The sequence below is a fragment of the Coprococcus ammoniilyticus genome, from assembly GCF_025567345.1.
GTDB classification, from domain to species: Bacteria; Bacillota; Clostridia; order Lachnospirales; family Lachnospiraceae; genus Coprococcus; species Coprococcus ammoniilyticus.
This window is the reverse complement of the sequence record NZ_JAOQJS010000001.1, coordinates 512,884-596,231: the sequence shown is the minus strand read 5'-3', so window position 1 is coordinate 596,231 and position 83,348 is coordinate 512,884. Positions and strand designations below refer to the sequence as shown.

55 protein-coding genes and 1 other annotated feature (1 of these 56 running past the window's edge) are annotated in these 83,348 nt (G+C 42.1%); of the genes, 16 read left to right on the top strand and 39 right to left on the bottom strand.

The features are described 5' to 3' along the window. On the bottom strand, positions 1-5,056 hold a 5,056-nt coding region (locus tag OCV60_RS02455; RefSeq protein ID WP_262529211.1), incomplete at its 3' end, for an MSCRAMM family protein. A gap of 357 nt (positions 5,057-5,413) precedes the next feature. After that, positions 5,414-11,056 carry a CDP-glycerol glycerophosphotransferase family protein gene (locus tag OCV60_RS02450; protein ID WP_021944707.1) on the bottom strand — a complete coding sequence of 1,881 codons (5,643 nt, stop codon included), beginning with the start codon at positions 11,054-11,056 and terminating at the stop codon, positions 5,414-5,416. Between the two features lie 178 nt (positions 11,057-11,234). On the opposite strand from OCV60_RS02450, the gene OCV60_RS02445 reads away from it, so the two are divergent. Beyond that, a complete protein-coding gene (locus OCV60_RS02445) occupies positions 11,235-12,290 on the top strand; it encodes an acyltransferase family protein (protein ID WP_317258973.1) in 1,056 nt (351 codons plus the stop codon). Between the two features lie 105 nt (positions 12,291-12,395). Here the strand turns inward: OCV60_RS02445 and OCV60_RS02440 are convergent, their stop codons facing one another. From OCV60_RS02440 to OCV60_RS02365, 16 genes are all read right to left on the bottom strand, one after another. Further along, positions 12,396-13,142, bottom strand: coding sequence for a hypothetical protein (locus OCV60_RS02440; protein WP_262529210.1), 747 nt, complete (start codon positions 13,140-13,142; stop codon positions 12,396-12,398). Beyond that, positions 13,136-14,098, bottom strand: a complete 963-nt coding sequence (locus OCV60_RS02435; RefSeq protein WP_262529209.1) for a helix-turn-helix domain-containing protein — start codon at positions 14,096-14,098, stop codon at positions 13,136-13,138. Before OCV60_RS02435 ends, OCV60_RS02440 begins: the two co-directional genes overlap by 7 nt. Before the next feature lie 195 nt (positions 14,099-14,293). Beyond that, on the bottom strand, positions 14,294-14,782 hold the full coding sequence (locus tag OCV60_RS02430; RefSeq protein ID WP_262529208.1) for a hypothetical protein: 489 nt from the start codon (positions 14,780-14,782) through the stop codon (positions 14,294-14,296). 905 nt (positions 14,783-15,687) lie between these two features. After that, on the bottom strand, positions 15,688-16,170 hold the full coding sequence (gene ybaK, locus OCV60_RS02425) for a Cys-tRNA(Pro) deacylase (protein WP_262529207.1): 483 nt from the start codon (positions 16,168-16,170) through the stop codon (positions 15,688-15,690). Positions 16,171-16,176: 6 nt separating this feature from the next. Next, positions 16,177-16,560 carry a response regulator gene (locus OCV60_RS02420; RefSeq protein ID WP_117822343.1) on the bottom strand — a complete coding sequence of 128 codons (384 nt, stop codon included), beginning with the start codon at positions 16,558-16,560 and terminating at the stop codon, positions 16,177-16,179. Further along, a complete protein-coding gene (locus tag OCV60_RS02415; protein WP_262529206.1) occupies positions 16,557-19,955 on the bottom strand; it encodes an ATP-binding protein in 3,399 nt (1,132 codons plus the stop codon). Before OCV60_RS02415 ends, OCV60_RS02420 begins: the two co-directional genes overlap by 4 nt. A 55-nt stretch (positions 19,956-20,010) precedes the next feature. Further along, positions 20,011-20,700, bottom strand: coding sequence for a YkgJ family cysteine cluster protein (locus OCV60_RS02410; RefSeq protein ID WP_262529204.1), 690 nt, complete (start codon positions 20,698-20,700; stop codon positions 20,011-20,013). Further along, on the bottom strand, positions 20,693-23,491 hold the full coding sequence (locus OCV60_RS02405; RefSeq protein ID WP_262529203.1) for an ATP-binding cassette domain-containing protein: 2,799 nt from the start codon (positions 23,489-23,491) through the stop codon (positions 20,693-20,695). Before OCV60_RS02405 ends, OCV60_RS02410 begins: the two co-directional genes overlap by 8 nt. Then, the gene (locus OCV60_RS02400; protein WP_262529202.1) at positions 23,488-24,402 is read right to left on the bottom strand and encodes an energy-coupling factor transporter transmembrane component T; all 915 of its coding nucleotides are present in this window, start codon (positions 24,400-24,402) and stop codon (positions 23,488-23,490) included. The genes OCV60_RS02405 and OCV60_RS02400 overlap by 4 nt, the downstream gene beginning before the upstream one ends. After that, positions 24,395-25,348 (bottom strand): DUF4430 domain-containing protein, encoded by a 954-nt coding sequence (locus tag OCV60_RS02395; protein ID WP_262529201.1) that lies wholly within the window; start codon positions 25,346-25,348, stop codon positions 24,395-24,397. Before OCV60_RS02395 ends, OCV60_RS02400 begins: the two co-directional genes overlap by 8 nt. Before the next feature lie 91 nt (positions 25,349-25,439). Further along, positions 25,440-27,488, bottom strand: a complete 2,049-nt coding sequence (locus OCV60_RS02390; RefSeq protein WP_262529200.1) for a hypothetical protein — start codon at positions 27,486-27,488, stop codon at positions 25,440-25,442. A 546-nt stretch (positions 27,489-28,034) separates the two neighbouring features. Then, complete coding sequence (locus OCV60_RS02385) at positions 28,035-28,481, bottom strand: acyl-CoA thioesterase (RefSeq protein ID WP_021944694.1); 447 nt, start codon at positions 28,479-28,481, stop codon at positions 28,035-28,037. An 89-nt stretch (positions 28,482-28,570) separates the two neighbouring features. Further along, a complete protein-coding gene (locus OCV60_RS02380) occupies positions 28,571-30,244 on the bottom strand; it encodes an AMP-binding protein (RefSeq protein WP_262529199.1) in 1,674 nt (557 codons plus the stop codon). 377 nt (positions 30,245-30,621) lie between these two features. Continuing rightward, positions 30,622-31,977 (bottom strand): ArsB/NhaD family transporter, encoded by a 1,356-nt coding sequence (locus OCV60_RS02375; RefSeq protein ID WP_201815396.1) that lies wholly within the window; start codon positions 31,975-31,977, stop codon positions 30,622-30,624. Between the two features lie 168 nt (positions 31,978-32,145). Then, positions 32,146-33,597: a 4Fe-4S dicluster domain-containing protein gene (locus tag OCV60_RS02370; RefSeq protein WP_021944691.1), complete on the bottom strand. Its 1,452-nt coding sequence runs from the start codon at positions 33,595-33,597 to the stop codon at positions 32,146-32,148. An 82-nt stretch (positions 33,598-33,679) separates the two neighbouring features. Further along, a complete protein-coding gene (locus OCV60_RS02365; protein WP_173784033.1) occupies positions 33,680-34,444 on the bottom strand; it encodes a YwaF family protein in 765 nt (254 codons plus the stop codon). 632 nt (positions 34,445-35,076) lie between these two features. On the opposite strand from OCV60_RS02365, the gene murC reads away from it, so the two are divergent. The 4 genes from murC (at position 35,077) to OCV60_RS02345 (ending at position 40,255) form a co-directional block, all read left to right on the top strand. Continuing rightward, entirely contained in the window at positions 35,077-36,459 is a 1,383-nt protein-coding gene (murC, locus tag OCV60_RS02360) for a UDP-N-acetylmuramate--L-alanine ligase (protein WP_021944689.1), read from the top strand. Between the two features lie 312 nt (positions 36,460-36,771). Then, complete coding sequence (locus OCV60_RS02355) at positions 36,772-37,935, top strand: DnaD domain protein (protein ID WP_021944688.1); 1,164 nt, start codon at positions 36,772-36,774, stop codon at positions 37,933-37,935. Positions 37,936-37,954: 19 nt separating this feature from the next. Continuing rightward, positions 37,955-38,959 carry an ATP-binding protein gene (locus OCV60_RS02350; protein ID WP_262529197.1) on the top strand — a complete coding sequence of 335 codons (1,005 nt, stop codon included), beginning with the start codon at positions 37,955-37,957 and terminating at the stop codon, positions 38,957-38,959. A 99-nt stretch (positions 38,960-39,058) separates the two neighbouring features. Next, positions 39,059-40,255, top strand: coding sequence for a ribose-phosphate pyrophosphokinase (locus OCV60_RS02345; RefSeq protein WP_021944686.1), 1,197 nt, complete (start codon positions 39,059-39,061; stop codon positions 40,253-40,255). Positions 40,256-40,395: 140 nt separating this feature from the next. On the opposite strand, the gene OCV60_RS02340 is transcribed toward OCV60_RS02345, so the two are convergent. Further along, on the bottom strand, positions 40,396-42,090 hold the full coding sequence (locus OCV60_RS02340) for an ATP-binding protein (RefSeq protein WP_117784461.1): 1,695 nt from the start codon (positions 42,088-42,090) through the stop codon (positions 40,396-40,398). 2 nt (positions 42,091-42,092) lie between these two features. After that, on the bottom strand, positions 42,093-43,145 hold the full coding sequence (locus OCV60_RS02335) for a metallophosphoesterase family protein (RefSeq protein ID WP_021944684.1): 1,053 nt from the start codon (positions 43,143-43,145) through the stop codon (positions 42,093-42,095). 813 nt (positions 43,146-43,958) lie between these two features. Between OCV60_RS02335 and OCV60_RS02330 the strand changes: the two genes are divergently transcribed. Next, positions 43,959-44,615, top strand: coding sequence for a carbohydrate-binding domain-containing protein (locus OCV60_RS02330; protein WP_262529196.1), 657 nt, complete (start codon positions 43,959-43,961; stop codon positions 44,613-44,615). Between the two features lie 455 nt (positions 44,616-45,070). On the opposite strand, the gene OCV60_RS02325 is transcribed toward OCV60_RS02330, so the two are convergent. Further along, a complete protein-coding gene (locus OCV60_RS02325) occupies positions 45,071-46,471 on the bottom strand; it encodes a DUF6034 family protein (protein WP_173789176.1) in 1,401 nt (466 codons plus the stop codon). 216 nt (positions 46,472-46,687) lie between these two features. Continuing rightward, the gene (spoIIID, locus tag OCV60_RS02320; RefSeq protein WP_173789177.1) at positions 46,688-46,954 is read right to left on the bottom strand and encodes a sporulation transcriptional regulator SpoIIID; all 267 of its coding nucleotides are present in this window, start codon (positions 46,952-46,954) and stop codon (positions 46,688-46,690) included. Positions 46,955-47,101: 147 nt separating this feature from the next. Here spoIIID and OCV60_RS02315 point away from each other — a divergent pair, with 147 nt between their 5' ends. Further along, the gene (locus OCV60_RS02315; RefSeq protein WP_173789178.1) at positions 47,102-47,893 is read left to right on the top strand and encodes an arginase family protein; all 792 of its coding nucleotides are present in this window, start codon (positions 47,102-47,104) and stop codon (positions 47,891-47,893) included. Here the strand turns inward: OCV60_RS02315 and OCV60_RS02310 are convergent. Continuing rightward, positions 47,859-48,128: a YARHG domain-containing protein gene (locus tag OCV60_RS02310; protein ID WP_243863419.1), complete on the bottom strand. Its 270-nt coding sequence runs from the start codon at positions 48,126-48,128 to the stop codon at positions 47,859-47,861. The two genes, OCV60_RS02315 and OCV60_RS02310, sit on opposite strands and share 35 nt — an antisense overlap. Positions 48,129-48,991: 863 nt before the next feature. On the opposite strand from OCV60_RS02310, the gene OCV60_RS02305 reads away from it, so the two are divergent. Further along, positions 48,992-49,180 (top strand): helix-turn-helix domain-containing protein, encoded by a 189-nt coding sequence (locus OCV60_RS02305; protein ID WP_262529219.1) that lies wholly within the window; start codon positions 48,992-48,994, stop codon positions 49,178-49,180. A 5-nt stretch (positions 49,181-49,185) separates the two neighbouring features. Here the strand turns inward: OCV60_RS02305 and OCV60_RS02300 are convergent, their stop codons facing one another. Beyond that, positions 49,186-50,526 (bottom strand): MATE family efflux transporter, encoded by a 1,341-nt coding sequence (locus tag OCV60_RS02300; RefSeq protein ID WP_173789179.1) that lies wholly within the window; start codon positions 50,524-50,526, stop codon positions 49,186-49,188. A 110-nt stretch (positions 50,527-50,636) separates the two neighbouring features. Between OCV60_RS02300 and OCV60_RS02295 the strand changes: the two genes are divergently transcribed. Further along, the gene (locus tag OCV60_RS02295) at positions 50,637-51,458 is read left to right on the top strand and encodes a MerR family transcriptional regulator (protein ID WP_173789180.1); all 822 of its coding nucleotides are present in this window, start codon (positions 50,637-50,639) and stop codon (positions 51,456-51,458) included. A gap of 25 nt (positions 51,459-51,483) precedes the next feature. Here the strand turns inward: OCV60_RS02295 and OCV60_RS02290 are convergent, their stop codons facing one another. Further along, positions 51,484-52,890: a lanthionine synthetase LanC family protein gene (locus OCV60_RS02290; RefSeq protein ID WP_262529195.1), complete on the bottom strand. Its 1,407-nt coding sequence runs from the start codon at positions 52,888-52,890 to the stop codon at positions 51,484-51,486. A 521-nt stretch (positions 52,891-53,411) separates the two neighbouring features. Here OCV60_RS02290 and OCV60_RS02285 point away from each other — a divergent pair. Further along, on the top strand, positions 53,412-55,097 hold the full coding sequence (locus OCV60_RS02285) for an ABC transporter ATP-binding protein (protein ID WP_262529194.1): 1,686 nt from the start codon (positions 53,412-53,414) through the stop codon (positions 55,095-55,097). Positions 55,098-55,396: 299 nt separating this feature from the next. On the opposite strand, the gene OCV60_RS02280 is transcribed toward OCV60_RS02285, so the two are convergent. Beyond that, positions 55,397-55,636, bottom strand: a complete 240-nt coding sequence (locus OCV60_RS02280; protein ID WP_021944676.1) for a hypothetical protein — start codon at positions 55,634-55,636, stop codon at positions 55,397-55,399. A gap of 1,070 nt (positions 55,637-56,706) precedes the next feature. On the opposite strand from OCV60_RS02280, the gene OCV60_RS02275 reads away from it, so the two are divergent. After that, positions 56,707-57,486: a YlmH/Sll1252 family protein gene (locus OCV60_RS02275; RefSeq protein ID WP_262529192.1), complete on the top strand. Its 780-nt coding sequence runs from the start codon at positions 56,707-56,709 to the stop codon at positions 57,484-57,486. A 230-nt stretch (positions 57,487-57,716) separates the two neighbouring features. Here the strand turns inward: OCV60_RS02275 and OCV60_RS02270 are convergent, their stop codons facing one another. The 5 genes from OCV60_RS02270 to OCV60_RS02250 all read right to left on the bottom strand — a co-directional run bounded on the left by OCV60_RS02270 (position 57,717) and on the right by OCV60_RS02250 (position 62,091). Then, complete coding sequence (locus OCV60_RS02270; protein ID WP_262529191.1) at positions 57,717-58,985, bottom strand: ATP-binding protein; 1,269 nt, start codon at positions 58,983-58,985, stop codon at positions 57,717-57,719. Next, the gene (locus OCV60_RS02265) at positions 58,982-59,704 is read right to left on the bottom strand and encodes a LytR/AlgR family response regulator transcription factor (RefSeq protein ID WP_181985671.1); all 723 of its coding nucleotides are present in this window, start codon (positions 59,702-59,704) and stop codon (positions 58,982-58,984) included. Before OCV60_RS02265 ends, OCV60_RS02270 begins: the two co-directional genes overlap by 4 nt. Positions 59,705-59,733: 29 nt before the next feature. Continuing rightward, positions 59,734-60,069, bottom strand: a complete 336-nt coding sequence (locus OCV60_RS02260; protein ID WP_021944672.1) for a helix-turn-helix domain-containing protein — start codon at positions 60,067-60,069, stop codon at positions 59,734-59,736. A 296-nt stretch (positions 60,070-60,365) separates the two neighbouring features. After that, on the bottom strand, positions 60,366-60,836 hold the full coding sequence (locus tag OCV60_RS02255; RefSeq protein ID WP_021944671.1) for a methylglyoxal synthase: 471 nt from the start codon (positions 60,834-60,836) through the stop codon (positions 60,366-60,368). Positions 60,837-60,921: 85 nt separating this feature from the next. Beyond that, on the bottom strand, positions 60,922-62,091 hold the full coding sequence (locus OCV60_RS02250) for an NAD(P)-dependent malic enzyme (protein WP_117784475.1): 1,170 nt from the start codon (positions 62,089-62,091) through the stop codon (positions 60,922-60,924). Positions 62,092-62,248: 157 nt separating this feature from the next. Between OCV60_RS02250 and OCV60_RS02245 the strand changes: the two genes are divergently transcribed. Both OCV60_RS02245 and OCV60_RS02240 read left to right on the top strand, forming a co-directional pair. Continuing rightward, positions 62,249-62,788, top strand: coding sequence for a DUF6512 family protein (locus OCV60_RS02245; RefSeq protein ID WP_262529190.1), 540 nt, complete (start codon positions 62,249-62,251; stop codon positions 62,786-62,788). A 966-nt stretch (positions 62,789-63,754) separates the two neighbouring features. Beyond that, positions 63,755-64,008: a binding site (T-box leader), on the top strand. 151 nt (positions 64,009-64,159) lie between these two features. Next, positions 64,160-65,374 (top strand): aminotransferase class I/II-fold pyridoxal phosphate-dependent enzyme, encoded by a 1,215-nt coding sequence (locus OCV60_RS02240; RefSeq protein WP_021944668.1) that lies wholly within the window; start codon positions 64,160-64,162, stop codon positions 65,372-65,374. 301 nt (positions 65,375-65,675) lie between these two features. Here the strand turns inward: OCV60_RS02240 and OCV60_RS02235 are convergent, their stop codons facing one another. The 4 genes from OCV60_RS02235 to OCV60_RS02220 all read right to left on the bottom strand — a co-directional run bounded on the left by OCV60_RS02235 (position 65,676) and on the right by OCV60_RS02220 (position 72,842). After that, the gene (locus OCV60_RS02235; RefSeq protein WP_262529189.1) at positions 65,676-70,154 is read right to left on the bottom strand and encodes a coiled-coil domain-containing protein; all 4,479 of its coding nucleotides are present in this window, start codon (positions 70,152-70,154) and stop codon (positions 65,676-65,678) included. After that, positions 70,141-70,866, bottom strand: a complete 726-nt coding sequence (locus tag OCV60_RS02230) for a DUF6063 family protein (RefSeq protein WP_008402483.1) — start codon at positions 70,864-70,866, stop codon at positions 70,141-70,143. Before OCV60_RS02230 ends, OCV60_RS02235 begins: the two co-directional genes overlap by 14 nt. Positions 70,867-70,887: 21 nt before the next feature. Beyond that, the gene (locus tag OCV60_RS02225; RefSeq protein ID WP_262529188.1) at positions 70,888-72,525 is read right to left on the bottom strand and encodes a hypothetical protein; all 1,638 of its coding nucleotides are present in this window, start codon (positions 72,523-72,525) and stop codon (positions 70,888-70,890) included. A 125-nt stretch (positions 72,526-72,650) separates the two neighbouring features. Then, a complete protein-coding gene (locus tag OCV60_RS02220; protein WP_008402480.1) occupies positions 72,651-72,842 on the bottom strand; it encodes a helix-turn-helix domain-containing protein in 192 nt (63 codons plus the stop codon). Between the two features lie 529 nt (positions 72,843-73,371). Here OCV60_RS02220 and pap point away from each other — a divergent pair. Continuing rightward, a complete protein-coding gene (gene pap / locus OCV60_RS02215) occupies positions 73,372-74,844 on the top strand; it encodes a polyphosphate:AMP phosphotransferase (RefSeq protein ID WP_262529187.1) in 1,473 nt (490 codons plus the stop codon). On the opposite strand, the gene OCV60_RS02210 is transcribed toward pap, so the two are convergent. The 4 genes from OCV60_RS02210 to OCV60_RS02195 all read right to left on the bottom strand — a co-directional run bounded on the left by OCV60_RS02210 (position 74,841) and on the right by OCV60_RS02195 (position 80,594). Next, positions 74,841-77,600, bottom strand: a complete 2,760-nt coding sequence (locus OCV60_RS02210; RefSeq protein WP_021944664.1) for a CDP-glycerol glycerophosphotransferase family protein — start codon at positions 77,598-77,600, stop codon at positions 74,841-74,843. The two genes, pap and OCV60_RS02210, sit on opposite strands and share 4 nt — an antisense overlap. A 115-nt stretch (positions 77,601-77,715) precedes the next feature. After that, a complete protein-coding gene (locus OCV60_RS02205) occupies positions 77,716-78,804 on the bottom strand; it encodes an NAD-dependent epimerase/dehydratase family protein (protein WP_021944663.1) in 1,089 nt (362 codons plus the stop codon). 104 nt (positions 78,805-78,908) lie between these two features. Then, positions 78,909-79,724 (bottom strand): LicD family protein, encoded by an 816-nt coding sequence (locus tag OCV60_RS02200; protein ID WP_021944662.1) that lies wholly within the window; start codon positions 79,722-79,724, stop codon positions 78,909-78,911. 120 nt (positions 79,725-79,844) lie between these two features. Next, the gene (locus OCV60_RS02195) at positions 79,845-80,594 is read right to left on the bottom strand and encodes an HAD hydrolase-like protein (protein WP_021944661.1); all 750 of its coding nucleotides are present in this window, start codon (positions 80,592-80,594) and stop codon (positions 79,845-79,847) included. 205 nt (positions 80,595-80,799) lie between these two features. On the opposite strand from OCV60_RS02195, the gene OCV60_RS02190 reads away from it, so the two are divergent. Both OCV60_RS02190 and OCV60_RS02185 read left to right on the top strand, forming a co-directional pair. Continuing rightward, positions 80,800-81,909, top strand: a complete 1,110-nt coding sequence (locus tag OCV60_RS02190) for a PD-(D/E)XK nuclease family transposase (protein WP_243863418.1) — start codon at positions 80,800-80,802, stop codon at positions 81,907-81,909. A 249-nt stretch (positions 81,910-82,158) separates the two neighbouring features. Further along, positions 82,159-83,348, top strand: the 5' portion of a protein-coding gene (locus OCV60_RS02185) for an OPT family oligopeptide transporter (RefSeq protein WP_262529184.1). Its footprint extends 709 nt past the window's final position; only the first 1,190 of its 1,899 coding nucleotides appear in the window; it begins with the start codon at positions 82,159-82,161; the stop codon falls past the right edge of the window.

Below are 83,348 nucleotides of genomic sequence, written 5' to 3'. Positions count from 1 at the left end.
CGCTGATTCCTGTCTTGGTTGCTGTTATGCTTCCATCCTCTTTGACATACTTTCCATTTGCATCTGTTACATAAATTGTAAAGTTCTTGCCTGCTGCTCCAAAGTCATATCCTACAACTGCCTTGGCTACGGTTAAGCTTCCCTTATCCTGGGTGTAAGTATTCGTTACGGTTGCGGTCGTGGTTGTATCCTTAGTTACCTTAACATCCCCCGTTCCGGTTACTGTTAATGCATAACCAGCTTTTGCTGCATCCGTTTCATTCTCGGCTACTGTATAGGTTCCTACCGGTATGTCATTGATCGTTACGCTTCCGTTTGCCGGCACGCTGATTCCTGTCTTGGTTGCTGTTATGCTTCCATCCTCTTTGACATACTTTCCATTTGCATCTGTTACATAAATTGTAAAGTTCTTGCCTGCTGCTCCAAAGTCATATCCTACAACTGCCTTGGCTACGGTTAAGCTTCCCTTATCCTGGGTGTAAGTATTCGTTACGGTTGCGGTCGTGGTTGTATCCTTAGTTACCTTAACATCCCCCGTTCCGGTTACTGTTAATGCATAACCAGCTTCTGCTGCATCCGTTTCATTCTCGGCTACTGTATAGGTTCCTACAGGTATGTCATTGATCGTTACGCTTCCGTTTGCAGGTACGCTGATTCCTGTCTTGGTTGCGCTTACGCTTCCATCTGCAAGAACATATTCACCACTTGCGTTTGTTACATAAATTGTAAAGTTCTTACCTGCTGCTCCAAAGTCATATCCTACAACTGCCTTGGCTACCGTCAGGCTTCCCTTATCCTGTGTATAAGTGTTCGTTACGGTTGCGGTTGCTGTCGCATCCTTGGTGACGGTGACATTACCTTCCCCACTGACTGCTAAGCCATAGTTTGCAACTGCTGTTCCGGTTTGCTCTTCACTTACACTGTAAATTCCTACAGGTATGTCATTGATCGTTACGCTTCCGTTTGCCGGCACGCTGATTCCTGTCTTGGTTGCTGTTATGCTTCCATCCTCTTTGACATACTTTCCATTTGCATCTGTTACATAAATTGTAAAGTTCTTACCTGCTGCTCCAAAGTCATATCCTACAACTGCCTTGGCTACGGTTAAGCTTCCCTTATCCTGGGTATAAGTATTCGTTACGGTTGCGGTCGTGGTTGTATCCTTAGTTACCTTAACATTCCCCGTTCCGGTTACTGTTAATGCATAACCAGCTTTTGCTGCATCCGTTTTATCCTCAGCTACTATATAAGTTCCTACCGGAAGATCCTTGATCGTTACGCTTCCATCGGCCGGTACTTCAATATATACCTGAGCAGCACTTTCTTTTCCATCTTTGTCATAGTATTTATTTGTTGTCTTATTCTTTACAGAAATCTTATATGTTGTTCCTGCAGCTGGCGTATAAGCACCACTTACTACCTTTTCAAGCTTCAGATTACCCTTCTTTGGTGCTGTAGAATTATCAAATCCTAAAGCATCTGCAGAATAGGAACCTGTAACCGGTGTTCCATCCGATTCATATTTCTGAACGGACACATTCTTGGTATAGATACCTGATGCTGCATTTGCATCTACTTCCAACGATATAATATAGAAGGAAGCGTCATATGTCATTCCAGGGACAGTACCTTCCTGCTCAGATACTACATAATAAAATGTTTTTCCGATATCAGATGTGTCATACTGAATCTCTCCAAAGCTTCCTACACCGGTAACTGTACTGGAAGTTACAGTTTTTCCAACTCCGCCTGATTTTGTAGAATAAGTTACTTTTCCAGCGGCAAAACTTGGTTTGTTTATTTCTGTCAGGTTAAATGTAAATTCATCATAACCCTGCAGTGAGTCTGTATTGCCATCAACCGTTTTCTTAACTGTAAAGCTGCCCGGTTTATTCTCATAATACAGATAACCGCTGTTAAATCGCTGATCTACCCAGCCTGGAGCAACCACATCACTGTTACTCTTACTTACCATAAAGTAATATGGATCTTTATTTACTTCAAAATTATCATCTGCAGTTGTTTCATACAGTGCAAATACCTTATCATATGCAAGACCGCTAATCTTCCTGGTACCATCAGCACCTAAAGATATATTCGTCATAACAGGTGTAGGATCAATATCCTTTGTCCACTCACCTGCAGCATTTTTCTTACATTCATACAGGGCAAATGTCGAGCCATTCAACATCTGCATCTGCTTATTGCTATCTGTCCAGTACTTATACAATGTGATCGTACCTGTTACAGATTCTGCCCATACGTTCGGTTTCTGGACAACTGTTGAAATACTTGTATTTGTTGATCCGTTTGATCCTGTATAGCCTGTAAGGCTGAAACTGTTCGAAGCATTGGAAGCATTCAGTGAACCACCAAATACCTGATTAACTTCTGCTCTGTATACAAGCTTCAGTGCTTTGTCATCCGGCAAAGCCATCTTTACAGTTCTGCTGTTGCTGTCATATGAATAAGCACATCCGGAAGTAACATCCGTCCAGTTTGAACTGTCTTTTTCCGGATCTCCTTCGCCGGTATATTCATAAATGTGAAGAGAATCAACCTGGAAGATCAATGCGCTACCCATTTTGTCTTCGGCATAGATTGTCTTTCCATTTGCAAGTTTTGCAGCATTTGTATTGACATATACGGTATATTCCACAACCTGATCCTTGACTGTTGTAGATTCACCATTATTCTTCTTCTGATCCAGAATATATACACCTGACTTCTTAACTGTATCTCCAGGTGTCAATGTATTCGTTGTTGAACCATTACCTTTGGTCTCTCCATTATAAGAAACTTCTGCATTGTTTGTTACACTGATCGCAGTACCATTCTTAACATAATCTGTTAATGCATCATCTGCCACAGAAGCAGAATATGTAATATCCGCTATATACTTTGAAAACTGTGTACCGGATGCTACATTTGTGATTCCATCTAATACCTGCTGAGTAACCGGTATCGAATATGTAATGGTATGTCCACTGATACTGCCAGTAATAGCCATCGGACTTCCATCTTCTTGTGCATACCACTGACTCTGCCATTTCTTGAACTGAAGCTTGGCATCATCATTAAATTGCATTGTGTCCGGCAATGTATCTGTAATAGTGATCACATCTCCGACCTGCAAGTCGTTGGAAATCTCAGACATATTAACAGACAATGTATAATTGATCGTATTCAGCTTAGTTGAGCTGACTTCACCTTTTTTTTCAAGGCTATTTGTATATTTATAAGTTGCCTGTGCATCTGCAGAAAATTTATTATCATTCGCATCTTTATATGTAAGATTTGCATGGTTAATAAATTCTGCACCATCTCCGATTGCCTGCGGAATAGTATTAACAGTAATCTCAATTACCTTTCCTTTTTTAGATGCAATGTACGCATTATCAAAAGTAAATCTGAGTCCCCAGTTATTCGCCTGTGAAACAGTTGAAACAATGCCGCTTCCACTTACCATAGCACCATTATCAATGGCTGTAACACCATCAACCACTACAGTAGTATTAAAATACTGGTAATATCCATGCGTTTTGTCATAGTCACTAAGTTCTACGTCTGTGATCGTATCTGATGCCGGTACACTGATCGATACTTTCCAGGTCAATGTTCCATCTGCATTTGCTTTTACAAATTCCTTATCCAGAATTCCCTTGCCATCTGTCTGAAGGGAACTGGACTTATCATATTTTGTTCCGTCAAAATCTACATCTACATCATTCTTAAGTACAGTTGGAAGTGCAGAATTCAGAGCGTCATCCGCTACATCCGTTGTATATGTAAATGTATATGTACCGCTGTTTTCTGAGAAATCGCTCAGTTTCAGGGCTGACAGATCAACACCTGCAGGAAGTCCTGCTGCTGTCAGATAATTTCCTAATGTATCTTTGATTGCTACATTATTAATATCAAAATTCGGATTCTTCGTCAGATCACCTAATGTGATCTGAATGGTCCAGGTGATTGACTTCTTATTACCGGAAGCATCTGTATTCCAGGTACCATTTTTGGATAACGAAGGCTTCTTGACATTTAAACCTGTTGTAAAACTGTTGGTGTCTTTATCATTGTCCTTGTTTGTCTTATATTTGATAGAGAACTTATTATTGAAAACTTCAATATCGCTTTCTTTAAAAGCATCCTTTACATTTGCAGCACTGACTGTAACATCATATGTAATCTTAGCTGCTTTTGTAGCTTCATCTTTGCTGTCAAGTACCATACCGGATAATGCAGCCTGTGCTTCTGACCAGCTTGCATAACTGGTTCCATTCACCTGGATATTTGACATATTTTCGAGTGCAGAACCCATTGATTCTGTTGCCTCTCCAAGTGTAACCTTTCCGTTTTTGGCCGTAACTGTTACCTCATAAGACTGCTTAAGGGAACCATCTGCATTCCACGTTACATCTCCTTTGGTTTTGCTTGATTCCGCATAGCTTTCGACCTCATTCAGATCAACATTAACAGTAAAGCTTGCATCTCCGATCTTGATCTTTCCTTTGTCTTCTGTATCCAGATCAGACGATGAAAAATCAACCGTTCCGTCGATGTTCGCCCATCCATTGATCTCACTTTCTTCCAGGAACTCATCTCTTAAAGTGATATAATATTTGCCCTCTTGTATATACCAGGTACCAACATCTATACCACTTTCATCATATAGAACAGTTTCTGTATAATCGTTAATATCAATTCCCTGTGATTTCAGGTCGACTTCAAAATTCTTTACACCGGAATTGTTAGCGATTGCCCATTTAAATGATATTCCAACGCTGTCTCCATTTTTCACGTTTGAATCATTTTTGACTACCGTTCCATTCACAGTAATTTCAAAGTCACTGAGAGTCATTCCATTCGGATTTGCCAAAGGCGTGATTCCTTTCTCACTTTCCTCCGCATCCGATGCCGTTGCCGGCTGTGCACTGTTTCCAGCTTTTGCACTGGTACTTCCAAGACCTGCTCCACCACTGATTGGTGAACAAACTGAGAAGACCATGAGCAATGCCAGTAAAAGCGCAACTACTTTTTTGCTTTTCCTTCCCATTCTCTTTACCTCCATTTGTTGTTCTTATTCTCTTTTTCTTTGTTGTTCTTTGTTCTTTTGTTGCTTCCTTCAGATATATTATTATACGCACCTCTTTAATTTTGAGCGCAGAAAACTACTATACCTGAATATAGATACTTAATATTATACACAACCGAATCTTCATTTCAATATATTTTCACCTTAATTGTTTATAAATATAAACAGGAATCCCATATTCCGTTTATTCCGTAAAGAAACGCTCTCTTCGCATAACAAATTTCTGAAGTTTTTTACTTTATAAGACAAACTTTCCTATAAAGTAAAAAGAGCCGCTCCCCATAATCGGGAACGGCTCCTGTATTGTTGTCACATTTTCTATCTCTGTTGCTGCAGATATTCTGCAACTCGTCTGACTGAATTGCCATCGCAGTCAGCAAATACATCTTTTCTAAATACTTCCAGCTTCTGATAATCATATGATTCAATCTGTCGGATCTCATTCACCAGATCTTCTGCAGACTTCACGATCGGACAGAACATTTCATTTGCAAATTCTTCTGCTGTCATCTGAATGCTGTCTTTTTCTATAAATGTCTCATAATCATATGCAGATGAATACATCGGTTTTCCAAGCAGCACACTCTCAAAGAATAAAGCACTGTAATCTCCTACGATCACATCGGCTGCCATCAGCAGTCTTCGTGCCGGAATCTCTTTTTCGAGCACCTTGCAGAAACCAGGGATCTCGTACTGTTTCAGGTCCTTTTCCTTCTGACCTGCCTGATCAAAATGAAGCACAACCATGTACTTATCCTGAAGCGCTGTCTGCATTTTGCTCAGAGAAAGCATCGCCGTCTTTCTGGTTTCTTTATCTTTTCTCCAGCTTGGCATATACAGAATGATCTTACGTCCATTCAGCTCCGGTATCAACTTCATAAGTGCATTTCTGGATTCCTCTATCAGCTTCTGGTCAAAATACTGATCCGTATTGCAGCTTCCCTTCAGTCCACAATAAACATTTCCATTTCCGGAATAGGTCTTACGGAACAGATCTTCCTGTCCTTCAGACGGAATCTGAAGCACCGAAACCGGATTCTGTGCAGCAAGATGCGCACCCTTTCTCTTCCACCTGATCTCATCAACAGCCTGAAGTTCTTTCTTATATAATGAAAATGCAAGCTCCGGCAACATAATCTGCTCTGTTTCCTCCCGAAGTTCACAGCGACACAGGATCGAAACAGGTTTTGAAGTCACAATATATCTTGCTGTTGCAAGCTCCCTTGCTAATAGCAGAAGATCCGTCTTTTTCTGATCCAGCATTAATACCTTACAGGAGATCTTCTGTTCCTTCAGATATTCCTTCAACTGGAACAATGGATCATTCTTTGTGAGTGCTCTTTCAGATAACAGAACGATCTGATCTACAATATCCGTTTCCGGAACGACCAGCTCATATGCCTCTGCAAATTCATCCGCAACCTTCTTCAGCTCCTGATATTTCTCATAAAATTCTTTATTCTTTTTCTGCTCATCCTTTGTAACCAGATTATCGTAATCCTTGTAATGTGCAAGCAGATAATCACGCACACGCTCCATGGAATGTCCGTCGCAGTTTGCAAACATCTTCTCCCGGAACTGATCCATCTTCTGATAATCATAGTGATCGATCTGCTTCAACTGATCCGCAAGCTCCTGTTCGGTTCTGACGATCGGGCAGAACAGGTTCTGATCAAATGCATTTGCATGCAGGGACATATTCAGCCCCTTGATGATCTTCTCATAATCATAGGCGGTCGAATATGCCGGCTTACGCAGAATCGTTGTCTCAAAGAAGGAATCTCTGTAATCACCTACGATCACATCACTTGCTACCATTAAGGCACGGATCGTCATACCATTGTTCTTGTTAATACATTTACTGAAGCCTTCTACTTCCAGTTCATTCTTAAATCCATTCTTGCTCTGGATCGCATTCAGGCTGACAACCACACAGTACTTATCACCGATCAGTTTGCTTAATGCCTGCATATTGAAGATTCTCGCCCATATGCTGCTGGAATTCACTCTACGAAGCGTTGGCATGTACAGGATAACCTTTCTGTCTGCTGTCTCCGGGAAAAGATCCTGCAGCTTCTGTTTTGCCTCACTGATGAAGTCCTTATCAAAATACATATCCGTACTGCAGTTTCCATACAGAACTTCCCGATCCATTTCCTTTGGCGAGAACTGCTTATCAAATTCCGCTCTCTGATGTTCCGATGGAACCTGAAGGATATCCGTATCATTATTCAGGACATAATCAAAATATTTCTGCTTCCATTTGAGGAAATAGCGAACCTCATACCCCTGATTATAAAGGTTAAATGCATTATCACGAAGCATGATCATATCTGTTCCCATTCTGAAGGATGTCCGACAGAACAGGTGGATCGCTGCCGGAACAATAATGTATCTTGCAGATGCAACAATCGCTGCAATCTCTTCATCCGTCTTTTTGGTATTACCCATGCGAAGCAAAACAACCGAAAATTCCTTATGTGCTTTCATCATTTCTGCCATCTTGCCAAGATATCCGGATGTAAAATTCTTCGCATTTGTTACAAATACGATCTTGTTCTCAATACCGTATACATCCGATGCCTCGTCATATAATTCGGCAAATCGCTCTGCACGCTCCTTGATCTCTTCGTATTTCTCTTTGTATTTTCTGTTCTCTTCCAGTTCTCCTTCTGATAACAGTCTACCGGAAGCATATCCATCACCCGGCATGATCTGGTACATCTCAAAATACCGTCTCTTTACTTCTTCCGAAGCACGGGTTACAGACATGGTGATACTCGTCGTAACACTTCCCATTCCACGGGTTTTCTCCTTCGACGCAAAGCTGTCTAACATCTTCATGGTAAATGGCGGTGCAAATTCACGCTTCTTACCATAGAGGGAAATCGAATCTACCAGCCCACCGATCTGCTCAGCAAATTCCTCATTTTCCAGATTATTTCTATAATAATTCAATGCAAATTCATACAGCATCCGGTCTGTATCTTCCGGTGTATGAAGTGGAAGCTTCGCATACTGATATGCAAATTCCGGAAGAAGTCTCTGCATGGAGTCAAAAAGGCTCGTATCGTGTGGAACCGGAACAATGACCGGTTCTACCTTACCATCTATAACCTGGTATTTCTCAATACTCTTATATGGCATATTGGCAAAGATACCTTCCATAAAGAACTGTGCCGTATTATTGGTCGTGAAATTATATCGTACGGAATGACCGATCGTCGGAAGTACCGTTCTACTGTAATAGTAAGGTACATCCACTTCTTCCCCTACAATATCATGCCACAGTCTGACAAAGCAGTCCTGTGTATAACCTCTGCCCCAGTATTCCACAAAGGCAAATTTCTCTGTCCGGTCAATCTCCTGCTCCAGATATCTGCTGACAAGTACACGTTCTTCTGCTCCCTTTTTCATCAAATACTGATTATAGCTTTCGGACTTTTTAAATATGTCGATTAGACCATTTAATACTTTCTTATCTGTAAAATTAACTCCATCCAGAACAACCGCCGGGAAAAACTTACGGAACTGACGGTCTGTCAGATCCATTGCTTTTAACAGCTTGTCCTTAGAAGTGATATTTCCAAAACTGCCATATGGCTCCCAGAATTCACGGTCAACCTCATGGATAAAAGAAGGGATTCTCCATGTTCTTCTGGATGCATAGATGTATTTTGTCTTTACGTTAAGTCCCCGCGCCTCAATGATCGCATCTGCGATCCGTTTTAATGGATGTCCGTCACGGGAAATGAAATATAACGTCTGATATCCTCTTCTGATTGCATCCCGAAGCGCCCAGTCTACATATGGAACCATGCAGATCGTCACGAATGTGGATACAAATTCATCTCTTGTATATACTGCCTTTGCAGCCATTCTGGTCTGAAGTGCAGCCACCAGATAGGAATCATACGTTCCAAGCTGTTCTACCAACTGTGTCTGAATATCGGAAAATTCCGGTTTTGCAACCTGTCTTACTTCGATTCCAATCTTTCTTGGCGGATTGTGATCGGCAATCGGATTATCACCATAATGAACCCACTTCTTAAAATCATAATATGGTTCAAAACTTGCAAATACTTCAAAGAATAACTGCTGTGATACCTTCTGGACTCCATATTCACAGGACAGATACAGTGGCAGTTCTGTTAACATCGGCTCCGCTCTGCGGAGCATCTCAAGGATCACATCCTTCGGCAGATACATATCACTGACCAGAATAACCGTATCTTTCTGTGCCAGATATTTCTTAATCATATCGATCTGCTCCGGCAACGGGATTACATTGTCATATTCACATTCCAGCTCCCAAGCCTTTAGCTTCTGTACCTGCTCATCTGTCAGATTATATACGGATGCCATACGGGCAAAGATCTCATCAAACTGAATCTCAACCTTTTCTGATTCACGAAGTGCAATTGATTTATTATAATATTCTCTTACATTTGCTTCTGATGTTTTACGGATCGATGGATAATTCAGAACAAGCGCTCTTGGGAACCCTCCATCCTCCTGCATTTTTTCCTGTACATAGTAGAAGATGCCAACCGGATCGAGTACCTTTCTGGAAAACAGCGTATCAAAGATATCAAAGCTATACAGAGTTGGAAGCTCTACCTTCTCCGGTACAAATGCGATCGTGCTGTCAATGATCTTATCCATACTGTCTGAAGTAGAATACTCCCAGTACAGCTTACTGATCCGATCCAGACTATCGCTGATGTCGTCTTTCTCATATTCCGAAAGTGCCTGAACCAATTCATCAAAATTCTTACATTTTCGGCCCGGTGTAACCTCATCATAATCCATCGGGAAATCCAGATCGTCATTGTCAAAGTCAAACGCATACCGCAGGAAATGCTTGCAGCCTGCCGCAATAAAATCTGTAAATATAGAGGAATAATCCATGATACACAGATCGATCTTATCCAAGATCTCATAGAAATCATTGGTGTTATCCCAGAACAAAAGCCATTTACAATCTGCATATCTCTGCTTTGCCCAGAGGAAGCCCTGTTCCTTTTCAAGCAGCGGATGCATCTTAAATATCATCAACAGATGCTCTTTCTCACATACCTCTATGATACGGTCAATATCCGGAATTGCCTTGGAGAACAGCTCACCATCCGGATTATTCCGATACGTTGGTGTATATGCAACAATCTTGGTATCCTCCGGAAGCCCCTTCTGTCCGATCAGATCATGATCATATGTTTCAATCTTCTTATAATTCGCTTGATACAGGCATCTTGGATATCCGGCTCTTACGATCTGCTTCTCCGTTAATCCAAGCTCCGCCTTTGCTATATTCTCGATAAATGCAGATGGTGCCAGATATAATTCATAGGTACGATAATATTCATTTCTTGCAATATATTTCTTTGCAAGTTCCGGCAGTAAACGTCCTTCTTTGATCTTACGCTCTACAACCTTTACACCGCCAACACCGTGCCAGAGATTCAGATACTTTGCTTGTTCCAGTCCATCCGGAATAAATGCCTTTACCTGCTCAGAAACCAGTACGCCGGTATAGCTGATGATCGTTTCTGCCTGAGGTGTTCCCATGCGATATGCATGAAAGCCCATACCACGGATCATCTCGATCAGTTCTACATCATCACACAGCCAGTATGGAACAATATCTTTTCTATAATTATTGATATACAAAAACAGATATTTTGGATTCCCCCGAAAATCATTACTGTACTGTCCGGCACAGAACGCCCATACCTTGTCCTTTTCTTTTCCCGCGCAGATCTGGTGAACCTCTGCTACCTCTCTCGCATTTTCCTCATCGATCAATGCCTGCTGACGTTCCTTTTCCTCCAGGCGTTCCTGCTCCAGTGCCTGTTTTTCCTGCTCTATATCCCGTTCTTCTGTTTTAATCTCTATTTCAAGTTTTTCATCTTTTTTATCTGTATCTCTACTAAAAAACTTTTTCAATCCGCTTAAACGCATCTCTTCCTAACTCCTCTATTATTTGTAAACATAATTGAATTTATTATAAATCATATCCCTGTTGCATACAAGTACCTGTTATATTTATTAAGATTCCACCTATGTACAAGTCGCTTTTTTTGCTGTATGATTATTTTTACATATTTGACTTAAAAATATATTAAAGAGGGTTTTATCTATGAAAACAATTACAACAAAAAAGAAAAACACATGGGATATCATCTCCGATTACCGTGGTGTTCTGATGGGAATATCTATTATATGCATTATAGTATTTCATTATGTGGAGGACTGTGGCATCTATCACGTCCACAAAAACGGATGGGTAGAATTTTTCCGTAACTATATCACCAGTTCAAGTGTAGACGGTTTTCTTTTCTTATCCGGTTTTGGTTTGTACTACGCAATGAAAAAGCATCCGGATATTTCCCAGTTTTATAAGCGGAGATTTACCAAAATTCTGATTCCATATTTTCTGGTATCTATACCCGCTCTTTGCTGGAATGATCTTTTCTTTGAAAAAACAGGAATAAAGGCATTTTTTTCTGATATATTTTTCTATTCATTTTTTACACGGGGAATGGCATGGTTCTGGTATATCCTGTTAATATGCTTTTGTTATCTTATTTTTCCATTCATATTCCGGATATTAGATAAAGCGCCAGATGAAGAATCCGAACAAATGCGTCTGATCAATCTTTTCACATTTTTCACTATGATAGCCATAGTAATACAATTATCAAATAAGGGTTTTTTCAGCAATATCAATCTGGCTTTATTACGTATTCCATTTTTCTGTCTTGGCTGCTTTATTGGTAAATACTCCTATGAAAAACGCCCTATATCCTATGGTGCATATGGTTTGATGCTTTTATCTTTATTCGCAATCCAATTTCGGAAGGGCAGCAAAATTATATTTGCGCGATATTCCGCTGCTTTTCTTAATATCAGTGCATGTATCTTAATTGCAATTCTATTTGGTAAATTGAAGCGTTTTGAAAAATTACATAACTGCATAAAAAAGTTTTTTGAGTGGTTTGGCAAATATTCTCTGGAATTATATCTGACGCACGTTACTGTACGAGGCATTATGAGAGATTACGGCTACCATACCTGTTATGGACGATACGAACTGATCATGGTTGCTATATCCATCGTACTGGCGCTGATTTTAAACCGCCTGACAAATCTTATCACCAAGATTCACATACCCGCTATTCATCATGCGAAATAACAGGATCTGAATTTTAGATTTTAAAAGGAGAATGAGTATTTAAAACTCATTCTCCTTTTTACAAATATTATTTCCCTTATTATGTATTTCATATATAATATATTTTTATACTGAATATAACTCATGAAGAATTGTAATTGCCTCTTCTTTTTCAAATGGAAGTCCTAATTGTGCCAATGGAAGTATCTCATCTAACATTTCTTCTAAAAATGCTACAATACTTTCTTTTACCAAACCTTCAACTCTTATTTTGGAGTCATTTTGAACAATCTGAAGTAATCGAAATACATCATATTTATGTTTCTTCAAATCTTTCTCATTTACATGCTCACCGTTTTGTTTTTTATTTTTCAAGTCTAACCAGGCATACATCTTAAAAGGTATCAGATATTCTGCTCCCAGAACACATATGTCATTTATAATCTTACGTCCCTGTAACATAAAATTATAAAAATCATCATTTAATAATATCGCAGATAAACTGGATGTATCCTCAGCTATATGAATCGGAACTATACCAGTTTCTAGTTCTAATTGATATCCCGGTCTTTTTGAAAATAATTCAATCATACTTGGATATCCCTCCTTAGGTTCTGTAAACCTATAGAAATGCATCTTATCACTGTTCTTCCAACCGCATTTATAGCCTGCATCCTTAATATAAGCCCAAAAAGCTTCTGCGAACTCCTGAGTTTTATCCTCTAATATCAAAATCATATCGATATCTTTGGTTGCTCGAAATGCAGTATCATTTTCTGACATAATAATATCGCAAGCTGTTCCTCCAATAATTGTATAACAATCTACATATGCTTTAAATTTCTCTCGAAATGTATCTATCCCAACTACCATGCATATTCCTCCAACATTTCTTCAATCGAGCCTTCAACCCTTTCATCTTCTACATCTGATAAAGACATACATAAAGATATAGGATCTACCATGCCATTTTTTGAAAACCGATCAGGATTATATTTCCAAAATTCAATTCTTATCATATCCTTATTATCTTCCCATCTTTCATCTATTTTTTTAAATGTATATTCTTTTGCCATAGATTTATCAATGGCAACACTTTCAATAACCGAAGGATTCAACATCGAATAATTAGAAAGAGCTCTTTCGCCTGATACAGGCATGTCGGTAAACTGATTCATATTCTCTACTACAAACGACTTCTGCACCGGATTGATCAGATATCGTTTTGCTTTTATAAATAATTGATAGCCACTATCCTCGGTCCACATATAACATTCTTTTCCATCTGTTTTCTGACATATCAGTCCCATCTTTTCTAGTTGTTCACTGGCTCTTGTAATCGATGTCTTTGTAACATTCAGATATTCTGCAGCCTGTTTTTTCATAATTTTCTTATTTTTGCACTCGTATATTAAATACAAAAATAAGCTCTGTGTAACAGGCATCATTTTTTCGGTTTTTATTTCTTTCTTTTTCCTGAATGAATTGTGTATTGCGATTCCCAAAAATGGAAGGTACATCTGTTTATCATCCGCCACAAAAGGAATCCGATGCCCAATAAGTGCATCCCGCTGAGCTCTGGTAATATTTTCAAACCAATAAGCAACAGGCAGATTTGTCTTTTCTTCATATTGATTTTGCTGTTTTTTTAAGGCAATTACGCCAAATTTTTCAGAATCTGCCAATTTAACTAATATAAATGCATTTTCTTTATCCGATACCTCGTAAATACTTCTTTTGGACAGCATATAAACCGGAAGTCCCTTTATTTTTTCAATTTTCTTCATTTCAAAATTAGTTCCAAACATTTGATTAATCGTGTTTATCATTAAGCACCTCCTTTAGTAACATATTTTTATATACAATAACATTTTATTAATTATTATTCAAGTTTTTTGTAATTAAAAACAAATAGCATGAAATCTGTACAATATAGCTTCAACTACATTATTCCTTTCATTATAAATCATAAACCATAATGAAAAAATCCCATCCTACAGATGGGACTCTCATGGCAATCTATATCACCATATCTTTTTAATTACATAACTATGCAAGGTACAAACTGATTTATATAGAATACAAAAATTATTATTCAGGAATTCATCATCAGCAGACGTTAGCATACCTTTCTGCTCAGAAATGATACTTTCAACACGATGTGTAATGCTATTCCAAATATCAAAGATATCAAATAATTTTTGATAAAGCTCCTCATAAAAAGGGGCATTTGCATCCGCTATTTGCTTCATTTTGTGAATGTCTGAAGCAATGTCATTAAAATATTTTTGAAACCGTTCTGGGTGAGAATCGAATTGTTGTTGTGCGAACAAATATAGCGCTTGTTGAAGATCTTCCAAACATTCAACAAGTTGTTTGAGTATTGAATTATTCTGTATACGCAATCTATCTTTTTTTTCAAAATAATATTTCATATACGTCTGCATGATATATATGAGAATGCCATTGCATACAACTGGAATGAAAAGTGTTATCCAATCTTTTGTGGTCATCTATATCCCCCCTAAAGTAAACTGTACAGTATTATTATAACAAAATAATTTTAATTTGTCGATATATCTTATATTCCGTCCTGTTTTCTTCTTATCCGTTCTACTCATATAAATGGCAAACTCTATTCTGTGAAAATATTCACCCTCCATTATCAGCTTACAATCACCTGCAGAAATATTAAACAGCTTGCTAAAAACGTTTTAGCACCAACACGTGAAATAAGTCTTCTAAGTTCTAGATTACCTAGACCGAAGCGTCTTCCTATTCCTAAAATACTTCCATATTTCGCTGCTATATGCCACCATCTTTTTCTCTATAAAAATAAAAACATCCAAAAAGTATCAGGTAATTCAGCCAATAAAATGGTTCACATCACATCCTAAGCAATAATCATCCAAAGTTTTTCAGATTCTTAATATCAATACAAATGGGATGGTTTCAAATATCCATGTTAGTATGACAGAAGATGTTGCCATTCCAGTTATTAATTTTTTAAATCTCTTAAACAACATAAAATATCGTTTGCAACGTGTACAATATGATATACATATCCTTTTACAGCAAGCAATTCATTCACCCAGATACATTTTCGTGCAATAATATGTCGACACCCATAATTTCGCACTTCTTTACCTTGCAGGATGTAAGCATACTATAATAGCGTAGCGGATAAAATTCCTCTACTACCAGTAACAGCAACATATAAAGCAAATGCTAACTATACATAAATGTATAATCTTATATAGCCCTTTTAACGCAGAATCCCCTCTTTGCGCCTTAAGTGATGCAGTTTGGAGATATGCTAGTTACAGATATAAAAATGGTGCCATTTGATCCTGACAGTATAAGATTGATTTGATTTTTATCTCATGACAACCCGTTCTTTTTCTTTATCCGATATTTTTTATCTCTCCGAAATGATATCCGCATACCTGCCATTCACCGCACGAAGCAGGTCATCCGGTTTCAGCACGATCTGTTCACCCAGACGTCCACCGGATACGATCATCTGAGGAAGTGTTTCCGCACTTTCATGGATCACGGTCGGATATGCTTTCTTCATGCCGATCGGTGTACAGCCGCCACGGATATAACCGGTAACCTTGTTGATATCTTTCACAGGAAGCAATTCCAGGTTCTTCTCGCCAACAACTTTGGCTGCTTTTTTCAGATCGATCTCTTTGTCGATCGGCAATGCAAATACATAATAGCCCTGACTCTTTCCAACCGTTACGATCGTCTTAAAGCTCTCCTCGTAACTCTGTCCGAGCATATCTGCAATATGCACACCATCGATGAATTCTTCACAGTTATATTGATTGAGCGAATACGGAATCTTCATACGATCGAGAATCCGCATCGCATTTGTCTTTGTCTCTTTTCCCATTGTTTCTTATATCCTTACACACTCATGAATATTCAGAACGCGTTCGAGCCGTGCTGTTAATGCATTCGCTGTAAATGGTTTACAGATGTAGTCTTCCGCTCCTGCTTCAAAGCACTTTGTCTCTGAATACTCATCTGTAACTGCCGTCAGAAAAATAACCGGAATACTCTTATATTCCTGATTTACCTTCAGTCTGGATATCACATCATATCCATCCATACCCGGCATCTTCAGATCAAGCAGGATGACATCCGGATGAATCCGTTCCAGAACACGGAACGCCTTCTGTCCATCATTCACGGCTGATACTTCAAATTTGTCCTCCAGGATTCCCTGGATCATATCAAGTATCATCTTATCATCATCTATAACCAATACTGTTCGTTTCACTTAAGTATCCTCCTAATATCCGTTTCCAGTTTTTCTGCCAGTTCATAAGCTTTATCCATATCATAATCCGAAACATACTGATACAGCTTATCGAGTATTCCATAATACTTTGCACCCATTTCATCTGCTAACTCCGGTATCTCTGTCTTGTACAATCGTTCCAGACAGGTGCATGCAGCTTTCTCTTTATACTCAAAAACAGCAGTTTTTAAATCACTGATGATCGTAAGCATCTCCGCTATATTTGTGACCGCTTCTTTTTCTATTTTACCATCTGTTTCCATATTCGCAAGCCATTTTTTTATCTGCTCCAAAAGCTCCCGGTACTGGCTTACTGCCTGGTCATGATTTATCTGAATGTACGCCATTGCCGTCTGTGGATCCTTACATGCTTCTTCCAGCCCTGCAGCGGCTGCTGCCATAGAATCTGCACCAATGCTTGCGGATATTCCCTTCAGACCGTGGATCGTTATATCATAATTAAAGATGTCTTCTTTGTTCTTACATTCTTCAAGCTTCCGGATCCGTTCTTCACTTCCATCCAGATAAGTCCGCAGCAGACTGATATACAGTTCTCTGCTTCCGCCAATATAGGATAAGGCTTTCGCGATATCAATTCCCGGTATGCTCCATTCTTCTGCCTGCTTTGGATCCGGTGTGCCGTCTGTTTCCTGTCCTTCTGTGGCAGTATCTCCATTCCCATCTCCACATTCCGTTACATATTCCTGCGGAAGATTATCTTTTATGATCTGTTCAAAGCGTTCCGGATCGATCGGCTTCGACAGATATCCGCAGAAACCGGCATCCAGATAAGTCTGCTTTGCACCCGATAATGCATTTGCCGTGATCGCAACTGCCAGAATATCCTTATAGATACCGCCATCCATAGTCTTCACATGCTGGAGCATCTCGATTCCATCCATCTCCGGCATCATATGATCGATCAGCAGAAGCTGATAGGAATGCTGGCGAATCAGCTTCAGACCTTCCGCCGCACTAAGTGCCGTATCGATCTGAAGTTTTGTATTCTTTGCAAGTCCGACCACGATCTTCAGATTAACCTCATTATCATCTACAACCAGGATCCGGGCATCCTCTGCATGGAAGGACTCCTGATATCGGACCTCATGATGAAGCTTTTCTTTGTATTTCTTTCTGTAATCCCCGATCTGTTCTTCATTTACGATCTCCTGTCCAACCGTTGCCGTAAATGTGGAACCTTCACCATATACACTGCTGACTGTAATATCTCCACCCATTGCGACCAGCAGATTCTTGGTGATCGGAAGTCCCAGTCCTGTACCTTCGACCGAACGGTTCCGCTTCAGATCCAGTCGTTCAAAATTTGTAAACAGCTTATCCATATCCTCACTCCGCATACCAATGCCGGTATCGGAAACTTCAATCGTCAGGCTCTGTTTATTATCCACAACGTTTCCTGTGATATAGAGACGAACTTCACCCTTTTCTGTATATTTTACTGCATTTGTTAAAAGGTTCATGATGATCTGTTTGATACGAACCTCATCGCCCTTCAGATTCTCATGCAGCTCCGGTTCTATATAGATCTTAAGTTCCAGCCCTTTTTCCATAATACGCTTCTGGATGGATCGTTCGACATCCTCCACAAGACTGCTCAGCGAATAGTTCTCGTTCACCAGATATACCTTTCCGGATTCGATCTTGGACAGATCCAGAATATCACTGATGATCGTAAGCAACGATTTACCGGAATTCTTGATATACATGGCGTATTCCTTGATATGCGGCTGTCTGCTCTCCCGGAGCACCAGCTCATTCATACCCAGGATCGCATTTAACGGAGTCCGGATCTCATGTGAAATGTTTGCAAGAAATGCAGATTTGCTGTTCGCCGCAGTCTCTGCTTCTTCTGCCTTCTGTTTCAAACGAACCTGAAGTTGCTTGTTCCATGCGATCACCACAAGAAGCATCAGACTGCCAATCAATATGATAAGCAGATCCAAAATCGTCTCGCTGACATCGAATGAACCTGTCTGTGATATATAGCGACCGGCAAGAACCATATACAAATAATAAACGATGGTACTGATCAGCAAAAATATATTCAGTTCCATCTTCTGGTACAATGACACAACAACGGCTGCCGCAAGAAACATATCGGTCAGACGGTTATGTTCACCCGGAATCAGTCCGTACATCGCAACGATCGCGAACAAGCAGCCCGACATACATAATCCATGTATCTTTACCGTAGTCTTTCTGATAAAAGTCACAAGAAAGCTGACCAACATAGTTGCCAATGTCATGATAATAAACATCGGGGCTTTCTGGAACCGATAAAACATCATGATAAAATATGTGGCAAAAAGGATATATACATAAAATACAACCTTTTTCACCCGTTTATCATCCTGCAGAACAGAACCTGAAGCATATCTCTCAACTTCGATCGAATCTCTGCCTTTTTTTCCCGTCCGGTATACACGAACAAACAGGTTCATATAAAGCATAAAGAATACCAGCAATACAACAGCCAGTGTCACCGCAGAAGGGATCGCATTTTTTGCTGCCAGCTTGCTGACTTCATTCTTATCCACGATCGCAACCACATACCAGTTATCCAGGATTGGCTTCACAGATATCCATGCACTGTCTGTTTTATAGCTGACAGTACCTTCTGTCTTCAACGCAAGTTCCTTATCAATATCTGAAACATAAGTCTCATATGCGTCCGTTCTGTGATACATACTGTCCAGCGTCTTTCCCATATATGCAGGCTCTCCGCCTGCAATAATGCTTCCGGTCTGATCAACAATATAGATCTCACCCGTTCCTGCATCCAACTCTTTCAGAAGATCTGACAGTTCCTCCAGATCAACATCTACACCGATCAGGTTCGAACCGTCCCGGAACATACGTCCAACGGATACCACCTGCCGGTTCGTCTTCATATCCAGATATGGTGTCGTGATCGTAAGCTCTGTACCATTCTGCTTCATCTCCTGATACCAGGGACGTTTCTCGACCTGATACCCATCCGGCTGTTCCCATGCAGTGCTTAACATCAGTTCTCCGTCAATATATCCATAAATCCCCAGATACTGCATACTTTCTTCATTTTTCAGATAATCGGTCTGTTCGGTAAAATATGCACGGAACTCATCCATACTATGTCCTGACTCATGCATATACTGCACGGTGAAATAATTCACTGTCAGAATATCGACCGCATCCGACAGACAGTTCTGACAGGACATGGCGGCATAATCCATATTATTGTTCATCTCATCATCTACCTGTTCCGTTGTCTCCCGGATCTCTCTTGCACAGAAGATCAGGATCACGCCTGCCATAAGGATCACAAATATACTTATATAAAATGCCAGTCTTTTATATGCTCTTTTTACCATCATTCACACTCCCCGCCTCTTATCCGCATTTATACCGTTCCAGATCAGGATCTGTCTGCTAGATTCCTGACTCAAGCAGTTCTTTCAGATGCTCCAATCGCATCTCAAACTGCTCATAAAAATCCCGGTTCTCCTCATATCTCGCAACATACATGATATTCAGAATATACATACACATCTGCTTGATCCGTGCATCCTTACTTTCTTCTGCCACGTCCTGCATACGGATCCGTGCAAATGTCTCCTGCACCTGCTTCTGAAAATCATGCCACTCATTAATGTACTCTGTATATCTCGGCAGATCCGGTGTATCAATCCATTTCGATACCTTGACCTTCACCTTGCCTGCCCGATCACATTCATGGATCTGAAGAAAGTATTTAAATCCGCCATCCTCATAATATCTGCCAAGCGGAAACAGTCTGCAGAATCCCGGCCTTGCCGCATGGATCCCACATCTGCCTTCTGCATTTAAAAAAGTACATGTTCCATTTACCATCTTGATATTTGGAAGGATCAACCCATCTACAACATTTAACTCTATCGTATCGGCAAGCAGAGCTTCAAAACTCTTCCCTGTCTCCTTTGTCAGTCTGCTCACATCCAGCGGATCTAAGATGATGGAATTTCCCATTCCCTCACAGCAGGCATGACACCCTTTACATTCATTGCAATATGCTTTTACCATATCCGTCTGATCGTATAAACGACCATCCGATATCTCTTCCAGACTACAATTTCTAAGCATGCTGTTTTACCTCACACAATACTCCATATTTTATCTTGATCCGGTCCAGTTTCAGCAAAAATGGCCGGGCCATGATCCACAGAAACAGAACCGTCGCAAATCCCTGTACCACATCAAACGGAAAGCCGGTTACATACGCTGCCACGATCATCTTAAGGTTCACTGCCGGCTGCCACATGATCACAGATGCCGGATTCATGATACCGCCATAGATCAGAATACAGCACAGGCCGCCAAAGATACACAGGCCAAGTTTCGTCACATTCTGACTTCTGACCCGGCTGTTATTAAATACAAGTCCCGCCGCAAAACCAACCAGGCCAAGCGAAAACATCTGCCATGGTGTCCACGGTCCCTGTCCAAATACCATATTCGATACCAGCATCGTCACCGCTCCGGTCACAAATCCGGTCTCACATCCAAATGCTACCCCGCTGATGATCACGATCGCCATAACCGGATTAAAATTCGGTATCATAAAAAATGCTGTTCTTCCGACTGTAGCAAGCGCACACAGAACTGCCACCGTTACAATATCCCGTGCTCCCAGTGCCTTTGTCTCAAAGGCTGTGAGAAACGGTATCATCATTTCGATCAGAACCAGAAGGGAAATAAAATAATACTTCCGGTCTGACAGAACCATCTTGCCAAACCAGATCGTTCCTGCCACTGCTGCAATACAAAGAACCGTTATGATCAATTTTTTTCTGCTGATCCGGTTCCGTCTGCGCAGGTCAATATCCTGATCCCTGTTTCTTCCGACCGGACGCAGCAACAGAATATATACGACCGTTGCCAATATAAATATACCATACAAGATCAGGTATTGTATACCTTCTCCGGTCACCGCTCCATTCTCGATCAGACGCGTCAGATCCGCCTGTGTCATTGTCTTATAAAAGCAGAACACCATGATAACCGTTGTAAGGAGAAGTCCCAGTTTTCGGACAAATGACATTTTTTCCGTTTTTTTCTCCTGTATTGATATCTCGCTTTGAGCGCCGCTTCCTATCCGGTCTTCTTCCTGCTTTGCTTCGTCATTTTCCTTCCTGTTCCCGGTATCTGTCCATACAATTCCGTCATCTATATCGTCATCCGGATAATCCCATGCACCGGTTTTGCCATATGCATGCAGGATATCCTCAACCGTTACAGCGCCCCGGATTGTTCCTTTTGCTATTCTGGCTGCCGCAGTCGTATAGAATTCATTTCCTGAAAAATAATCGTTTGTTCCCGCAACCGTTGCCACTCTGCCATCAAAGATCAGACAGATCCTGTCAGCCGTTTCTGCGCAGAATTCAATATCATGACTTACCATCACGATCGTATGTCCGGAAGCTTTAAGCTTCTTCATCATATGCGAAAACCGTTTTTTAAATGCTGCATCCATGCCCTTTGTCGGTTCATCCATCAGTATCACATCCGGAGCAGCAAGCAGTACCTTTGCAAGTCCAAGTCTCTGCTGTTCTCCCCCTGACAGATCATATGGATGCTGCGTCAGTACAGATTCCAGCCGACAGAAATGAATACTTTTCCAGATCATTTCCTTCGAAATCTCCTGCTCCGCCACCTCAAACGTCCCATGTCTGCGGATCAGTCCCAGTTCTTCTCCAACTGTATTTGCAGTAAATAACAGCTTGGGATCCTGCGGAAGATATCCGATCCGGAGTTGCTTCTCCCGCCGGATCCTGCCTCTGTACGGCCAGTAGTTCCCTGCGATCAGGGATAACAATGTTGACTTTCCGCATCCATTTGTACCATTTATGGCAAGGATCTCCTGCCGCTTTACCGACAAGGTAAGTCCGGACAATACCTCTTTCTCCATGGATGGATAATGAAAAAATACATCCTTAATATCGATCACGTTCTCCGCTGTCTGTTTTTTCCCTTGTGTATCCGCCCGCTCTGCCTGTCCCTTTGCTATCGCCTGTTCATGGTCTTCATCATACTGCCGCAGCCATTCTCTGCCCTCTGCAACTGTAACCGGACAGTCTGAAACTCCATAACCAGACAATCCAAATGCTATCCTGCATGCCGCAGGGATCTCGATTGCCGGCGCATTCTGTGCCAACAGCACCACGCCATCTGCAATGCTTCCATCATAGATCACTCTGCCATCTTCCATCAGAATGAACTGGCTGCACATCGGCCAGATTTCCTCCAGTCTGTGTTCTGTCAGGATCACCGTAATTCCAAGTTCCCGGTTAATACGATACAGGCACTGGAAAAATTCCCTCGCTGCCATTGGATCTAACTGGCTTGCCGGCTCATCTAAGATCACCACCTCGGGCGCCATTGCCATGACTGATGCCAGGTTTACCAACTGCTTCTGTCCGCCGGACAATTCATTTACCTTTTTGTGAAAAATCCCATCCAGACCAAAGAACGAACACATTTCCGCTACCCGCTTCTGAATAAAGGCATTGTCATATCCAAGACTTTCCAGCCCAAATGCAAGCTCATGCCATACCTTATCCGTTACAAGCTGTGCATCTACATCCTGTACAACAAATCCGATCTGCTCCGTCTGTACACGATCATCTATGTCTCCAAGTTTTTTCCCCTGAAAACAGACAGTTCCTTCCCGTTTTCCACGAGGTGTCAAAACGGATTTCAACTGTCTGAGCAATGTCGTCTTCCCACTTCCGGAACCACCTGCGACAATGACAAAGCTGCCCTTTTCTATGGAAAGGCCGATATCCTTTAATACCGGCTTCAGATAAACATCATCCCTCTCCGATGCAATATCCGGATATGCAAATGTCAGATTATCGATCTCATATAATTTCATCTTTTCTTCCTTTCCCAGATTGCCTGATACAAATGCATCACACATGGCAGGCTTACTAATAACAGATAGCCTGCAAATACCGCAATTCCCATTCCGCCTGATCCATTTCCTGTTATATCCGGATAATACTGCCAGTCGATCACGCCCCGGATCATTCCTGCCGCAACAAAGCTTCCCGCTGCCAGAATCACGACCAGACAGCAGCCATCACTTTTTCTAAAATGAAATAATGAATATGCTGTCCTGCCTTTTAACCCATATCCCCGGCTCTTCATACTGTCACCTGTTATGACCGCCCGTTCTAACGCCCAGGTTGCTGCCGAAGAGATCACCCGCATACCGGTTCGAAGCCGTTTAAAATATTTCCCAGGCATCACACAGCCTGCCGCTTTCTGTGCCTGATATACCTGTCGGATCCTTGCGGTAAATTCCGGCAGGAACTTCAACGTCATAGACAGAACGATCGACAGATACGGTGCCAGCCGCCCAAACAGATAGATCATTTTATCAGAAGTCATGATCCTGTTGAAGGATGAGAACCAGCACAGTACTGTCACCAGCATTACAGCAGCCGCTATACCATACAGAATAGATTCGAGCGTCAGCGGATTGCCGGACGGCAGATACCGCAGGATCGTCACCCCCTGATGACTGAATGCCGGATTAATGAGTGCCGTCAATATCACAACCGGCAACATATAGCGCAGATTCTGATATAGTGCCCGTCTGCCATTCAGGCAGATAGAATATGAGACCGCTCCCAAAAAAGCGATCCCTAAACTAACCGGATGAAGCGACATCATTGCAAATCCGATGACAAATATAAAATATATCAAATTCACGATTGGATGACTATCTGCAAATGCATCCCTTCTGATCTTCTTCACCTGTTTCTCCTGTCTGTTATTCAAAATATGGATTTCCTACATCTGCTCCAAGGTCACAGGTGTATTTCCATTCAATCTTATCTCCATCTTTCAATACATATTTTGAGCATCCAAATGCCGGGAACTTCCCATTGACACAATATTCCCAACCGGATAATTCTCCGCAGTCAAATTCATACAGATTATGGATTCCCTCAATGTAGTAGCTTCCGTATAATGCAGTAAAGGAATATTCAAGCTGTATACTCTTTTTTTTCGTAATATCCTTTAATACATCAAATACGGTCTGTCCCTTTTTAAATTCTACCTCGACTTCCTTCAGGATCCAGCCATCGGCAGGTACACAGGACTGCTTGCTCTTATCTAACATATTCCAGTTTTTCAGAATATTATCGCAGTTAATCGATATCGTGCAAGTATATGTCTGCTCCTCGGTCGGCTTCTGCTCTGTCGTTTCCGGTTCTTCCGTTGTTGCAGGCTTCTCCGGTTTCTGATGCGCCGGCCGTTCCGTCGTTGGAGCTTCTGTCGTATTCTGCCCCGGTTCTTCTTCCGTCGTTGGCTGTTCCGTTGTTTTCGGTTCTTTTGTTTCAGTCGTTTGTTCCGTCGTTGGCTGTTCGGTCAGAACCTCTGTCGTCCCTGAGGAGCCTTGTCCATCCGGGCCATATGGATCCTGTCCATCTTCTGTTGCCACTCCTTCTGATGTCTCATCTGTACGATCCGTGTCCTGACTATCAACATCCTGACCGTCTGTTGTTTCCGATTCCGTCACCGAGGACTGTCCGGTTTCCTCCTGACCAGTTTCAGCTTCTGCCAGTTCGGTCGAATTCCGGGATTCCGTATGCTGCTTTCCAAATCCGGAAAAGCCTCTGGAACCCGGTGCATTTCCACCATACCAGAATGCCACGGTAAGGATCAGCACCACCGCCAGAATACCAATTATTTTTTTTATATTTTTTTTAATGAACTTCATATGCTGCTGCTTTCTGTCATACGGTATTTATTGTACCTGTAATTTCTGCTTTCCGGGCATCTGCATGTTTATTCATCTTCTACGATCCCGATCATGCCCGGATATTTACGGTCTTGCTCCAACTGCTGTAATACTTCTTTTTATTCACCGTTTTACAGCTCCGGATCCGTATATAGTATTTCTTTCCGGCTTTTAATCCGGTTATAGTCTTTTTCACGGTTCCGGCTTTTTTTATCGCGATCGTCTTTGCCCCCTGCATGGACGCCTTCGTTCCATACATGATCTGGTAACTGTTCGCCTTCGTGTTCTTCTTCCAGGAACACTTCAGTCTGCCTTTTCCTGTCTTTTTTACTTTCAGGGCCGGCTGTTTTACCCGGTATATTGTGTGTATGGAACTGTATGCTCCATATACACCATCCGCATACGCCCGTATCTTATATGCGTATTTGCTTCCATTTGTAACTTTGGTATCTGTAAAGGAACATCCATTTGCCGCCTTTACCGACTTATATTTCTTCCAGGAGCCATTTCCCGCTTTACGATATATGATATATTTCTCTGCGCCTGTCGTCTTTTTCCATTTCAGCCGGATTCCGGTTTCTGTATTTGTCACCGAAGAAATCACCGTTGCCGTCGGTGCGATCGTGATCGTTCTGCTTACGCTTCCGGTATAATCACCCTTACCTTTTACTACGACCGTTGCCTTGCCCGGCATTTTATTATTCTTATATGTGACTGTATAATCTGTGTCTTTTTTTAAAGTGATCGTTGTTCCATCCAGCTTTTTACAGGTAACAGTCACTGCAGGTCTGATCGTCTTTCCGGTATATGTGTATGCGGTCTTTGAAATGGTTACGCTGCAATCTGCCAGCTCCATAACACATGCTTTATCCGCATCTGTCATATCATACAAGGTTGCCTTTTTATTCTGGAACCTCTGATACGCTACCAATGCGTAAAACGACTGCTCGGTCGCCATCTGATTGCCGGATTTTTCCGTGTCTACATGTTTAAACATTCCGGTTGATGATATATAAAAATACAACAGACCATCCAGCACAGACTTTCCATTTTTTACAAAACGACTGTCCGTTCTTCCATCAATTCCAAGACTGGATAAAGCCACCAGCACCTGTGCCGTGCTTTCTGCATTCTCACTTCCATATGAACTGTATGCTCCGGAGGTTTTCTGCATATCTGAGAGAACTTGTATGTTCCGGTCCACTGCTTCCCTGATCTGCTTCTGAAGTTCTGTTCCAACAGTTATCCGTCCGGTATAATATGGTGCAAATGCCTGCAATGCCATTGCTGTCACATCCGGATCTGCCCCCTGTGAATCACTTTTCGTCAGATTAAATCCACCATCTGTAAGCTCACTGCTTAATATATAAGATAACAATTTTTCTCTGGATACCTGGGCTGTTGTTTTACCCGATGTGATCTGCGGTATCTCATAATTACCGGAATCCAGCGCAATCAACGCCCAGATTGGTCCATTTAAGCCCTGTTTTTTTACATATGTCATATCCGACAAAGCTGCTGTCAGATCATACCCTTCTACGTTTGACGCATCTATCCCCATAGCAGTCAGTGCAAGAATGGCTCTGGAATTTTCCGTTCCCTTTCTGCTGTCGAGCTTCAATGGCACAGTCTTTGCACTTCCACCTGTAGTTGTTCCATCCGCAGATGCCTGTGCTTCTCCGGCTGCCTGCAATACCCGTACCAGATTCTCATAATAGGCACGATACCACAATACATTCTTCCGTCCATAACGGCTTTCTCCGATCACAGCCCACTCGCCACCGATTGAAGCATTTGCAGGACCATACCAGTCTACGACGGAAGTTCCGCCTGTTTCATCTGCCACTTCCACCTTATAGGTTGTCAGCTTTTTCTCGATTGCAACAGACGTTTCCTTCAAAACCGCCTTATAATCAATAGAAGTATCCGAAGCTGCCTCTACCTGGCTAAGCCCCGCGATCACACCTGTGCCTGCCTGTTTGCCAGTTCCGTCAAATGCTCCATTCACAGCAACCTGTCCAAACAAGGAAACAGCCATCACCATTACCAACATATAACTAACAATTTTCGTCCAACGCGATCTATACATTTTCTCTCTGTTTTCTTTTATCTTTCTCATTCTAACCTCATATCATTTCAAAATACATCATGCCCTGCAGCCATGATCTTCATAATCTTTCTTAACAAGCTCATCCATAATGCTCATACATAATACCTGATTCCGCATGGAAATCCCTTATATCAAGCCTATACTAGCAATTATAAAACAATGTGTCAACAGCGAGGATCTGGCAGGGGAACTTGGCAATTCTATAAAACCCACACCATGTCCAGATATTTCTTTATGCAGAGCACTTTCGTTCTATTTTCACGTAATGGTACTAGATTCACCGCTAGGCGGTTCATCAAGAACCAACGTGAAAAAAGGTCTTCCAAAAGAAATATCTGGACATGGTGAGGATGCTTTACAGTATTGCCCAGCAATCCACTATATAAAATTACACAATATAACAAAAGAGGATAGTCAATATCCATTTTACAGACCTTGTCTCACGTCGGTCCTTAATGAACCGCCCCTGCGGTGAATTTAGTACCGTTACGTGAGACACGAACGCAAGTGTGCTGTAAAATGGATATTGACTATCCCCTTGTTATATTGTGTAATTTACGCATTCTCTTCAGCCTGCTGCTTCATGAGCTCCTTGAAGAACGCATCCTTCTCCGGATAACGTTTCCGCATGAACACCGGCTTATTGTTCTCATCCAGCAGACAATGACAGGATGTGCCGACGCACCGAAGCTCTCCAGTCTTCTTGTCATGTACTTCATAGGAAAATCCAATACGGATGCCTGTGTACTCTGCAAGCTTTACATAGATCACAATGTTGTCTCCATATCTGGACATGGTTTTGTATTCCGCAGATACCGACAATACCGGAATAATGATATTGTCGTCCTCGATGGTCTTGTAATCCCATCCAATCTGCTTCATCCAGTCCAGTCTCGCTTCCTCAAACCATCTGATATAGTTAGAATGATGAACAATTCCCATTCTGTCAGTTTCATAGTAATAAACCATACGCTCATATGGCTTAATTTCCATATCTATCATTTTATGAACATCTCCATTTCCTGCCTGCTTCTCACAGGCTATGTCATTTCATCTGCCTGTAATCTATCCAAGCAGATAATCGTCCGGACTTATTTCCAGTCTTTCTCTTTGATCTCTACACGTCTTACCTTACCACTGATCGTCTTTGGCATCTCATCGACAAATTCGATCACACGAGGACGTTTGTAGCTCGCCATGTTCTCCTTGAAATAACGCTTCAGCTCTTTCTTCAGGTTATCATCGCCAACCGTTCCTTCTGTCAGAACGATCGTTGCCTTGATCGCCTGTCCTCTGGTTCCATCCGGTATAGCTGTAACTGCACATTCCAGAACATATGGGATCTTCATAATCTCATTTTCAATCTCAAAAGGTCCAACACGGTATCCGGCAACCTTGATGATATCATCCACACGGCCTACGAACCAGAAATATCCATCCTTGTCCATATATGCGGTATCACCCATGTGGTAATAACCGTCGTGCTTAACTTCTTTTGTCATTTTCTCATCATTATTATAAGTAGAGAACAGACCATATGGTTCGCCATCTGCAATCTTAATAACGATCTCACCGGTCTCATCTACATCAGCAAGTGTTCCGTCCGGTCTCATAATGTGAACATCATAGAGTGGGCTTGCCTTACCCATGGAACCCGGTCTCGGTGTTGTATTTTTCAGATTTCCTATTGCAAGTGTAGTCTCTGTCTGACCAAAGCCTTCAAAGATCGTAAATCCTGTCATCTCTTTGAATTTATAGAATACTTCCGGATTCAGGGCTTCTCCTGCGGTTGTGCAGTAAGTCAGTGCGGAAAGGTCGTATTTGCTCAGATCCATCTTAACAAGGATTCTGTAAAGGGTCGGTGGCGCACAGAAGGTTGTGATCTTGTACTGTTCTACAAGCTTCATGATATTGTCTGCACTGAATACATCAAAATCATAAACGAAGATACAGGTCTCGCATAACCACTGACCATAGAGCTTGCCCCAGAGAGCCTTACCCCAGCCGGTATCGGATACTGTAAAATGAATACCATCCGTCTTTACATTATGCCAATATCTTGCTGTAATATAATGTCCAAGTGCATACAGATGATTATGTGCTACCATCTTTGGATGCTTGGTTGTTCCTGATGTGAACATGATGATCATGGTATCATGTGCATAGACTGTATCTTCACCTGTCGGACGTGCAAATTCTTTGCTGAATGAAAGGATATCTTTATCAAATGGATGGAAATGCTCTCTCTCACCATTTACGATAACCTTGATCACCTTATCATCCGGATCGATGGCTGCCATTGCATCCGGAATCTTGTCATCAGCTGTACATACAACAGCCTTTACATTTGCAGCTTCAATTCTGTATCTGTAATCTTCTACCTTTAAGATATTGGTTGCAGGAATTGCTACAGCTCCAATCTTGTGAAGTGCAAGGATCGTAAACCAGAACTGATAATGGCGCTTTAATACAAGCAGCACTCTGTCGCCCTTCTTGATACCAAGGCTCTTATAATAATTTGCTGCCATATTGGAACACTCTTTGATCTCTTTAAATGTAAACTTCTTTTCTTCCTTATCTCTGGACACATAGATCAATGCTGTCTTATCCGGTGTCTTTTCTGCTAATGCATCCACTACATCAAATGCAAAATTAAAGGTCTCATCATTTGTAAATTCAATCTTGCTTAATACACCATTCTCATCAAATGCTGTCTTGACAAACTTTCCGGCAATTCCTTCTTCCGGTTTTAACTCTGTTATCATACTGTCTGTTCCTCCGTAAAATAATGATCTATATAATGAAAAATATGTTTCCTTTTTTCACGTTTTTGCAACTTCGTTCTCGGTTTTTCCAGACTTTATTCCAAGTTTTTCGTTAACTTCAAACGTAGTTTTGAAAACTACTTTACCTATAGTACCATATTTCACTTATCTGTCAACAGTTTTTTGCTTTCAATTTCTTTGTAGTTTTTTATTTACAAAAAACAGGAAATAGCATCACCTGTTATTTCGCAAGTCGTTTGCACTCTATTCCAACGCAACGGTGCTAAGCTCTTCGCCTTTGGCGATTCGCTAAGAACCGGCGTTGAAAAAGGCTTGCTACATAACAGGTGATGCCATTTCCCGTTTCTGTAAAAATACTAGAAATATCGCAGATAGATGCAGACCATTGAGATCAGAATAACGATAACGGATGCCGGAGCCGATACCTTACAATATTTGCCCCAAGAGATCGGATGACCTTCTTTTGCCGCGATCGACATTCCGACAACATTTGCCGATGCCCCGATCGGAGTTGCACTTCCACCGATATCTGTACCCATTGCCAGTGTCCATGCAAGAACCGAGAGATCCACACCTGTCGATGCTGCCAGCGTCTTGATAACCGGGATCATGGTTGCGGCAAATGGAATATTATCTACAAATGCACTTGCGATCGCGGATACCCAGATAATAATGGCTATCATTACCTTGGCATTTCCATGGCTTACCTTCCCGATAAATCCGGCTGCCAGTTCCAGAATACCGGTCTGCTCCAGACCACCGACTACAACAAACAGACCAATAAAGAAAAGGATCGTCTTATAATCTACATTTTTTAAAATATGTCCGATATTCTTTCCTGATGTCAGAAGAACCAGTATTGCTATAAACAGACCGATAAATGCAACTGTCAGTCCGGTCTGTGCATGTGTGATAAGTAAGGCAACCGCACATAAAAAGATCACACAGCTAATGGCAAATGCCCGTTTATCCGTGATCGCAGATACCGGTGATGGATGATCTTTCTCCGAAGTCTGTGACGCCGAAGATGCAGTGAGTTCTTTCCTGAAACAAAAATAAAAGTAAAAAATAATAACCACCAGTGAAAGTACCGCCATCAGGCCGGTATTTGTAATAAAATCGGAGAACGAATACCGAAGGGATGTTCCGACAATGATATTTGGAGGATCACCACACATTGTTGCCGATCCACCCAGATTTGCACAGAAGATCTCAGACAGGATCAGCGGAATCGGATTAAAGTCCAGAAGCTGCGCCAGTTCCACCGTAACTGCTGCTAAGAACAGGATAACCGTGATACTGTCAATGAACATAGCAAGGACAAATGACATGATCATGAATGTAATAAATATCGGAATGACCCTATACCGAACGGCTTTCGCGATCGTCATACATAGCCAGCGAAAGAACCCCGCCTTTGCCATACCTTCTACCATAACCATCATTCCCGCAAGAAAGATAATCGTGGCCCAGTTGATACCACCCGTACTCTCGGATGAGGCTCCTGCCTCATACCAGAACGAAAGTGTAAAAATGTTTCTGATATTTAATGTTTCAAGTATCGCATCCATGCTGTGCATTGCTACACCAAATACCAGAACAAGTGTTGCCAGTCCACATACCAATGTGATAACATGACGCTCAAATTTTTCGGATATGATCAATCCGAACATAACTACAAAAATGGCAAGTGCCAAAATCTGTGCTACCATGCGTGTAACCTCCATTGAAAAAAATGCCGCCGGGCTTATTTTATGTTTCGTCTGGCGACATTTAATTTTCTTACTTTCTTCTTTATTTTCTTTTGTTGTTAATAGTTTCTGCTTTTCCCTGTAATATCAGAAGTCCCCACATCCGATATTACAATTACCTTCTTATATCTAACGGATCATATCAACCGTTTCTGCATTCTGTTTGTCCAGATTGTCCTTGATCAATATATCCGATGATTTTGCAAGTGCTGCATTTCTGTCACGCATTGCAAGATTTGGATCCCGGTGTCTCGATGGACCGCCGACACAGCCACCTTCACATACCATACCTTCGATGAAGTCTTCTGGAAGTCTTCCGACCTTCATCAGCGTCAATGCCTTCTTGCATTCGGTTATGCCACTGCATTTGCATACAGATACATCACCGGTACAGCCAAGTTCTTTCATACTTTCAAGAACTGCTGCGGTTACACCACCTGCATTTGCAAATTTCTTACCATAGATACTGCCCTGATCATCCGTATCTTCTTCCGGCTCCAGCTTTACACCCTTTGCACGAAGCATCGCACGAATCTCACCATAAGTCAGTGCATAATCTGCAGTATCCTTCTCTCCTGACATGGATTCCGCTTTCTTCGCGATACACGGTCCAATGAATACAGTAACTGCACCCGGAAATTTTTCCTTTATATAACGGGATGCTGCACACATCGGTGATACTGTCTCTGAGATCGCATCCTTTAATGTCGGGAAATGCTTCTCAATATAGTTCTTAAATGCCGGACAGCAGGAGGTTGTCTTCTTCTCCCCCTTCTCCTTGGCTTCGATCCATTCCTTCGCCTCATTCATGGCAGTCATGTCCGCTCCAAGTGATACATCTACAACATCATAAAAACCAATCTTCTTTAAAGCGGTTCTCCAGCTTGCCATCGTAATATCTGCACCAAACTGGCCGATCGTTGCAGGTGCAAGCATAGCAAACACCTTAATATCTGAACGCATCTTCTTAATGATATCCACGATAAATGTCTTAGAACCGATCGCGCCAAACGGACATTTATGGACACAGGAACCACACTGTATGCATTTGTCCTGATTGATCACGGCAATACCGGTACCATTATCGGCCACCGAGATCGCATCCACAGGGCAGCTCTTCATGCAAGGTCGTACCAGATCTGCGATCGCATTATAAGGACAGGCTTTTGCACACTGCCCACACTCTTTACATTTAGATGGATCAATATAGGACTTATCCCGCCCCATGCTGATCGCTCCAAACCGGCAGGCTGCCTGACAGGCTTTACCCATACACTTCTGACAGTTATCTGTTACTACATATCGGGAGATCGGACATCCTTCACAGGCGGAATTAATGACCTGTACGATATTTCCGTCATCTTCAGCACCCGGTGCTTTACCTTCCGCAAGCCGGATCCTCTGTCTGATAACCTCTCGTTCCCGGTAGATACAACATCGAAATGCCGGCTGCGGTCCCGGAACCATCTTATAAGGAAGACTGTCTCTTTCTTCCTCCAATCGTCCGGCATACGCAAGCTTGGCAACTTCATACAATACTTCATGTTTTACTTTTAAAAGCGTCGCATCGTTTGTTATCATTTTTTCTCATTCTCCGTATTCTATCTTCCGTATACGCAGTTCTTTCTGCGCATATTTTCTATTATTATGACTTTTTTCTCAACTAATTCTTCCTATTAATGTATACCACATTTTTACCACAAAAGGAAGCGATTTTGTCCAGTATTCCATATATAACCAAAATACAAAGAATAACTATAACGGCATACGTGATCAGATATGGAACATAGCCATGCCGCAGATAAACAGACAGAAATGGAGAACCATTGGACGGATAACAGAGGAACATAAAGTTGCAGCCCCAGATCCTGTTTATAACATAGACAGAGGGAACAACTGTAAACAAGAACAAAAAGATCTGCCAGATCCTTTTTATAGAAGGTTTGTATCTGCCGGATGTCAGAACAAGCACCGGAATGAGCACTAAAAGTCCATGTATCAAAAAAGAATTGATGTGCATGTAATTAAATAACGGATATCTGGTCCAGTCCGGAAATAACAATGCTGCCATTGCACCGGGCATACTGATCACGCACATAATTTCTCCTAGAAATTCCCGGTGGAAAAATGCAAATCCCAGTTCCACAAAAATCGCCAGTCCGCACATCTCAAACGGAAGATATGATATCCCCATCTCCCCAATCAGGATCAGATAGATATCTTTCAATGATTCCAGGCATATCGATGCTGTTGCCAATATCTTCAGGATCTTATCCTGTGTAGCAGCATCCACCCTTCTATATCTATGACTGACAACCAGGCATACAGATACGATCCCGACCAGCCACCCCATATGAATCCATCCAAATAACGAAAAACCACCTTGCTCCGGCAGCTCATCCCAATATCGAAAAAAATCTCCAAACATACCTATATCATCTCCATAACCAGACATTTCATGCGATATAATGAGCAAAAGGTGCTTCCGTATATCCGCGCCATGGTCTGGCGGTGTTATAAAATATCATTGCGAGGATTTCGTCGTGAACTGCGCATTGTCAGTAAATGCGGGTGCTTGTCTGAGTCCGAAGGACGAGTTAGCACAGGAGCATTTACGAATCAGACATGTGCAGTGAACAGAAACCGCAGTGAGATATTTATAACACCGCCAGACCATGGCGCGGATATACGAAAGCACCTTTTGTTATATTTAAAAAAGAAAAGAGCCACCAAAATGGTGGCTCCAAATGAGGGGGGAAAGGATTCAAATATATGAAAAGCTTTCGTATTGTATGTTACAGTATATATGTGAACATTTCATGAACGATATGCGAACTATTTATGTTTTCCATGTCAAAAAAAACGACAAATTTCTGTTAATAATCACGGAAATCTGCCTATATTTGACATGATACCGTATAATTTTCTATTTTTCATTTTCATTTTGTCCGCATCGCACACTAAATTCTGAACTTTTCAATTTTTATGAAAAAATAATCCACTCCTTTTTTATCTATGCTATAATACTCACAAATATTCTTTTCAGGAAGGCGAAACATCATGTATAAAATTGATTTTAATCATCCAATAAATGTACATTTTATGGGAATCGGTGGTATCAGCATGAGCGGACTTGCCGAAATTCTTATTAAAGAGGGTTTTAAAGTCACCGGTTCCGATATGAAAGCATCCCATATGACAGATAAACTTTCTGACATGGGTGCTCTGATCAATATCGGACAAACCGCAAGCAATATTACAGATCAGATTGACCTTGTCGTATATACAGCAGCCATCCATCCGGATAATGAAGAATTTCAGGCTGCAAAATCCAAAAATATCCCTATGCTGACAAGAGCACAGCTCTTAGGTCAGATCATGGAGAATTACAAATACTCCATCGCGGTCAGCGGTACTCATGGTAAGACAACCACGACTGCCATGCTTTCTTATATTATGTTAGAGGCCGACGTTGACCCGACAATTTCCGTTGGCGGAATCATCGATGATATCGGTGGAAATATCCGTGTAGGTTCTTCTGATTACTTTGTAACAGAAGCCTGCGAGTATACAAACAGCTTCCACGCATTCAAACCATACATCAGCATTATCTTAAATGTTGATGCGGATCATCTGGATTTCTTCAGCGGCATTGAAGAGATCGCGGAGTCATTCCACACATTTGCAACAAAGACTCCTGAAAACGGAAAAGTCATTGTAAATGGTGATATGCAGTATTTTGATACCGTAACAAGAGATCTGAAGTGTCAGGTTATTACTTTCGGCGAAGATCCAAAGAACCATTACAGCGCTGCAAATATCCGCTTTGATGAATTTGGCCGCCCAACTTATACCCTTGTGATCGACGGAAAGGAGATCACCGACATCACACTTCATGTATTTGGAAAGCATAACGTATACAATTCCTTATCTGCTATTGCTGCCGCAACAGAGCTTGGCATCGAAATCGATGCGATCAAAGCAGGTCTGCTGCATTGTAAGGGTGCAGAGCGGAGATTCGAGTATAAAGGAACGATCCTCGACAATGTAAAGGTCATGGATGACTATGCACATCATCCAACTGAGATTGCTGCAACCCTCGCCGCTGCAAAGAATACAGACTACCATGAATTATGGTGTGTATTCCAGCCTCATACCTACAGCAGAACATATGCCCTTTTCGATGACTTTGCAAAGGTCTTAAGTGTCTGTGACCATGTTATCGTTGCTGATATCTATGCGGCCAGAGAGAAAGACACAGGTCTGGTATCCTCGAAGCAGCTCGCCGAAAAGATTGCTTCTTATGGAACCGATGCGTTCTATCTGCCATCCTTTATGGACATCGAAAATTATTTATTGAAAAATTGCAAAAAAAATGATTTGTTGATAACTATGGGTGCCGGAAATGTCGATTCTATCGGAAATGAGCTGATAAAAAAATAATTATCCACATTATCCACAGAGCTGTGTGAAGGAGTTTTCCTCATACAGCTCTTTTCATTTGTTTACATAAAATTTACTTTCTTTTTTTCACAAATGCCCTGTTTTAGCACCTGTTCCCGATGTGTTAGTAACAAATAATTTTTTTATCCAAAACTTCTCCACATTATCCACAAAATCAACATCCCTGTCCATTTTTCCAACCGACTATTTGTTCTATTTGCAATTTAAAAAACACATGCTATAATGTGAGCACTTCTTGACCAGAGAAGGTTTGGAGACATCCAAAAGTTATGAAAGGCGGGAAAAGTTACCATGAGTTACATCACAATTTCAACAGAAGCAAAGGAAACATTTTCCCTGGTATCGAATCATTTTATTGATTATTATATGACCGAAGCAAATGGCGAATTTGTCAAGGTCTATCTATATCTTATCCGACTGTTGTCCTCAAAAGCACCGATCTCGGTAGCTGATATTGCAGATCATTTCAACCTCACAGAGAAGGATATCTGCCGTGCGATCCGGTACTGGATCAGCGAGGACGTATTACGTCTGGATTACGATGCATCCGGCCAGCTTACAGGTATTACCCTTCTTCCTCTGCATGAAAAAACAAAGGAAGAGGCAGACACCTCCCTGTCGCTCGACAGCATCTCTTTATTAAAGTTTCCGGAAAAGAAAAAGAAGCCTGCTGTTCCAGCAGCAAGCAAACCGGTACATACCAAGAATACCATATCAGGACCGGAACCGGTTCAGAAACCGGCGTCTGTATTTCCGGAGAAACAGCCTTACTCTGCCGCCCTTGCAGCAAAGGCAAAGGAAGATGATGCATTTGCCGACGTGATATTTGAAGCAGAAACCTATTTCAGAAAAGAATTATCGGTGAATGATATCGAGATCCTGATCTATATTCACGATCAGTTAGGCTTCTCCACCGAGATCATGGAATATCTGATCGAATACTGTGTCAGCATTGAGAAACCGGATCTCCGTTATGCAGAGGGCATTGCCAAAAACTGGTATCAGGCCGGCATCCACACACTGGAGGAAGCAAAGGAAGCTGCTGAAAATGGCAACCCATTGTACCGTGCAGTCTTTAAGGCACTTGGTATCAACCGGAAAGCTCCAACCACAGGAGAAGTCGCATGGATGGATTCCTGGAATAAGGAAATGGGCTTTGAACTGCCGGTCATCATTGAAGCCTGCAACCGTGGAATTGCACAGCATCCTCACGATGTAACATTTGCCTATATCAACGGTATCCTGAAAAAATGGCAGCAACAGGGTGTCAAAACAGTCGATGATATTGCCAAGGCAAGCACAGAATATCACGAAGCAAAAAAACGAAATACATCACAAAAATCAAGTCAGTACAATGCTAAACCGAATGCTTTCAATTCATTCCAGCAAAAAGACATGTCGGCTGAGCTTGATGAAATGGAGCAGTTGTTCCTAGATGAGATAAATTCTCACTAAATAAGGATTATGTGTAATTATGAAAAATATAGATTATGATAGTATATTGTCAGGCTTTCAACGGAAGCGTCTTGAAAATGAAATTCTGGCAGACAATAGAAAAGCTGAAATATATGAAAAGATTCCTGAGATAAAAAAGATCGATCAGGAAATCGCTTCCTCTTCTATTCAGGCAGCAAGAAACAGAATACGGAAACTGCCTGTTAATATGGAAGATATCAACCGGAATAACCGTGAGTTGGCAGCTCATAAAAAAGCGCTTTTAAAAAAACACGGATATCCGGAAGATTATCTGGAACCGATCTATGAATGTCCGCTCTGTCACGACACCGGCTATCAGGGAAGCCATCCCTGCAAATGTATGACACAGAAGGTGATCGACGAGCTATACAACCAGTCCACGATCCGTGAGATCCTGGAGAGAGAGAATTTCTCTACTTTTTCCCTGAACTACTACAGCCGGGAGAATGATGGCACGCATAAGCATACGCCATACGAGAATGCCTCAAACACTCTGGCAGCTTGCAAAGATTATGTGGAGCATTTTGACGAATCCCACTCCGGTATTCTAATCTATGGAGAAACAGGACTTGGGAAAACCTTCCTGTCCAACTGTATTGCAAAGGCTTTGTTAGACAAAGGACACACAGTTCTTTATCTGACTTCAATAAATTTATTTGAAAATATTTTATCAGGCATTATAATGGGTAATGTGCGTGAAAAAGAAAAGATGATGTTATATGATTATATCTATAACTGTGAACTGCTGATCATTGACGATCTCGGCACCGAGGTTCCGAATACTTTCGTTAATTCCCAGTTATTTGAGATCATTAACATGCGCAACAACCGATCCCTTGCTACTCTGATTTCAACCAATCTGAGTATGCGGGAGCTTTCTGACCGGTATACGGAACGTATCATGTCCCGTATCATTGGTGACTTTAAGGTATTTCCATTATATGGAACAAATATCCGCTACACCAAACGAAAAGACCGGATCCAGAATAAAACTTCTAACTGATGGCATTGCAGTCTTCTGCATTTGCATATATACTATCAATGATACTAACAATATAAGGTATCGAATCATTACACTATAAGATTATGGAGGATATTTATCATGCCAGACGATAGCAAATTAGAAACCATACCCGTGGGCAGTCTCGGAATTGTCGCTCACAAAAGTTGTACAGGCCTTGGTGAAAAGGTTGATCATTATCTCGTAAAATGGAGAGCTAACAGAGACAATGTACACAAAGACAACATTGTTTTCCACGGATATGAAGCTGATACTTACCTGATCAGTGCCGATTGTCCACGTTTCGGCTCCGGTGAGGCAAAGGGTATTCTGAATGAATCCGTTCGTGGTAAAGATATCTATATTATGGTTGATGTCGGAAACTATAGCTGTACTTATACAATGGCAGGCCAGCCACAGCGTATGTCTCCGGATGACCATTATGCAGATTTGAAACGACTGATCGCCGCTATGACTGATAAACCAAAAAAGATCACAGTAATTATGCCATTCCTTTATGAAAGCCGCCAGCACAAGCGTTCTTCCAGAGAATCTCTTGACTGTGCCGTTATGCTTCAGGAATTAAAGTCTTATGGTGTTGACAATATTGTGACATTTGACGCACACGATCCTCGTGTCGTAAATGCCATCCCTAAGAGCGGATTTGAGAATGTACGTCCAACCTACCAGTTCATCAAGACCCTGCTCCGTACCACACCGGATCTTGAAATTGACAACAACCATATGATGGTCATTTCTCCGGATGAGGGTGCTATGCACAGAGCAATCTACTTTGCGAACCTGTTAGGTGTCGATGTCGGAATGTTCTACAAGCGTCGTGACTATTCACGCGTTGTTGATGGAAGAAATCCGATCGTTGCTCATGAATTCCTTGGTGATTCTGTTGAGGGCAAGGATGTTATCATCATCGATGATATGATTGCTTCCGGTGAAAGCATGATCGATGTTGCAAGACAGTTAAAGCAGAGAAAAGCAAAACGTGTTTACTGTATCGCTACCTTCGGTCTCTTCACAAAGGGTCTTGAAGTATTCGATAAGTGCCACGAAGAAGGTCTGATCGAAAAGGTCATCACAACCAACCTGACCTACCAGATGCCTGACCTGTTCAAGAAGGATTGGTACGAATCAGCCGATATGAGCAAGTACATCGCTCTGATCATCGACCACTTAAATCATGATGCTTCTATCAGCGAGCTGTTAGATCCTGCTGAGCGGATCAACGCACGTATCGCTGAGTACAAAGAAAAACATACCATCTCTGATAACTATGAGATGTAATTAAGTATAACTAAAAAACCCCGCCTGCATCCAGCTCTATCGTAGGTATGGATTGAAACGCGTTGCACTGATGTTTCAATCCCTACCTGCAATAGAACTGGAAGTGGACAGGGATTTTTAATTTTTAATTTACAATCAATTTACAACTCTACATAATTATATTCCATAGAGAGATCATCCAGCATATCTCCAATGGCATTGTTTGAAGTAAAGATTATGACCTGATCGGTATCAATGCGGCTCATACAGTAGAGTGCATTTTTCAGACGGTGTTCATCATAGGCTGTAAAGATATCGTCTACAATGATCGGCATACGGTCTTTGCAGAGAAGCCCTGCGATGCACAGCCGGACAGCCAGATAGATCTGTTCAATCGTTCCGCTGCTTAGGAACTCGATCGGCATATAATGATCGTCGTCAAATACCGAAATATGCATATTTTCATCCAGTTTCACATCGTTATATTTGCCATCTGTAATGATACTGACGATCTCCGAAATATTCTCATTTAAACGGCCACCGAAATCATTATAAATATCCACCGATATATCATTGATAGTCTGGATCGCAAGGTCGATCGCCTTCTGTTCCTTCTCCATCACCTCAAACCGTTTCTGAAGCTCATCCCGTTTGCCCTTTAATTCATAATAGGAATCCCGCTTTGCTACGGCATCATGCTCTTTGAACTTCAACAGCTCTAATTTTGCATCATGTGCTTCCTGAAAATTCCGGTCGATCTCAATCCGGACTGTTCTGGATTCTGTAGCACGTCCAAGCTCATAGATCATCTGGTCAAATTCTGCCTCATCCGGTACTGCATCCGCTCCATCAAAGAAGCCCTTCCGGAATAATCCGTCAATGATCGTAACAGCCACAAATGCGATCGTACAGATTGTAAATAACTGCTGGATGGCTTTCTGGAAATTCAGCAAGTGAACCGCCAGCATAACTGCGGCAACAACCAGAATACCAGTCAGCATTATAATAAATATATTGTCAGTCAGCTTTTTCTGTGTCTTCGGACGGAACTCCTCGTCATCATCCAGCGCTTCCACATCAAGGAAGATATGACTTCTGGTACGATCTTCGTCTTCATCCGGAATTGCTGCATCCTTCTCGTTTACAAGCTGTCTTGCCTCCCGTTTCAACCGCGCGATCTCCATATTATAAGCATCCAGCTCTTCCCGGCGTTCTTCCCGGATTGCTTCCAGATCTCCGTCTACATCTCCAAGCGCATCCATCTGTTCATTTAACTGATCGATCTCTGCTGCCAGCTTTTTATTTTCAAAATTCCGGCGTTCATTTTTCAGATACCGGACCGCTTCTGTCTTATCAATATCGGCATTCCGGGTTGTGGTCAGATTTACCACATAATTTCCAAGATCCTCTGCCAGTTCCTTCCCCGGTGCAGCACCATGTTCTCCGATACAAAGGGTATTCGTATAGGTGCTTTTATCTACATCAAACAGGATACCTTTATAAGAATTCTGATTCTTAAGCTGTACTTCTTTTCCTGTTTCAATCTCTGTCAAGGTTGCATTTTTATTTGTTCGAAGGAAATTCCGCTCCAGAAGATAGCTTTTGTCATCTGTTACAGCGTATGCCTTTCCGGAATAACCACCGCCGTTTACCGGTTTGCGAAGCTCATAATTATCCAGCCTTGCTCCGATCCCTCTGGTCTTATCGATTCCATACAGCATGCCAACAATAAATTCTTTCACCGTTGTCTTACCGGATTCATTTGCACCGTAGATCAGATTCAAGCCCTTTTTCAGCCGGATCTCTTTATTATTAAATTTTCCAAATTCCTTTAATAACAGCTTATTTATATACATGATCACTTATCTCCAGTTGCAAGTATTGCTTCTACCCCATACTTTAATGCATGTTTGCTGATCTCGTCCTCTGCATCCGCGAATCGTTCAATAAACTTTCCAAGCAGATTATCTTCATTATCCAGATGAAGCTTGTCCAGATCGTACTCACACAATGTATTATCCACGATCTCATAGATACGGTAGTTCCTCATCAGACCTGAAAAATCCGGTTTTAATCCATTTGCCATATGTCCGGACAGAATAATACGGTAAATATTCTGTGTCCCCATATTTTCCATCTGCTTCGCAAGGACATCCAGAATCTTCGCCTCGCTGTATTCCGGTTTCACAGCAAGCCCCAGATTAATATAACTTCGACAGTTAAATGGCTCCCAGCGTATCTTTGTCTCGCCATCCTTGATCTGTCCATAGATAAAGCCATGTCTGCCGGTCTCTGTCCGGTCCAGCGGCTCCAACGAACCCGGATATGCCATCTTATTCTTCACGATATGCTTTGGTTTGTGGATATGTCCGAGTGCGCAGTAGTCAAATCCTGCCTCTGCCATTTGCCGGAAATTGATTGGAATATGCTTCTCATCTCCACCATGTGCCAGCAGAATATTGACCGCATCCTCCATCTGCGGCATGATATCCGCATAGACATCTTCTGTATATTCCACCTGTCCAAAACTGAATCCTGTCACACAGACATTGATATCGTCCAGATATGCATTACTGAATGTGTCTGCCGGCATCAGCACTGTGTTCGATGTAAATTCATAACTCTCTGCCGGTGATCCTTTACTGATATAATCATGATTTCCTGCGATCATGATCGTTCTTGTATTTGTGAGCTTTGACAACTTATAATCCAGACTCTTCAGATCCTGCAGGGATGGCTGTGCATGGAACAGATCTCCCGCGATCAGCAGCAGGTCTACTTTTCGCTCTTCTGCCACAGCCAAAAGGCGGTCAAATGTTGATTCGATCTCGTCTGCCCGCTCTTTGCTCCAGCTTTTATCTTTATCAGGAACGGCGCCCAGATGGACGTCCGCTATATGAATAAATCTCATAGGATAACCCCTTTTCTGTTTCTCAGCCAGAAAAGTCTCTGGCAACTCACCCTTGATTATACCCCACCTGCCCCTATATCGCAATTAAAAAGATTGGCAAACATGGATATTCCGGTCGCTGCGCTATTTGGCATAGGGCGCTAACACATTTCGATTTCTATTCGATTCGCACGCCTGAGCGGAGCACTTAGCGAAGGTGAGTCAAAGACGAGACCTGAGGTTAGTGCGTGCCATGTAAGTTACCTTAGCGAAGACAAACCAAAGGTGCAGTCTGAGATTAGTAGAACTTACTATCAGCTAGTGCAAATCTCATTACGAAATCTACATTAATGTTAGTCGTCCTATGCCAAATTACACAGCAGCCGGAATATCCCAAACTACGAGTCTTTTTAATTTGCGATATAAAAGCAGGTGCGGTATACTTTGGCTATATTTTAAGTTGATTTAAGTTATAGCTGTTATTTTATAGATAGAAACTTTTTTACAATAAGCAATTATTGGGCTGCATTTTCGTATACTACGAAAAATGAATCAGATTACATTCACATGTTTCATTTTCTTTATGGATTTTGCACAGTTTTATGTGGCTGTATACCACTGATCGACTCTGTTGCAACATTGTGAGCATTTCGTGATGAGGTGTATATTGCCAGCGAATGCGAGTGCTTGTTTGAGCCCATAGGGCGAGTTAGCACAGGAGCATGAGCAAATTAGGCGTATACACCGAATAGAAAGCGCAACTTGTTTGCACCAGAATCAATCAGTGGTATACAGCCACATAAATCGGGGCAAATCAAATAAGAAATGAAAGGTGTGAATAGTAAGGATAACAAATCCGATCCATATGATAATTCAACCAACAACAGTGTTGTGACTATGAATGCAAATGCAGTCACCTCAGAAACCCAGACTTCAAATTCCTCTGACAATGCTGCAAGCTCCAAAAATACACAGTTCCCTGACAACAAACAGATGCCAGGGAATGCACCGGGCAGCATAGGAGGCTTTGACATGGATGCCGACGAATCCTGTGTCCTCACGATCAATGGCGGCACTGTTACGATCAACGCCGATGGAGATGGCATCGACAGCAATGGTTATTTCTACATAAATGGCGGAACTGTATATGTCGAAGGACCGGAGAGCAATGGCAACAGTGCCTTGGACTACGGCATCTCCGCAACCATTACAGGTGGTTACTTCCTGTCAACCGGATACTCCGGCATGGCGCAGAGCTTCAACTCGGATTCTACCCAGTGTTCCTACATGCTGACGCTTTCATCAAATACCAGCGGAACGACCACCGTTACTTTGACCGATGCTGATGGAAAGGTGCTCCTGTCACATGAAACTTCAAAGTCCTACAATTCTATCATCGTCAGTTGCCCGGAGCTTGAAGTTGGCAGCACCTACACCCTGACAGCCGGAGATACCAGCCAGAGCATCACACCGACCTCCACCGTCAACTAGGGTGGCAAGCCGAATGTCCACCGTGTATCGTAGTCTGTCCTGTAACAAACAAGCTGTGCTTTCTATTCGGCACATACGCCCTAGTCGCTCATGCTCCTGTGCAACTCGCCCTCCGGGCTCAAACAAGCATTAAAAATTGACCGAAAATATGCCCGGTAGTTGATGGTACATTAACATTGCGAGGATTTCGTAATGAGGTTTGCACTAACCACTGGGCATTTATCGAGCAATATTATTTAACTGTATTTTAGCGCCTGCTGTATATCAACGGTCTATTCTGCAGCAACATAGCGAGCATTTCGCCAGGAGGTGTATATTGTCAGCGAATGCGAGTGCTTGTTTGAGCCCAAAGGGCGAGTTGCACAGGAGCAGGAGCGGATCAGACATATACACCGAGTAGAAAGCGCAGCTTGTTTGCAGCAGGATAGACTGTTGACATACAGCGGGCATTAAGGTCAGTCGGTTGCGCTGGAAATGCCGCCAACTGCTTCGGCAAGCTTCATCAGGTCGAGGGCAGAGCCATCTCTGGCATCCAGAATTACGACCTGCTCCGGAAGCTCATGATCTGCAGGATCTTCGTATTCTGCAAAAATCCATGCCGGAACGTACTCAAATCCACTTCCATCTTCTTTCTGTTTCAGATAGTAAGACAACGTAATATCGTTAAATGCAATCTGCTTATATGCGGTCGGATATTTGGTATAATATGCTGCTATAGACTCATTTGCTTTCTTAAGCATCTCATCAAAGGATAACAGTTCCACCGCCTGTGGGCTGCCATCTGCTTCTAGATAACTATTCCAGAGAGCATCGATCACTCCATTTGCATCTACCTGAATCGTATATTTTTCGATCGGAACATTCACAAATCCATTTGCCTGACGTAGATTATCAGCAGTCCAGACTGCTACATCCGACACCGGCTGATCCATAACCGATCTTATGTATTCAAATGAATATCCGTCAACAACCGTCGGCAGATTCTGATCAGACGAACCATCGTTCCGATACAGCCAGCACAGATCCGATTCACTCTGTAAAATCGCATCCGATCCGCCAATCTTTGACAGAAATTCTTCAGCAATCTGCCTTGCCTCATCTACCGACAGTGAACATTCATTAATATCCGATTCCAACTCTCCATATTCATCACCCAAGCCGGTATTGTATTCTTCCAGACTGGACGTAAATACACCCGTTGCACCTTCCATCGGACGATACTGCAGAAGATCCTCCTTTATCCGGAAAAGCGTATCATTTTCTCCTTCCTGAGGAAAACTGATTCTGTATTCCAGATCACCAACTGTACCCATATATTCATCTGCGGAATAGTCTCCCGCATTTTCTCTCTGCTTTGAAGTCGTTTGCAGCAAACGGTTCATACGGTCAATATCCGAATCATAATTTGCTGCATGTGACGGATCCGCCTTTTTCTGCCGCTCATACAGATCGATATATTCCTGAATATCCTCTTTTGACAGCTTGTCCATATTCTCCATATCATAATAGACATAGACCCCTTTATCTGTATCAAATAACTTTTCTACCAGAGCTTTTCGATATTCTGAATCGATCTCCTTCATTTTTACCGGAGCTGTATACATCGCACCGATGTCCGGCACTGTGATATCGGAATCTGTTAACTGGATCTTTTTAAGCCCGGTTGATCCTATGTCAAATGTGGTATCACACGATTCCGGAATACCATATTTGCTCTGAATACTTCCACCGTCTTCATTTCCTCCATCCACAGTATAATCAGCATCTTTTTTCCCACATGCAGACAGGGCTGCAATACATGTAAATGCTGCTGCCATCACTACAAACTTTTTGTTTCTCCATAACTTCTGTCTCATTGTAATCGCCTCCGTTAACTATCTTTTACCCCTTATTCTCGTACATTCTCCTTGTTATATTTATTTTCCATTTTACCCAATCCTGACAGATAACACAAGTAAACGAAAAAAGAGAAGCAATCTTTTCCAAATTGCCTCTCTGCATCATCATCTCATGTCATTTTCTGACTCCATATCTTTTCGCCTTATACCAATCTATACAAATATTTTTATTCATTATCCCTCTTGTTCTTCCCGTTCATGCAGATATTTCTCTTTTGTTGCCATTCCTCCCCGGATGTGCCGCTCCGCTTTATTCACATCCAAAACAACCCGGATTCTTGCCGCCAGAAATGGATTGATCTTCACCAGTCGTTCCGTCACATCTTTATGCACCGTACTTTTGCTTACTCCGAATTTCTTTGCTGTCTGCCGGACCGTTGCTCCGCTTTCCACGATATATTGTCCAATTTCTTCTGCTCTTTCTTCAATATAATCTCTCAAAAAAATTCCCCTGCAAATCTCATTTTTACAATGTATGCAGAGGAATTTTTCTGTATGTCTGTATGATGGAAAAATGATATAGATTAGCTTGATATATGTTATAATTTTCTATAAACGTTTTAAAATATTTACAAGGAAGTCATACCCATGAACAACAAAGCAAACAACTACATCCTGGATTTTACGCATGTATACTGCGATGAAGATATGAAGGATAACCCACGGTTTCACTGGATCGACTGCTCTGACATTGAAGGCTGCGACCTGTATTGTTCAGATGAAGCCGCTGCCGAGATTCGGAAACGAATCATGCCATATGGAATCAACGGTATCCATTTTATTGACTCCGGGAATTTTCATTATGTAACAAAGATAACAACCGACCAGATCAAACGACCGTTCTCGCTCGTAGTATTCGACCACCATACAGATATGCAGCGACCACTCGTTGACGGAATGATGAGCTGTGGTGACTGGGCGGGGCTTGTTCTGGACCAGAATCCAAATCTGAAACAGTTAATTCTGATCGGACCGGAAGCAGCCGACATTTTCCAGATTGATGCAGTACGCAAAGACCGTCTTCTGACCTTTTCTGCTGAAGAACTAAAAAATGGGACTGCCCGAAAGAAATCAGCAAACATCCTCTCAGGTGTCCCATTTTATATTTCTATTGATAAAGATGTTCTCTCTACCCGTTTCACAGAAACCAACTGGAATCAGGGCGACATGACACTTGACATGTTGGAACATCTGCTTGGCATCATCTTAAGCCATGAAACCGTATGCGGCATCGATATCTGCGGTGAATGCCAACCGGATCTACCACTTCCAGAATACATGGAAGGCGAAGAAAAAAATGAACGTATAAATCATGAGCTGATTGATTTTTTTCGATCACATATTTCTAACGATACCCCATCCGTTTCTCATAATCGATGATATAATCCCTGTTTGCAAGCTCATACTGATTAAACATTGCTGTATCATCGAAATCATCCGGATCAATCGTTCCATTGTACCAGCTCTTGGAATTGAAATATGCCTGATAATCCGGATCATTAAATTTTCTTCCATGGCGGGCATATATTTCGTTAAGAGCGAGACGGCATTCATCCGGTGTCAGCCCATCCAGGTCACTATCTGATATGTATTCAGAATCACTATTCGGAAGCATATACTCGGGATCTGAAGTATCCCCTGTTTCCTGTGAGCCGGACTGGTTATCTGTATTGGCGAGCACCTTAGAATTATAATTATCACTTTCTCCGCTATATTCACAGGCTCCATCCAACGCCAATACCGTAACCATATGGTAATAATAATTTGCTCCTGCCATAGAATAGATTTTTGCAACAGCTCCCAGGGTTCCATTTTCATCAATATATGGAAGTGCCTCTGCAACATTTTCAGACGCTATTGTTTCATTGTAAACGACATCATAATAGTCATCTGTATCTTTAAAGCTTCCATACAATGAATAAAAGCAGGCATCCATGGCATCCTGTTCATCCTGTTCATAATCTGCTTCATCTATATTCAGTTCTGCAAGCAGATCCTTCTTCGTAAGCAGCTTATCCTTTTTCAGATCCAGAACATACACATTATACTCAACCATATCTGCATCAAATTGAAGCGGTATGATCAACGATAATATATTGCCATACAGAGTCCATTTATAACTGATTCCCATACAACCCGATCCATATTCATCTGTATTTTCTATGTATTTCTGTGCAAGCTTCTCGATTCTTTTATTTACTTCGTCACATGCAGCACCGTCATAATTTATGTAAGGCAAATAATATACACCTGTATAATTTACAGTTTCTACCTGTGCTGACATATCGGAATCAATAACCATATCTGCACTGTATGCAGTCTGTGCCTCACTTGTATTCTCTGAACTATTTTTCTCCGTAACCTGAGCATCTGTTGATGTATCTGTTGACAAATCCTTTGATGCATCTGTTATCATTTCTGTCTGATCTTCGGAAACCTCACTTTGTTTTGTAGTGACTTTATCGGAAGCTTCAGAGAATCCGAAACTTAAGAGAAGATGCTGACTACACACAAGAATACATTGCCCATGTTCTTGGCACATCCCAGACAATGTACGCCCGATACGAACGTGGTGCAAACGAACTGCCAATTCACCATCTGCTGACATTATGTGACCTCTATCATGTATCTGCCGACTATATTCTCGGACGTACAAATGAAAAATAGCGCATCTACCCCCGCAGATAATTCTTCTCCCCCCTGCCAATAAAATACACCTTATGAAACGGCACAGTCACAAGAAGCGTCACCGCTTCTGCGATTGGTACAGCCAGCCATGCTCCATAGATCTTAAGGAAATGCGGCAGGATCAGAAGGCTTAACACCGTAAAGATAAATGTCCGGCTGAATGAAATGATCGCCGACACCTTACCATTTGAAAGGGCTGTGAAGAAACCGGAGGATGTGATATTTAATCCACTGAACAGGAAATTGATCGCAAAGATCTTGAATCCGATCTCTGCCAGTTCAAATGTTGCCGGGTCATGTGTGAACACCGTAATGATCCAGGTCGCGAGTACCTCTGCAATAACCGTCAGAATAATTGCCGATACCGCCACAAAAAGGAATGCAATCTTATAAATACTCCGAAGTTTTTTCTTATTCTTTGCGCCATACTGGAACCCAACGATCGGACTGATCCCGATTGTAAATCCCAGATAAAATGCATTGAATAAGAACTGTCCATACAGCAGGATCGAGATAGCCGCAACTCCGGCTTCTCCTGCAAGACGCATCAGAACAAGATTGAACAATACCGTTACAACAGAATTTGAAAGCTCTGATACCATCTCTGAAGAACCGTTATAGCAGGCATGTCCAAGCTCCCGCAAGGAAAGCTTGAATCCGGTAAACCGAAGCTCACCTTTGGAGAACATGAAAAATACAAGTCCGGCAATCGCGGGAATGCACTGACCGATTCCTGTTGCAAGTGCCGCACCTGCAACTCCCATATCACAGATCACGATCAATACGTAATCAAGAACAGCATTTACAATACCTGCACCGATCATAAGCAGCAAGCCCATCGTTGGCCGTCCCGCTGTGACCAGATACATCTGAAACAACGTTTGCAACATACAGGCAGGAATGAATAAGCTCACCATTCCCAGATAACTTTTACAGTCTGCCAAAAGCACTTCATTAGAACCCAGCAGTCTGGATATCTCTGTCAGGAACACCTGACTGATCACCACGATCACAAGGCTGACCAGAATACATACCGTGACAAACTGAGTCAGGCTCTCACATGCTCTCTTTTTATTTCCCTCTCCAAGATATTTGCTAATGATCGCATTTCCACCCGATGCCAGCATCATGGCAATGGCGATCGCCACATTTACTACGGGATATACGATATTTAACGATGATAATGCATTACTTCCGACAAATCGGGATACAAAGATACCATCCACGATGGTATACAACGACATAAATACCATCATGATGATTGACGGTGCTGCAAAGCTCAGCAGCGACCATGGCGTAATGCGACGATTTAATGATTTACCCATTTTAATAAGTCCTCTCCGTTTTATAACACTTTTCTAATTGACAAAGCCAAGCATATACTATAGGGTAACCCTATAGTCAAGTGTAATTTTGAAAATGAAAGGAAATTCAAATGAATAAAAAGATATATATGACGACCGGCGAGTTCGCCAGGATCATGCGAATAACAAAAGAAACCCTGTTTCATTATGATGAGATCGGTTTATTTCAGCCGGAGCTCACCCAGCCAAATGGTTACCGCTATTATTCGATCTATCAGACCGAGATCCTTGACACCATCCTTTTATTAAAAGACCTCGGTATGCCGTTAAAAGAGATCAAAGAGCAGCTTGCCAACCGTGATCCGGCAAAGATGCTCCATATATTAGAAGAACGTGAACATCAGATCAATACGGAGATTGCCAAATTACGCTCCATGGAAAAATGGATCTCGCAGCAAAAGAGCAAGATCCATTTCGCTATGCAGATCGATCCGACAGCCATCTTTATCGCCGACTTCCCGGAACGCTACTATCTCTATGCAGAAGCACCAACCGCTACAGATGCTGAACTGTATCGGAAAACCGATGACCTGATCAATCTTCTGCTAACGGTCGGTTCTACTTTTAAAAATGATTATGATATGGCATATTTCCAGCACGCTTCCCATATCGAATCAGATAAGTACGCTGTCTATGATAATGTCGCCCTGTTGTTAGATAACAAGCCTTACGGGCTTCCTGTCCATACCTTGCCTGCAGGAAAATATCTCACCGCCTACCACACCGGTCACTGGGATACGATCGGCGATACTTACGACCGCCTAATGACCTTTAAACATGAACACAACATCCATACTTCCTCTGAATATCTGGAGCACAATGTTATAGATAGCTTCACTGCCGAAGACCCGCAAGACTACATTACCGAGATCACCGTAGCCATAGAAGCATGATCTGCATTTTTATATAAAGCTCCGCTTAAAACTTCTCAAAGAAATGATATTCGTACAGGTTGGTCAGCTTCTTACCTGTCAGCGCCGCATAGGTACGGAGCAGCGAGGATGCACAACCTGCCACACCGACATACAGTCCCGGATAACTGACAACTCTGGTCGGAATCGTTCTCCACCAACTGTCATACCAGGTACGAAGTCCCGGTGTCCGGTGATCCGAATCGGAAAGCATTATATCAGCCGTACGAATCATATAATCATAGAACTCCTTCTCCCCGGTATATTCATACATGGCGGCAAAATGCTCCAGAATACCTGCTGTTCCACAACACTGGCACTGGCAGTTCCAGAAGCCCCAGGAATGTTTCTCCGGCGCACCGGCACGGACGATACCACGCGATAATTCGATCGTCCAGTTCCGGTAGATCTCCTCTCTGGTAATCTCATATAATTCACGAAATGCCAGCGTACTTCCAACCGGGCCATGACATGTACTGAGATAATATTTGTCATACGTCGGACCTGTTACCGGATGATCCTGATATGGGATCAATCGTCCGGTCTCATCTCCAACTGCGATATTCATTGCATATGTAAGTCCTTCCTTTGCCAGCTCCAGATATTCCTCTTTCTTTGTATCCTGATATAAGGCTGCGAACATCCATGCCGTTCCGGTCGTTCCATGTGACCAGTTCGGGAATGTCGTATCCTTCGCAAAATCAATCACCGACAAGTCAAGCAACTTCCAAAACTTTCCACCATTTGGTGCAGGAAGAGCATCCTGTGCGATCCGGTCTGCAGCCGCACATGCCGTATCCAGATATTTCTTTATACCGGTCTTACGGTAAAGGATATCTAAGAATACGATAAATCCGCCATCTGCGGTGATATCCTCCTGATCACTCCAATGCAGTCCTCTCTTATCAGTTACTATTGCTTCAAGCAGGACATCCGCAACATATAATACATAATCCCGATACGCCTGTTTTCCTGTCACCTGATACAGGTCTTCAAGGAAATACGCCTCACCAACCGGGCCATTGTAAGGGCCTGCCGCCCAGCCCGGAACCGGAATAATACCCTTTACCTCTGAATGAAGCGTCGTCTGATACCATTTCACGCCAACCTTCGTTGCAATGATATGCGCCGCTGCTTCCTCCGCCTCAGTCAGCCAGCGTGTGTCTCCGGTTGCTTCATACAGCCGAATAAAGAAAATACCAATACCTGCCGAACCGTCATACATACTCTTCGGCGTAAATAACGGAACATCCTCCCGATATCCATCCTGTCCTTCCGGCAACGCCTGCCAGATTCTTCCATATTCCGTCTTAATCGCCAACGTATCGATCCATTCCGCCGTATCGATCGCCGCTTTCAAATAATCTTCTGCTGTATTCTTTTGAAAAATCTCCGGTGTAATCAACTTTGCCATATCTTCGTCTCCTTTGTAACTTTATCCTATGCTATAAAAACTTCTCACTCTGTCTCAGTTTATCTCGCTGCTTATTATCTCTTTCTCCAGTCATTCCTGTTTCATCGCTTTTATTTCCTAGTATTTCTATATGATAATTATACATGTATTTTCAAATTAAGCAAGCCTTAAAATCACACCCAAACTATAACTATACTATTAAGTGTCCTTTTCATTACATTTTGTATCGTGTTATATCGTTCTCCCCTTATTTACGAACTCTCATAAGGGAAAATAAGGGAAAGAAAATCTGGTAACAAATTATAGAAATGGCGCTAGAATATTGGGACTTGATATGATAAGATTAACGGAAATACTTTATTTGAAAGAGGTGAGAACGATATGAAATATATCCGAGATAATTACTCAGTACAGTTGATGTAAACTGTTGGCAGATTGTGCTGAGGTGAAAATAAACTTGCTAGCAGTCGTTAACTGTACTGTCCAAATGATTGAACTACAATATATAAAGGAGTACAGTTATGCGCTATATAAAAGAAATTCTAAAGAATAACAGAATATGGGTATTAGCTTACATTGGACTAGGTATATTTAATGCATTTATGGCTAATTACAAGACGGACTATTTTCAGAAGGTTATTGACGGATTGGCGACTGGAACACTTACATTTGCAGGAGTTATAACCTACGGTCTTATTTTGCTGGTAAATTATTGTATGAATTATCTGGATAATTATCCAGAAAAGAAATTGGAGTATGGTATTTATCTGGATTTTAAGCTTTTGTCGCTTAGAAAAATAAGTACAATCGATTATACGGAATATCAGAAAATAGGTACTGGAAAACTTGTTCAAAGGATCGAGAATGGCTCATCCGCAGGCAGAAATGTAGTATTCAATTTCTGGTTACGTTTGATTCGTGATTTACTTCCTACCATTGTTTTTAGTGTATATTTTATTTGGAAGATTGATAAAATAATTACTTATATTTTGTTTGTAGGCTATATGCTTATTTTTATAATAACCAATATTCTACTAAAGTTTCTATACAAAATAAAAGAAAAGATTTTGAACAATGAGGAACTATTCAATCATTTTCTGGTCAGGGGCTTTATGGAAATGTTGGTATTCCGTATGAGCAAACAGTTTCCGAGTGAAATAAAGAAAACTCGTAGTGCCAAAGAGAATATTGTTTCATCAAAAGTAAAAATGAATATGATTCATGAAGCATTTTTTACAATATTTGCGCTACTTGTGGCAATGTTAGATATTGGTATTTTATTTTACGCATGGAAAACAAAAAATCTTACAGTGGGTTCTATAGTTGCACTCATTGCGCTGATTGAAAATGCTTACACACCGATCGCTATTTTTAATGTACTTTATGTTCAATATAAATTGGACAAGGCATCCTATAAGAGATTTGAAGAATTTTTAGATTTAAAAGATGATAATCAATTAAGAAATGGTAACGCAATTAATACGGACATTGGTGAAATAGCGATAAAAAACTTATCGTTCCAATATGAAGAACGGAAAATTATTGATGATTTGAGCCTGTTCATAAAAAGGGGACAAAAAATAGCTTTTGTAGGAGAAAGTGGCTCTGGAAAATCCACTGTGATTAAAATATTACTGGGATTACTAAAATACAATCAGGGAGAAATCTGCTTAGGTGATATGGAGTTAAGTGGAATTTGCCTTAATAATTTGTATGACAAAGTCAGCTATATATCGCAGGATGTTCCCGTTTTTGATGGAACAATAAAAGAAAATCTGGTATTTGAAAAGAACGTGTCAAAAGAACAAATGCTGGACGCATTGAGTGAAGTGCAACTATCTCATTTGGTTGAGAATCTTGCGGAAGGCTTAGATACTGAAATTGGTGAGAAAGGAACCTGCTTATCAGGTGGAGAAAAACAAAGACTTGCCTTCGCCCGCTTGTGGTTTGAAAACCCTGAACTTGTCATTTTGGATGAAGCAACATCTGCAATGGATAATTTAACAGAAGAGATTGTAATGAAATCGGTTATGCAAAAAATGAAAGATAAAACGGTCATTGCGATTGCACATAGATTAAATTCCATTGCCGGTTTTGACAGAATTATTCTCTTTAGAGAAGGGAAGATTGTCGGACAAGGGACTTTTGAAGAACTATTACATACAGATTCTTATTTTAAGGAACTGTATAATGCGAATGTTCAATAATAGTATTTGTTACATTTGAATTTGTAAAAAATTTAAAGTGGCTGGCGCTCTTGCTTTTAGTGTTTGAACGACAGCCACCCAACAGAAATTCATACTATTTTAAGCAAATAGTTTTTGCTTTTGTAGATATTCGAATTGCCTTTGTACGCATATTTTTTCACAGATGCATTATCTAGTTGAACATCCCCTGTAATGAATATCAGTAAGATTTTCGTTATAAAATACAGCTTGCCAGCATATGCGGGCGCATGTTTGAGCCAGAGGCGAGTTTGCGCAGGAGCATATGCGAATCAGGCAAACTACTGCTCATCCTCCAGCATCTCCCGGTCCTTCTCCATCTCCTGCACAACCCCAAACGCCGACAGCTCATCCGCAAATTCTTCCATATAATCTTGATAATGCTCCATCAGTTCTGCCTGAACCGCATCCACGCCCTTCTGTTTACCCAAATGGCGCTTCTTATCCACACCATGCTTCCGGCTTTGGCGCATCCCCGGATATACCTGATCTGCAGTCCTGTTTCTTCTATTAAATAACATATCCCATTCCTCTTTTCATACAAAAAGAAACCGCCATGTATATAAGCCATTCCGGCTTCCTTTCTTTATAAAAGAGTATCGACATCCAGCAATCGGTTTATACCATTCCTTCTGCTGTATCAATTAAATCATAAATAAAAATCCGGGAGAAATTAAAATTGTGTATAGAAAGGGCTTGAGCCCCAGTAATTAATACTGAGGCTCATTCTTAAAGGAGAGGTCATGGAGGATTCCAAAAAGGGGGGGTTTGGGGGGGTTTGGGGGTTATGGGGTACATTACATCGTAATATAGGGATTATACGAATTCGTGCATTGGGAATCCTCCATCATATCTATTCAAATGTTAAGTAATTGTCTTTTTTAACTTACTACACTGTAGTAACTTCTTTCAAGATGTTCGTTTTTATTTCCTGTCCATCTCTTATGGTGCTATGATAACAAATTCATTCAAATTTGTAAATATTGCATAATAAATAAAGTTTTCCGGGTTTTATGGTTCTTTTTGCACAAATTTTACTATATATGATAGCTTTATGAATATTTTGACGGATTTTGCCTGTCTCATTTTGTCAAATTTACTATTTCTTTACTCAAACAGCCAAATTCAATCAAATAAAATTTGATTTGCGTGCGATACTTTTCGACATTTTACGATTTTTTACAGCAGCAAAAATTTGAAAATATTGTGAAAAATGCCATTTTTTGTTCAGAATACTTTTTTATATCGCGAAGCGTTTATATTTTCTTCTTAAAAAATAAAATCCGGAATGTAACAATACCTAATTTCTCCGTCAGATATAAAGAAAAAGGAGCTCAAAACTGAACTCCTCATCTTTCGAAAAAAATACTATGCAAATATATAACGTCTGTCACAATCTTACTGACCCCGTATTCGGAATCCTCTTCTATCGCGCCAGACGCTTTACACAATATATACGTTTGTATAGATTTTGTCAAGAATATTTCAAAAAAGTTAAGATTTCTTTCCCCCCTTTACAAATTGTTCCAATAATCCTATCATTCTACATAGATTGAAAAAACACAACACAGCCGCGCAGGAGGAAAACCACATGAATACAGATGCATTATTACAGGGACGATTCAAGGATCTGGCAAATAAAGCCTATCAGAAGAATATCTATACCTTTACAAATTTTCTGTCTGCATCCGATCTGGATATTTTCTATTCTATCCTGCCGGACATCAACCATGTACCATATCAGATTTTCGGTGGCCGGGAAGGATGTGACCGTGTTATGATCCGCTTTGGATCAGAGGATATGACCGGATATGAACTTCCATTTCCGATCACCATACTTCAGATCACACCATTACTGGACAAATTTTCAGACGAGCTGACTCACCGCGACGTTCTGGGTTCTCTGATGAACCTTGGTATTGAACGTGAAATGACCGGTGATATTGTCATGAAAGAATCCTCCAGAAGCGGAAAACGAAATACCGCTTATGTGTTCTGTGTATCTTCGATCGCAGATTACATCACTGATAATCTTACCCGCATCAAACATACCAATGTCCGCTGTACCATCTGCCCGGATGATGACCTGCCGGATATTGTACCAACACTGGAAGAATTTCAGTGCATTGCTGCCTCAGAACGGATCGATGCTGCCATTGCTTCTATCACGAAGCTCTCCAGAAGCCAGACTGTCACCCTGTTCCGTGAAAAAAAAGTATTTTTAAACAATCGCGTTCTTGAAAATAACAGCTATAACCTGAAACCGGAGGATACTCTGTCCATCCGCGGATATGGCAAATTCATCTATAAAGGCTGTGGACATGAAACCCGGAAAGGCAGGATCTATCTGACATTTGAACGTTATGTCTGAATTAATACATACAAACAGTGCAGACCTGAAGCAGCTAAGCGAATCTCCCGATATGCTGCGCTTCCAGACCTGCACCATTTTTGACATCTTATAAATTTTTCTGGTTTATTTTTTTATGTTGTCACTACCCTCCTTCCATTTTTGTTTATCGGAATCCCTTCATATATCCCGTAACATCACTATACAAAAAATCGCCTGCGAAAAACCGTTGATGTAATAAATAGCATGTCTCAATGTAACTTTTGGTATTGCAATTCCAAAAAAGCACGCACTACATACTCAAATTCACTCTTTTTTATTTCAAATGTTCCATTATAAAATGCCACTACTTCCTGCACAATCTGAAGGCCCAGACCATGCGGGTTCCGCTCCACCTGCCCGTTACGCAATCCGGGTATTTGCTTTTCTGCCCCGCCGACAGACCCGCTGATCTGTATGCTGTTTACCGTCATTTCCTTGATCGTATTCCTGCATACGATCATAAGATTGCTCCTGTCATATAAAATCTTGATCCCTATTTTTCCCCCACGAATCGTATATTTTACGGCATTGTCCAGTATATTTCCAAGCAGCATATTCAAATGATGGTCATTGATCGCAAGATCGATCGGCACTGATATCCATGTCGTGATCTCAATTCCCCGTTCGGATGCTTCCCGCTTTTTATAGGACAAAATTGCATCAATCAGAACATGCCCGGAAATCACCTCCTTTGCCACCACAACTGCCAGTGCCTTTTCATATTCCTGATGCAGCAGCTCATATTGACCATTTTCCAGATACACACATTCCAGCATATATTGCTTCTTCAGGTCATGACGAAATTTCCGAAATTCCTGCCAGACCTTTCCCAGAGAAAAACTATATGCCTTATACTGTTCTGCTTCCGCACGCATCGTCCGGACATTCACTTCCCGTATCTGTCCATTTCTTTCCTGACGATACAGGTTACTGGATAATATATTGACCGCATACAGAAGCAGTACAATGGTCGGAAAATGTTTTCCTCCACATGCCGTCCGAAAATGTGTAAACAATGCCAAGGTTATTACCGGAACACAAAATACCTCCACAAAATCTCCAAACGTCACCTTATACTGCAAGACCAGTAGTGGATCCGGACAAGTCTCATCCATATCGGGTGCACCAACATTTGCATGATGACTTCTCCACAGCATTCTCCACGCCAGAATATTCAATTTTATAAATACTAAAAGGATAATTCTTGAAATAGATACAGCAGATATCTGAAGCCTTATAAAAGTTTCTTTTCCAACATCAGCATGGCTTCCAACCATAATAAAATAACGATAAACAAGCTTTTCAGCAGCGATCATAAACACTGCCAGATAAATGCCTGTAACAGCCGCCTGTTTCCATGGATATTGAGATTTCCCGGCTATTTCCCTGCATTTTCCGGATATACAGCCAGAACTTCCAAATAACCGGATTGTCCAGATATAAAAAAGATTAGATGCCAGCGACAGAATAGAACTCAAATGCCTGCTCCCCCGATCCAGTCCATATAATATTCCCGGACATATTTCTTATTGTCTCTGCTGATGGCAAGCTCCATCCCATTACTCATGATAACTTCTGAGTATCGAAGCTCCCTGATATGACTGGTATTGACCAGATAGGATTTGTGGATCCGGACAAAATGCTGCTGGTGCTCCTCCAGATATTTTTCCAGATTCTCAAGTTTATCATAAAATTCAAATATTCCGGAGACACAAACAGCCGTGATCACCCGGCGGTTACTCTCCAGATAAATAATATCTCCAATGTTAATAGCGTAATACGTGCGATTATAATAGAATGGAAGAATTTCCATATTGTTTCTGACATGACATATAATTCTGTCAAGCAAAGGAAGAAAGGTCTGTTCATTTACCGGTTTATCTAAAAACTGAAATGGCTGGACATCAAAGGCCGCCCGATAATATTCACTGTACCCGGACACAAATACAAGAAGCATAGATGGATACTGTTTCCGAAGCTGTACTGCCACCCGGATCCCATTCATCTCCGTCAGCTCAATATCCAGAAATACGATCTGATACATCCCGCTCTGGTCGATCTCCATCAGCAGCTCCTCGCCACTGCAAAATGTATCAATCTGAAAATTGAAATTACAGCTTCTCATATACGTTGCTGTCATCTGACTGATCTCGTCCAGAACATGCTGCTCATCATCACAAACCGCAATCCGAATCATAATATTTCCCCCCATAATATAATTTGTACTTATTTCATCATTGCTGTAAGTTTATCAAGCATATATAACAACTGTTCTGTTTTCTCAGCCCCAAATCTCTGATATGAGATATGTTTTTTCTTCTCGTCATCCCCAATTTCATAATCCATATACAAACTGTCCTGAAGAACATAATCAGCAGATATCTCCAACGTATTGATCAATGCAACAAAACAATCCAGTGACATATCTGCCTTACCTGTTTCGATCCTGCTGATATATTTATCACTGAGTTCAGTCAATTCTCCCAACTGTTGCTGGGTAAGACCTTTTTTCTTTCTTGCTTCTTTCAACCGTTGTCCTAGAAACGTTCTGTTAATCTTCACTAATCTTTCTCCATATTGCTTTCCGGATTAATATGCTTCAACCTTCTCTTTTGTATTCTGTCAAAATTTGTCTTTTTATAGAACAAACCAACGAAGCATTTTCTAACCAGCAGTAGAATTTCTAAATTGTTTTTTGCGCAGAGCGTTTTTCTTTTCATTTTTTTCTGCATACAAAAACAGTGCCTGACCGATACAACCATTTCCACGAATCCACCGTGAATCTGACAGTATTAAAACCAGGCACTGTTTTTATTTTTATATGTTTGTCTTTCCTGTAAATTTATAAGATATACCGTTTACAGACTTTCTGCACGTTGTCTGATATTCTTCTTGAAATTGATCACCTTATGATCGTATTCCTGATCCATGTATTTGGAATTGATCATAAAATCTGCAGTCGACTTGTTATTTGCAATTGGAATATCATACACCTGCGCGATACGAAGCAGCGCTTTTACATCCGGATCATGTGGTTGTGCTGTCAGAGGATCCGAAAAGAAGATCACCATGTCGATTCTGCCCTCTACGATCTTGGCACCGATCTGCTGATCACCGCCTAATGGTCCGCTGTTGTAACCTCGCACCGGCAGTCCTGTCTTATCTGCGATCATCCGGGCTGTTGTTCCGGTTCCGCAGAGAAAATGATTTTTCAGTATGTCCTTATTATCATTACACCACTCGATCATCTCAGCCTTTTTGCTATCATGTGCGATCAGTGCAATATTCTTCTGTTTCTCAATCGTAAGTGTCACAAAATCATCTGTCATATTAGGTCTCCTTTCTGTCAAAACCTGCTTACCTTATAAGAATTACCACGACATTTCTGCCAGTGGACATTTCTGCAAGCCTTTATTATTTTGTTATACCAAGCTTATGTGCTTCATCCGCAACTGCCTTGGCAACCACCTTTGCTACTCTGTCATCAAATGCACCCGGAATAATATATTCTTCATTTAATTCTTCATCGGTTACAATTGATGCGATTGCTTTTGCTGCTGCCATCTTCATTTCCTCTGTAATTCCTGTAGCCTTTGCATCCAGTGCGCCACGGAAGATACCAGGGAAAACCAGAACATTGTTGATCTGATTTGGATAGTCAGAACGTCCAGTCGCCATAACACGAACGCCGCCCTTCTTTGCTTCCTCGGGCATGATCTCCGGTGTCGGATTCGCCATAGCAAATACGATAGGATCGGCTGCCATGGATGCTACCATCTCTGCCGTTACGATATTCGGTGCTGATACTCCAATAAATACATCCTTCCCCTTCATGATCTCTGCAAGATTTCCGGTCTGTCTGTCTTTATTTGTGATCTCTGCCATATCTGCCTGTGCCGGATTCATCCAGTCCTGACCCGGACAGAGTGCACCCTGCTTGTCAACCAGAACTACATTTCCGATGCCAAGCTGAAGAAGCAGCTTACAGATAGAGATACCGGCTGAGCCTGCACCATTGATTACAACATTTGCCTTATCAAAATCTTTACCTACCAACCTCAGTGCATTGATCAGACCTGCGGATACAACAATAGCTGTTCCGTGCTGGTCATCATGGAATACAGGGATGTCCAATTCTTCCTTCAATCTTCTCTCAATCTCAAAACATCTTGGTGCTGATATATCCTCCAGATTGATACCGCCAAATACAGGAGCGATTCGTTTTACGGTTTCTACAATCTCATCTACATCCTTTGTATCAAGACAAATAGGGAATGCATCTACTCCACCAAATTCTTTAAACAGGATAGCTTTTCCTTCCATAACAGGAATCGCAGCCTCTGGTCCGATATCGCCAAGTCCGAGAACTGCAGTTCCATCGGAAACAACCGCTACCATATTGCCCTTACATGTATATTTGTATACATCAGCCTTATTGTCTCGGATCTTTCTGCATGGCTCTGCAACACCCGGTGTATATGCTGTACTTAAGTCGTCTCTGTCTTTGACTTTAACCTTTGAGATAACCTCAACCTTTCCTTTATTCTCCTCATGCATCTTTAAGCTCAGGCTATTGTAATCCATTTGTATAACTCCTTTATTCATTGATTATTATATCTGAAACCATCTTCTATATGGCTGCATATATTCTGGTTTTTGTGAATATATTATATAGATATAATAACATAAATTGCTGGCATATAACAGCAATTAATACCACAAAATAATATGGAGGATTTCAATGAATCAGTCTGTTAAACACAACTTTTTTATCTGGAGTGTTTTCTCTTCCATCTGTATTGTGATACTTGGAAGCGGCTGGCATTTTCTATATGTCATCTTAGAGAAAAGTAATCTGGTCGCCTGGTGCACACCGATCAATGAAAGTATCTGGGAGCATCTGAAGCTTACCCTGTATCCGGTGCTCATCGTTATGCTGATCCTTTATGGTCTGCATTTTATTCCCTGTGGACCTTCGATCCATAAAGTGATCCTGATGATCTCAGCCAGCGTCTGCATCTCAGATCTGATCATTGTCAGCATCTATTATGTGTTCTCCGGCGGATTCGGACTTACCGGAATGTCTATCGACCTTACAGCCTATGGCATCGGTATTCTGGCAGGACAGCTTCTAAGTGTGATTCACCTGCTTTCGCTCCACCAGATTCCAAAATGGGTATATAGTATCGGTTATATTCTTCTGATCGGACTTATCCTTATCACCGCTGTTTTCTCTTATAATGCACCGAATCTCCCGATCTTTATCCCACCGACAGAATAACTTACAGAATCGATCAACCCAAATCGTGTAATATATCCCATCTGCCTACTGGCTCGATGAACATACAAAAACCCAGATGCATAAGCACCTGGGCTTTTGTATGTATTTAATTTTAGATTATTGTCGAAGTATTCTGTAAATATTCGAGGTTTCCACACCCGCCATATAAAACGCCATTTTATATAAAATCTATAAATAAATTCTACTGAAGGATGAGCAATTATGTATGCTCCCGATGCAACTGCATCATTCAAATCTTAGATGTATGGTACAATATTTCAAAAGATGTGAAATGTTATACCGCAATGGTACATATTATATAAACTCCTGCTTATAACGAATCTAAACAAGTGGCATCTGTAACAGTCACTGCCTGAACAGATACTATGTTGTACCAATCCTTCCAACAACTTCTAAGCGTCTATGTGATATAGCCTAATGCCCTTGAAACACTACCTATATCTTGTGTTTTGAACAATCCTAGCAGAACATAACCGGTAATCTAATACCTACGTCCCGATACTTCAATCTATGCCGAACCGACATCTGTGTGGGGACTTGTTTCAAGTTATATCGATAAGGCATCCCGTGTGGAAACAACTTCCCAATCATGTATGCTGCTACGATAAAACTGTTCTTCAATTGTATCCAACGGAATCTCCTCCTTCCTTGAACTTCTGGAAAACACCTTTTACTTTTGACCAGTTTCCGTGTACCGGACCTCGATCTGTTTATCCAGGTGGCATCTGTTTGATGACCGTTCTTTAATGTATCTTTATTATATGTGATAATACCCATTTTGTCAACATTATTTTTTGACAATTTAATCATTTTATTGTATTTATTTTGTCTTTTTGTATTCAAACGTTGTATTGTAGTATTAATTGTATATATTTTTTAAACAATTATAATTCCATAAAAATTAAGTTGACTTTTCCCCTGTGCAGTGCTAGACTTTTAGAAAAATCAAAGGCTATGACAGGAAGGAGTACTTAAGCAAGTGTTACTTCAGAGAGCAGGCGGCTGGTGTGAGCCTGTAGAACATCTTAAGGAAGCAGTCCCCGAGCTGTGATTGCGAAATAGGTTTTAGATTAGCAGTCAACGGAAGGTTCCACGTTACAGGAACAACGGTTAAGAGATCTGGCCGTACAGAGTGCAGGAAGTTTTTCCTGAAGTTAGGTGGTAACACGGACTATAAAAATAATAAGTTCGCCCTAAGCAAAATTTATTTGCTTGGGCTTTTTTATTGTCATCTTATAAAGTCCGGCAGATTCCCATAACAACAGTTTCCTGTACAAGAATGGATTCTTAAGGTTGCTTAACTTCCGGTTTTGGGAGCCGGATAAATTCTTATAAAGAGAGGTATATCGCATGAGAACATACGAAAAATCAACGAAACTCGATAACGTTTGTTATGACATAAGAGGTCCTGTTATGGACGAAGCAAACCGCATGCAGGCAGCGGGCATTGATGTTCTGAAACTGAATATCGGAAACCCTGCACCATTTGGTTTTCACGCACCGGATGAAGTCATCAAAGACATGTCTTACAATCTGAGAGACACCGAAGGATATTCCGATTCCAAGGGCTTATTCTCCGCAAGAAAGGCTATCATGCAGTATTGCCAGTTAAAGCATATTCCAAATGTCGGAATTGACGATATCTATACCGGAAATGGTGTAAGTGAACTGATCACCATGTCTATGCAGGGACTTTTAAATAATGGAGATGAGATTCTGGTTCCTTCTCCTGATTACCCATTATGGACAGCTTCTGTCACACTGGCAGGCGGTACTGCTGTTCACTATATTTGTGATGAACAGAGTGACTGGTATCCGGATATCGATGATATGAGAAGTAAGATCACTCCAAATACAAAGGGTATCGTCGTGATCAATCCAAATAACCCAACAGGTGCCTTATATCCAAAGGAGATTCTGGAACAGATTGTTGATCTTGCAAGAGAATTCGATTTGATCCTGTTTGCAGATGAAATCTACGACAGACTGGTTATGGATGGCAGAAAGCATGTTGCACTCGCATCTCTGGCACCGGATGTGTTCACGATCAGCTTCAACGGTCTGTCCAAATCCCATCGTGTAGCCGGTTACCGTATCGGCTGGATGTGTCTATGCGGCAGAAAGGATCATGTAAAAGGCTACATCGAAGGTCTGAATCTTCTGTCTTCAATGCGTCTTTGTTCAAATGTTCCTGCACAGAGTATCGTTCAGACTTCTCTGGGCGGTTATCAGAGTGCCGATGAACTCCTGCTTCCGGGCGGACGAATCTACGAACAGCGTGAATATATCTACAATGCCCTCTGTGACATTCCCGGTGTATCCGTTGTGAAACCAAAAGCTTCTTTCTACATATTCCCAAAACTGGATCAGGAGAAGTTCCATATCAAGGATGATGAGAAGTTTGCCCTTGATCTTCTCCGTGAGAAGAAGATCCTGATCACCTGTGGTACCGGCTTCAACTGTACAGACCCGGATCATTTCCGTATCGTATATCTGCCAAATATCGTGCAGCTTAAAACCGCTATGGGAAGAATTGCTGATTTCTTAAGCTACTACCACCAGTAAACCTATTCGAACGCAAGTGTTTTGCGTAAATGCAGAAAAAGCTTACAGACTATAATATACATGGGGCTATTGTAAAACAATTCTTACATTTTGGTTCTATACCTGCTTTTGAGGTTATAGATCTGTTTGACAATCATATCAGAACAAATGCCGAACATACCTTTGTGTAGCAAACCTATTCGAACGCCGGTTCTTAACGAACTGCTTAAGCAGTGAGTTTAGCACCGCTGCGTGAGAATCGAACGCAAGTGTTTTGCGTAACAAATGGTATGTTCGGCATTTGTTTGTACGGTATAACACCTTATATAAAGTCGAAGGTTGCCTGCTGGTAGGTGATGTCCTGATATTCCAGTTCCTCCTGCGAGGTCTTGCTGGTGTAATCGACAACAACCGTCTGCTGGCGGTTACCGACCATCTGCTGACCAAGAACGTAGTTCACATCAAATTTGCCGGTGATCGCCGGAGTTGCGCCACGGGCAGGAACGATCAACTGCACATGATTAGCTGCAAGCATGGCAAAGATCGGCTCCCAGATATATACATCCTTTGCCGCGCCAAATGGGTTATCAATAAAGATTGTCTTTGTAGAGATCTCACCCTCCGCACCATAAGAATACATACCTGCAATATAATTGATGATCGCAACCAGGAACTGAATGTAGATACCCTGTGACTGTCCGGTACTACCAACCGCTTCTTCATAACGAAGATACCGGCTCTGCTCCTTGATACGCTCTCTCTTATATAGTTTCAGCTTGATCGCATTCATGTCTGTGACCATTACGCCAAATAACCGCTTCAATGCAAGACAGTCACGGATATAACGGACACGCTTCCTCTCATCCTCATAGGCATCTGCGCCCTTTACGATATCGTCAATATAATCAGACATGCGCTGTGCAAGGAATTCTTCTTTCACATATGGGATCGTCAGATCAACCATACGGATGACTTCTTCTCCAACAGTGATCTTCGATAATTTTGGAAGCTTCTCAAGCTCGGTCTTTACATCCATACAACGCTGTAAACACTGACCGCAAAAATTCTCCTTGATCGCAACCATATCTTCGATTCCCTTTTCCACTCTTTCCTTTTCCAGATCGATATAGGAAATGATCTGTAACAGGCTTTCAAGCAATGCCTTTGCATCGTAGTAGTTTTCAGGTATGATGACATCTCTGCGGATCGTTTCTGCCATCTCGAATACACCCATTTCGCTGAGTGCTTCCGCTGTCTGTCCCTTGAACCGCATCAGTTCATTTCTTGTCTTTTCCAAATTCTTGCGGCTTCTGTCATATCGTAACAAACTGGTCTCAAATGCCTGTCGCAGCTCCTCTTTTCCGGCTTCTAACAGCTTACCATTTTCTACATTGATGTCATTTGTATCTACGATACGTTTTACATCTTTATAAAGCTCGATCATATAGCCCTGCTCTTTGTTACAGGTCTCATATTCCTCTGCTGTCTTCTTATAACTCTGTTCCAGCTCGGCAAGGATCTGATCGCCCTGTGCGATCGCCTGCTCTGCTTCACTTAGAGAAATCTGTTCTTCTGCATATGCATCTTCACCATAAGTCTTTTTCAGACTGGCAACCGCATATTCGATATTTCCTTCCAATCTGCCGGAAGCCTTTGATACATTCTTCAGTTCTTCCGCCATGGATGCTGATACCAGTTCCAGACGCATCAATTCATTAGAAAGTGCCTGTAACTGCTGTTCAGATGTGGCAAATAACTGTGTCTGTGCTTCCAGATCCGAGAGTTTCACGCCACGCTTCTCGATCGTATGCAGGATACGATCCATTGACTGTGACAATGCCTGAACCAACTTCTTCTTATCCTCTACATCCGGTGCATTTTTATTTGCTACTGCATACATCGCCATAAATTCTGTCTCCAGCACTTCATCAGAGATCGTAAGGATCTCGATATCCCGTCTGGATACATCTTCCGTTTCCTGTCCAAGTGCCACCTGAATCTTCTGCTTTGGATCCAGTGACACATCTACTTTTCCATCCTCCGGGTAATAAGGTTTAAAATAATTCTGCCATTTATCCTGTATATCCTGAATACTGTTTGCAATCGCAAGCATCCGTGCCTCCGTCTCGCTCACAGTTGTATTCCATCTGACTGCATCCCGCTTCAGTTTCTCGATCTGTCCGGTGATCCGCTGTTCTTTCTGAACATTCTCCGTATAACGGGATTCTTCCTCAACTGCCAGATCAGAAAGCTCCTTAATACGAAGCAGGATTGATTTGTCTTCCTCCAGCTCATGCAGCTTTTCTTTTACGGATGCCTCATCTTCTTTCTGCTGGGTGATCCGGCTTGTCCGTTCTGTTATACGATCCTGAAGCTCACGGACCTCATCCTTTTTATTTAACAGATCCTGATTCAACTTTCGCTCGATATCTGCCGCATCCAGGTGCCTCTCATCTGCCAGATGACTGACAAATGCCAGATCTTCCTGGTAGGTTGCAAGCTTCTCATCAATCAGGGATATCTCATCCTCAAGGCCACGAATCTGGATCGTCAGTTCTTCTTTTAACGATTTCAGAATCTCATCGTCTGTGAAATATTCGCCTTTTCTGCAGACCATAACGGCATTTTCGTTTAAGGTAACTGCCTTTTCAGACAGGTCATCCATATCGTAGATCAAAACCATTTCATTGTCTGTCTGAATCGAATCCAGATTGATATCCTCTGCAATATCAGCAAAATTCTTCACAACTACTCCATACGGAAGTGCTCTGTTTTTCTTCAAGATCTCCGACCGCTGCTCCGACTTAAGTGCTGCCAGATAATCAGCTCCGTGCATCGCCATATGTCCATGTCTGGTCACGATATAATCAATAACTGCCGATGCTCCTGCACTCGGTCCGAATAAACGTCCGGATTCCAGATATTTGCGTCTTTCGAGCAAACGGTCAATCTCCTGTTTTCTGGTGATCGTCTCGGTCAGCGTTCCTGTGATCCTTGCATTGATCGCATCTATGATTTCTTCTGCTTTCTCTACACTATATACCGCCATAATGCTTTCTAACTTCTTAGCTGCCTGACGATATTCCTCTGCATCCAGATGGCTTGTCTCATATTCTTTTTCCAGTGTTTCCAGACTGTTTTCCGCAAGTGACAACCGGTAACGGTCTTCAAATACCTGCTCCTGATCTTCCCGTATGCTCTCTGCAAGTGCCTGTAAGGATGCCTCAAATTCTGCTGCCTTTTCTTCGGATGCTTCGATCACGTTTGCCGCATCCGACACAACAAGCAGGGCAACCTGTGAGGTCAGTTCGGATATCTTGTTATTTAAGGACTGTAATTTGTCCGAAGCCGCTTTCCGATTATCCCCGGATACAGCCAGCTCGATCTCGCCCTCTTTGATACATTTCATGCAGTAATCAGCCTCTTTCACTGCATACTCATGCGACTGTTCGACCTCTTCCTTTGCCAGAAGAAGCTCTTTCAAACGCGCATCATCCCGAAGCTTTCTGTTATAGGCATAGGCCGTCATTTTCTCACGGTCTGCCCCGGTATTCTGTAAGATATGATCGATGATCTTCTGATTCTCGGATAACTGTTTTCTGTCTTCCAGATAACCCAGATAATCATTGATACTTTCTTTCATATTCATATCCTGCTTTAATGCCGATACCTGTCGTTCATTTTCAGCAAGATTTGCATTTAACTGTTCTGACTTATCCCTGAGCTCCTGCAGACGGAAACCATCTCTGGTGATCTTCAGATTCTCCAACCGCTTCTTCTGGCTTTCCTTCTGTTCAAATGCAGTCTGTTTTGCCACAAGCAATTCTTCCAGATGTTCATTTTCTCTCGATGTCAGTTCTTTTCCCGTCACATAGATATCCGCAAGCTGCCTTGTGATATCTTCGTGTGCCTCGTACTGGTTAATACAGGAATTGACCTTTGCCTGCAAGACATTGATCAGCTCGATCTGATGATCGAAGTTCGCAATATCCCGTTTCTTCTGTGCCAGCACGTTCAATTTATCCTTAATATCAAGCAGCGTTTCTGCCATCGTGCTCTCATCCCCATCCCTACCGGTACGGGTCAGAAATGCTTTCTCTATGATCTCCTCGATCAGCAGATCTTCTACTACTTTTCTGGTCGTCTTATAATTCGTCTCAAAATAAGTACGGACATGACCCTCTGTCTTATTGATTCCACGGATGATCTCCCAGTGGCTCTCATGCAGACCATATTCGCTGATGAACCGCTGGTACTCCCCTTTCCGCTCAAATAAGCGCACTTCAAGGCTCATATCCTTATGTCCAAGCTCCTTAATGTAGGATTTTAGACCACTGTATGTAATTCTTTCATTACCATTTGACAATGGAAGATTAATGATATCGTTCTTATTATAATCCCGATAGAAAATGCAGTAATTGAAATACTCGATTGCCGCCGTCTGTCCGTCCTGCGATGCTCCTTCGTCGGATTCCTTTGCTTTCCTGGCACAGAAGCCGGTCGTCATGTAGCGGTATCCATCCTTGATATCCGCGTCGTCTAATTTCCATTCGATCAGGGAATGAATAGTCGTATTGCCGCCACCATTCCGGAATAATTTCTCGATTGGCTGCTTATCATCTAACGTACAATTCGGTATCAGATTCTGAAGCAGAAGAAGCATCAGCACACTCTTTCCTCCACCGTTTGCAAGGTCATAAAGCGTGTTCTTGCCATACATACGCATCGAAAAATCATCGTACTGCTGTGTACCAAAGTTGTATTTTACATTATTTACTCGTATTCGGTTAATGCACGGCATCCTCTTCACCTCCAAGCAGCTGATACAGACGTCCCCTGTATTCTTCAAAATAATTCTCACATAACGCCTTGAACCGATCGGTCGGATAGTAGCGTTCTTCGTTCTCGACAAATAATTTCTGGCTGACCATAAAGTTAAATGTCAGCTTCACATAACCGGATTTGGATGCCTTTGACGCCTTCGTCTTTTCTCCGTCATAGACTGCATGACTGACTGCCGGAAGCTCATCCCACAGCAGCCCAACCGCTTTAAAGCTCTCTGCCCCGACATCCTCTGCTGAAAATACAGACAACCGTTTCGTTACATCTGCCAGATATTTGTCCGCCTCTTCGATCACCTTTTCCGGCTTGATAAATTCACGGAACTGATAGCTTCCGGAATCTTTATAAAAATACAGCAGGATCACATACATGAGGAAATAGCACAGGAATAATTCTTTATTCAGACGCAGTCCAAGTATGCGCTTCATATCGTCATTTGTATAACCAAATACCCGGTTGCCTTCACCCGGAGTGATATAAAGTGCTTCATTATATTCGTAAATACTCAGATTCAGTTTCTTTAACAGATTGCCTACGATCTCGTAGACTTCCGCATTTCCATAATAATCTTCGTACAGAGCACTGTTTTCTCTGCTTGCTTTCGCGATCGTTTCACCCTGTATCAGTCTGGCGTAGATCTCAATCGCCTTATCCAAATTTCTGCTGTCCATCTTTTTTCCTCACATGTATTTTTATTGCAATTCAAATATTATGTTCGTAACATACATATCTGCTCCAACCGGGATCTCCTCAGTGCTGTCAAAGGTCAGCGTGAAGCGCATATCTTTGTATGGCTCAAATGAGATATCCGGAGCATAAGCATCTTCCGAATAAATATCCGGTACGCTTACGGTTGAAATGCTGTCGGCTGTAGCCTGTGGTATCTGCTGCTCTCCGATGCTGTCCCGCACCTTCTGATATTCCCGAATACTGTCAACTACCAGCTTTTCAAGCATGGTATCCTGCTTCTTTAACATCCGGCTGATATCATATTCCTTCTTCTGTGCCAGATGGGTAAGGAATGCGTAATAATCGGCATTCTCATAGATTTCTTTTCCAAATCGTATCTCTAGGAATCCGTTGAATTCTTTCAGGCTGAGCTTCTTCCAGCGGGCAAGCACATCCATCAGTTCAAAGAATAACTTGCCATAGTTTCTGCCGGAGCGTTCTTCTTCAATCTCGTCCTCGTAACGGAAGTTCGCATTTACATCTTCTTTCTTTGCTGTCACCATCTTCGCCTCATCCTCTGATTTGAGCGTAAGAAGATTGTCGATCGATGTCATCGAGAACGACTTCGTGATCGCCGGTGCAAATAAAGGAGCAAGAATCATGCCCATCTTATCCGGCCGATCCTCCCTGATCATCTTCTGTAATTCTTTTTCAAAGTCAAATACCGGACGCAGACGCTTTAACTTCGCCTTCTGAATAATGTTGTCCGATATATTCTGTAATTCCATGGTGCTGTTGATCAGATTTCCATGCTTTAATATGGTCTTCTTCAATTCCAGCTCCAACTGACTGATCTCATCCAACAACGTAGAACCTTTTGTCAGATGGTCAAAGTTCGCTTTCGCAACTGCCTTATCGACCAGTGCCTTGTTCTTCGCAAATAATTTCTGTTCCTCGGAAAACCATTTGCCAACCGTCTTCATATATTTCTCATAAGCTTCTGCCCCGGCAAATACATCGTAAGAAAGCAGATCTACGATATCGTCTTTTTCTCTTACAAGCCGGTTCACTTCGCTGTTGATCCGCTTGACAACCTCGATACCTCCCTTGAAATTCTCTCCGGTGATCATCTTCTCAAGCAAAACCTGTTCTACATTGATCTTGCTCTCGTCCTTGATCTCCTTGGTATCAAGATAGAATTCTATCCCATCCGCAGTTATGTAATAGAGCACCTTTCCATCCGTGATCCGGCTGTCGATCAGTCTGACACGCCCGGTCTTCTTCTGCTTCTTACCCGGATCGTAAAATATAAATTCAAATGCTTTTCCATCATTTCTGATCTTGTCAAATATATATAAGATCAGGTCTGCCATATCCTCGTCCTCGATCTCAATATCGAAATCACGGATCAGTAGCTCTTTTATAAATGCTTCACACTGGGGATATGTGATGTCCCTCTCGTTGAAGTTGTTTTCCTCAATAAAAAAACGCAGTACCGCCATGGTGATATATCCCATATCCAGACTGTTATATCGTCCATCTCTGTACTGTGTAAATGCAGTTTCCGATAACACAAAAAACGGGTAGTATTTTCTTAAGTTATACATTCTCGCATTATGTTCTTCGATTATGTCATTGATCATCACGTACTGCTTTGCCACTGTTTCTACTCCCTGTTTTGTGTGCTTTATTTTCTGTTTTTCTTAAAAAATCACGAACACATAACATGCCCGTGATTTTTCAATACCTATTCGCCCATCATCTGTTTAAAAAATAATTACCTGAATCAGTCCTGCTTTGCAAGATTTTCTTTGTCTACTTTGTAAACCATAAGACGAAGAAGATAATATGGCATTCTTCTATTTCCAAGTTCCCAGTCCTGTACAGTTCTATACGGTATCTCGAAATACTCAGCAAATTCGCGTCTGTTCATTCCTGTAGACTTTCTTAATTCTAATAATTCTTCACCTGATGTCATAGTCTGTGTCCCTCCTGTATCATTCCTATGTGCATTCTTTCTGAAAAAAAAAGAATGCTTTCTTTCAATATTATTTCAAAATTCAGCACAAAATAAATTCTACAAGAATCCAACCCTAACCTCATGTATATTCTACAATATAACAGTCGGCATGACAATAGAATTTGTTAACACATTAAAAAATTTTTTTATATGCGTGTCCTTCTCGATTTGATATTTAATGCATTTTGTCCATTGACTTTATGATATAACCGGAAAATAATAAAAATAACTATTTAATATAATCATAATGTGAATATGCTGGGGATACCTTAACTTACCAATACAGGGGCATTTGAGGTCGCCGGTCCTTAGATGGCGCATTAGCGGCATCTAAGGACCGTTGCAGACCTAACTGAGACCTTACCGAGGTTTATCCGAGGTTAGTTCGAAGTTACACAGCGGGAAAACGAGCGGAAGCATCCCCTGATTGGTAATGTTAAAGGTATCCCCAGCATAGCAGATCATTATTACACAGGGAGTGTTATGTATGTTGAATAATCGAATTATGAAGGAAAAGCCATCGGACGAGGAAATGAATACACGGTTAAAGGCTTTGCAGAAAAAGCTGGCGGCGCAGACGCTGGCTGTCCGGGAACACAAGCTTCCGGTCATCGTTCTGGTAGAAGGCTGGGGTACTTCCGGCAAAGGCAGTCTGGTCGGACGGATCATCAACAATATCGATCCACGTTTTTACCGGGTTGCATCGCTGGAAAAGGTCAGAGAAGAGGACAGGCGGAAACCATTTCTCTGGCGATTTGTAAAAGAGATACCGGAAGCCGGCAATTTTGTCTTTATGGATTCCGGCTGGATGGATCAGCTTACGCGTGAATACGCACACAAAGAATTGTCAAAAAAAGACTACGAGCTTCGAATTGCCAATGTTCGGAGATTTGAACGACAGCTGACCGATAACGGCTATCTGGTTGTCAAATTCTTCCTGAACATCTCGAAGAAAGAACAGAAGAAACGGATCCGGACGCTTGCCGATGATCCTGCAACCAAATGGAGAGTGACCGATACCGACCTGGCACAGAACAAACATTATGACAAATACATGGACATCTTTGACAAATTCTTAGATGCTACCGATTCTTCCCGCGCGCCATGGTATATCATCGATGGCTGCTCCAAGAAATGGGCAGAGCTTCAGGTTCTGGAAATCCTGACCGAGGGAATCGATGTTGCCCTACAGAATCATTCACTGGCAGTTCCGATCCCGCAGAATGTATTCCCTCTTATGGACATGCCGAAGCTGTCAGATATCTCTTTACAGGACAAGACGGTATCTGATGAAGAATATTCCAAACGTCTGAAAGAATTACAGGAAAAACTTCGAGAGCTGCACAACAGCATTTACCACAAAAAGATTCCTGTCATCATTGCATACGAAGGTTGGGATGCTGCCGGAAAAGGCGGCAATATCAAGCGTGTAACGGAAGCATTAGATCCTCGCGGTTACGAAGTATTTCCGATTGCAAGTCCTCTTCCGTATGAAAAATCCCGACATTTCCTCTGGCGTTTCTTCACCAGGCTTCCACGCTCCGGTCATGTAGCTATCTTCGACCGAACCTGGTATGGCAGAGTCATGGTAGAACGGATCGAAGGATTTTGCAGTGAAAATGACTGGAAACGTGCTTACAACGAAATCAACGAATTTGAAAAAGAACTGTATGACTGGGGTGCTGTGATCATCAAATTCTGGATACAGATCGATAAAGACACCCAGCTTGAACGATTCACGCTGCGTCAGAATACACCGGAAAAACAATGGAAGATCACAGATGAGGACTGGCGGAACCGTGAAAAATGGGATCAATACGAAACAGCCGTCAATGAAATGCTGCAAAAAACAAGCACCACCTATGCTCCATGGCACATCATCGAATCAGTCGATAAAAAATATGCCCGGTTAAAAACCCTGGAGATCATAGTTGATGCTATAGAAAAAGCTATATCTTAATGAATCTTTGTCTTCTGGTAGTCGATCATGACATCATAGATCCGTTCACAGTTGTCATGGTCGTCAAACCGGAAGAAATCATCGGCACGTCTGCGGTACTCCGGTTTCATCTCGCAGTTATTCTGCATATAAGAGATCAGAACATCGATCAATTCGTCGTTGTCCTCGCAGATCTCGCCAAATCCCATCGTATCATAGTGGAAGGTTCCTTCCTCATAATGCTTCGGTATATCGTGATGGTGCAGGTAGACCACCGGCTTACGCATATAAGCGAAATCAAACTGAACGCCGGAGAAATCCGAAACCATCAGACTGGATTCCCGGAACACCTTCTCATAATTGACACCGGAATGTCCATGAACGGCAACCGCCGGAATGATCTCTACCGAAGGATTCTTATCAAAATCATCGATCTGCGGGCTGACGATCGGATGAAGTACATAGACGATCTTATAATTATATTTCTTTGCCGCAGCGATCAGACGCTCATCATTAATAAGGCTGTTATATACCTGATAATAGGTTGTCTCCTTAAAAAGTGGATTGTAGTCACGGCTCACACCCTCATTCTTTGTAACCGGAACTGCTGCCTGCATCCGCCAGGTCGGGGATAACAGGATCTGCCGTTTATCTTCATTTATGAGTCCATCATAACGCGGTACTCCGGTCAGCTTCAATGCATCATAACCCTCATAGCCGTAGATTGGCTTCGACAGATTTTCAATCTCATATTTAGATGCACAGAAATACAACCGTGTATTATCTCTCAACCGGTTCTGCGCAACTGCAATCTTCTGGATAGACATACCATGCTGGACACAGGCTACATGGAAGTTCATCAGATCACGGATCAGTGCCGAATTGATCGTACCGAAATCATTAAATGCGTAGACGGTAGAGTTTGACACGATCACCATATCCGCATACAAAAATGCATACCGGTGCTTGATGCTTCTCCGTTTGACCGGCTTCATACCTTCGCGTTCCAGACGTGCATAATCTTCCGATGCCCCATCTGCCAGATAATAGCATTTGATGCCATCCTTCTTGCTTCTTGCATATTTGTACATGTATTCTGCGGAGTCCCCCGCCTTATATATCTTATCAAAAAAGAGCCAGATCGGACGATGCTTTAAAACCGGCTTTGCCTTTAAGAACGCCCGGACAATGATAAACTTAATAACCTTCTTCTGTCCGGTTGCAAACATATCCCGCCATAACGTCAGTTCTCTGCCTGCGATCTTCCCATGCTTTACCGGATCAACCTTCATGATATTGGCTTCTGTCTTATACATATACAGCTTCTTATTGATCTTCCAGTAGCTGTGACGGAAACGGTCGCACAAACGGCTGAAATGAGAATCGAATTCCAGAGTGACCGGAAGATCCTCTACCGACATTCCCATCGTTTCACCATTTTCAAAGACATCCGCCCGGACTCTTGTTACATAAGCCAGTTCTGTTTCCTGTCCATATGGAAGCTCCACCCGGATCGTAAATGCCCGAAGCTTGAAGATCGACATACCAAATGCTTTTGTATGTGCATACCGCTCATTATATTCTGCCGGATAGAAGCGGTCACCGACCAGAACACCAAACTCTGCTCCATTCATCAAAAGAATAGGCGATAACCGTCCTTCAATCGTAAGCTCTGTGTGATCCTCCATATCTTTATTGTCCATAAACTGAATGTCCGCCGTCGGCTTCGTAAGCTCTCCAATCTGGATATCATTATAGCTGTAGCAGCCATCTGCAAAATCAAATTCCAGACCGGTGTCCTTATACTTTAAGATCAGCAATACCCATACCAGACAGTCTTCATTCTTCATATCCACATGGTATCCCTGATTCTCACAAATGATCGAATCATCTATATAAGAGAGCACTTCCCCAAGCCTCCACAAAAAAGCCTCGCCGTCGGTCTCTTCAAATAAATGCTTGTTCAGGTTATCGAGATTTGCCTGGATCATATATTTTACAATGAACAGTGCATGCTGCATAACAAGCATCTGCAGGGTTTCCTGATGGATGGACATTTCCTTTAACCATTCGATCAACTGATCAACGGTATCCTTATACCATGCCCGGTCATAGATTCCTTCAAAAAAGGTCTTATCCCCTTCAAAGCTGTTTTTCAAAGTATAGTCAACACCATCGATATAATAGAGCTTCTCATCCAGACAGGCTCTTGCCTGAACCGCAAACAGCCATTTTAATACCGGAAATGATCCCTTTACCAGAACGTCCTCCAATGTATGCGCAGGGCTTCCGAATGTCACATTTGCATCCTGTCCGGCATTCTGTATTCCGGCAGAACTACTCTGTATTCCGGCATCTGCGATCTCCATCAACTGATTTAACAGGCTTCCCTTAAACACCATACCGAATGGTGTAAATCCGTGCAGGAATCTTAAAATCTCCGTAGAGATCACACCATTTGTAAGCTGCTCATAGACACCATGAAATTCCTGATCTCTGTCCAGCTTCTGCGCAAGCCAAGGCGCATGCTTTCCTTTCTCGCGATATGCGGAAAACGGTGCATACATGATTCCCTTCTTGCCGTTCCTACTCGGTCCGTATTTCTTCGGCAACAGAAAGATATCTCCGTTCCTGTGGTCATCAACAAAGGTCACGATACGCGCAAAATCCTCATCTGAAAGGATATCGCCCTCTTCCATCAAAAGGAACATCCCCTGCTCATCAAATTTTCCATGTATACTGAAGCTGTCCGCTCCGACTACGATCCTGTTTACCAACTGCCACGTCCTCCTGTTTTCTTTATCCCAGACTTTCCTGTAATGCAAATAACTGCTGCTACCATAGAACAGATCGTCCCCTGCAGCAGCAATTTCTGCTTATTTCTTCCAATCTTTATCTTGTATACTCCATGCTCTTCATCATGCGGGTATACATTTCCTCCAGACCGATCACCGGCTTCCAGCCAAGTGCCTGAAGTTTATCTGAATTCAAGCGCATATTTACATCCGGTGCATAGCCAAATGTCATGGCGCTTTCCGGTATGTCAAATACAACCTTGATCTCATTATTTGCCAGTTTCTCTGCAACCATCTTTGCCATATCCCCGATCGTGATATGTGCTTCCGGATGCGCTACGGTATAGGCTTCACCATCATTTCCCTTTACAAGAAGGAGCAGAATACCCATAACGGCATCTCTGGTATAGCAGTAGTTACCAACGGATTTTCCGGCTGTGTGCAGAACAATATCCGTCTTATTCATAGCAGCCTTTGCAAACTGTGCAAATACACGATTCTCTTCATAGCTGATACCTGCGCCAAATGTCTGTGACAGTCTTGCAATACGAACCGGCAGCTTATACTCACTTGCGTAAGAAGAACACATACATTCGCAGAGACGTTTGCCCTCCGGATAACAGCTTCTTGGATTGTGGATATCAATGTATCCCAGATCATCTTCTTTTACATATGGCTTTTCAGGATCCGGTGCACCAAATGCTTCCATCGATGATATATATACAACACCCTCGGACTGCTTCTCCTTACCAAGGTCTAACATATTCTTTGTACCATTTACCGCAGTCATGATCGTCTCCACCGGATAGTCCACAAAGAACTTGGATGCTGTAGGGCTTGCTGCATGTATGATGTAGTTGATCTGTACTTCCGAGATCTTCTTGCCATTTGACAGGGTTACAGTCTCATCGGTAACCGGATTTCCAACATCGCCGATCACATACACCAGCTTATCCTTTGCAAATTCATCATAGATCTTGTCTGCCTTTTCTGCATTTCTGACAAATGCATAGATCGTGATATCAGCATTCTTTACTTCGTTCATCTTAAGCAGTGCCTTTACGATCTGTGAACCAACCAGTCCGGTTGCTCCTGTGATCAGGATGGATTTGCCGTATAATTTCTCATAATCTCCACCTGCATTTGCAATATACAACAGGTCCTCTTCTAAAATCTTATCTTTCATTATTATTTCCTCCTGCAATATTTTTTCTAAATATCTGTACGAATTGTTATCCTGTCATGGAAAGCACTTTCGGCATATTGCTATGCCCGCTGTGCAAATATCTATTATTCTTCCACCTGATACATTTTGATAATGTGAGCTTTCCGGTCTTCTTCTGGCGGAAGCTTCATATAGTCGCCGTAAAGGGATGTCAAATAGTAATCGGTACAACCCGGTGCGATCAGCTCCCGTCCGCCAAATGTCACTTTCATTGGTTTTACATATTCTTCCCTTGGCATCTTCTCCTGCGGACCATAGCCACAGGCAATGCCGCCAACATATTTGCATGATTCAAAATCATATTGTGTACATAACCGGATCAGCTTCTTCACTGTCCGCTTCTTGCCCCATATCAAATGCGCAAATGGTTTCAGGATCGGCTTCACGATCTTCTTGACCAGATTACCGCCCCGCCCTGTCTTCATCTTCAGATATTGGATGATGCGGCGATACCAATGTGCCTTTTTATAGATCCGTTCAATCTCGGCATCATCATCCGGTAGTCCGTCCATCGGGAAAATATCCATCCATAGATAAATGTCGTATTTGTCTTTCGTATAATATTTGTCCAGCCTTGTCCTCGTATCCGCAAGCTTCGTATATGGCTCATCCAGATTGCCAAGGCTTGTTGACAGGAACTTATGCTCCGGCAGAAACGGCTGCTCTTTGATCACTTCCTGTAATCTCTCATAATCCGGTCGTGGCATCAGAATGTCGATATCATCATCCCACGGAATAAAATCCTGATGTCTGACTGCTCCAAGCAGCGTGCCGCCGCACAGATAATACCGCAGCCCATGCTTCTCACACAGATCATGGAACATGAACACCATTGTTTTCTCACGCTCATGGATATCCTCAAGCGTCAATAATTTTCTCACGTTTTCGTCTCCTCTTTTATGGTATATGCCTGCATTTGCCTTCTATATACCCTTAATATCCTTATGAATACCCATTAAAAGTCTCCTTATAATATCAAAAGGGCCTCTGTCTGATCTCCCTTACAATGTCAGGAGCTCTTCCGGGCGGCTAATGATATATTCCGCGCCGGCTTTTTCAAATTCCTCACGGTTTCCATATCCATACAGAACACCGACCGTATCAATTCCGCAGGCATGTCCACCATCAATGTCAAACATCCGGTCACCGATCATCACGGCATCCTTTTCATGTATCTGTGTCTTAACCTCTGGCTTGGAATCGTCCATCATGACTGCCTCTTCCCGGTCTGCCTGTGGCATATCCGTACCTTCCGCATCGGCTTCCTTCAACCGCTTCAGGCACTCTGCGATCAGCACCTGCTTGTCCGAGCCGGTTCCATCCGGGTTGCTTCCTACCACAACATCAAAATACTTTGCAAGGTCGAATTTCTCAAGTATCTTTTCCGTCGGTGCTGTAGGCTTGGATGTCGCCACTCCAATCTTTGCGCCTCTTTCTTTTAAGGCTTTGAGTGTCTCTGGGATTCCACCATAGATAGATGTCTCATATAGACCTGTCACATTGTATCGTTCTCTGTACTTCGCTACCAGCCAGAGTGCCTGATCGTGGTCAACATGACATTTGGATGTAAAGGAATCGTACAACGATGGTCCGATAAATGTCTTTAACACTTTCTCCGATGGCTCCGGCAGTCCGGCTGCATCCAGAGCATAGCGGATGCAGTTGAGAATGCCCGGCTCGGACTGGCTTATTGTGCCGTCCAGGTCAAATAAATAGTATTTATACATAGTGTTGCCTTTCTGTCCGTTCAAAATTCACGCCACCATTGTAGCATAGATCCTTTTTTCTCTCAACAACATTGATATAATCTTGGGTTATGGGGGGATAAACAGCAAAAATTACCGAAAGTTACATCCAGACATACCATTTGTTACATTGGCAGTCTTTTTCCTCTTTTTTCTGCTATGCTGTTCCTGTCGACAAAACAGGCGCCGGAAATCATGAGGAATAAAATCTATGTATAACCAAAATAATAATAACACCATCCACCAGCTCTTTCCTACTCGCACGGAACAGGAATGTCTCGCTGAGCTTCGGAAGCATCCGCGAAGCTACTTTGCTTATCAGAACATGTCGCCAGAATGGAAGAACCGCTTTCTGGGGTTTATGGAGGGTAAGAAAACTCTGCCTTTAACTTATGATCCATTTTTCAAGAAGCTGTTCAACCCGGACATCTATCCGGAACGGCTATCCAGTCTGATCAGCAGTATCATCGGCACAAAGGTAACAGTTCAGTGCATCCTGTCAAATGAAGACAGCATGCTGCCGTCCACCTCGCTCCTGCTTCTGGATATCCTTGTCCAGTTAGAAGATGGCTCGATCGCAAATGTCGAGATCCAGAAGATCCCATACGCTTTCCCGGGAGAACGTATGTCCTGCTACTCCTCCGATCTCATGCTGCGTCAGTATACAAGAGTGAAAAGCCTGAAAGGAAACGCCTTTACCTACAAGGATCTGAAAACGGTTTACACGATCGTGATATATGAAAAAAGTCCGGATGCATGTCTGACTGATGCATTATCCGATATCTACCTGCACCACGGCAGAACTGTTTTTGATACCGGAATCGAACTGAAGCTTTTACAGGAATTCTATGTGGTTGCCCTTGACGTTTTCTGTGAAAGTAAGTATGCTAAAGATATTAATGAATTAAATGCATGGCTGTCATTACTGACTGCCCAGTCGGTTGACGACCTTGCTGCACTGGTATCTGACTATCCATGGATGGAAGCTATCTGTAAGGATATGTCTGAATATATGTATGATCCGGAGGAGGTAATCACCATGTTTTCAGAAGCACTTCGAATGTTAGATGAGAATACAGTTCACTATATGATCGATGAACTACAAAAGGAACGAGATGAAGCGGTAGCGGCTCTGTCTGAAAAGGACTCCCTGATATCCGAAAAAGATGCGGCTCTCTCTGAAAAGGACTCCCTAATATCCGAGAAAGACTCTCTGATATCCGAAAAGGATGCCGAGATTGCGGCTGTTCTTTCTGAGAAGAACGCAATGATTTCTGAGATCGCGGCTTTAAAAGCACAGCTTGCCGCCCTCAATAAATAAACTATTTTATAACAATAACACATAAAGTAAAAACGCCTGCTGGCTGTATCCATGGAATATACGATATTCCTTAGGTACAACCAGCAGGCGTTATTCTTTAAACACATCCTACCTGTTTCCTTCTATTTTATTATTTCAGCTTCCATGTCTTGACATATCTGATGAAGCTCTTTTTTCAGATTTTCTGTGTATGTTTCTGCCAGACTCTGTACATACTAGTGGCATAAAACTATGATTTGAGGGTTGTATATGAAACAATTTAAACCATATATTCCGGCAGATAAGGTGATGCCGGAGCTTACACCTACTTCTGTGATTCTCGGCATTATCCTGGCGATCGTGTTCGGCGGTGCAAATGCATATCTGGGCTTACGGGTCGGCATGACGGTATCCGCTTCCATCCCTGCTGCCGTTCTTTCTATGGGTATTGTGCGCATGATCATGCGCCGCGATTCAATTCTTGAAAATAATATGGTTCAGACGATCGGCTCTGCCGGAGAATCTCTGGCTGCCGGAGCTATCTTTACGCTGCCGACCCTGTTCATGTGGGCAGATGAAAATCCCGATATAAAACCTCCATCTTTTCTGATGATTGCATTTGTCGCCATCTGTGGCGGACTGATCGGTGTTCTGTTCATGATCCCACTTCGTACCGCTCTGATCGTAGAAGAACATGGTACACTTCCATTTCCGGAAGGAACTGCCTGCGCTGAAGTACTGCTCGCCGGAGAAACCGGCGGTCACAAATCCATGCAGGTATTTTCCGGGCTTGGTATCTCTGCTGTCTATAAATTTATTGCTGATGGTCTGCATTTGTTTCCAAGTGAGATCGCATGGACGATTCCTGCCTATAAAGGATCGGGCTTTGGCATGGATGTTCTCCCTGCACTGGTCGGTGTCGGCTATATTTGCGGCGCAAAGGTTGCTTCGTATCTGTTAAGCGGTGCTGTACTTGGATGGTTTGTTATCATGCCATTACTCGTTCTTGTTGGAGGTAACAACATCCTGTTCCCCGCTTCCGTTCCGATCCATGAACTGTCAGTCGATCAGTTATGGGGAAATTACGTACGGTATATCGGTGCAGGCGCAGTGGCAGCCGGCGGTATCTTCAGCCTGCTAAAATCATTTCCGCTGATCGCATCCACATTTGCCAAAGCCCTGAAAGGCTTTGGACATACAGATGGAAATTCGCGAACATCCAAAGACATTCCGCTTCCTTATGCAATCGGCGGTATCTTGATCGTAGCATTTGGTCTGAGTGCTTTTCCAAATATTCCGATCAATCCGGTCACATCCATTCTGATCATTATTTTCGGATTTTTCTTTGCAACCGTATCTGCAAGAATGGTCGGTGTCGTCGGCTCATCGAATAACCCCGTGTCCGGTATGGCGATCGCAACCCTGCTATTTGCAACGATCCTGTTAAAGCAAGCCGGCAT

Excerpts from the sequence above, each read along its gene's own strand:
- OCV60_RS02300 (WP_173789179.1), bottom strand. The coding sequence starts at position 50,526 with ATGGGTAAATCATTAAATCGTCGCATTACGCCATGGTCGCTGCTGAGC.
- OCV60_RS02410 (WP_262529204.1), bottom strand. The coding sequence starts at position 20,700 with ATGCTTAGAAATTGTAGTCTGGAAGAGATATCGGATGGTCGTTTATAC.
- OCV60_RS02275 (WP_262529192.1), top strand. The coding sequence starts at position 56,707 with ATGAATACAGATGCATTATTACAGGGACGATTCAAGGATCTGGCAAAT.
- OCV60_RS02440 (WP_262529210.1), bottom strand. The coding sequence starts at position 13,142 with ATGGTAGTTGGGATAGATACATTTCGAGAGAAATTTAAAGCATATGTA.
- OCV60_RS02450 (WP_021944707.1), bottom strand. The coding sequence starts at position 11,056 with ATGCGTTTAAGCGGATTGAAAAAGTTTTTTAGTAGAGATACAGATAAA.
- OCV60_RS02240 (WP_021944668.1), top strand. The coding sequence starts at position 64,160 with ATGAGAACATACGAAAAATCAACGAAACTCGATAACGTTTGTTATGAC.
- pap (WP_262529187.1), top strand. The coding sequence starts at position 73,372 with ATGTTGAATAATCGAATTATGAAGGAAAAGCCATCGGACGAGGAAATG.
- OCV60_RS02365 (WP_173784033.1), bottom strand. The coding sequence starts at position 34,444 with ATGTTTGGAGATTTTTTTCGATATTGGGATGAGCTGCCGGAGCAAGGT.
- OCV60_RS02390 (WP_262529200.1), bottom strand. The coding sequence starts at position 27,488 with ATGAGAAAGATAAAAGAAAACAGAGAGAAAATGTATAGATCGCGTTGG.
- OCV60_RS02335 (WP_021944684.1), bottom strand. The coding sequence starts at position 43,145 with ATGAGATTTATTCATATAGCGGACGTCCATCTGGGCGCCGTTCCTGAT.
- OCV60_RS02395 (WP_262529201.1), bottom strand. The coding sequence starts at position 25,348 with ATGAAGTTCATTAAAAAAAATATAAAAAAAATAATTGGTATTCTGGCG.
- OCV60_RS02190 (WP_243863418.1), top strand. The coding sequence starts at position 80,800 with ATGTATAACCAAAATAATAATAACACCATCCACCAGCTCTTTCCTACT.
- OCV60_RS02435 (WP_262529209.1), bottom strand. The coding sequence starts at position 14,098 with ATGATAAACACGATTAATCAAATGTTTGGAACTAATTTTGAAATGAAG.
- OCV60_RS02265 (WP_181985671.1), bottom strand. The coding sequence starts at position 59,704 with ATGATTCGGATTGCGGTTTGTGATGATGAGCAGCATGTTCTGGACGAG.
- OCV60_RS02430 (WP_262529208.1), bottom strand. The coding sequence starts at position 14,782 with ATGACCACAAAAGATTGGATAACACTTTTCATTCCAGTTGTATGCAAT.
- OCV60_RS02370 (WP_021944691.1), bottom strand. The coding sequence starts at position 33,597 with ATGATAACAAACGATGCGACGCTTTTAAAAGTAAAACATGAAGTATTG.
- OCV60_RS02290 (WP_262529195.1), bottom strand. The coding sequence starts at position 52,890 with ATGGCAAAGTTGATTACACCGGAGATTTTTCAAAAGAATACAGCAGAA.
- OCV60_RS02340 (WP_117784461.1), bottom strand. The coding sequence starts at position 42,090 with ATGTATATAAATAAGCTGTTATTAAAGGAATTTGGAAAATTTAATAAT.
- OCV60_RS02285 (WP_262529194.1), top strand. The coding sequence starts at position 53,412 with ATGCGCTATATAAAAGAAATTCTAAAGAATAACAGAATATGGGTATTA.
- OCV60_RS02255 (WP_021944671.1), bottom strand. The coding sequence starts at position 60,836 with ATGACAGATGATTTTGTGACACTTACGATTGAGAAACAGAAGAATATT.
- OCV60_RS02310 (WP_243863419.1), bottom strand. The coding sequence starts at position 48,128 with ATGCTTCCGAATAGTGATTCTGAATACATATCAGATAGTGACCTGGAT.
- OCV60_RS02250 (WP_117784475.1), bottom strand. The coding sequence starts at position 62,091 with ATGGATTACAATAGCCTGAGCTTAAAGATGCATGAGGAGAATAAAGGA.
- OCV60_RS02280 (WP_021944676.1), bottom strand. The coding sequence starts at position 55,636 with ATGTTATTTAATAGAAGAAACAGGACTGCAGATCAGGTATATCCGGGG.
- OCV60_RS02295 (WP_173789180.1), top strand. The coding sequence starts at position 50,637 with ATGAATAAAAAGATATATATGACGACCGGCGAGTTCGCCAGGATCATG.
- OCV60_RS02325 (WP_173789176.1), bottom strand. The coding sequence starts at position 46,471 with ATGAGACAGAAGTTATGGAGAAACAAAAAGTTTGTAGTGATGGCAGCA.
- OCV60_RS02235 (WP_262529189.1), bottom strand. The coding sequence starts at position 70,154 with ATGCCGTGCATTAACCGAATACGAGTAAATAATGTAAAATACAACTTT.
- OCV60_RS02350 (WP_262529197.1), top strand. The coding sequence starts at position 37,955 with ATGAAAAATATAGATTATGATAGTATATTGTCAGGCTTTCAACGGAAG.
- OCV60_RS02245 (WP_262529190.1), top strand. The coding sequence starts at position 62,249 with ATGAATCAGTCTGTTAAACACAACTTTTTTATCTGGAGTGTTTTCTCT.
- murC (WP_021944689.1), top strand. The coding sequence starts at position 35,077 with ATGTATAAAATTGATTTTAATCATCCAATAAATGTACATTTTATGGGA.
- OCV60_RS02445 (WP_317258973.1), top strand. The coding sequence starts at position 11,235 with ATGAAAACAATTACAACAAAAAAGAAAAACACATGGGATATCATCTCC.
- OCV60_RS02220 (WP_008402480.1), bottom strand. The coding sequence starts at position 72,842 with ATGACATCAGGTGAAGAATTATTAGAATTAAGAAAGTCTACAGGAATG.
- OCV60_RS02375 (WP_201815396.1), bottom strand. The coding sequence starts at position 31,977 with ATGGTAGCACAGATTTTGGCACTTGCCATTTTTGTAGTTATGTTCGGA.
- OCV60_RS02345 (WP_021944686.1), top strand. The coding sequence starts at position 39,059 with ATGCCAGACGATAGCAAATTAGAAACCATACCCGTGGGCAGTCTCGGA.
- OCV60_RS02230 (WP_008402483.1), bottom strand. The coding sequence starts at position 70,866 with ATGGACAGCAGAAATTTGGATAAGGCGATTGAGATCTACGCCAGACTG.
- OCV60_RS02385 (WP_021944694.1), bottom strand. The coding sequence starts at position 28,481 with ATGATAGATATGGAAATTAAGCCATATGAGCGTATGGTTTATTACTAT.
- OCV60_RS02405 (WP_262529203.1), bottom strand. The coding sequence starts at position 23,491 with ATGAAATTATATGAGATCGATAATCTGACATTTGCATATCCGGATATT.
- OCV60_RS02315 (WP_173789178.1), top strand. The coding sequence starts at position 47,102 with ATGAACAACAAAGCAAACAACTACATCCTGGATTTTACGCATGTATAC.
- OCV60_RS02355 (WP_021944688.1), top strand. The coding sequence starts at position 36,772 with ATGAGTTACATCACAATTTCAACAGAAGCAAAGGAAACATTTTCCCTG.
- OCV60_RS02205 (WP_021944663.1), bottom strand. The coding sequence starts at position 78,804 with ATGAAAGATAAGATTTTAGAAGAGGACCTGTTGTATATTGCAAATGCA.
- OCV60_RS02415 (WP_262529206.1), bottom strand. The coding sequence starts at position 19,955 with ATGATGGTAAAAAGAGCATATAAAAGACTGGCATTTTATATAAGTATA.
- OCV60_RS02380 (WP_262529199.1), bottom strand. The coding sequence starts at position 30,244 with ATGATAACAGAGTTAAAACCGGAAGAAGGAATTGCCGGAAAGTTTGTC.
- ybaK (WP_262529207.1), bottom strand. The coding sequence starts at position 16,170 with ATGGGAAAAGAGACAAAGACAAATGCGATGCGGATTCTCGATCGTATG.